The 109,350-nt window shown below is 69.3% G+C and carries 83 protein-coding genes and 1 tRNA gene; 42 read left to right on the forward strand and 42 right to left on the reverse strand.

Going from position 1 to position 109,350, the window contains the following annotated elements:
• The first annotated feature begins 193 nt into the window (after positions 1-193).
• Positions 194-1,408 carry an AI-2E family transporter gene (locus ACFOGJ_RS15480; RefSeq protein WP_379901966.1) on the forward strand — a complete coding sequence of 405 codons (1,215 nt, stop codon included), beginning with the start codon at positions 194-196 and terminating at the stop codon, positions 1,406-1,408.
• 24 nt (positions 1,409-1,432) lie between these two features.
• On the opposite strand, the gene ACFOGJ_RS15485 is transcribed toward ACFOGJ_RS15480, so the two are convergent.
• Complete coding sequence (locus tag ACFOGJ_RS15485) at positions 1,433-2,143, reverse strand: transglutaminase-like domain-containing protein (protein ID WP_379901968.1); 711 nt, start codon at positions 2,141-2,143, stop codon at positions 1,433-1,435.
• Between the two features lie 122 nt (positions 2,144-2,265).
• Here ACFOGJ_RS15485 and ACFOGJ_RS15490 point away from each other — a divergent pair, with 122 nt between their 5' ends.
• A complete protein-coding gene (locus ACFOGJ_RS15490) occupies positions 2,266-3,981 on the forward strand; it encodes an amidohydrolase (RefSeq protein ID WP_379901970.1) in 1,716 nt (571 codons plus the stop codon).
• 43 nt (positions 3,982-4,024) lie between these two features.
• On the forward strand, positions 4,025-5,200 hold the full coding sequence (pobA, locus tag ACFOGJ_RS15495; RefSeq protein ID WP_379901972.1) for a 4-hydroxybenzoate 3-monooxygenase: 1,176 nt from the start codon (positions 4,025-4,027) through the stop codon (positions 5,198-5,200).
• A gap of 191 nt (positions 5,201-5,391) precedes the next feature.
• Here pobA and ACFOGJ_RS15500 read toward each other — a convergent pair whose 3' ends face one another.
• Positions 5,392-8,649, reverse strand: a complete 3,258-nt coding sequence (locus ACFOGJ_RS15500; RefSeq protein WP_379902547.1) for an autotransporter family protein — start codon at positions 8,647-8,649, stop codon at positions 5,392-5,394.
• A 189-nt stretch (positions 8,650-8,838) separates the two neighbouring features.
• Here ACFOGJ_RS15500 and ACFOGJ_RS15505 point away from each other — a divergent pair, with 189 nt between their 5' ends.
• The gene (locus ACFOGJ_RS15505; RefSeq protein ID WP_379901974.1) at positions 8,839-9,684 is read left to right on the forward strand and encodes a MipA/OmpV family protein; all 846 of its coding nucleotides are present in this window, start codon (positions 8,839-8,841) and stop codon (positions 9,682-9,684) included.
• A 106-nt stretch (positions 9,685-9,790) separates the two neighbouring features.
• Complete coding sequence (locus ACFOGJ_RS15510; protein ID WP_379901976.1) at positions 9,791-12,190, forward strand: mechanosensitive ion channel family protein; 2,400 nt, start codon at positions 9,791-9,793, stop codon at positions 12,188-12,190.
• A gap of 18 nt (positions 12,191-12,208) precedes the next feature.
• Here the strand turns inward: ACFOGJ_RS15510 and ACFOGJ_RS15515 are convergent, their stop codons facing one another.
• The 8 genes from ACFOGJ_RS15515 to ACFOGJ_RS15550 all read right to left on the reverse strand — a co-directional run bounded on the left by ACFOGJ_RS15515 (position 12,209) and on the right by ACFOGJ_RS15550 (position 21,963).
• Positions 12,209-12,970 (reverse strand): DUF2076 domain-containing protein, encoded by a 762-nt coding sequence (locus ACFOGJ_RS15515; protein ID WP_379901978.1) that lies wholly within the window; start codon positions 12,968-12,970, stop codon positions 12,209-12,211.
• 62 nt (positions 12,971-13,032) lie between these two features.
• Complete coding sequence (locus ACFOGJ_RS15520) at positions 13,033-13,809, reverse strand: coniferyl-alcohol dehydrogenase (RefSeq protein WP_379901980.1); 777 nt, start codon at positions 13,807-13,809, stop codon at positions 13,033-13,035.
• A 39-nt stretch (positions 13,810-13,848) separates the two neighbouring features.
• Positions 13,849-14,565 (reverse strand): ABC transporter ATP-binding protein, encoded by a 717-nt coding sequence (locus tag ACFOGJ_RS15525; RefSeq protein ID WP_379901982.1) that lies wholly within the window; start codon positions 14,563-14,565, stop codon positions 13,849-13,851.
• Positions 14,562-16,301 carry a branched-chain amino acid ABC transporter ATP-binding protein/permease gene (locus ACFOGJ_RS15530; protein WP_379901984.1) on the reverse strand — a complete coding sequence of 580 codons (1,740 nt, stop codon included), beginning with the start codon at positions 16,299-16,301 and terminating at the stop codon, positions 14,562-14,564. The genes ACFOGJ_RS15525 and ACFOGJ_RS15530 overlap by 4 nt, the downstream gene beginning before the upstream one ends.
• Positions 16,302-16,307: 6 nt before the next feature.
• On the reverse strand, positions 16,308-17,264 hold the full coding sequence (locus ACFOGJ_RS15535; RefSeq protein WP_379901986.1) for a branched-chain amino acid ABC transporter permease: 957 nt from the start codon (positions 17,262-17,264) through the stop codon (positions 16,308-16,310).
• 410 nt (positions 17,265-17,674) lie between these two features.
• Positions 17,675-18,928 (reverse strand): ABC transporter substrate-binding protein, encoded by a 1,254-nt coding sequence (locus tag ACFOGJ_RS15540; protein ID WP_379901988.1) that lies wholly within the window; start codon positions 18,926-18,928, stop codon positions 17,675-17,677.
• 30 nt (positions 18,929-18,958) lie between these two features.
• Positions 18,959-20,557, reverse strand: coding sequence for a GMC family oxidoreductase (locus ACFOGJ_RS15545; RefSeq protein WP_379901990.1), 1,599 nt, complete (start codon positions 20,555-20,557; stop codon positions 18,959-18,961).
• Positions 20,557-21,963, reverse strand: coding sequence for an aldehyde dehydrogenase family protein (locus tag ACFOGJ_RS15550; protein ID WP_379901992.1), 1,407 nt, complete (start codon positions 21,961-21,963; stop codon positions 20,557-20,559). Before ACFOGJ_RS15550 ends, ACFOGJ_RS15545 begins: the two co-directional genes overlap by 1 nt.
• 142 nt (positions 21,964-22,105) lie before the next feature.
• Here ACFOGJ_RS15550 and ACFOGJ_RS15555 point away from each other — a divergent pair, with 142 nt between their 5' ends.
• Positions 22,106-23,050 (forward strand): helix-turn-helix domain-containing protein, encoded by a 945-nt coding sequence (locus ACFOGJ_RS15555; protein ID WP_379901994.1) that lies wholly within the window; start codon positions 22,106-22,108, stop codon positions 23,048-23,050.
• Between the two features lie 137 nt (positions 23,051-23,187).
• Here ACFOGJ_RS15555 and ACFOGJ_RS15560 read toward each other — a convergent pair whose 3' ends face one another.
• From ACFOGJ_RS15560 to ACFOGJ_RS15570, 3 genes are read right to left on the reverse strand one after another with little or no spacing between them, the layout of a single operon-like run.
• On the reverse strand, positions 23,188-24,162 hold the full coding sequence (locus tag ACFOGJ_RS15560) for an NADPH:quinone oxidoreductase family protein (RefSeq protein WP_379901996.1): 975 nt from the start codon (positions 24,160-24,162) through the stop codon (positions 23,188-23,190).
• Positions 24,163-24,197: 35 nt separating this feature from the next.
• Entirely contained in the window at positions 24,198-24,629 is a 432-nt protein-coding gene (locus tag ACFOGJ_RS15565; protein WP_379901998.1) for a DUF488 domain-containing protein, read from the reverse strand.
• 23 nt (positions 24,630-24,652) lie between these two features.
• Complete coding sequence (locus tag ACFOGJ_RS15570) at positions 24,653-25,339, reverse strand: DapH/DapD/GlmU-related protein (protein ID WP_379902000.1); 687 nt, start codon at positions 25,337-25,339, stop codon at positions 24,653-24,655.
• A 182-nt stretch (positions 25,340-25,521) separates the two neighbouring features.
• Here ACFOGJ_RS15570 and ACFOGJ_RS15575 point away from each other — a divergent pair, with 182 nt between their 5' ends.
• Both ACFOGJ_RS15575 and ACFOGJ_RS15580 read left to right on the forward strand, forming a co-directional pair.
• Positions 25,522-26,307 carry a response regulator gene (locus tag ACFOGJ_RS15575; protein ID WP_379902002.1) on the forward strand — a complete coding sequence of 262 codons (786 nt, stop codon included), beginning with the start codon at positions 25,522-25,524 and terminating at the stop codon, positions 26,305-26,307.
• 74 nt (positions 26,308-26,381) lie between these two features.
• A tRNA-Gly gene (locus ACFOGJ_RS15580) sits at positions 26,382-26,455 on the forward strand.
• Between the two features lie 43 nt (positions 26,456-26,498).
• Here the strand turns inward: ACFOGJ_RS15580 and ACFOGJ_RS15585 are convergent.
• Positions 26,499-27,050 (reverse strand): integrase core domain-containing protein, encoded by a 552-nt coding sequence (locus tag ACFOGJ_RS15585; RefSeq protein WP_379902004.1) that lies wholly within the window; start codon positions 27,048-27,050, stop codon positions 26,499-26,501.
• Positions 27,051-27,674: 624 nt separating this feature from the next.
• Between ACFOGJ_RS15585 and ACFOGJ_RS15590 the strand changes: the two genes are divergently transcribed.
• The 10 genes from ACFOGJ_RS15590 to ACFOGJ_RS15635 all read left to right on the forward strand — a co-directional run bounded on the left by ACFOGJ_RS15590 (position 27,675) and on the right by ACFOGJ_RS15635 (position 43,684).
• Complete coding sequence (locus tag ACFOGJ_RS15590) at positions 27,675-31,661, forward strand: NACHT domain-containing protein (protein WP_379902006.1); 3,987 nt, start codon at positions 27,675-27,677, stop codon at positions 31,659-31,661.
• A gap of 300 nt (positions 31,662-31,961) precedes the next feature.
• Complete coding sequence (locus ACFOGJ_RS15595) at positions 31,962-32,786, forward strand: IclR family transcriptional regulator (protein WP_379902008.1); 825 nt, start codon at positions 31,962-31,964, stop codon at positions 32,784-32,786.
• A 120-nt stretch (positions 32,787-32,906) separates the two neighbouring features.
• Positions 32,907-33,887: an amidohydrolase family protein gene (locus ACFOGJ_RS15600; protein ID WP_379902010.1), complete on the forward strand. Its 981-nt coding sequence runs from the start codon at positions 32,907-32,909 to the stop codon at positions 33,885-33,887.
• Positions 33,888-33,898: 11 nt separating this feature from the next.
• Positions 33,899-35,446 (forward strand): class I adenylate-forming enzyme family protein, encoded by a 1,548-nt coding sequence (locus tag ACFOGJ_RS15605; protein WP_379902012.1) that lies wholly within the window; start codon positions 33,899-33,901, stop codon positions 35,444-35,446.
• 124 nt (positions 35,447-35,570) lie between these two features.
• Positions 35,571-36,599 carry an ABC transporter substrate-binding protein gene (locus ACFOGJ_RS15610; RefSeq protein WP_379902014.1) on the forward strand — a complete coding sequence of 343 codons (1,029 nt, stop codon included), beginning with the start codon at positions 35,571-35,573 and terminating at the stop codon, positions 36,597-36,599.
• 35 nt (positions 36,600-36,634) lie between these two features.
• The gene (locus ACFOGJ_RS15615) at positions 36,635-37,438 is read left to right on the forward strand and encodes an ABC transporter ATP-binding protein (protein ID WP_379902016.1); all 804 of its coding nucleotides are present in this window, start codon (positions 36,635-36,637) and stop codon (positions 37,436-37,438) included.
• A gap of 306 nt (positions 37,439-37,744) precedes the next feature.
• The gene (locus ACFOGJ_RS15620; protein ID WP_379902018.1) at positions 37,745-38,536 is read left to right on the forward strand and encodes an ABC transporter permease; all 792 of its coding nucleotides are present in this window, start codon (positions 37,745-37,747) and stop codon (positions 38,534-38,536) included.
• Entirely contained in the window at positions 38,533-40,218 is a 1,686-nt protein-coding gene (locus tag ACFOGJ_RS15625; protein WP_379902020.1) for an alpha/beta hydrolase, read from the forward strand. The genes ACFOGJ_RS15620 and ACFOGJ_RS15625 overlap by 4 nt, the downstream gene beginning before the upstream one ends.
• A gap of 4 nt (positions 40,219-40,222) precedes the next feature.
• Entirely contained in the window at positions 40,223-41,779 is a 1,557-nt protein-coding gene (locus ACFOGJ_RS15630) for an FAD-binding oxidoreductase (protein ID WP_379902022.1), read from the forward strand.
• A 366-nt stretch (positions 41,780-42,145) separates the two neighbouring features.
• Positions 42,146-43,684 (forward strand): cryptochrome/photolyase family protein, encoded by a 1,539-nt coding sequence (locus tag ACFOGJ_RS15635; protein ID WP_379902024.1) that lies wholly within the window; start codon positions 42,146-42,148, stop codon positions 43,682-43,684.
• On the opposite strand, the gene ACFOGJ_RS15640 is transcribed toward ACFOGJ_RS15635, so the two are convergent.
• Positions 43,681-44,007 (reverse strand): hypothetical protein, encoded by a 327-nt coding sequence (locus ACFOGJ_RS15640; RefSeq protein ID WP_379902026.1) that lies wholly within the window; start codon positions 44,005-44,007, stop codon positions 43,681-43,683. The two genes, ACFOGJ_RS15635 and ACFOGJ_RS15640, sit on opposite strands and share 4 nt — an antisense overlap.
• Positions 44,008-44,457: 450 nt before the next feature.
• On the opposite strand from ACFOGJ_RS15640, the gene ACFOGJ_RS15645 reads away from it, so the two are divergent.
• The 4 genes from ACFOGJ_RS15645 to ACFOGJ_RS15660 all read left to right on the forward strand — a co-directional run bounded on the left by ACFOGJ_RS15645 (position 44,458) and on the right by ACFOGJ_RS15660 (position 50,857).
• A complete protein-coding gene (locus tag ACFOGJ_RS15645; protein ID WP_379902549.1) occupies positions 44,458-45,744 on the forward strand; it encodes an efflux RND transporter periplasmic adaptor subunit in 1,287 nt (428 codons plus the stop codon).
• Positions 45,745-45,765: 21 nt separating this feature from the next.
• Positions 45,766-48,939, forward strand: coding sequence for a multidrug efflux RND transporter permease subunit (locus ACFOGJ_RS15650; protein WP_379902028.1), 3,174 nt, complete (start codon positions 45,766-45,768; stop codon positions 48,937-48,939).
• An 89-nt stretch (positions 48,940-49,028) separates the two neighbouring features.
• Entirely contained in the window at positions 49,029-50,039 is a 1,011-nt protein-coding gene (locus ACFOGJ_RS15655; RefSeq protein WP_379902030.1) for a helix-turn-helix domain-containing protein, read from the forward strand.
• A gap of 74 nt (positions 50,040-50,113) precedes the next feature.
• Positions 50,114-50,857: an alpha/beta hydrolase gene (locus tag ACFOGJ_RS15660; protein WP_379902032.1), complete on the forward strand. Its 744-nt coding sequence runs from the start codon at positions 50,114-50,116 to the stop codon at positions 50,855-50,857.
• 6 nt (positions 50,858-50,863) lie between these two features.
• Here the strand turns inward: ACFOGJ_RS15660 and ACFOGJ_RS15665 are convergent, their stop codons facing one another.
• The 5 genes from ACFOGJ_RS15665 to ACFOGJ_RS15685 all read right to left on the reverse strand — a co-directional run bounded on the left by ACFOGJ_RS15665 (position 50,864) and on the right by ACFOGJ_RS15685 (position 56,929).
• Positions 50,864-51,199, reverse strand: coding sequence for a hypothetical protein (locus ACFOGJ_RS15665; RefSeq protein ID WP_379902034.1), 336 nt, complete (start codon positions 51,197-51,199; stop codon positions 50,864-50,866).
• 119 nt (positions 51,200-51,318) lie between these two features.
• Positions 51,319-51,744, reverse strand: a complete 426-nt coding sequence (locus ACFOGJ_RS15670) for a hypothetical protein (protein ID WP_379902036.1) — start codon at positions 51,742-51,744, stop codon at positions 51,319-51,321.
• A 115-nt stretch (positions 51,745-51,859) separates the two neighbouring features.
• Entirely contained in the window at positions 51,860-53,386 is a 1,527-nt protein-coding gene (locus ACFOGJ_RS15675) for an amidase (RefSeq protein WP_379902038.1), read from the reverse strand.
• A gap of 152 nt (positions 53,387-53,538) precedes the next feature.
• Positions 53,539-55,548 (reverse strand): TRAP transporter permease, encoded by a 2,010-nt coding sequence (locus ACFOGJ_RS15680; RefSeq protein ID WP_379902040.1) that lies wholly within the window; start codon positions 55,546-55,548, stop codon positions 53,539-53,541.
• A 226-nt stretch (positions 55,549-55,774) separates the two neighbouring features.
• Complete coding sequence (locus tag ACFOGJ_RS15685) at positions 55,775-56,929, reverse strand: TAXI family TRAP transporter solute-binding subunit (RefSeq protein ID WP_379902042.1); 1,155 nt, start codon at positions 56,927-56,929, stop codon at positions 55,775-55,777.
• 425 nt (positions 56,930-57,354) lie between these two features.
• Between ACFOGJ_RS15685 and ACFOGJ_RS15690 the strand changes: the two genes are divergently transcribed.
• Positions 57,355-58,188 (forward strand): alpha/beta fold hydrolase, encoded by an 834-nt coding sequence (locus ACFOGJ_RS15690; RefSeq protein WP_379902044.1) that lies wholly within the window; start codon positions 57,355-57,357, stop codon positions 58,186-58,188.
• Between the two features lie 11 nt (positions 58,189-58,199).
• Here the strand turns inward: ACFOGJ_RS15690 and ACFOGJ_RS15695 are convergent, their stop codons facing one another.
• A complete protein-coding gene (locus tag ACFOGJ_RS15695; RefSeq protein ID WP_379902046.1) occupies positions 58,200-58,649 on the reverse strand; it encodes a VOC family protein in 450 nt (149 codons plus the stop codon).
• Positions 58,650-58,926: 277 nt separating this feature from the next.
• On the opposite strand from ACFOGJ_RS15695, the gene ACFOGJ_RS15700 reads away from it, so the two are divergent.
• From ACFOGJ_RS15700 to ACFOGJ_RS15725, 6 genes are all read left to right on the forward strand, one after another.
• The gene (locus ACFOGJ_RS15700) at positions 58,927-59,319 is read left to right on the forward strand and encodes an SMR family transporter (RefSeq protein ID WP_379902048.1); all 393 of its coding nucleotides are present in this window, start codon (positions 58,927-58,929) and stop codon (positions 59,317-59,319) included.
• A 9-nt stretch (positions 59,320-59,328) separates the two neighbouring features.
• Positions 59,329-60,504: a DegT/DnrJ/EryC1/StrS family aminotransferase gene (locus tag ACFOGJ_RS15705; RefSeq protein WP_379902050.1), complete on the forward strand. Its 1,176-nt coding sequence runs from the start codon at positions 59,329-59,331 to the stop codon at positions 60,502-60,504.
• Between the two features lie 2 nt (positions 60,505-60,506).
• Complete coding sequence (locus ACFOGJ_RS15710) at positions 60,507-61,559, forward strand: glycosyltransferase (protein ID WP_379902052.1); 1,053 nt, start codon at positions 60,507-60,509, stop codon at positions 61,557-61,559.
• Positions 61,556-62,533, forward strand: a complete 978-nt coding sequence (locus tag ACFOGJ_RS15715) for a formyltransferase (protein ID WP_379902054.1) — start codon at positions 61,556-61,558, stop codon at positions 62,531-62,533. The genes ACFOGJ_RS15710 and ACFOGJ_RS15715 overlap by 4 nt, the downstream gene beginning before the upstream one ends.
• A gap of 62 nt (positions 62,534-62,595) precedes the next feature.
• Complete coding sequence (locus ACFOGJ_RS15720) at positions 62,596-63,660, forward strand: bifunctional UDP-4-keto-pentose/UDP-xylose synthase (RefSeq protein ID WP_379902056.1); 1,065 nt, start codon at positions 62,596-62,598, stop codon at positions 63,658-63,660.
• A gap of 190 nt (positions 63,661-63,850) precedes the next feature.
• Positions 63,851-64,765: a polysaccharide deacetylase family protein gene (locus ACFOGJ_RS15725; RefSeq protein ID WP_379902058.1), complete on the forward strand. Its 915-nt coding sequence runs from the start codon at positions 63,851-63,853 to the stop codon at positions 64,763-64,765.
• Position 64,766: 1 nt separating this feature from the next.
• Here ACFOGJ_RS15725 and ACFOGJ_RS15730 read toward each other — a convergent pair whose 3' ends face one another.
• The 4 genes from ACFOGJ_RS15730 to ACFOGJ_RS15745 form a co-directional block, all read right to left on the reverse strand.
• Positions 64,767-65,651, reverse strand: coding sequence for a M48 family metalloprotease (locus tag ACFOGJ_RS15730; RefSeq protein ID WP_379902060.1), 885 nt, complete (start codon positions 65,649-65,651; stop codon positions 64,767-64,769).
• Positions 65,652-65,747: 96 nt separating this feature from the next.
• Positions 65,748-67,541 (reverse strand): ArnT family glycosyltransferase, encoded by a 1,794-nt coding sequence (locus ACFOGJ_RS15735; protein WP_379902062.1) that lies wholly within the window; start codon positions 67,539-67,541, stop codon positions 65,748-65,750.
• Between the two features lie 93 nt (positions 67,542-67,634).
• Positions 67,635-68,018: a DUF1499 domain-containing protein gene (locus ACFOGJ_RS15740; RefSeq protein WP_379902064.1), complete on the reverse strand. Its 384-nt coding sequence runs from the start codon at positions 68,016-68,018 to the stop codon at positions 67,635-67,637.
• Between the two features lie 140 nt (positions 68,019-68,158).
• On the reverse strand, positions 68,159-69,007 hold the full coding sequence (locus tag ACFOGJ_RS15745; protein WP_379902066.1) for a polyphosphate kinase 2 family protein: 849 nt from the start codon (positions 69,005-69,007) through the stop codon (positions 68,159-68,161).
• A gap of 215 nt (positions 69,008-69,222) precedes the next feature.
• On the opposite strand from ACFOGJ_RS15745, the gene ACFOGJ_RS15750 reads away from it, so the two are divergent.
• Complete coding sequence (locus ACFOGJ_RS15750) at positions 69,223-70,983, forward strand: CYTH and CHAD domain-containing protein (RefSeq protein WP_379902068.1); 1,761 nt, start codon at positions 69,223-69,225, stop codon at positions 70,981-70,983.
• A 217-nt stretch (positions 70,984-71,200) separates the two neighbouring features.
• Here the strand turns inward: ACFOGJ_RS15750 and ACFOGJ_RS15755 are convergent, their stop codons facing one another.
• Both ACFOGJ_RS15755 and ACFOGJ_RS15760 read right to left on the reverse strand, forming a co-directional pair.
• Positions 71,201-72,208: a glycosyltransferase family 4 protein gene (locus ACFOGJ_RS15755; RefSeq protein ID WP_379902070.1), complete on the reverse strand. Its 1,008-nt coding sequence runs from the start codon at positions 72,206-72,208 to the stop codon at positions 71,201-71,203.
• 18 nt (positions 72,209-72,226) lie between these two features.
• Entirely contained in the window at positions 72,227-73,171 is a 945-nt protein-coding gene (locus tag ACFOGJ_RS15760) for a UDP-2,3-diacylglucosamine diphosphatase (protein WP_379902072.1), read from the reverse strand.
• A gap of 197 nt (positions 73,172-73,368) precedes the next feature.
• On the opposite strand from ACFOGJ_RS15760, the gene ACFOGJ_RS15765 reads away from it, so the two are divergent.
• Entirely contained in the window at positions 73,369-74,361 is a 993-nt protein-coding gene (locus tag ACFOGJ_RS15765) for a diacylglycerol/lipid kinase family protein (protein WP_379902074.1), read from the forward strand.
• 52 nt (positions 74,362-74,413) lie between these two features.
• Here the strand turns inward: ACFOGJ_RS15765 and ACFOGJ_RS15770 are convergent, their stop codons facing one another.
• The 3 genes from ACFOGJ_RS15770 to ACFOGJ_RS15780 form a co-directional block, all read right to left on the reverse strand.
• A complete protein-coding gene (locus ACFOGJ_RS15770; protein ID WP_379902076.1) occupies positions 74,414-77,176 on the reverse strand; it encodes a bifunctional diguanylate cyclase/phosphodiesterase in 2,763 nt (920 codons plus the stop codon).
• Positions 77,177-77,319: 143 nt separating this feature from the next.
• Positions 77,320-77,763, reverse strand: coding sequence for a tellurite resistance TerB family protein (locus ACFOGJ_RS15775; protein WP_379902078.1), 444 nt, complete (start codon positions 77,761-77,763; stop codon positions 77,320-77,322).
• A 109-nt stretch (positions 77,764-77,872) separates the two neighbouring features.
• Positions 77,873-80,740, reverse strand: a complete 2,868-nt coding sequence (locus ACFOGJ_RS15780) for an ATP-dependent DNA helicase (protein WP_379902080.1) — start codon at positions 80,738-80,740, stop codon at positions 77,873-77,875.
• A gap of 173 nt (positions 80,741-80,913) precedes the next feature.
• Between ACFOGJ_RS15780 and ACFOGJ_RS15785 the strand changes: the two genes are divergently transcribed.
• Complete coding sequence (locus ACFOGJ_RS15785) at positions 80,914-82,512, forward strand: lysine--tRNA ligase (RefSeq protein ID WP_379902081.1); 1,599 nt, start codon at positions 80,914-80,916, stop codon at positions 82,510-82,512.
• 208 nt (positions 82,513-82,720) lie between these two features.
• On the opposite strand, the gene ACFOGJ_RS15790 is transcribed toward ACFOGJ_RS15785, so the two are convergent.
• Positions 82,721-84,049, reverse strand: coding sequence for a PQQ-dependent sugar dehydrogenase (locus ACFOGJ_RS15790; RefSeq protein ID WP_379902083.1), 1,329 nt, complete (start codon positions 84,047-84,049; stop codon positions 82,721-82,723).
• A gap of 182 nt (positions 84,050-84,231) precedes the next feature.
• On the opposite strand from ACFOGJ_RS15790, the gene ACFOGJ_RS15795 reads away from it, so the two are divergent.
• From ACFOGJ_RS15795 to ACFOGJ_RS15805, 3 genes are read left to right on the forward strand one after another with little or no spacing between them, the layout of a single operon-like run.
• Positions 84,232-86,310 (forward strand): hydantoinase/oxoprolinase family protein, encoded by a 2,079-nt coding sequence (locus ACFOGJ_RS15795; RefSeq protein ID WP_379902085.1) that lies wholly within the window; start codon positions 84,232-84,234, stop codon positions 86,308-86,310.
• 31 nt (positions 86,311-86,341) lie between these two features.
• Positions 86,342-88,159 (forward strand): hydantoinase B/oxoprolinase family protein, encoded by a 1,818-nt coding sequence (locus tag ACFOGJ_RS15800; RefSeq protein ID WP_379902087.1) that lies wholly within the window; start codon positions 86,342-86,344, stop codon positions 88,157-88,159.
• 19 nt (positions 88,160-88,178) lie between these two features.
• Positions 88,179-89,078, forward strand: coding sequence for an HD domain-containing protein (locus ACFOGJ_RS15805; RefSeq protein WP_379902089.1), 900 nt, complete (start codon positions 88,179-88,181; stop codon positions 89,076-89,078).
• A 169-nt stretch (positions 89,079-89,247) separates the two neighbouring features.
• On the opposite strand, the gene ACFOGJ_RS15810 is transcribed toward ACFOGJ_RS15805, so the two are convergent.
• The 5 genes from ACFOGJ_RS15810 to ACFOGJ_RS15830 form a co-directional block, all read right to left on the reverse strand.
• Positions 89,248-90,549 (reverse strand): GGDEF domain-containing protein, encoded by a 1,302-nt coding sequence (locus ACFOGJ_RS15810; protein ID WP_379902090.1) that lies wholly within the window; start codon positions 90,547-90,549, stop codon positions 89,248-89,250.
• 16 nt (positions 90,550-90,565) lie between these two features.
• A complete protein-coding gene (locus ACFOGJ_RS15815) occupies positions 90,566-91,411 on the reverse strand; it encodes a branched-chain amino acid aminotransferase (protein WP_379902092.1) in 846 nt (281 codons plus the stop codon).
• 202 nt (positions 91,412-91,613) lie between these two features.
• Entirely contained in the window at positions 91,614-92,258 is a 645-nt protein-coding gene (locus tag ACFOGJ_RS15820) for a LexA family transcriptional regulator (RefSeq protein ID WP_379902094.1), read from the reverse strand.
• Positions 92,259-92,450: 192 nt separating this feature from the next.
• Positions 92,451-93,539, reverse strand: coding sequence for a quinone-dependent dihydroorotate dehydrogenase (locus tag ACFOGJ_RS15825; RefSeq protein ID WP_379902096.1), 1,089 nt, complete (start codon positions 93,537-93,539; stop codon positions 92,451-92,453).
• Positions 93,540-93,564: 25 nt separating this feature from the next.
• The gene (locus ACFOGJ_RS15830) at positions 93,565-94,416 is read right to left on the reverse strand and encodes a fumarylacetoacetate hydrolase family protein (RefSeq protein ID WP_379902098.1); all 852 of its coding nucleotides are present in this window, start codon (positions 94,414-94,416) and stop codon (positions 93,565-93,567) included.
• 166 nt (positions 94,417-94,582) lie between these two features.
• Between ACFOGJ_RS15830 and ACFOGJ_RS15835 the strand changes: the two genes are divergently transcribed.
• The 3 genes from ACFOGJ_RS15835 to ACFOGJ_RS15845 all read left to right on the forward strand — a co-directional run bounded on the left by ACFOGJ_RS15835 (position 94,583) and on the right by ACFOGJ_RS15845 (position 100,407).
• Positions 94,583-95,920: an aminotransferase class III-fold pyridoxal phosphate-dependent enzyme gene (locus tag ACFOGJ_RS15835; RefSeq protein ID WP_449288589.1), complete on the forward strand. Its 1,338-nt coding sequence runs from the start codon at positions 94,583-94,585 to the stop codon at positions 95,918-95,920.
• A gap of 93 nt (positions 95,921-96,013) precedes the next feature.
• On the forward strand, positions 96,014-97,174 hold the full coding sequence (locus ACFOGJ_RS15840; RefSeq protein WP_379902100.1) for an efflux RND transporter periplasmic adaptor subunit: 1,161 nt from the start codon (positions 96,014-96,016) through the stop codon (positions 97,172-97,174).
• 17 nt (positions 97,175-97,191) lie between these two features.
• Complete coding sequence (locus ACFOGJ_RS15845) at positions 97,192-100,407, forward strand: efflux RND transporter permease subunit (protein WP_379902102.1); 3,216 nt, start codon at positions 97,192-97,194, stop codon at positions 100,405-100,407.
• Here ACFOGJ_RS15845 and ACFOGJ_RS15850 read toward each other — a convergent pair.
• Positions 100,381-101,325, reverse strand: a complete 945-nt coding sequence (locus ACFOGJ_RS15850) for a ribose-phosphate diphosphokinase (RefSeq protein WP_379902104.1) — start codon at positions 101,323-101,325, stop codon at positions 100,381-100,383. The two genes, ACFOGJ_RS15845 and ACFOGJ_RS15850, sit on opposite strands and share 27 nt — an antisense overlap.
• 321 nt (positions 101,326-101,646) lie before the next feature.
• Between ACFOGJ_RS15850 and ACFOGJ_RS15855 the strand changes: the two genes are divergently transcribed.
• Positions 101,647-101,874 carry a hypothetical protein gene (locus tag ACFOGJ_RS15855; RefSeq protein ID WP_379902106.1) on the forward strand — a complete coding sequence of 76 codons (228 nt, stop codon included), beginning with the start codon at positions 101,647-101,649 and terminating at the stop codon, positions 101,872-101,874.
• Positions 101,871-103,034: an epoxide hydrolase family protein gene (locus ACFOGJ_RS15860; RefSeq protein WP_379902108.1), complete on the forward strand. Its 1,164-nt coding sequence runs from the start codon at positions 101,871-101,873 to the stop codon at positions 103,032-103,034. The genes ACFOGJ_RS15855 and ACFOGJ_RS15860 overlap by 4 nt, the downstream gene beginning before the upstream one ends.
• A 7-nt stretch (positions 103,035-103,041) precedes the next feature.
• Here the strand turns inward: ACFOGJ_RS15860 and ACFOGJ_RS15865 are convergent, their stop codons facing one another.
• From ACFOGJ_RS15865 to ACFOGJ_RS15885, 5 genes are all read right to left on the reverse strand, one after another.
• Positions 103,042-103,878, reverse strand: coding sequence for a class I SAM-dependent methyltransferase (locus ACFOGJ_RS15865; RefSeq protein ID WP_379902111.1), 837 nt, complete (start codon positions 103,876-103,878; stop codon positions 103,042-103,044).
• A 171-nt stretch (positions 103,879-104,049) separates the two neighbouring features.
• Complete coding sequence (locus ACFOGJ_RS15870) at positions 104,050-104,802, reverse strand: response regulator (RefSeq protein ID WP_379902113.1); 753 nt, start codon at positions 104,800-104,802, stop codon at positions 104,050-104,052.
• Between the two features lie 12 nt (positions 104,803-104,814).
• Complete coding sequence (locus ACFOGJ_RS15875; protein WP_379902115.1) at positions 104,815-105,426, reverse strand: 2-hydroxychromene-2-carboxylate isomerase; 612 nt, start codon at positions 105,424-105,426, stop codon at positions 104,815-104,817.
• Positions 105,427-105,527: 101 nt separating this feature from the next.
• A complete protein-coding gene (locus tag ACFOGJ_RS15880) occupies positions 105,528-106,883 on the reverse strand; it encodes a deoxyguanosinetriphosphate triphosphohydrolase (protein ID WP_379902117.1) in 1,356 nt (451 codons plus the stop codon).
• Between the two features lie 30 nt (positions 106,884-106,913).
• On the reverse strand, positions 106,914-107,345 hold the full coding sequence (locus ACFOGJ_RS15885; protein ID WP_379902119.1) for a gamma-glutamylcyclotransferase family protein: 432 nt from the start codon (positions 107,343-107,345) through the stop codon (positions 106,914-106,916).
• A gap of 179 nt (positions 107,346-107,524) precedes the next feature.
• Here ACFOGJ_RS15885 and ACFOGJ_RS15890 point away from each other — a divergent pair, with 179 nt between their 5' ends.
• On the forward strand, positions 107,525-108,724 hold the full coding sequence (locus ACFOGJ_RS15890; protein ID WP_379902121.1) for an acyl-CoA dehydrogenase family protein: 1,200 nt from the start codon (positions 107,525-107,527) through the stop codon (positions 108,722-108,724).
• Positions 108,708-109,350: MFS transporter (locus ACFOGJ_RS15895; RefSeq protein ID WP_379902123.1), on the forward strand; the 643-nt coding region annotated here is incomplete at its 3' end. The genes ACFOGJ_RS15890 and ACFOGJ_RS15895, both read left to right, overlap by 17 nt.

Genomic DNA, 109,350 nt, shown 5'->3' on the forward strand with positions numbered 1-109,350 from the left:
ACGCGGCCTGGGTGTCGAACATCGGCATGACCTTGTTGCCCTCCGCAGGCCCGCCCGTGACATAGGCATCCGCCAGCCTGGCGCCGGCGGCCACATAGGGGGCGACCCGCGCCTGCGAATACGCCTGCCGGGAACCTGCCCCCTGCCGCTTGCGTTAGATCTCAGGATCTGCCGCGGGGCGGGAAATTCGAACATGAGCGAGACGAGGACGGCGCTGCCGCAGGAGGGACAGACCCTGCGGGCAGCCGGAAGACGGTTCGGCCCTTCAGCGGCCGGCACAAGCGAGGAAGACGGCAATGGCGGCCGCGGCAGCGGCGAGGCCTTCTCCCGCCTGCAGGTGCGCCTGCTGACGGCGTCGGCGCTGGGAATCCTGATGCTGATGATCGCCGGCACCTTGTATTTCGGCCGCGACTTCTTCCTGCCCATCGTCATGGCGCTGCTGTTCGGGCTGGTGCTGCGGCCGATCGTGCGCTGGCTGGCGCGGCGGCATGTGCCGCCGGCGATCTCCGCCGTCGTCCTGGTGCTCTGCCTGGTGATGGGGCTTGGGGTCGGCGTCTACTACCTGTCCGGGCCGGTCGCCGAATGGATCGACAATGCACCCCGCATCGGCGCCGAGCTGAAGCTGAAGCTGGCCGAGCTGCGGGAATCCGTGGAGGCGGTGAAGCGCGCCTCCGAGGAGGTGGAGAAGGCCGCCAGCGGCACGGACGATCCCACCGTGCAGCAGGTCGTCGTCAAGGAGCCCGGCCTGCTGTCGCGGATGGCGACCGGCCTGCCCGACGTCGTCGCGGAGGCAGTGCTGTGCTTCGTGCTGCTGCTGTTCCTGCTGGCCTCGGGCGAGATGTTTCTGGAGAAGATGGTCCGGATCCTGCCCTCGATGCGGGACAAGGTGCAGATGCTGCGCATCGCCCGCGACGTGGAAAGCGAGATCTCGCACTACCTGATGACGGTCACCGCCATCAATTTCTGCCTGGGCTGCGCGATCGCGGCCGGCATGGCGGCGATCGGCATGCCCAACCCCTATCTCTGGGGACTGGGGGCGGCGATCCTCAACTTCCTGCCCTATCTGGGGTCGATCGTCGGCATCGTGATCGTTACCGCGGTGGCGATCGTCTCCTATGACAGCCTGGCCAATGCCGCACTGGCGCCGGCGATCTACCTGGCGCTGACCACCCTGGAGGGGCAGTTCATCACGCCGCTGATCCTGGGCCGTCGCCTGCGCCTGAACCCGATCGCGATCTTCGTCGCCGTCGCCTTCTGGGCCTTCCTGTGGGGCATTGCCGGCGCGTTCATCGCCGTGCCGCTGCTGATCATCGCCAAGGTCGTCTCCGACCATTCCCGCACCCTGGCGCCGCTGGCGGAATTCCTGTCCGGCCGGCAGCTGCCGACGGACGGCGACCACAGGCATTAGCGCCGGGAGCAGGCGCGAAGGGGGTCAGCCCCGACGCTCGGCCTCCGCCTCGGCGCCGAAATCGCCGGCGGCGATCTCGTCCGGCGGTGTCGTGGCCCAGCCCGGATAGGTGCGCCGGAAGGTGTCGAGGATCTCGTCCGCCGGCACGTCGGCGAACTGGCCGCGGTCCTGGACATATTCCATGTAGCGGGCGCCATCGCCGTTATAGGGCTGGAACAGCGAATCGGTGCGGCCGTCGAATTCCAGAGGCGCCACGCCGAAGCGGTCGCAGATCTCCTTGCCGAAGGCCGGCGTCGCCTTCACCCATTGTCCGTCCAGGAACAGCTGGGCATAGCCGTGCCAGACGAACATGTCGGTGCCCATCATCTCCAGCAGGCGCTTCGTCGCCAGGTGGTTGCGCACATCGGCATAGCCGACCCGCGCCGGGATGCCCTGCGACCGGGCGGCGGCCGTCATCAGCGCCGCCTTGCCGATGCAGAAGCCGCGGCCGTCGGCCAGGACGCGCCCGGCGCGGAACGCCTCCGGATGGCCGGGCAGGTGGTAGGGGTCGTAGGCGATGTCGTCCCGGATCGCCCGGTACAGGGCCAGGGCCTTCGCCGTCGGGTCCACCAGGTCGCCGGCGATGCGGGCGGCGAAGGCCGCGACCTGTGGATCGTCGCTGTCGACGAAGCGGCCCGGCGCCAGATAGCCCTCCGGCGCTTCATGCTGTGCGGCGTCGCTTGCGGCCTGGCTCATTCTGCCTACTCCCGTGCGGCTGCGGGCCGGCTGTCCGGCCCGTTCCATGCTAAGGTTCGCGCAAGGAAGGGCCCGCAGGCAAGCGGGCCGGCCGGCGACGGGCCGATCGAAGGGGGGAGAAAATGGCCGCAGGAAATGTGGTGGTGGAGAACGGCCGGGTCCGTGGCCCGGGTTCGGGGGACGGCACGGCGACCGCGCTGGCGGTGCGCGACGGCCGCATCGCCGGCATCGGCAGTGCGGAGGATATGCGCGCCCTGGCCGGCAGCGATGCCCGCCGCATCGACGCCGCCGGTGCGGTGGTGATGCCGGGCCTGATCGACGCGCATCCCCACCTGCTGCATTTCGCGGCGCGGGAATACGGCATGGTCCACCTGTTCGATGCCCGCAATCACGACGATATCGTCGCCCGGATCCGGGCGCATGCGGCGCGCACGCCGAAGGGGCAGTGGATCGTCTGCACCCCGGTGGGGGAGCCGCACTATTTCATCCGCCGGTCCTGGCGCGACCTGCCGGAACGGCGGCTGCCCGACCGGCATGTCCTGGACCGGGCCACCACCGACCATCCGGTCCATATCCAGGCCTGGGCGCCGACCACGCCGAACATCTGCGCCTTCAACTCCGCCGGCCTGGCCGCGGTCGGCCTGTCCAGCTTCATTCCCGACCGGGTCTGCGACGTCTGGATCGAGAAGGACGATGCCGGCGACATCACCGGCATCCTGCGCGGCGCGGTGAACAACTATTACTGCTTCGACCCGTTCTGGACGCAGCTGCTGCTGAAGATGCCGGGCCCGGCCAGCTGGGAACTGCATGACAGCGTCATCGCCGCGATGGCGGACTACAACCGGCAGGGCGTCACCACCGTCTACGAAGGGCACAACATGCGCGACAGCCATGTCGACGCCTATCGGCGGCTGCATGGCGAAGATGCGCTGACGGTGCGGGTGATGGCCGCGATGGAGGCAGAGAGCTATGCCTATCCGCCGGTGCGGCCGCTCAGCCTGGACGCCTTCGTGAAGGTGCTGCAGGACGGCCTGCGCCTGATGGGGCAGGACGACGAGATGCTGAAGGTCACCGGCATGAGCTTCTCGCCCGCCGCACCGATGGGGCCGGGCACGATCCGCATGCACGAACCCTATCTGGACGGCTTCGGGCGGCCGACCCGCGGGGTCACCGTGCTGACCCGGGACAAGCTGGACGCCTTCGTCGCGTTCTGCGCGGAAAACGGCCTGCGCGGCAATTTCTGCGTCGCCGGCGACCGCGACACCGACGACGTGCTGGCGGCCCTGACGGTGGCCGACGCGACCCACGGCATCAGGGGCCGGCGCTGGATGATGCAGCACTGCCTGGTGGTGACGCCGGCGCAGGTGGAGCGGATCCGCGACCTGGGCTGCGACGTCACCACCTGCCCCGGCTTCGCCTGGGGCAAGGGCGACGTCTATGCCGAACGGGCGGGCGAGATGGTGCTGCGCGACATGGTGCCGCTGAAGCGCTTCGTGAATGCCGGGGTACCGTTGGGCTGCGGCTCCGACTGGGGGCCGAAGAACGCCTGGGAGAACATCGCCCTGTCGACCACCTTCGAGTTCGCCGGCTCAGGTCGCCGCAACGATTCGCCGGACCATATTCTGACACGGGCGGAATCGCTGCATACCTGGACCGCCGGCGCGGCGGAGGTGCTGGGCTGGCCGGGTGTCGGCAGCCTGGCGCCCGGCAGCCATGCCGATCTGATCCTGGTGGACCGCGACCCGCTGGACTGCCGGACCGAGGACCTGCCCGACACGAAGGTCCATCTGACGATGCTGGGCGGCGCGATCGTCCATGACACGGGGGTCGCCGGCTGAGCGCAGGGCGCCGCCGGCTGAATGGAAGAGGGTTGGAACTGGAATGCATACACAGGTCGCCATCATCGGAGCGGGCCCCGCCGGGCTGCTCCTGTCGCAGCTGCTGGACCTGGCCGGCGTGGACTGCGTGCTGCTGGAGCGCCGCGACCGCGACTATGTCGAGGGGCGGATCCGCGCAGGCGTGCTGGAGCAGGGCACCGTCGACCTGCTGCGCGCGGCGCAGGTCGCGGACCGTCTGGAGCGCGAAGGGCTGGTGCATGACGGCATCGAGCTGGCCTTCGAAGGCCGCCGCCACCGGATCGACTTCGCCGACCTGACCCCGGGCAAGGCGGTTACCGTCTACGGCCAGACGGAGGTGACCAAGGACCTGATCAATGCCCGCATCGCGCGCGGCAACCCGCCGGTGTTCGAGGCCGAGGATGTCGAGGTGCTGGACTTCGACGGCGAAAGGCCGCGGGTGCGCTACCGCCATAATGGCGCGGCGAAGGAACTGAGCTGCGACTTCATCGCCGGCTGCGACGGCTTCCACGGCGTCTGCCGCGCCAGCGTGCCGCAGGACAGCCTGCGGATCTTCGAACGGGTCTATCCCTTCGCCTGGCTGGGCATCCTGACCCGCACGAAGCCGGTGTCCGACGAGCTGATCTATTGCCGGCACGACAATGGCTTCGCGCTGTTCAGCATGCGTTCGCCCCAGGTCAGCCGGCTCTACCTGCAGGTCCGCCCCGACGAGGATCTGAACGAATGGCCCGACGACCGGATCTGGGAGGAACTGAAGCTGCGCGTGGGCCCGGAGGCCGCCGCGGCGCTGGAGACGGGCCCTTCGTTCGAGAAGAGCGTCACGCCGATGCGCAGCTTCGTCGCCGAGCCGCTGCGCTTCGGCCGGCTGTTCCTGGCCGGCGATGCCGGCCATATCGTGCCGCCGACCGGCGCCAAGGGCCTGAACCTCGCCGCCGCCGACATCCACTACCTGTCGGAGGCGCTGGTCGCCTTCTACAAGGAGAACCGTCAGGACCTGCTGGACACTTATTCCGACAAATGCCTGCGCCGGATCTGGAAGGCCGAGCGGTTCTCCTGGTGGATGACCTCCCTGATGCACCGCTTCCCGGGCCGCAACCCGTTCGACGACCGCATCCAGCTGGCGGAGCTGATGTATGTCGCCGACAGCCGCACCGCCTCCACCGCCCTGGCGGAGAACTATGTCGGCCTGCCCTACGAATAGGGCAGCCGATCCGACCTGACGGCTGCCGCCACGATCAATCCGTTTTCCGGTGGTAGCCCGTCATTCTCGGGCTTGACCCGAGAATCCATTCCGCAGGCTGCACGGCTTCCGCAAGGCTTGCGGAATGGATCCCCGATCAAGTCGGGGATGACCGATCTCGTGGCGGAACCGCTTCGACTTACTAGGGAAACCTAGAACGCCACCCGGACGCCGGCGCTGGCGGACAGGGCGGCATTCTCCCGGTTGAAGGACATCTGCCCGTCGGTGGAGGCGAAGAGCGAGGTGCTGTTCGACAGCTGCAGCGCCACCTCCGCCCCGAGATTGACCCAGTCGCGGACAGGGTCGTCGCCGGTGGTGGTGAAGGGAATGGTGCCGCCGGACAGCTGCGAGGTCACCGTGGTCGCATCGTTGTCGAACTCGTGGCTCCAGCCCAGCCGCAGTTCCGGCAGGACCCGGCCCCAGTCCCCCGCAAAGTCGCCACGCAATCGGGCGCCCAGGCTCGACTGCAGCGAGGTCATGCTCTGGCTGCCGACGGTCAGGTTGAACGGGTTGCTGCCGGTCTCCGTATAGCCGTCGACCTCGCCGCGGGTGTATTGCAGCGACGCGGTCGGGCCCAGGGTCGTGCCCGGCGCGATGGCGAAGTCGTAGCCGCCGCCGGCATAGAGCGAATACTGGCGGCCGTCGGGGCTGGAATTCGACACCGCCGAATAGGTGCCCAGGTCCACCGTGCGGGTATTGTCGTAGCTGGACCAGGAATAGGAGGCGACGCCTTCCAGGTAGAGCGGCCCGTCGGTGAACATGGCATAGGGGCCGACGGACCAGGTCTCCGCGTCCGAGACGTCGGAACCGCCCTGGTACTTCGTGGTGGTCTGGGCGTAGGAGCCGGCCAGGCCGACCACGATCCGGTCGCTGAGCAGGTAGTCCATGCCCAGGGTCAGGCCGCCGCCGTCGAAGCGGTAGCCCTCCCGCTCCGATGTCGTGTCCTGGTAGCCGAGCAGGCCCGTGCCGTAGGCGAACATGCCGACCGGCCGGTCGCCGGTGAGCGCAGGCTGCCCGGCATCCATCACCCCGGCCGGCAGCATCCGGCCGGGATCCACCTGGTCGGGGGCATTGGCCAGCTGGAACAGGGCGCCGGCCACCGCACCGCCATTGGCAAAGGCATTGGCGAAGGGGCTGGCGAAGCCTGCCGTCGGCGCCCCCGCAGAGAGGCCGCTTGCGGCATCGCCCGCGCCGGTGGTCGCACTTGCATCGCGCAGCCCGTTCAGGCGGGTGCCGACCCGGCTGCTATGCCCCTTGGATGTGGCGATCGCCGTCTGCGCATGGGCGGTCGGGTTGTGCGGCTTCAGCTGGTGCAGGGCCTGGCCGGCCTGGCTGGAGGTGGAGATGCGGTCGATGGCGTTCAGCGCGGTGTGCGCGGCGCCGCTGCGCACGCCGCTCCGCTCGTTCAGGGCGGTGGCGACGCTGCGCAGGTCCGGGTCGTTCAGTTTGCCGTGCAGCTTGTCGTTGGCATAGTCGCGCTTTGCCGTCAGGGTGACGTCGGTCGTGCCATAGCTGACCTCGCCCGTCAGGGTCTGGGAGAAGGCCGCGTCGACGGTCGAGAACCTGCCGCTGATCGCCGATGCCTCGACGATCCTGAAGCTGGCATCGACCTCCGGCACGTAGCTGCCGACGAGTTCGGCCTTCAGGGTGCCGTCCAGGTTGGCGGTGCCGGTGGACACCAGTTTGGCATGCTGCGCGGCGCTGGCCAGTCCGATGGTCAGGGTGCCGCCGCTGGTCTGGGTATAGGCGCCGGAAGTCGTCAGGGTATTGGCGCTGCCGGGAGCCACGGTGCCGTGGTTGGTCAGATGGCCGACCCGGCCGCCGCCGGACAGGGTGCCACCGCTGTTCACCGTTGCCGAGCCGCCGAGGGTGGTGCCGCTGGAGACTGTCAGGCGCGCACCGCTGGCGATGCTGGCCGCGCCGCTATAGCCGCTGCCGTCGCCGGACAGGGTCCAGTGGCCCTTGGCGATGGTCAGCGCCCCGCTGCCACCGACGGTGCCGGCCCAGCTTGCGGTACCGGTGGAGGAGGTCGTGGTCAGCGTACCGCCGTTGGTCTTCAGGGTCAGGCTGCGGCCGGCGGCGGATGCGAAGCCGTCCGCCACCTGCAAGGTGCCGTTGTTCAGGGTCAGCCCGCTGCTTGTCGCGCCCAGATTGCCGTCCGTGTTGACGACCAGGGTGGAGGCATCGGTGACCGTGGTACCGCCGCCATAGCTGTTGCTGCCGGTCAGGTGCAGGGTACCGCCGCCGTTCAGCAGGATGCTGCCATTGCTGCCGGAGATGTCGACGGCGATCTCGCCCAGATCCTCCACCCCGCCGAAGCTGTTCAGGGTGTTCGACCATTTGGTGACCGTCAGCTGGCTGGACAGCGCGATGCTGTTGGTCAGCCGTACCGCGCCGAACACCTTCTCGTCGGTGCCCTTCGATCCGGCGGTGTTGTTGGGCAGCCACTGGTCGCTATCGGCGAAGCGGGTCTGCCGCACCCGGCCACTGGAATCGACGGCCAGCAGGATATAGCCCGACCCCAGGCCGCCCTTGCTGAGTTCCCCCTTGCCGAACTCGGTGGGATAGGCGTCCTTCACGCTCTGCGGCACGCTGGTGAAGGAGCGGCTGTCGTCGTAGTGGGTCAGGGTGCTGGAATCGACCACCTTCACCGCGAAGACCCTCAATTCGGGATCGTTCAGGAGCTTGCCGAGGGTGTCGCTGCCGGAGCGGCCATGGCTGTGGCCGGCGAAGGTCGAGGCGTAGTCGGCCTCGGTCTTGATCTCCACCGGTGCGGCGGTGACCACGAAGGTATGGCCGGTATCGCCGCTGGAAGTCGTCGGCGTGCACCAGCCGCCCTCGCAATAGGCGACCACGTCGCCGGGCTGCAGGCTGTTGTCGCCGGAGGTGGCGCCGAAATCGGTGATCTGCTGGAAGCCCTGGCTGGTATCGCTGCTGCCGGCGACCGGCATCTGGTTGAAATAATGCTGCAGGACCATCGCCCTGGCCCAGGGCTTGTTCCTCTCGCCCAGCGCCCCGAAGGGCGCCGCCTTGCGCGAATCGTTGAGCAGCGCGTGATGGACCGGGGCGACCGTGTTCAGGGTGTAGTTGACCCAGCCGGAACAGTCGGTCACCACCATCGGCGCCCGGTTGGTCGACAGGTCGACCTGCGGATGCTCGTCGATCCCGCGCTCGGCATATTCGTGGGAATAGGCGGTGGCGCCGCTGCCGCCGCTGCCATGCAGGGCAGTGTCGACGGCGTTGGCGAAATTCAGGATCTGCTGCGAATAGCTGCTGGCGGTGCCGCTCTGGGCCAGCGCCGGGGCGGCGAACGCCGCCGCGGAAACGCCTGCCAGCAGGGTGAGCCCGATCTGCCGCCGACGGCGCCGTCCAGATCCGTTGCCCGGGCTCCGTGCCAGTTCACTGTCCATCGTCACAATCCGTCTCCCACCGATACCGGAACCGATCCTGGCTGTTTCATTCTGGGCTTGTCGCGCCATTTTTCTGTGCCAGTGAACCGCAGGCCAGCAAATCCCGTACCGCAGCAGGTGGGAGCGGGCCCGGGCGAGGGCCGCATGGCGGGATCCGACATGTCGCGGGGGATGCCGGAGAGGGGAACCATGAACCGAATTTCGACGCTTCTCTGCGCCGGCCTGACGGCCTGCGCCACCGGCCTCGGCGCCGTGGATGCGACCTTTGCACAGGGCATGGGCCGGTCCGCCGGCGGGACCGGCGGCCTGGGCGATACCCTGAACCATCCGGAGGGCTGGCGCTTCAGCGTCGGGATCGGGCCGGGCATCCTGCCCACCTATGCCGGCTCGAAGGAGTACCGGTTCCTGCCCGCAATCCGCGCCACGGCGGAATATGAGGGCTATTCCGCCTCCCTGTTCGGGCTGGGCGCCCGGGCCGACCTGTTCGCGCCCGACCAGATCGAGATCGGCCCGATCCTGAACTTCCAGTTCGGTCGCGACGACAACGAGATCGCCGGCCTGCCGGGCTATGAGGATGCCTTCTATCTGGGCCTCTACGCGGCAGTGGAGTTCAAGCAGGTGGTCGGGAGCCATGACAGCCTGCGCCTGGAAGGCACTTTCGAACAGAACATCAGCGATACCGGGGACGGCTTCCGCTACGGACTTTCGGTGGGCTACGGGATGCCGCTCAGCCGGTCGCTGCTGGCCAACCTGACCCTGGGGGCGGAGTTCAACGATGCACAGCTGATGCAGCGCGAGTATGGTGTGACCGCCGCCGGGGCGGCGAGCAGCGGCCTCGCCGTGCACGATCCCGGCGACGGGATCGAGGGGGTCTATGCGACCCTCTTCACCGGCTACAGGCTGACGCCGCAATGGGGCCTGTTCGCGGTGGGCAGCGCCAAGCGCCTGGTGGGGGGCGCCGGCGACAGCCCGATCGTGAAGCAGGGCAGCGCCAATCAGTTTATCGGCGGGTTCGGGATAACCTATACCTTCTGACCGTTGCCGCTTGCCCTGTCGCGAACCGGGCGGCGACGGCGCCGCTTTGCGAGAGGGCATCGATGCGATGGGGAAGGGGATGATGTTGCGCTGGTATGGATGGGCCTTGCCGGCCTGCTTTGTCATGTTCGGCTGGCTGCTGTTCCTGGGGTCCGCGCCACCCGCGTCGGCGCAGGCCGCGGCCATGGTCAAGGAGGCGACCGCCGAATCGGGCGGCTCCGGCCAGGCATCGACCGCCGACAGCAGCGAGGCGGCATCGATCCTGGAGCAGGCGAAGGCGTCCGGCGCCACCATCATCGTCATCGAACCGGGCATGCAGCCGAAGGCCGTCGATGCCGGTCCGGACATGGCGGAGCAGATCACCGCCCTGATGAACGCGCTGCGCGCCAGCACCCTGGAGCTTGCCGCCGACGCGCCCAGTTTCCCGGAACAGTACCAGGCCGCGCTGAAGCGCTATGGCGGGCTGGAGAGCCTGGGCTATGCGCTGGTCCTGCTGTTGGCCGCCCTGGTGGTCGGGTATGGGGCGGAAGCCCTGATCGACCGCTGGGCGCGGCCGCAGATGGCCCTGCTGTTCCGCGGCACGCCGGAAAGCCGGGCGGAAAAGATCGCCTTCCTGCTGACCCGCGCGATTGTCCGCATCCTGCGGGTCCTGGTCCAGGCCGCGGTGGCCGCCGCGGTGGTGTTCGCCGTCGATCCCGACAACGAGGCGATCAAGAGCATCGCCCTCCTTGCCCTCGCGATGTTCGCGATTGCCGGCTGCGGCGAGGCGGTGTTCCGCAACATCACCGCCGCGGACGCGCCGGAACACCGGCTGCTGGCGCTGGACCAGGACCAGGCCTGGGGCCTCTACCGGGACCTGCGGAACGTACTGTTCTTCGTCCTGGTCGTGGCCTTCCTGGCCAAGAGCACGGAAATCCTGGGCATGCCGCATCTCGGCGCGCTGCTGGCGCGCTCCGTTTCCGCCCTGGTCGCCGGGATCGCCAGCATCTGGTTCACCCTGCGCCAGCGTCGCACCGTCGAGCGGATCATCCTGGGCCACCGGCCGGGCCGCGCCTCGCCGCCGCGGCGGGTGCTGGCACATCTGTGGTACGTCCCGGTGCTGCTGTACTTCCTGATCGCCTGGGCGACGACCGGGGTGGAACTGCTGCTGGGGATCGAGGCACCGCTGCAGCTGGTCGGGCTGCCGGTCGTGGTGGCGCTGGGCGCCATCGCCGCCTATGGCGTGATGCTGATGCTGGCGGACATCGTCTTCAAGCGGCGGATGCCGGCGCCGGCGGCTTCTGCCGCGGCGATGCCACCGGATGGCGGCCCCACCGAACAGGCGCCTGCCATGCCTGTGGCCGGAGAGGCAGGCGCGGAAGAACCGCTTCCCGCGGAACCGGTGCCTGCAGAAGCGGCGCCGGAGGATGCCGAGGCGGCGGCGGCGGCGCCGCCGCCGGTCGACCGCAGCTATGCCGGGCTGGCGGAACGGGCTGTCGGCTGGATCGCGGTGCTGGGCGCGGCCGCCGTCATGATGGACGTCTGGGGACTGGATTCGGCGGTGTTCGGCGGTTTCTGGGGCGCCTTCTGGGAGATCGTGCTGGTCGCCTTTGTGGCCTGGCTGGCCTATGAGGCGGTGCGCATCGCCGTCGACCGCCGGATCGCCGAGGAAGGCGTGTCGAACGGCGCTGCCGGCAGCCCGATGGACGAGGAGGGGCCGCGGCGCGGCCTGTCCCGTCTCGGCACCCTGCTGCCGATGTTCCGCACCTTCCTGCTGCTGTCGATCCTGGTCTTCGCCGGGATGATCATCCTGTCCGCCATGGGGGTCGACGTGACGCCGCTGTTCGCCGGTGCCGGCGTGATCGGCCTGGCGATCGGCTTCGGCGCCCAGACCCTGATCCGCGACATCTTCTCAGGCGCCTTCTTCCTGATCGACGACGCCTTCCGGCTGGGCGAATACGTCAATGTCGGGCCGGTGAAGGGCACGGTGGAGCGGGTGTCGATCCGGTCGATGCAGCTGCGCCACCAGCTGGGGCCGCTGCACACCATCCCGTTCGGCGAGATCACGCACCTGCAGAACTATTCCCGCGACTGGGTGATGATGAAGCTGCCGCTGCGGGTGACCTACGACACCGATGTCGAGAAGGTGCGCAAGTTGATCAAGAATCTGGGGCAGGAGCTGCAGGAGGACCCGCTGATCGGGCATCTTTTCCTGCAGCCGCTGAAGAGCCAGGGCGTCTACCAGATGGAAGATTCCGCGATGATCATCCGGGTCAAGTTCATGACCCGGCCGGGCGACCAGTTCATGGTGCGCAAGGCGGTCTATTCCCGGATCCGGGAGCTGTTCGCCGAGAACGGCATCCGCTTCGCCCATCGCGAGGTGACGGTCCGCGTGGCGGAGGGCCATGGCGACGGCGCCGAGCCGGATCCCCGCAGGGCAGGCGCGGCGGCCGGCGCGGCACTGTCCGCGATCGCAGCGTCGGAGCAGGCGGCCGGCGGGCAGCCGGCGGGCGGCGACGGGCGCTGAGACGGCGGGGCGGCCGGGTCAGAGGTCGAAGCCGCCCCCGTCGTCGAAACCCCCGCCGTCGAAGAAGCCGCCGTCGTCATAGCCGCCCTGATCGACGCCACCCGGATCATAGCCGCCGGGGTCGGTGCCGGCCTGGTCGTAGCCCGCAGGAATGCCCCCGTCCGGTGCGCCGCCGGACGGATCGGCAGCGCCCCAGGGGCCTGCCGCGCCGGCGCCCTCGTCCACGACGGTCTGGTTGACGATCTCCTCCTGCGGCATGGCCTCCGCAATGCCGCCGCCGAACATATGCTCCAGGCCGGAGAACAGCGCCATGCCGCCGGCGACGCCGAGGGCTGTGCTCATCGCCGAGCCCAGAAAGCTCTGTCCGCCGCCGAAGCCGGCGCCCCGCCGGCCGAAGCCGCTCCCGACTGCATTTCCGCCGAAGGCATTGCCGCCGCCCGCCTGCGGGGCCTGTGGTGGCAGGCTCCGCGTCTGGGCGGCACCCGACAGCGGCACCCGCGGCACCGAACCCAGGAAGCTGCCGCCGCCGGTGGTGGCGGGAACGGACGACCGCGCCTGCAGGTCGCGAACCTGCGCCTGCAGCTGGCGGATCTGCTCCTGCGCGGCGGCCAGGCCATGCTCGTAGACCAGGGCGGTCTGCGCCATGCGATAGGCCAGGTCGGGATTGCGGCCCACCGCCTCGCGAATCAGGCCGTCGGCCTCCGCATCCTTGTCGGCGGCGGGGGCCTGGCCCAGCCGGTCGAAGAAGCCGGTCAAAAGGGTGCGTTCCTCGGGGGTCATGTCCTGCCTCCTGCGGGATCGGTGCCATCCCGATATCGGGGCCGGCACCGCCATCGGCAAGGTCAGAGGCCGTGCATCCCGGTCAACAGGTGCGAGGACATGCCGCCATCGGCGGCGATATTGGCGCCGCGCAGCCAGCCGGAGCCGGTCGACAGCAGGAAGCCGACCACCGGCGCGATGTCGACCGGCCGGCCCGGCCGGTCCATCACCCGCATATCCTCCTCCGCCCGGGCGCCCAGGGTCTCGATGAAGTCGGGCAGGATCGGCGTGTCCACCGGGCCCGGGCTGATCGCGTTCATGCGGATGCCGCGCTCCCGCCAGGTCCAGCGGTTCTGCATCGTCCAGACGATCAGCGCCTCCTTCGACAGGAAGTAGGAGCGACCGCCCTCGGCGAGCCGGTTGTCGGCACAGAAGCCGGCAATGTCGCCGTCGAAGTCGAGCGCCAGCGCGCCCCGGACCTGGTCCAGCGCATCCGCCCAGCCGAAGCCGGCCAGGGAGGCCAGGTTCACGATCGAGGCACCGTCCGCCAGCTTCGGCACCAGCCGTTCGGTCAGTCGCCGCAGGCCGATCAAGTTGACCTTCAGCAGCAGGTCGGGGGCCGCGGTCGGCGGCAGGCCGGCGATATTGGCCAGCCCGTCGGCACCTTCGGGCAGGCGCGTGGCCAGGTCGTCGATCGCCGCCGGGTCGGACAGGTCGGACAGGAACAGCTCGTCGGCATTGTCCGTGTCGTGCCGGTCGACGCCGATGACCCGTGCGCCGGCCGCACGCAGCTGCCGGCAGGTCTCCGCGCCGATGCCGGAGGCGGCACCGGTAACAATGTAGGTTCGTCCGTTGTGCATGATTGGCTCCTGCTTTGCCGGGCCGCAGTCGGCCGGCTTTCAGTTCATCTGGGGGCGGGCCAGGTAGGCGGCGTCCAGCAGGTCGGGCCGCGCCTTCAGCTCCGCCGCCGTGCCGCGGAAATGCGTGCGGCCGCCGCGCAGCACCAGGGCATCATCGGCGATGCCCAGCGCCAGCTCGGTGAACTGCTCGATCAGGACGATGCCGGTGCCGCGCGCCTTCAGGTCCGCCACCACCGCCATCAGCCGCTTCACGATCAGCGGCGCCAGGCCCAGCGACATCTCGTCGATCAGGATGTATTTCGGCCGCGCCATCAGGGCATGGCCCAGCGCCACCATCTGCTGCTGCCCGCCGGACAGGGTGCCGGCCGGCTGCTGCCGGCGGGCTGCCAGTTCCGGGAACAGGTCGTAGGTATCGGCCAGCGCCTGCGCCGCCCCCCGCGGCAGCAGCGAGCCGGCCGCGCGCAGATTGTCCTCGACGCTCAGGCGGGTCAGCACCCTGTGGCCCTCCGGCACCGCGGCGACTCCGGCCTTGCGGATCGCGTCGGGCCCCAGCCCGCCGATCGCCTTGCCGTCGGCATGGATGCTGCCGCCGGCAAGCGGCAGCATGCCGGCGACCGCCAGCACCAGCTCCGACTTGCCGGCGCCGTTGGCGCCCAGGATCGCCGTCACCTGCCCCGGCGCCACCGACAGGCTGACCTCCGACACCACCCTGCGGCCGTCCTTCAGCACCGACAGGGCATCGACCTCCAGGCTCATGCCGCGCCCTCCTCAATCCCCAGATAGGCGGCGCGCACTTTCGGGTCGGCGAGCACCTCCGCCGTCGGACCGAAGGCGATCCGCTTGCCGAAGTCGAGCACCAGGGTCTCCGCGCAGATGCGCGAGATCAGGTCCACGTCATGGTCGATCACCAGGGTCATGGCGCCGGTCTCGTCGTGGATCCGCAGGATCAGGTCGCCCAGCGCGCGGGTCTCCTCCGCCGACAGGCCGCCGGCGGGTTCGTCGAACATGACGATGCGGGGGCCGCCAACCAGGCATTTGGCGATATCGACCAGCCGCCGCTGGAAGCTGTTCAGCCCCGCGGCCGGCTGCTCGGCCATCTCCTGCAGGCCGACAAAAGCCAGGGCGCGGTCCACCTCCGCCTGCTTCTGCCGCGGGGTCAGTGCCAGCCCGTCCATCTGCACCCGGACATTCTCCGCCAGCGACAGGTCGTCGGCGATCTCCTCCTTCTGGAACGACCGGCGCAGGCCCCACTGGCTGCGGCGGTGCGGCGACATCCGCATCAGGTCGGCGCCGCCGGCCAGCACCCTTCCGTCACTGGCGGTCACGAAGCCGGACAGCACGTTCATCAGGGTGGTCTTGCCGGCGCCGTTCGGGCCGATGATGCCGCTGACTGGGCGGCTGAAGGACGCCTCCACCCCGTCCAGCGCCAGCACGCCCCCGAAGCGCACCGTGACGTCGCTGATCTCCACCGGCGGCTGCAGCCCGCCCGCCGCCGGCGGCGCGGCCGCGCGGCCCGGCAGGCGACGGCGCAGATTGCCGGCAAGCTCCATCACCTGGCCGGCGATGCCGTTCGGCGCGGTGATCACCGCGTGCAGCAGGCCGGCGCCGAAGATGACGAAGGACAGGTCGGCATCCAGGCCCCAGTCGTTCAGCAGCGCCGGCAGGATGCGGAACAGGGCGGCGGCGATCACCGCGCCCAGCCAGGAGGCGGCGCCGCCGACCACCGCCAGGGCGAAGACCAGCACGCTCTCGCTGGCGCGGAAGGTGCCGCCGTCCAGCAGGCCCAGGCTGCCCGCCAGCAGGCCGCCGGCGACGCCGGCCAGCAGGCCGGACAGGGCGAAGGCCCAGGTCTTGTACAGGGTGACATTGACCCCGGCCGACATGGCGGCGGCCTCCGACCGGCGGATCATCGCCCAGGCGCGGCCAGGCGCCAGCCGCCGGTGCAGCTCGATCAGCAGGAAGCCGAGGAGGGCGACGAAGACCGTGTAGCGCAGATAGGCCTCGTCGCTCTGTGCGATGACGGGCCGCCGGAACGGCGCGCCGGAGCCGGTCTGCACCCCCCAGAACCCCTCGCCGCCATTGGGGAACTGGTAGGTGGCCAGCATGATCTCCAGCCCGCCGGCCGCCATCAGGGTGACCAGGGCCAGGTACAGCCCGCGCAGGCGCAGTGCCGGCAGGGCCAGGATCATGCCCAGCACCATGGTGACCGCGCCGGCGGCGATCAGGTTGATCTCGAACGGCAGGTCCAGGCCGTGGTTCAGGCGCAGCACCACCCAGCCGCCGATCCCCATCAGCCCGACCTGGGTCAGGCTGACCATGCCCAGCCGGGCATACATGAAGGCGACGCCGGCGATCGCCAGGGCGAAGCAGGCGGTGGAGGTGAAGATGTTCAGCCACTGGCTGCCGGCGATCGACGGCACGACCAGCAGGGCGAACAGGGCGAAGGCCAGCCCGGCGCGGCCCGACGGCGTGGTGCTGAAGAGGCTCGGCATCGCGGCTCAGTCCTTGCTGTCGAAGGTCAGCCGGGTGTGGCGCTGGTACCAGAGCAGCACCAGTGCCGCGATCACGAAGGGGGCGATGGGCCGTGCGCCCTTCAGCACCGGGGACAGGGTCAGCAGGCTCTCGATCACGCCCATCGACAGGCCGCCGACCAGGACCAGGCCCAGGCTTTCCAGCCGGCCGCAGACGGCGGCGGCGATGGCGGGGATCACCATGAAGGTGATCACCGTCGGCTCCAGCCGGATCAGGTCGCCGAACATCAGCCCGGTGAAGCCGGCGATCACGCCCGACAGGCCCCAGGCGATGGTCTCCACCTTCAGGATCGGCACGCCGATCAGGGCCGACAGGCTGCGGTCGTTGGCCAGGGAGCGCATCTGCAGCCCGGTGACCGTGCGGGTCAGGTAGAGCCAGATCCCGGCGACGATGCCGATCGAGGCCAGGACCACGATCAGCCGGGTCGCCGTCACCCGCAGGCCCAGAAGCTGGACGCCGATCTTGTCGGTGGGCAGCGACAGTTTCCGCGGATCGTCGATCCACAGGAAGCTGACGATGCCCAGGACGATCAGGGCGAAGCCCAGGGTGGCCACGGCCTTCACCACCGGTTCGCGCCAGGACAGCAGCGGCGCGATCAGCCGGCCGTAGAGCAGCAGGATGGCGGTCGCCAGCAGGATGCAGGCCGCCCACGCGAAGGGCGGCCAGACCCCCCACTGGTCCAGCTGCCAGGCGGTCATCGCGCCGGCGGCGCCGGCCGCCCCGTTGGCGAAGTTCAGCACCCCGGTGGCGCGGTACAGCACCACCATGCCGATGCCGCCCAGGGCGTAGAGCGAGCCGACCGCCAGGCCGGAGACGAAGAACAGCCCGACGATCTTGCCCGGCTTGTCCCAGCCCAGGATCGCCACGACGGCGACCATCAGGACGACGTACAGGCCCCAGTTCAGCAGCCGCGCCTGCGTCACGCGCGCCGGCTCCTGCCGGTGACGAGGCGGCAGGGGGCACCCGCCTCGTCCAGGATCGTCACTCGCGTACTTGATGCGCTAGTCCATGCTGCCGCTCTCTCAATCAATGCCTGCCCTGATTGAGCCGCGCGGTGCGATGGACCACCGGGACAAGCCCGGTGGTGACGCGTTGGGACGTGCAATGGTTTTCCTGTCCAGCTTCGGCGCCCGGTTTCGCGAACCCAGCCCCAAAGCGACGCTCCGCTATGGTCGGCCGTGCCCAACCGGAAACTGGTGCCTCCCTTGCGGTGGTCCATATCGAGGCCGGTCTCAGTAATCGCGGGATCCTCCGGAAGCCGTCAGGCCGTGACGCAATTGACCCGCCCGCGGGGCGAAGCCGGCGGGCGGGTCACTCTGCCGCTACCCTGCGCTCAGCGCAGGCCCAGCTTCTTCTCGACCTCCTTGTGGGGGTCGAAATAGCTGCTGTCGAACTCGTAGCAGTCGCGCACGACCTCGTACTCGCCGCCGACGATCCGCACCATGTAGCCGGCATGGTTCGGCATGTGGAAGTCGGTGTCGCCGACATAGTACGGCCCGCACATCAGGTCCGAGGTATAGCCCGAGATGTTCTTGATCGCCTCGGTCACCTTGGCGCGGTCATCGACATCGGCGGGGTCCATCGCCAGCAGGGTCTTCACGAAGTAGGTGGCCGACAGGTAGCCGGACTGGGCGAAGGTGTCGCGCGGATCCTCCGGCCGGGCATAGGCGTCCATCACCGCCAGCCAGTTCTTTGCGTCCTTGCCGCCCAGGTGGAAGGGCGCGAGCTCGGCGTTCACGTAGACATGGCCGTCCCAGTACTCGCCCAGTGCCGCCGGCACCGACAGGTCATAAAGCGGGGTGGGCGCGATCCACTTGTAGGAATCCCGCAGGTCCTGCTCCTCCGCCGCCTTCAGCACGGCGATCGCCAGGCCGGCGGGCAGGTTCAGCAGGATCGTGTCGGCGCCGTTCGACACCGCTTCCAGCAGCGCGGAGTTCACGTCCGGCGCGCCGGGATTGATCAGCACCATCGAGCCGTCGCCCCCGCGGGCCTTCATCAGGTCGATGGAGACCTTGCAGGACCAGGGCCCGTTATTGGGGATGTTCAGGCCGATGCAGGCGACGTTCTCCGAGCCCAGTTCCTCCTGCGCGTACTGGGTGGCACCCAGGTTCGACGGCAGCGGCCCCTGGTTGGTGGAGACGATGTTGGAGCTTTCGAAACATTCGGAGATGGCGCAGGCCGCGGCCATCGCCATGATGTTCTCGTCGGCATAGGTCTTCGCGTTCACCGCCATCTCGATGAACGAGCCGTTGCCGACCAGGGCCACGGCGTTGGCGTCCTTCACCAGCTTGGAGGCTGCCTGTGCCGCCATTTCCGGGTTCCACTGGTCGTTCTCGACCCGGTAGTCGATCGGCCGGCCATGGATGCCGCCATTGGCGTTGACGCAGTCGAAATAGGCCTTCGCCGCGTCGGTGGAGGCGGAGAAGTCGCCCGGCGGCGCATTGCCGTGGATGCCGCCGACGACGATCGGCTCGCCGGTCGCCGGCTTGCCGGTGTTCATGCCGCAATCGGGTGCGGCATAGGCCTGGCCGGCCACGAACAGGCCGGTCATGCCGGCCAGGACGGCCAGCAGCTTGTTCCGTTTCATGTCTTCCTCCCTGTCTTCGTTGACCTGAGCTTAACCGTTCAGGCTCTCCTTGCCGCGCACGAAACGCGACGCGCGCTCGGCGATCATCATCGTCGGTGCGTTGGTATTGCCGCTGATCAGGGTCGGCATGGCGGAGGCGTCGCAGACCCGCAGCCCCTTCACGCCGCGCACCCGGAGCTCGTTGTCCAGCACCGCCCTGCGGTCGCCGTCCGGCCCCATGGCGCAGGTGCCGGCGGGATGGAACACGGTCTTCGCCGTCTGCCGGACATAGCTGCGCATGCCGTCCTCGTCGTTCTCCAGCCCGGGCTCGGGCAGGTGGCGACGCTTGATCAGCTTCGCCAGCGACGGGGCCTCCAGGATCTCGATGCTCTTGCGCACGCCGCGCACCAGCAGGTCGACATCGTAGGGGTCGCGCAGCGCGCCGGCGTCGAACAGGGCCGGTTCCTTCGGGTCGGCGGCGCGCAGCTTCACCGAGCCGCGCGACCGCGGCCGCAGGAAGCAGGGGCCGATGGCGATGCCATGCGCCTCGATCGGGTCGCGGTCCAGGCCCGGCACCATGAACGGCAGGACATGGAACTGGATGTCCGGCAGGCCGGCATCCGACAGGTCGGCGAAGCCGCCGCATTCCACCACGTTGCTGGTCAAGAGCCCGGTGCGGCTCGCCATGTACTGCAGCATGTGCCGGACCGCGGCGATGCCGACATCCTGCTTGTAGATCGAGATCGGCTCGATCGTCTCGCCCTGCACCGTGCTTTCCAGATGGTCCTGGTAGTTCTCCCCCACGCCGGGCAGGTCGTGCACCACCTCGATCCCCAGGGCGGACAGTTCGGCAGCATTGCCGACGCCGGAGAGCTGCAGCAGGCGCGGCGATTCGATCGCCCCGGCACAGAGGATCACCTCCCCCATGCACTTGAAGGCGGTGCCATCCTCCATCACCACGCCGGCGGCGCGCTTGCCCTCGAAGCTGACCCGGGCCACCCGGCTTTCGGTCAGGATCCGCAGGTTGGGGTTTTTCTCCGCCTTGCGCAGGAAGGCCTGCGCCGCACTCCAGCGCCGCCCCTCCTTCGTCGTCACCTGGTAGAAGCCGACCCCTTCCTGCACCCGGCCGTTGAAGTCCGGGTTGTAGGGCAGCCCGGTCTCCTGCGCCGCGCGGATGAAGGCCCAGCTCAGCGGATGGCCGTAGCGCTTTTCCGAGACGTTCAGCTCCCCGTCGGTGCCGTGGAATTCGTCGGAATGCACCATGTTGCATTCCAGGTCGCGGAATGCCGGCAGCACGTCCTGGTAGGACCAGCCGCGCAGGCCCGACTGTGCCCAGCCGTCATAGTCCTGCGCCTGGCCGCGGACATAGAGCATGGCGTTGACTGACGAACCTCCGCCGATCACATGGCCCTGCGGCACGATCGCCGGCCGGCCGTTCAGGTCGGGGCTGGGCTCGCCGATATAGGCGATCACGTCGCGCCCGGCCTGCAGCACCTTGAAGAAGGTGGCCGGGATGTGGATCCAGCGGTTGGTGTCGCGGCGCCCGCTCTCGATCAGCAGAATGCGGGTGCCGGGATCTTCCGCCAGGCGGGCGGCCATCACGCATCCGGAGGAGCCGCCGCCGACGACGATATAGTCGTAGGCCTCCATCAGCTGAACACCACCTGGATGTCGGTATATTCCTGCAGCCCCTCCTCGCCGAACTCGACGCCGAGGCCGGAGGATTTCACGCCGCCGAACGGCGCGTTGGGCTGGATCGCGCCATGCTTGTTGATCCACAGCGAGCCGCACTGCATCCGCATGCCGAGTGCCCGCGCCTTCTCCACGTCGCGCGACCAGACCGACCCGCCCAGCCCGTTGGGGGAATCGTTGGCCGCCCGCAGCGCCGCCTCCTCGTCGCTGAAGCGGATCACCGGCAGGGCCGGGCCGAACTGCTCCTCCTGCACCAGGGGATCGTCCTCGGGCAGGTCGGCGATGATCGTCGGCGGAAAGAACAGCCCCTCGCCGGGCTCGCCGCCCAGCAGGACCGCGCCGCGGCCCTTCGCGCCGGCGACCAGGCCGGCCACCTTGTCGAACTGCATGCGGTTCTGCACCGGGCCCAGGATGCTGCCCTCGTCCATGCCGTCGCCGACCGGAATGGTGCGGGCGAAAGCCGCCAGCTCCTGGCAGACATCGTCGAACACCGCATCGTGGACATAGAGCCGCTTCATCGCGGCGCAGGTCTGGCCGTTGTTGATGAAGCCGCCCCAGAACAGCCCCTCGGCGATCGCCTTGGCGTCGACGTCGGGCAGCACGATCGCCGCGTCGTTGCCGCCCATCTCCAGGGTCAGGCGCTTCATCGTCTCCGCCGCGGACATCATCACCCGCTTGCCGGTGGCGCAGGAGCCGGTGAAGACGATCTTGCGGATGCCGGGATGGGCAGCCATCGCCGCGCCGATATTCGTCTCGCCGTCGCCGGCGGAGATGCTGTTCACCACGCCGGGCGGCAGCACCTCGTTCATCAGCTGCACCAGCCGCAGGGTCGCCAGCGGGGTGTAGGGCGAGGGCTTGATCACCACCGTATTGCCGGTGCGCAGGGCCGGCAGGATGTGCCAGACCGCGATCATCACCGGGAAGTTCCAGGGGGTGATGGAGCCGACGACACCCAGCGGCCGGCGATGCAGTTCCACCCGGCCCTCGTTACTGTCCTGCAGCACCTTCATCGGCAGCGACAGGCCGGCGGTGAAGCTGGCCCAGGCGCCGGCGCCGCCCATCTCGAAGCGCGAGCCCAGGCCGTTCAGCGGCTTGCCCTGCTCCCGGGTCACCAGCACGGCCAGCTCCTCGGCATGGGCGCCGATCTTCGCCGTCACCGCCTCGCAATAGCGGCGCAGCTCCTCGTCGGGCAGGCGCGACCAGCTCTGGAAGGCCGCATCCGCCGCGGCCACGGCCTGGTCGAGCTGGGCGGTGCTGCAGTCGGGCGCATGGCCCGCGGGCGCACCCGTCGATGGATTGAGGACCGCAAAGGTCGCAGGCGCGGCGATCGGTTCGCCGCCGATCGTCATCGTGAACTCTGTCACGGCCATTCCTCCCAGATGGCATTCATTCATTGCGACCAGTCTAGGCAGGGCGGGCGGGGCCGGGTCTTGGACCTTGGCGACAGCCGGCTTGGACTCAGGCGACATTTGCCATTGGCCGCGGATTGGCGCCATTCTGGCAGCCATGCTGAAGCACGCGGTTTCCAACAGCCTGCCGCTGGCCCGTTTCGAGGCCGACCTGCAGTCGGTCTGCGGCTCCTTCGACATCCGCCCGCACCCCGAAAAGAAGGATGCCTGGGGCGGCGTCGCCACCGGCGTCCGCGCCGGGGTGGAGATCGCGATGGTGGCGACGGACATGCAGCAGATCCTGCGCACCAGCCGCAACATCCGCGACGATCACGGCGAGAACTATTTCCTGATCCTGCAATATTCCGGCCGCGCCCTGATGGCGCAGAACGACCAGGCCTCGATGCTGCTGCCCGGCGACCTGGTGCTGATCGACAGCACCCGGCCGTCGGAATTCACCTTCTTCGGCGACCGCTGCGCGCAGGTCTCGCTGCACCTGTCGCGGACCGCGGTGCACGAGCATTTCGGCACCGCCCTGGTCGGCGGCATGTCGCTGTCAGGCAGCGACCCGACCGCCCGGGCGATCCATTCCGTCGTGCACAAGGTACTGCGCAGCGAAGGCAGCAGCGTCCAGACCGGCTTCCTGCGGGACGCGTTGTTCGGCCTGATTGGCGCTTTCGTCTTCGCCCGCGAGGAGGGCGAGATGCCGGGCCATGGCGACGGGCAGGAGGCGATGGAGCCGCTTCTGGCCCGCGCGCTGGAATGCATCGAAACGCATTTCCGCGACGGCGACTTTTCCGCCGCGCTGTTGCCGAAGATTCTCGACGTCCATCCGCGGCGGGTGCAGCGCGCCTTCGAAGCGCTGGGCACCACGCCGACCCGCTACCTGACCGCGAAGCGGCTGGAATTCGCCCGCGCCCTGCTGGTGCGTCGCAGCGCCGGCGGCGCGGCGGAGCTGATCTCCAGCATCGCCTATGGCGCAGGCTTCTCCGACCTGTCCTATTTCAATCGCCGCTTCCGTGAAGTGTTCGGCTGCGCGCCGGGGGAATATCGCGACCACTGACCGGCGGCGACGCCTCCTGCGCCCGTCATCCCGGACTTGATCCGGGATCCATTCCGCCAGCCCTGCGGCTTCTGATCCGTTTGCGGAATGGATTCTCGGGACAGGCCCGAGAATGACCGTTCTCTCTCCCGTCCGTCTCAGTCGATCTCCAGCACCGTCTTGCCCAGCGCCTTGCCGCCATGGGCATGGGCCATGGCGTCGGCGAACGCCGCCATCGGGAAGCGCCGGCCGACCACCGGCTGCAGGCGGCCGTCGGCGGTCCAGGACAGCAGGGTCTCCATCCGGGTGCGAGCCTTGTCCGGCTCCAGCAGCAGGAACTGGCGGACATCCACCCCGGTCAGCGCGGCGCCCTTCATCAGCGGCAGGTTGGCCGGCAGGGCCGGGATCTCGCCGCCGACGAAGCCGACGACCAGATGCCGGCCGCCCCAGACCAGGGAGCGGAAGGCCGGCTGGAACAGCGGGCCGCAGAGCGGGTCGAACACCACGTCCGGGCCGCGCCCGCCGCAGGCCGCGCGCAGCCGGTCGCGCCAGCCCTCGGGATCGCTGTCCAGCACACGGTCGGCGCCCCACTCGGTTGCGAAGGCACGTTTCTCCTCCGTGGACGCGACGGCGATCACCTCCGCCCCCAGCAGCTTGCCGACCTGTACCGCGGCGATACCGACCCCGCCGGCCGCCCCCAGCACCAGCAGCCGTTCGCCTGCCTGGATGCGGGCCCGGTCGCGCAGGCCGTGCAGCGCGGTCAGATAGTTGATCCGCAGGCCGGAGGCGGCGGCGAAGTCCAGCCGCTCGGGCAGGCGGAAGACGCCTTCGGCCGGCGCCACCGCATAGTCCGCGAAGCCGCCCTGGACGGCGGCCAGCACCCGGTCGCCGACCGCCAGGCCGCTGACACCTTCTCCCAGGGCGGCGACGGTGCCGGCGGCCTCCATGCCCGGGATGTGCGGCAGGGTCGGCTTCACCTGGTAGCCGCCCAGGGCGACCAGGACATCGACATAGCCGATGCCGCAGGCGGCGATCCGGACCTGCACCTCGCCGGGCCCCGGCGCCGGCGCGGCCACCTCCGTCAGGCTGTAGTCGTCGATCGAGTCCAGGGCTTCACCCAGGATGGCTTTCATGGTCGGGCTCCGGTGAGGTTCCGCAGATCCGGAACCTACAGGTCCACGACCGTGCAGCCCAGCCTCTCCCGCAGCCGTTCCGCCACGACGGCGCGGTGGCAATGGGCGGCTTCGCCCTCGTAGCAGAGCAGGGCGGCCGGCTTCGCCTGCACCACCTCCGCGGCCTGCGCCAGCTGCAGCTGCGCCTCCGGCGTGGCGAGCTGGTCCTCGAAGATCTCCCGCATCTCCGCATATCGGCCTGCCCGGGCGGCCATCCGGCCGGCCTTCGGCGTGCCCAGCGCCCGCAGGTGCAGATAGTCGATGCCGTGGGCGCGCAGGGTGTTGCCCAGCAGGGTCTTGGAAAAACCGGCGCGGCGGGAGGCGGCGACCGCGCGCACGTCGATCAGCACCTGCACGCCGGCGGCCTGCAGGCGGGCGATGACATCGTCCAGACTGGCCTTCTCGTAGCCGATGGTGGCGAGCTGCATGGCGCGTCCTTGGCCTTCGGTTCTCAGTTGCCCGGATCGTACTTCGCCGCGAAGGACGCCGCATCCAGGGCGCGGAAGTCGGGCAGGGCGGCGGCCAGCCGCTCGTGCGGCCAGTCCCACCAGGCGATGCGCAGGAAGGCGGCTTCCGCCGCTTCATCCACCCGCCGGCGGATCGCCTTCGCCGGGTTGCCGGCGACGATGGTGTAGGCGGGTACCGGCTTCGTCACGATCGCGCCGGCGCCGATCACCGCCCCGGCGCCCACGGTCACGCCGGGCAGCAGGATCGCGTTGTGGCCGATCCAGACGTCGGGGCCGATGGCGACGGGTGTCGAACGGCGCCAGGCGAAGATCTCAGGGTCGTCCGGCCCCATGTGGTGCGACCGGCTGCGATAGGTGAAGTGGTGCAGGCTGGCACGCCACATCGGGTGGTTGGTCGGGTTGATCCGCACCCCGGTGGCGATGTTGCAGAACTTGCCGATATCGGCGTTGTGGATCTGGTTGTCGCCGACCGCATAGGCATAGTCGCGGATGATGCTGTCGGCGACCAGGCAGTGCGGCCCGATCACCGTCCAGGGCCACATTTCGGTCCGCTCCACCACCGCGCTGTCATGCACCTCCGGCTCGGGGCGCATCTCGCGGCCGTCGATCCAGGGATTGTCCCAGCGCCCCTGGTTGACCATGCGGGGGCCGCCACCTGACGCTCCGCTCACCGCCGGTCCCTGCATCGCCGCATCGCCTTCGCCCTCGCTGTCGCCCCGGTTGTGACGCCCGACACAGCCGGCCGGGCCGTCCCTGTCTACACCACGCGAAACAGAAAGTGATTTCTCGCGGGAACTGTTGCATGTTGCAATCAAATGGCGTCCTTCCGGCTGCGATGCGGATGCAGGGACGCATGCCAACGAACAGGAAGGCGAAGGTCGTGACCGGGCCCGACTTCTCCCATCTGAGCTTCCTGGTGGTGGACGACCTGCCGTTCATCCGCCACCTGGTGCAGGGCATGCTGGAGCGGATGCAGGCCGCGCGCATCGTGCAGGCCGCCAGCGGCGAAGACGCGCTGGAGCGCCTGCGCGAAGGCCCGGACCCGGTGGACTGCGTGATCAGCGACTGGAGCATGGGGCCGCTCGGCGGCCTGCAGCTGCTGCAGGCGATCCGCTCCGGCGCCGCGGCGCCCACCCCACCGGCCACCCCGTTCATCATGCTAACCGGCTATGGCGACGAGCCGGTGGTGCGGGCGGCCCGGGCGCTGGACGTCAGCGGCTACCTGATCAAGCCGGTCTCCTTCGGCAAGCTGGCGAAGGCCGTCGACGCGGCCGTCACCCGCACCGTCGCGCCGAAGCCGGCGGAGAGCTATCGCGAGGTGGTGGAGATCCACGTGCCGGAGAAGGCGGCGAAGGTGCCCGCTGGCGGCCGCCGTGCCGCCGCCCTGCGGCCGGCGGAGAAGACACCGGCCAGGCCTGCCGAACCGCCTGCGCCCGCCGGCCTGGAAGTTCGCCTCAGCGACCTGGAGCAGATGGGGCCGGGCACGATGCTGGCGCAGGACGTGTACAGCGCCGACGGCATGCTGCTGCTGGCCCGCGGCCAGCTGCTGGACGCCGGCATCGTCGGCCTGCTGAAGCGAGTCGTCGACGCTGAGGGCAATAACGATGTGAAGGTGCGGGTGACCCTTGCGGGACGGTGACCTTTCGGGTTCACCTTTCCCCTTGCGAAGGCCCTGCTGGAAACGCTAGATAGTCCGCCGCTTCGGCGCCTTGAGCGGGCGTAGTTCAATGGTAGAACGCAAGCTTCCCAAGCTCGAGACGAGGGTTCGATTCCCTTCGCCCGCTCCACGCCCGACCTGTCCAGTCCGGACACATAGGTGACAGATCGTACCTAAGACATGGGTGACAATTTCGTGCCGAACGGATTGTCGATTGTCTGCAAGGTTTTCTGCTCCAGGTCGATATAACCCAGCTCGTAGTGGATGAAGCTCACGAGCCAAATGCCATCGTCCACCTCCTTGATTCCGAGTGTCTGACCGGCGAGCACGGTCGAGATGTTTATCTTCTTGCGGTGCATGCAGATGCGGCCGCAGGAGGTGACCGTGACGTCGCGATCGTGGAATGGATATTCCAGCTCTGGCAGGCCGGTATAAGGGCTTTGCGAGGCCCGGTAGAGTTCGGCCGGGCAACGCATGTCGAGGGCCTCATGGGGCCTTTCCTCGTTGAACTCTCTGACGAATGTATCGAAGCGGGCCTGCTGCTGCAGGGCATTCCGTCCTGGCGGCCGGGTGGTCTCTGTCTTCAGGGTGAGGTGCATGCGCTCATGGCGGCCGTTCTGCTGGGGTTTTCCCGGGCGGATGCGTTCGATGCCGATGCCGAGCTTGAGCCACAAGACGGAGAGCTTGGAGAGGTTGTAGAGGCCGTTCGGGCTGGCGAAGGGCAAGGCCGTTGTCGGATCGGATGGCGGCGTGCTGGCTGCGTTCGCGGAACAGGCTTGCGAGAGCCTTGATGACCGGTAGCTCCCAGCTCGATTCTAGGGCTTCGCAGAGCAGCAGGTCGCGGGAGATCTGGTAGGTGACCGTCAGCGGTAATAGTTGCCGCAGTGCGAGTTCCGACACCCCCTTACTGCAATGCGCTTGGAGAAATGGATTTCTCGCCCGTCAAGGAGTCAACCCTATGGCACCTGAAAGCGACCGTTTTCGGTGAGAAGAGGTAGAAATAAAATAGATTTTCCAAATGAAAAACGCAGTATTAGTTCTCGCAAATGGGTATCCAGAAACTTGGCGGCAATGTCTTGTCATTCAATTTTGAATAAAATATAATATAATTCAAATAATTGACCAATTGTGTACAACTAATTAGCCAAACTTTTTGCGGTGCTCCGCCACATCCAACTCACTCGGCCAATAACCGGACCTACCTGCGAAGTACGTCGCGTTCCAATGCATCTTCTGTCGTTGCCTTATTAAATTATGCCCTCATTGATCATTCGCGCGATGCAGATGTGTCTGTATCTGCCGTTCCCAGATTGAATGCGCCGGCCCATTCTGGCTAGGATCCTACCACCTTGATCACTAGCAGGCAGGCAGTGAAAGCAAAATTAAAGAACAGTGCGGGCGGTGCCGCAACGGCCGGTGGGATGAATTTTCAAGCCGCAGTAACCGCGATAGTCAATATTCACATGGCCCGTGGTCGCCCGTTAGGTTGGATACCTAACCAGCAGGATATTCCCATAGCCGTCGACGCTGAAACGGGAGGTGCGGGTGATGACATTGCCTGCACCCTCGCGAATGGGAAACGCGTTGAAGTTCAGGTAAAAAAGGGCCTCACTGCCACAAATCGGCTTTGGTCCGCCCTGCTTCAGCTTGCAAATGGCGTTTCGAAGAATGACTGCGATACGAGTGTTCTCGTCGTCTGTCCGAACAGCAGCGCATCGGTCCGCGACAACCTCGCCAGAGACATAGGTCGAATAGGCTCTGGACGCGTTGATGTTCTTTCCGATATCGGACGGAAATGGCTGCAAGAGCTGAAGCACGCAGGCCTTGACCAAGCGCAAACCTGCCAAAATCTCTTCGTTCAAACCGTTCCTGCATTGGCAAATGACCATGCCGCGGTTCAAGCCGCCAAGGCGGAACTTGGCCACATCTGTGCGGTGAGTTCACAGATAGATCAGGCTTGGCTTGCTCTGTTGAACGACGCATCGGGCCTGATCGAGCAACGAGGCCGACGCTCGCTCACCGACATTGCGGAAGTTCTGCATGCGGCGGGTATCACGGTTTCAACAAAGTTTAACACGGGACCGATTGGTCTGTTGAGCAAGCTGGCTGGGTGGAATCACGAAACTAACAGGTCATTCTCGATATTCGGCGTTAGCAAGACACTGAATGTCGATTCCGATTGGATTACACTAACGGCCCAGCCGCGGGCCGCTCAATCCATGAAGGCGCAGCAGAGCTTTGATTTGAAGTCAGCGTTAGATTCTTACCATAATTGGCAACGCACACCGTCGGATGAAGACAAGCGCGGGTCAGGCGTCAATCCTGAAACATTGGGTCGGTTCATTAGGAGGGGTATCGTTGTCGCCGGCCCTGGCATGGGGAAGACGACGCTCCTAAAGAGAATTGCGCGTCGCTACAGCGAGGATAGCATTCCCGTCTTGAAGATGCGCCTGTCGGCAGTTGCTGCCGATATGAAGAACGGTGCCTCCTTTGAAGAGGCAGTCTTCCGGCACGGATTAGACGGCAGCGGAATATCAGCAGACCTTTTCCGTTCCGCCGGATTTTCAAATTTGCTCTTGCTCGGCGACGGATTGGATGAATGCGGCGACATGCAAGAGCAGATCGCAGAGGGCATCAGCCGCTTCGCCACTGGATATCCCGAGAGCCGGGTGCTCATAACTACTCGTCCGATCGGATATTCGGTCAACAATTTTTTCGATTGGCGACACTATGACCTATTGCCCTTGGATTCCTCATATGCAGCGAGAAGCATCGCTGCATTATGGGAGGCAATTGCCGGGTCAGCTTCCGCTGATACAAACTATCGTGCGGTCTGCAACGAAGAACTAGAAAACAAGTCAGTTGCGGATGCGGTTGGTCGAACCCCTCTCATGATAGGGGTGGCCACAGCGATCTTGGCGAATGGCCAAACCTTGGGTCGAACGCGCGAGTCGCTGTTCGACCAAGTTTTTTTGTTGGTTGATAAAGCCCCTGTCCGTACAGTCCCCAAGCCTGCCAGCCAAGTGATCCTGTCGCGATTTCTCGAACTCGTCGGCTGGCTAATCACGCGCTTTCCGCTCATGTCTGAGCGGGACATGCTTGAACTTTGCGGTAGGAAGTGGGCAGAGATTTCTGGTGAGTCGCTCCTGTCATCTCTGGAGAAATCGGAACGGTATCTCTCATATTGGGAAGATGCCGGCCTTCTGGAGAAGGTTGGACATTCATCAACGCGGGTACTCTGTTTCGTTTTGAAAAGTTTTGGGGAATACCTTGCCGCACGTCACCTCACGAATCTGGCGGATAGAAGTGATCTGGATGAAATTCGTTCCGCCCTCGCAGATGCTCAGTGGGACAACGTTTTGCGATTTGCCGGCAGACTTGGCCTCGGGGAACTCGTAACGTCATTATTTTTCGAGCAGCAGGAGAGAGATAGCAAGTGGTATCTGAAGTTGCTCGACCTGGTCTACATCGCTGCCGAGGCAGAGCCTGAACTGAGTCGAGAAACGCGGGCGCGCATTTTTGAAGATGCATTTTTTGTTGTTGCTGGACGCGATCAACACGGAGCATTCGCGCTCGGGCAACCTCTGGGAGAATGTGCCAGACGCTATCCGAACGAAGTCGCACGACATGCAATTGATCTCAAAGACTCAGGGCAGTACTGGTCGCGTATAGTGGCTTGGAATTGTCTGCTGAAGTCCGGGGATTTCTATGCGATCGAGGAACTCCAATCGGTACTGCAAGACAGCGCCGAGCAAATCGGGACCGTCCTCACACCTAGCTTGGGAGGCGGCGTCCTCTTTAATCACAGCAATCGCCATGAACTGGGACAAAGTTTTGTTCTCGAAGCCTGTGTCCAGCTATTTAACCAAGCACCACGACCGGTCGCCGACGATATCATTCCCAAGATTCTAAACCATAAAGCTTTTGGGTCTGTGGCTTTCTTGCAGAAAGTCGAAAAGCTGATTTCTGCACATAAATGGCCTTATCGTATCGAGTATGATTTCGGAAAATATAGTGTTTTCGATATTCTCAAGGAGCCTCTGGAATTCTCAAGGGCACAGACAGCTGCGGACTTGTTTTTGCTTAACGCACTCGGGGCTGATGAGGTTTCAGTGGCGGTCGATGTTCGCCCAAAGTCTCTCTTGCATCTCAGTGCATTCGTTCAAGTTTCAAACTGCTGGGAAATGCCTGTTAACGACTGTTGGGCTTGGACAAGAGATTTCGATCCTGCCACCGCTCGCGAAGTTATTCGTGTGATTGTCGAGCTGGCAGGCATCGATCCTGTGGCTCTGCGGGACGACGCGATCGCTGCAAAAGGATACATTCTGGCGAGGCAGAAGGAAGGAAACGATCAGCTTTGGATCTGTAGAGTCTACAGCCTAGCCGAACATATCGACCACGAAGAGATAGATTGGTCTTTGGCCCGCGACATTGCTTTTGATGAAGATCTTGTTGAAAAGGCGCTTTACCATCCGTCGCAGTGGATGGTCTGGATGGCCAGCAATATCGTTGAAGCGCGATTTGATGGGGCACGGCTCCAGGAGTGCATCGCCCATATGTGCCAGCGCGGTTCTGGCTACACACTCTGGGCGGCCAGTTGCCTTCTCACAGAACTTCCCGAAGAGATTGCTGTTGGAATGACCATACAGCGCCTGAAACAGAAGCAGGTTAGGGGGACACAGTATCTCTATTCTGCCTTGTGCAAATTTAAAATCCAAATGTCGGTTGACCTCATGCAGGCATTGGAAAATGGTCTTACATCCAAGAATGTGAAGACTGCCGCTTCGGCGGCGGAGCTGGTTGAACATCTCGCCAGTAGGAGCTTCCCGGAATTCATGCCGCTGATCAAATCGCATCTTGAACATTGGTTTAAGAACGAAGAGCCTTATCCCACCAAGGGGGGTATTATACCGGATAGTCCGCGTGCTCGCCTAATTGGAGCATGGCTCAAGATTGAGACCCCCGATTTTGGTCAGATCCGGCATTGGCTTGGTGATGATCGCTCAGATGTACGAGATCAAGGAAGGCAAGCCTTAAAGCTATGGATTGCGCTGGATCGAGGCCATTTCGCTCACTATCTCGACAGCGTGCTGGAGGCAGAGTTGTCTCCACAAACGCTCAACTGGCTTCTCAGCGAGGGCATTGACCTTTCCGCTAACGACATCAAGCGAGTGGAAGGTTTGTTGAGCCACGATAAGAGTGCGGTTCGCTACAATGCCATGTCCATACTGGACCCTCGTTATCTGGGCTCGAGTGAGCTTAGTCTGCATTTGCGGAAGCTCGTTGATGATCCGGAGTTGCAGATTCAGGACAGGGCTCGTAGTAAGTGGAAATAGTCAATCAATTGCATATATCATTTTAAGCTGCTTGAATTAATCGGGTTTGTGAGGGATATTTTTCGCCAATGTGGCAAATGGAAGTTGTCTGTACTTCTTGTATGGCTGGAATATTTTGCTGGTCACGTCACCGGTAATCTTATGATTTCGACAGGTATCCCGTGTTGCATGGGGCTATGCTGGAGAGTATTGTGACAGTGAAGCAGGAGATGGCAAGCAAATCAATTGATTACGCCGATTTTTGGCTTCCCTTCGCCTCGTCCTCTTGTCGCATTGATCGGGTGGCCTTCTAATCCCCCGATGACCGAGAAGACAGCTTCGAAGACCGGTGGCGTCCAGGTGCTGCGCCGTGCCGTGCGCCTGCTGAAGGCATTGTCGGAGGCGCCGGCCGAGGGCGCGCGGCTGGCCGACCTGGCGGCGGCAGCGGAGCTGGACCGCGCCACCGCGCACCGGCTGCTGGCCACCCTCTGCGAGGAGGGGCTGGCGGAGCGGGAGGCCGACAACCGGCGCTATGCGATCGGGCTGGATTTCTTCGCCCTGGCGGCGGCCGCCTCCAACCGCTTCGACGTGGCGGAGGTGGCGCATGAGAGCCTGCAGCGGGCCGCCGCCGAGCTGGGCGATTCCGTCTATTTCGCGGTGCGCAGCGGCGACGATTATCTCTGCCTGGACGTGGTCACCGGCAGCTATCCGGTGCAGACCCTGCCGCTGGACATCGGCTCCCGCCGGCCGCTGGGGGCCGGCGCGATCGGCGTGGCCTTGCTGGCGCCGATGGGCGATGCCGAATGGCAGGCGGTGCTGGCACGCAACGCGGCCCGGCTGGACGCCTCCGCCGGCCAGGACCCGGACAGCCTGGCCGCCGCCATCGCCGCCGCCCGGTCGGACGGCTATGCGCAGCAGGCCGACCGTTCCCTGCCCGCGATCCGGATGGCCGCGGTGGTGCTGCTGAACCGGCGCGGGCGGCCGCTTTCCGCCATCGCCGCAGCCGGCATCGCCGACCGCTTCCCGCCCGACCGGCTGCCGGAGATCGGCGCCGTCCTGGCGCGGGAGGCGCGCCGGATCGAGGAGGCGATGTGGCGCCTGCCGGATGCCGCCCGGCACCGGGCGCGCTGGGCCACGGCGCCATAAATTCCGCATCGTGAAACATAATACCTAAGAATGTTCAGTCTGCGAAATTGAGGCTCGCCGGATCGCGATTCCGGGGGTAGGATCTTCTGCACTTGGGATCCCGACCGTGGAGCGGCGGCCATGGGCGCTATCGATATCGTCTGCAACCTGTTCACCGAACAGGAGATCCGGCTGGGCCAGACCGGTCTGGACGAGACCTTCATGGCGCAGGTCCGCATCCCGGAGCATATGCGCCGCGGCGTCTCGATCCCCGACTACATCGCGAAGATGGACCGCGCCGGCATCGACCGTTCGCTGCTGATCGCCGTGCGTGCCGGCGACCTGAACGTGAAGGGATCGTTCGAGATCCCCTATGCCCGGGTGGCGGAGGTCTGTGCCGCGCATCCGGACCGCTTCTCCGGCCTGGCCGGGGTCGACCCGACCCGCGGCATGGCGCAGCTGCGCGAGCTGGAAGTGGCGGTGAAGGAGCATGGCTTCGTCGGCGCGCATTTCTACCCGCACTGGTTCGGCCTGCCGCCGGACCATGCGAAGGTCTATCCGATCTACGCCAAATGCTGCGAGCTCGACATTCCGATCATGATGCAGGTCGGGCACAACCTGGTCTATTCGCGGGAGCGGCGCCTGCCCAGCGTCGGCCGGCCGATCTGCCTGGACCAGGTGGCGATCGACTTCCCGGAACTGAAGCTGCTCGGCATCCATATCGGCGTGCCCTGGACCGAGGAGATGATCTCCATGGCCTGGAAGCACGACAATATCTTCATCGGCGGCGACGCCTACGCGCCGAAGCACTGGCCGCAGGCGCTGGTCCACTACGCCAATACCTATGGCCGCCACAAGGTGCTGTGGGGCACCGACTGGCCGGTGATCGACCCGGAGCGGTCGGTGCAGGAGGTCGCGGCGCTGGGCCTGCGCCCGGAATCCCATGCCGCCCTGATGCGCGACAACGCGCTGCGGATCTTCAACCTGCCGGAAAGCGGCCGGACGCATGGCGCTCCTGCCGGCCCCGCGGCGCCGGACCCGGCCGGCGGCCGCAACCCGCGCAACCTGTTCGTCGACGACAGCGGCAAGGTCTACAGCCGCGGCGGCGCGGCGAACCGGTAGGGCCTGCGGTCATGGTTGCGGCGACCGACCGGCCCCCCGCCACATATCGCCCGCTGACGATCGCCAGCGGCATCATCGCCGCGGCGGAGCGCACGCCGGACAAGATCGCCCTGCAGGAGGGCGAACGCCGTCTGGCCTATCGCCAGCTGGCGGCGCGCATCCACCAGGTGGGGCAGGCGGCCATCGCCGATCCCGGGCTGCGGCCTGGCGACCGCGCCGCCCTGGTCGCCGGCAACTGCCTGGAATATGCCGAGATCGTCGCCGGCCTGTCGGCGGCCGGCATCGCGGTGGCCACCGTGAACCCACGCCAGACCGCAGCGGAGATCGCCTATATCATCGCCGATTGCGGCGCCCGGCTGGTGATCGCCGACGGCCCGCGGGCGGAGCTGCTGGCCGACCTGGACCTGCCGTCGGTGGAGAAGCGGCTGGTGATCGGGCCGGAACTGGATGCCTGGCGCGACCGCGCGGCGGCGCGCGACCCCGGCATCGACGTGCAGGAATGGGATGCCTTCGCCATCCCCTACACCTCCGGCACCACCGGCAAGCCGAAGGGGGTGGTGCTGTCGCACCGGTCGCGGGTGACGACCTTCTTCGCGATGGCGGCGGAATATGGCTGCTACGGCCCGGACGAACGCTACCTGGCGCTGGCGCCGCTGTTCCACGGCGCCGGCTTCGCCTTCGCCCATGCCGCCCTTTATTTCGGCGGCTTCTGCGAGGTGCTGCCGGCCTACGAGCCGGTACTGGTGCTGCGCCGGCTGGGGGAGAACGGCCTGGGCGGCACCTTCATGGTGCCCACCCATTTCCACGCCATGTTCGCGCTGGAGCCGAAGCTGCTGGAGCGGTATCGCGGGCTGGACCTGAAGGCGATCGTGTCCAACGCAGCCCCGCTGCCGCAGGCGACGAAGGAACGCATCGTCGACTATTTCGGCCCCGGCCTGCTGCACGAGACCTATGGCTCCACCGAGGGCGGCATCGTCACCAACCTCCGCCCCGCCGACCAGCTGCGCAAGGTGCAATGCGTCGGCCAGGCCTTCCCGATGACCCGCATCCGGCTGCTGGACGATGACGGCGCGGGGGTCGCCGACGGCGAAGTCGGCGAGCTGTTCTCCAACGGCCCGACCCTCTTCAACGGCTATTTCGGCATGCCGGAGGAAACCGAGGCGGCGTTCCGCGACGGCTGGTTCTCTGCCGGCGACATGGCGCGGATGGACGAGGAGGGCTTCTTCTACCTGGTCGACCGCAAGAAGGACATGATCATCTCCGGCGGCGTGAACATCTATCCGCGCGAGATCGAGGAGGTGCTGTTCCGCTGCCCCGGCCTGCGCGACGTGGCGGTGATCGGCCGGCCCGACGATTACTGGGGCGAAGCCGTCGCCGCGATCGTCGTCGCCGACCCCGACGCGCCGGCCGATGCGGCCGCGATCCTGGACTTCTCCGCGCAGCACCTGGCGCCGCACAAGCGGCCGAAATCCGTCGCGTTCATCGATGTCCTGCCGCGCAATGCCGCCGGCAAGGTGCTGAAGCGGGACCTGCGGGCCGCGCCGCCCGCACCCGGCTGAGGCCGGGCCGCACCGCCGGCCTGCCGGCGGAGCGCATGCGTAGCCTGCCGGAGAGCTGAGCCGGCGGGATCGAAGGCAACAGGGATTTGCGATAACCGAACCCACGCAGAGGGGAGACGAAGAGATGACGATTCCCATGTTCGGCCGCCGCGCGGCCCTCGGCCTCGGCCTCGGCCTCGGCCTGGCCGCGGCGCTCGGCCTTGGCCTCACCGCACCGGCCCAGGCGGAAGAGACGGAGATGACCTTCGTCCTGGACTGGACCCCGCACGGCATGCATGCGCCGTTCTTCCTGGCGGCGGAGAAGGGCTGGTTCAAGGAGGCGGGCCTGGACGTCACCTTCCAGGACGGCCGCGGCTCCGCCAGCACGGTGAACCTGGTCGGCGCCGGGCAGGGCGATCTGGGCCATGCCGGGCTGAACACGATGGCGATTGCCCGTACCAAGGGCCTGCCGGTGACGGCGGTCGGCTCGATCCTGCGGAAGAACGAGGTCGGCATCCTGTTCGACCGCGGCAAGGGCTACCAGAAGCCCGAGGACTTCAAGGGCAAGTCGCTGATCTTCACCGCGGGTTCCACCGAGGCGCCGTTCATCGAGAGCTTCCTGAAGGCCGGCGGCATGACCGACAGCGATGTCGAGCTGATGGCGGTCGACCCGGCGGCGAAGGTCTCCACCTATCTCAGCGGCCAGGGCGACGGGGTGATCACGCCGGTGCCGTTCATCATGGCGATCTCCGAAGGCAAGCGGAATTCCGACGGCGTGCTGTTCGCCGATTTCGGCATGCCGCTGCTGTCCTGGGGGATCATCGCCAACGACGATTACCTGGAAGAGCATCCGGAGGCGGTGAAGGCGTTCATGGCGGTGCTGGCCCGCGCCTGGGCCTATGTGCTGGAAAGCGACGCGCACCTGACCGAGGCGGTGGAGGCGATCCAGAGCCAGCGGCCGGAGGCCAAGGTGTCGATGCCGGCCGGCAAGGCGATCTTCAACGCCTATCGCCCCTACTTCTATTCGCCCTCCACGGAAGGCAAGCCGATAGGGACGATGACGGCGGCCGACTGGGACGACACCATCGCCACCATGAAGAAGCTGGGCCTGGTGCCCGAGGATGCGAAGGCGGAGGAGTTCTACAGCCTCGACTATCAGCCGCCGCAGTCGTGACGGTACGGTCCTGAAAGTGCGGGCCTGACGTCGAGATGGGTGCAGCGGAAGACCTGGCCGCGCCGACCCTGCGGCTGCGTGGGGTGGAGAAGGTCTTCGCCTCCGGCCGCGGCGATGTCCATGCCCTGCAGGGCATCGACCTGGACATCGCCCGCGGCGAATTCGTCAGCATCGTCGGCCCGTCGGGCTGCGGCAAGAGCACCCTGCTGAAATGCGTGGCGGGACTGGAAACCGTGACCGGCGGCAGCCTGACCCTGGACGGCGCGGCGATCGTCGCGCCGCCGCAGGATGTCGGGATCGTCTTCCAGCGCGACGCGCTGCTGGACTGGCGGACGGTGCTGGACAATGTCCTGCTGCCGGTCGACTTCCGCCGCCTGCGGCGGGCGGACTGGACGGCGCGGGCGCATGAGCTGCTGGCCGATTTCGACCTGGACGGCTTCGCGGACCGCTATCCCTGGGAACTGTCGGGCGGCATGCGCCAGCGGGTCGCGATCTGCCGCGGCCTGCTGCTGGACCCGCAGCTTCTGCTGATGGACGAGCCGTTCGGCGCGCTGGACGCGATCACCCGCGACGAGCTGAACATGGAGCTCGAGCGGATCTGGGAGCGCACCCACAAGACGGTGCTGTTCATCACCCACTCCATTGCGGAATCGGTCTTCCTGTCCGACCGGGTGGTGGTGATGGCGCGCGGGCCGGGCCGCATCGCGGAGGTCATCCCCGTCGACCTGCCGCGCCCGCGCACCCTGCCGTTGCGGGAGACGGCGGAATTCGGCGCCCATGTCGGCCGCATCCGCGAGATCTTCGAGGGGCTGGGCATCATGCGCCGGACCCGGGGGTGAGGGGATGAGCTTCTTCTTTCGCGGTGACGCTGCTCAAGAGCCATCGTCATCCCCGGCTCCGAAGTACCGAAGGCAGGGGTCGGGGATCGCGACGGGACAGCGACACCAGTGGTCATCCTCGCCCTTGAGGCGAGGATCCATTCCGCAAGCGGTGCGGCCCCGCGCGGCATGCGGAATGGATTCCATGGTCAAGCCATGGAATGACGGCGGCAGGGAAGCCACGCCGGTCCGAGGTGTGGGTTCGGCAGTGTCAGGCCCGAGGGCGACGGCGGCAGGGCGCCATCGCGCAACGACCGGAGGCACCCAATGACCGCGTTCTGGGCCTCCCGCCAGGGGCGCCTCCTTTCGGTGCTGATCGTCGTCATCGCCCTGCTGCTGCTGTGGGAGGGCGCGATCCACGCCTTCGACATCAAGCCCTTCCTGCTGCCTTCGCCGATCGCCGTGGTGGCGGAACTGGCGGACAGCCCGGGCTGGTATGCCGCCCATGCCGGGCAGACCCTGCTGCAGACCTTCCTGGGCTTCGCCCTGGCCGTGGCGCTGGGCATCGTGATGGCGGTCGGCATCGTCTATTCGCGCTGGATCGAGCAGAGCCTCTATACGATCCTGGTCGGCCTGAACTCGATCCCGAAGGTGGCGGTGGCGCCGCTGTTCATCGTCTGGCTGGGCACCGGGCTGGAGCCGAAGGTGGCGATCGCCTTCCTGATCGCGGTCTTCCCGATCGTCATCGACACCGTGCTGGGCCTGCGCTCGGTCGATCCCGACCTGCTGGACCTGGCGCGGTCGCTGCGCGGCAGCCGTTTCCAGGTGCTGCGCATGGTGCGCTTTCCCAACGCCCTGCCCAGCCTGTTCGCCGGCATGAAGGTGGGCATCTCCTTCGCCTTCATCGGCGCGATCGTGGGCGAGTTCGTCGCCTCCTCCTCCGGCCTGGGCTACGTGATCCTGTCCAGCCAGGCGACGTTCGACACCACCCGGATGTTCGCGGCGATCTTCCTGCTGGCGGTGATCGGCACGATCCTGTTCTACATGGTGGAACTTGCAGAGAAGGCATTCATTCCCTGGCATGTCTCCCGTCGGAAAGAGGGGCTTGTCCAGCCGTGAACAGCGATACCGGTTTGCAGCGCCATGTCGTGCACCTGGCGGACGGGCGGGCGGTGCATCTGCGCACCTCCGGCTCCGGGCCGCCGGTGCTGCTGTGCCATGAAAGTCCGCGCTCCTCGGTCGCGCTGACCCTGCTGGCCGGCTTCCTGGCGGACCGCTTCACCGTGCTGGCGATGGACACGCCGGGCTATGGCCTGTCCGACCCGCTGCCGCTCGACCGGCCGGAGATCCCGGACTATGCCGATGCCGCGATCGGCCTGCTGGACGCGCTGAACGTCGGCCGGCTGCCGGTCTACGGTACCCATACCGGTGCCAGCATCGCAGTGGAGATGGCGCGGCGGCATCCCGACCGGATCGCCGGCGCGGTGCTGGACGGCTATCCGGTCTTCACCCCGGCGGAGCGCGCCGCCTTCCTGGACAGCTACCTGCCGCCGTTCCGGCCCGATGCCCATGGCGGCCATGTCGCCTGGCTCTGGTCGCGGGTGCGCGACCAGTTCACGGTGTTTCCCTGGAACTTGTGGGGGGCGGCGGCGCGGCTGCCGCGCGACCCGCCGCCGCTGGCCCTGCACGACCAGGTCGCCGCCGACATCCTGCGCGCGGGCGACGGCTACCGCACCGGCTATGCCGCCGCCTTCCGCCATCACGGCCCCGGGCCGGTGCCGCACCTGAAGGTGCCCGTGACCTTCGCCGCCCGCACCGACGACCTGCTGTTCGACCAGCTGGCGCGCCTGCCCGACTTGCCGGAAGGCTGCACGATCCTGCCGCTGGACCCAGATCGCCCGGCCTGGGGCGCGGTCATCGCCGACACCCTGGCCGGCACCACGGGCGACGGCACCGCGCCGGACCTGGCGCCGGATCCGGCCGCCATCGTGGCCGGGCCGCTGCGCCGCCAGATGGTCCGGCCGGCGCGGCACGGTGCGGACATCATGCTGCATGCCGGCGGCCCGGCGGCGCCGGACGGCACCCTGCTGTTCCTGCACGACCTGCCGGGGGCGGGACGCGACTGGCGGCCGTTGCTGCAGCGCTGCGTCGCCCGCTACCGGGTGCTGGCGCCGGACCTGCCGGGCTGTGCCGACAGCGCAGCCGGCGCCGACAGCCTGGACGATGCGGTCGCCGCAATGCTGGCCCTGCTGGAGATGCTGCCGGCCGCGCCCCCGCTGACCATCGTCGCCCGCGGTCTGTCGGTACCGCTTGCCCTGACCCTGGCCGGTTCCCTGCCAGCGCGGCCGCGGCTGCTGCTCTGCGACCCGGCGCCGGCAACGGCGACGGAAGCGGAGCGCTACCAGGACTATCTGCCGGACCTGGCGCCGCGCTGGGACGGCGGGCATCTGTTCGCCGCCTGGACCATGCTGCGCGACGGCCTGGTCTATCGCCCCTGGCACGACCGGCGGCACCATGCCGCCCGCCATCTGGGCGACGAGATGGACCTGGCCGGCCTGCACGACCGCTTCGCCGACCTGATGCAGCAGCCGCAGGGCTGGCACGGCACCGCGATGGGCGCGATCGGCCGCCCGCTGTCCCATGCCGGTCCCAGGGACGGCGCGCAGGTCCTGCTGGGGGCCGACCTGCCGGCGGTCGTCGGGCTGCGCGAGACATTGCGGTCGGCCGGCTTCGCGGTCGACCTGGTCGACCCGCTGGCCTGGCCGGATGCCATCCTGGCCGCCGTCGCGGCGGCGCATTGAAGCGATGACGGCCAACTCCGCCGCCGAACTGTGCCGCGCCCGGCTCGGCGCGGCGCATGTCCGCGACGATCCGCAGGCCCTGGCATTCTTCGGCCATGACATCGCCGGGCCGGCGCCGCATCCGCCCGCCGCCATCGCCCGGCCGCCGGACGTCCCGTCGCTGCAGGCCTTGATGGCGGACCTGAACGCCGCCGGCGTCGCGGTGCTGCCGCGCGGCGGAGGCCTGTCCTATTCCGGTGGCTACCTGCCGCCGGCGGCCGGTTGCGTGGCCCTGGACCTCACCGCGCTGGACCGGGTGACGGAGATCGAAGCCGCCGACCGCCGGGTGACGGTGCAGGCGGGCTGCAGCTGGGGCCGGCTGCACGATGCCCTGGCGGAGGGGGGCCTGCGCACCCCCTTCTTCGGCCCGCTGTCCGGCCATGGCGCGACGATCGGCGGTGCCCTGTCGCAGCGCGCCGCCTTTTTCGGGTCCGCCGGCCATGGCCATTCCGATGCCGGCGTGCTGTCGCTGGACGTGGTGCTGGCAGATGGGCGCCTGCTGCGCACCGGCACCGCCGCGGCGGAGGGCGGCCTGCCTTTCGCGCGCGCCTTCGGGCCCGACCTGACCGGGCTGTTCCTGGGCGATTGCGGCGCCTTCGGCATCAAGACCGCGGCCACCCTGACCGCCCTGCCGGCACCGGCGGCGACCCTGTTCGCCTCCTTCGCCTTCGACAGCGGCGCCGCCCTGGCCGCGGCCCAGGCGGCCCTGGCGGGCCTGCCGGGCCTCGCCGATATCTACGGCTTCGACCCGGTCAGCCACGACAATCTGGACCGGCAGGGCTTCTCCGCGCTGGAAGGCGCCGCCCTGGTGCGGGAGGTCGGCCGCGCCGGCGGCCTGAAGGCGGCCTGGCGGATGGCGAAGGCCGGCCGTGCCTTCGTCCGAGACCTGGGCTGGTCGCTGCACCTGGTGGCGGAGGGCGAGAGCGAGGCCGCCTGCACCGCTGTGCTCGCGGAGGTCGCGCGGATCGCCGGCGAAGAAGGCGGCCGCCCGGTGCCGGACACCATTCCCCGGGTCACGCGGGCAAAGCCGTTCCGCCCGGTGAAGGCCTTTCTGGGGCCGGCGGGGGAGAACTGGCTGCCGCTGCACGGCCTGCTGCCGCCCTCCGCCCTGGCGCCGGCCCTGGCGGCGGTCACCGCGCTGCGCGACGACCGTGCGGCGGACCTGGCGGCACACGGCATCCGGATCTCGATCCTGACCGCCAGTGTGGGCACGTCGGTGCTGCTGGAGCCGCAGCTGTTCTGGCCCGACACCTTGTCGGCCTTCCACCTGGGGGCGGCGCAGCCGGACCAGCTGGAACGCTACGCCGACCGACCGGAAAACCCGGCCGCCCGGGCGGCGGCGAAAGCCCTGCGCGCGGAACTGATCGAGCTGCTGGACGGCTTCGGCGCCAGTCACCTGCAGCTGGGCCGCAGCTACCGCTACGCCGACCGCCTGGCGCCGGAGGCGCTGGCCCTGGCACGGGCGGTGAAGGCGGCGCTGGACCCGAAGGGGCTGATGAACCCCGGCGTGCTGGGCCTCTGAGGGCCAGTCGCTGTCCAGATGACGGGCCACGATCGCCTGCGTGTCGGCGCTGGAGATGACGCACCTTTCCCTGCCGCCGTCATCCTCGGCTCGGGGGCCGAGGATGACGGCAAAAAGGGAGGACCGCAGGGCTGATTTGGCTCCCTGACGAGATGTGTGAATGCCGTAGGCTCGGGGGCCGAGGGCGGTCGGAATAGGGGAGAACCGCAGGGCTGGGTCTGGTCCGCCGGCGAGGTGTGCAAATGCCGAAGGTTTGCAGACCAAGGGCCAGTCGGCTGTCGGGGCCTTTCCGCCTGCGGACTGCGGCGCATCTTGAGCCTTGGGATGCCGCCGTGCCCCGGTCCTGGCGGCGGGGAGTATGATGCAATGGCCGAACGACGTCTGGTCCTGGTGCTGGGCGACCAGCTGAGCCCGGACATCGCCGCCCTGCGGGCGGCCGATCCGGCGCGCGACCGGGTGCTGATGGCGGAGGTGGAGGACGAGGCGCGCTATGCCTGGCATCACCGCAAGAAGCTGGTCCTGGTCTTCGCCGCCATGCGCCATTTCGCGGAGCGGCTGCGCCGCGCCGGCTGGACGGTCGACTATGTGCGCCTGGACGATGCGGACAACAGCGGCAGCCTGACCGGCGAACTGGCGCGGGCGGCGGCGCATCATGCGCCGTCGGAAGTGCTGCTGACGGAACCCGGCGAATGGCGCCTGGCGACCGCGTTCGACGGGCTGCAGGGGGCGCTGGCAGTGCCGCTGCGGCGGCTGGAGGATGACCGCTTCCTCTGTGCCCGGGCCGACTTCGCCGCCTGGGCGCGCGGGCGGAAGCGGCTGCGGATGGAGGATTTCTATCGCGAGATGCGCCGCCGCACCGGCCTGCTGATGGATGGCGACGGGCCGGCGGGCGGGCGCTGGAACTTCGATGCGGAGAACCGCAAGCCGCCGAAGGCCGGGCTTTCGCCGCCCGGGCCCGCCCGCTTCGACCCGGACCCGGCGACCCGTGCCGTGATCGACATGGTGGGGGCGCGCTTCCCCGACGGCTTCGGCGATCTGGAGCCGTTCTGGTTCGCGGTCACCGCGACCCAGGCGGAGGCGGCGCTGGACCGCTTTCTGGGCGAGGCATTGCCGCGCTTCGGCGACTATCAGGACGCCATGCTGCGGGATGAGCCCTTCCTGTTCCACGCCGTGATCGCCGCCTACCTGAACATCGGCCTGCTGGACCCGATGGCGGTCTGCCGGCGGGCGGAGGCGGCGTATCGGGAAGGCCGCGCACCGCTGAACGCCGTCGAGGGCTTCGTGCGGCAGATCCTGGGCTGGCGCGAATATGTCCGCGGCATCTACTGGCTGAAGATGCCGGGCTATCGCGACCGCAACGAACTGGGCCACGACCGGCCGCTGCCCGCCTTCTACTGGAGCGGCGAGACCGAGATGGCCTGCATGGCCGCGGCGATCGGCCAGACCCGGCGGGAGGCCTATGCCCACCACATCCAGCGCCTGATGGTCACCGGCAATTTCGCCCTGCTGGCCGGAATCGCGCCGCAGGCGGTGCACGGCTGGTACCTGGCGGTCTATGCCGACGCCTTCGAATGGGTGGAACTGCCCAACACCCTGGGGATGAGCCAGTACGCCGATGGCGGCCTGCTGAGCTCCAAGCCCTATATCGCCGGCGGCAACTACATCAACCGCATGTCCGACTATTGCCGGCACTGCCGCTACGACGTGAAGGCCCGCGAAGGCGCGGATGCCTGCCCGTTCGGCGTCCTGTATTGGGACTTCCTGGCGCGGCACCGCCAGCGGCTGGACGGCAATCCCCGCCTGGCGCAGCCCTACCGGACCTGGGACCGGATGGATCCGGACCGCCGCGACGCCATCCGCGACACGGCCGCTCGTTTCCTGGCGCGCCTGGACGGGCGCGGCTAGGCGCGGCCCGCCTTCTGGTGGCTATGGCCGGCCGCCGCGACCGCATCCAGGGCGGCGCGCAGCAGGTCGCCCGACAGCTTGTCCACCACCGGCTGCGGCGCGCGGATCATCCGGGCGCGGACCGCCATCGCCATGGCGAAGGCCTGCAGCACGTCGCCGTTGCTCGTCTCCCCCACCTTCACGATGTCGCGCTCGATCGCGTCCAGCAGGGCGGAGACCATCTCGCCCACCCGGCCGGCATCCACGGTCTCGTCGTGCAGCGGGAAGTCGATGTCGTAGCTGTCGCCGCTGGCCGTCCAGGCTCGGTAGGGCAGTGTCGTCATGGTGCGTCCTTTCCGGTCTTGGCTCGTGCCGGGCGGTCCCCGACAGCCTCCCCACATGGTGGCGGGCCGGCGCCAGGGAAAGCGCAGCGGCTGTCCCGGCCTTGACCCGTGGCGGCGGGGCAACATGTAAGCCGAGGCCGGCCGGTTCCAGGTCCGGTGCAGGAAACAGGCGCAAGCCTGCCGCTGGCGTTTCTCGTCACAGCAGGCATGATGACGCTCCTACGGCCCGGCCCGCATGGCGCGATCGGCGCCGGTTCGGGAGGAAAGCGACAATGCAGCGGAGAGCGGCCGGCCGCTTTGCCGGCCGGCACGATCCGTCTGCCCCGGCTGTCTCCCGCCCCGGTCGCGTGGCCTGGCGGGGCGCCGCCGGGACCCCATTGAGTTGCGACATGCCACCCGACGGTCGGCAGGTCCGCGCCAGCGGCGTGGAGGCCCGGCTGCTTGCAGGACATGATGATGATCGTCTGTTTCCCCGCCGGCCTCCGTATCGCCGTGCTCCGTCTGATCCGCCGGCCTCGCGCCGCGCTGCCGTCATGCCTGGCGGTGCTGCTTCTGCTGCCGATTCTCGCTGCCTGCGAGGAGGGCAATGCGAACAAGCCGGAGGGCGGTGCGCCGCCGCCGACCCCGGTCAGCGTGATCGAGGTTGCGCCGGAAGCGCTGCCGATCGTCAACGAGCTGCCGGGCAGGATCGCGCCGACCCGGATCGCGGAGGTCCGGCCGCGGGTCTCCGGCATCGTGGTCGAGCGCGTGTTCCAGCAGGGCAGCTCGGTGCAGGAGGGCGACCCGCTGTACCGCATCGACCCGGAGCCGTTCCGGCTGCAGGTGCAGCGGGCCGAGGCGACCCTGCAGCGGGCCGAGGCATCGGCCCAGCAGGCCCGGCAGCAGGCCGACCGGCAGAAGGAGCTGCGCAACCGCAAGGTCGCCAGCGCGCAGCGCTACGACGACGCGATCGCGACCCTGGCGCAGGCCAATGCCGATGTGGCGCTGGCCAAGGCGAGCCTGGCGGCGGCGAAACTGGACCTGGAATATGCCGTGGTGAAGGCGCCGATTTCGGGCCGGATCGGCCGCGCCGCGGTGACGGAGGGCGCGCTGGTGGTGGCGAACGCGGTCCTGCCGCTGGCGGTGATCCGGCAGCTGGACCCGGTCTATGCCGACATCACGCAATCGGCCAACGAACTGTTGCAGCTGCGCCGCGCGGTGGAGAGCGGCGCCGTGGCCGGTGCCGCCACGCCGGAGGGGCGGGCCGACAGCATGCCGGCACAGCTGCTGTTCGACGACGGCACCCCCTATGACATCGACGGCAGGCTGCTGTTCTCGGAGGCCACGGTGGATTCCAGCACCGGGCAGATCGTCCTGCGGGGCGAGTTTCCAAACCCGAAGGGCGAGCTGCTTCCCGGCATGTATGTCCGGGTGCGGCTGGTGCAGGGTACCCAGAACAATGCTCTGGCGGTGCCGAAGCAGGCGGTGCAGCGCGACCTGGGCGGGAATGCCCAGGTCTATGTGGTGGACGGGGACGGCAAGGCGGCGGTCCGCCGGGTGACCGCGGGCCGCGTGGTCGGCGAAAGCTGGGTGATCGACGAGGGGCTGTCGGCCGGCGACCGCGTGATCGTGGAGGGCTTCCAGAAGATCCGGCCGGGCGCGCCGGTCACCCCGGAGCCGTGGAAGCCCGGTTCGGTGGGGCAGGCAGGAGCGGAAGATGCGGGCACGGCCGCCGCAGCCGGCGGCAAGGCCGGCTGACGGCGGCGCGGAGAGACAGCGATGCCTGCCTTCTTCATCGACCGGCCGATCTTCGCCTGGGTGATCGCGATCTTCATCATGCTGGCCGGCCTGATCGCGATCCCGTTCCTGCCGGTGGCGCAGTATCCCAGCGTCGCGCCGCCGCAGATCGCGATCAACACCTACTATCCCGGCGCCTCGCCGGAGGACATCTACACCGCCGTCACCCGCCCCATCGAGGAAGAGCTGAACGGCATCGAGGGGCTGATCTATTTCGAGTCCACCTCCGACACCACCGGCAGGGTGCAGATCACCGTCACCTTCACGCCGGAAACCGAGGTCTCGCAGGCCTCCGTCGACGTGCAGAGCCGCATCCGCCGGGTCGAGGCGCGGCTGCCGCAGGCAGTGCGCCAGCAGGGCATCCAGGTCGACCAGACCGGTACCGGCTGGCTGCTGGTGGTCTCGCTGATCTCCACCGACGGCTCGATGGACGCGATCGCGCTGGGCGACTATGCCAACCGCAACGTGATGGGAGAGATCCGCCGCGTGCCCGGGGTCGGCGGCGCCACCCTGTTCGGCACCATCCGCGCGATGCGGATCTGGATGGACCCGGACCGGATGCTGGGCCTCAACCTGACCTCCGGCGACGTTGTGCAGGCGATCCAGGCCCAGAATGCGCAGGTGGCCGCCGGGCGCATCGGCAGCCGGCCGGCGGAGCCGGGGCAGCAGATCGCCGCGACGGTGCTGGTGAAGGGGCAGCTGACCTCGCCGCAGGAATTCGGCGATATCGTGCTGCGCGCCAACCCGGACGGCTCCACCGTGCGGCTGCGCGACGTGGCACGTGTGGAGATGGGCGGCGAGGCCTATGCCAATTATGCCCGCCTGAACGGTCAGCCGACGGCGGCGATCGGCGTGCAGCTGGCGCCGACCGCGAACGCATTGTCGACGGCGGAAGGCATCAAGGAGCGGATGGCGGAGCTGGCGCGCTTCTTCCCCGAAGGCGTGACCTACGACATCCCCTACGACACCACGCCGTTCGTCGACGCCTCGATCGAGAAGGTGATCCACACCCTGATCGAGGCGGTGATCCTGGTCTTCCTGGTGATGCTGCTGTTCCTGCAGAGCTTCCGCTACACGATCATCCCGACGATCGTCGTGCCGGTGGCGCTGCTGGGGACCTGCAGCGTGCTGCTGGCGGCGGGCTTCTCCATCAACGTGCTGACCATGTTCGCCATGGTGCTGGCGATCGGCATCCTGGTCGATGACGCGATCGTTGTGGTGGAGAATGTGGAGCGCATCATGTCGGAGGAGGGGCTGGGCCCGCGCGAGGCCACCCTGAAGGCGATGTCGCAGATCACCGGCGCGATCGTCGGCATCACCCTGGTGCTGACTGCGGTGTTCGTGCCGATGGCCTTCTTTCCCGGCGCGGTCGGCGTGATCTATCAGCAGTTCAGCCTGACGATGGTGGTCTCGATCCTGTTCTCCGGCTTCCTGGCGCTGTCGTTGACCCCGGCACTCTGCGCCGCCTTCCTGAAGCCGCCGAAGCCCGGCCATGACCGCCACCGCGGCGCCATGGGCTGGTTCAACCGGGGCTTCGACAGGACGACCCGCGGCTATACCGGCATGGTCCACGGCGTGGTCCGTCGCTCCGGCCGCTACATGGTGATCTACCTGGCGCTGGTCGCCGGCCTGGCCTGGGCCTTCATGCAGCTGCCCTCGGCCTTCCTGCCGAACGAGGACCAGGGCTATCTGCTGGTCGACATCCAGACGCCGCCGGAATCCTCCTCCGGCCGCACCCTGGAGGTGGTGAAGCAGGTGGAGGAGATCTTCCTGGCGGAGGACATGGTGTCGCGCGTCGTCGGGGTGATGGGCTTCAGCTTCGCCGGGCGCGGCGACAATGCGGCCCTGGCCTTCGTCACCCTGCGCGACTGGTCGGAGCGGGGGGCGGAGAATTCGGCATCCGCCATTGCCGGCCGCGCGAACGGCCAGCTGTTCGGCATCAGGGATGCGCGGGTCTTCGGCCTGTCGCCGCCGCCGATCCGCGGCCTGGGCTCCTCCTCCGGCTTCGACTTCCGCCTGCAGGACCGCACCGGGCGCGGCCAGCAGGCGCTGCAGGAGGCAAGCGACCAGTTCGTCGCCGCGGCGCGGGCCAGCCCGATCCTGACCGGCGTGCGGGTGGCGGGCATGCCCGACGCGCCGCAGCTGAACCTGGTCATCGACCGGCAGAAGGCGAACGCCTTCGGCGTCACCTTCGCCGACATCAACGCCACCGTCTCCACCGGCCTGGGCTCGACCTACGTCAACGACTTCCCCAATGCCGGCCGGATGCAGCGGGTCACCGTGCAGGCGGAGGCCGGCGCCCGGATGGATCCGGAGGACCTGATGCGCCTATCGGTGCGCAACGGGCAGGGCGGCATGGTGCCACTGTCGGCCTTTGCCAGCCTGGACTGGCAGCGCGGGCCGATGCAGATCGTCGGCTATAACGGCTATCCCGCGATCCGCATCTCCGGCCAGGCGGCGCCGGGCTATTCCTCCGGCGATGCGATCGCGGAGGTGGAGCGGCTGGCGGAGGACCTGCCGCCGGGCTTCGGCTACGAATGGACCGGCCAGTCCCTGCAGGAGATCGAATCCGGCGACCAGGCGCCCTATCTGCTGGCGCTCTCGGTGATCTTCGTCTTCCTGCTGCTGGCGGCGCTGTATGAAAGCTGGTCGATCCCCTTCGCGGTGATCCTGGTGGTGCCGCTGGGGGTGATCGGCTCGGTCGCCGCGGTGACCCTGAGGGACATGCCCAACGACGTCTATTTCACCGTCGGGCTGATCGCGATCATCGGCCTGTCTGCGAAGAACGCGATCCTGATCATCGAGTTCGCGAAGGACCTGCGGGCCGAGGGCATGACCGTCTGGGCGGCGACGAAGGAGGCGGCGCGCCTGCGCTTCCGCCCCATTCTGATGACCTCTCTCGCCTTCTCCCTCGGCGTGACGCCGCTGGCGATCGCCACCGGCGCCAGCGCCGGCAGCCAGAACGCCATCGGCACCGGCGTGCTGGGCGGCATGATCTCCGCCACCATCCTGGCCCTGCTGTTCGTGCCGGCCTTCTTCGCCTTCGTGATGCGGCTGGTCGGCGGGCGCAAGGTGCGGGAGGAGGAGCGGGAGGCGGCGGACGGGCCGGCAGGCATGCCACAGGGGACGGCGCACCGGCCGGCGGAAGGCGACTGAGTCCGGCCGATTGACGGGCCTGGCCGATTGACGGACCTGGTCGGACAGACCACCCTTTGGCCCTTCGAAACGGGGCGGGGAGGGAGGTCATGACCGCAGCGGTCGCGCTGGATGCCGATGCCGTGCCGTTGGTCTCGCTGGACCGCAACGGTGCGGCCCTGCGTGCCGGCCTGTTCGCCGGGGCTGCCGAGGACGGCGACGATCCGGCGGCGGTGCAGGTGGTCTTCGACGATACGGCCGGCGCCGGCCGGGTCGAGTTCATCGAGATCGATCCGGACTTCAACCTGATGGTCAGCGACTGCTTCTGGCGCGCCGACGGCGCCATCGGCTATCGCGGCGAGGACTGGGTCCGCTTCAACTTCTGCCTCGACGCCACCGCCAGCTTCGACTTCGCCGATTACGGCCGCTACGACCTGCGCGGCCAGGAGCTGCGCATTTTCCACCAGCCGGTGGGGCTGCCCTGCCTGCACCGGATCGGTGGCGGCGCGCGCTCCGTCTGCGTCACCATGTCGGTGCGGCGGGAGGCGCTGTCCCGGCATGAGGCGCTGGCCGGCCTGCCGGGCCTTCCCGACGGCTTCTTCTTCCGCCGCATGGCGATGCCGCCGGCCGCGCTGCGGGCCGTCGGCGACCTGCTGCACATGCCTTATCGCCGCGCCCTGCGACGGGTCTATGCCGGCGCCAAGGCGCAGGAACTGCTCTGCACCGCGCTGCAGGCTCTAGCGGCGCCGCAGGACCCATCCGGCGGTATCGTGCTGCGCGACGGCGACAGGGCGCGGATCGCCCGCGCCCGCGCGATCCTGGACGACAGCTTCGCCGATCCGCCGGCGGTTGCCGATCTGGCGCGGGCCGTCGGGCTGAATCGCAACAAGCTGAGCTACGGCTTCCGCCACCTGCACGACCGCTCGATGAGCGACTACCTGGCGGAGAAGCGCCTGGATGCCGCCTGGCTGCTGCTGCAGGACGGACTGCCGGTCGGCGCGGTGGCGGAGGCGGTCGGCTACCGGCATGTGGGCAGCTTCTCCACAGCCTTCCGCCGGCGCTACGGCCTTGCCCCCAGCGCCCTGCGCCAGGCTAAATGCGGCGCACCGAAATCTTCGTGAGCCGCGCCTAAGACCGCGGCGCCGCGGCCGGCTAGGCTGCCCGGATCGACATCCGCAACGGGGAAGGTCCGAAGATGGCAGAGGCGGCAAGCGGCCTGCAATTCGTCCTGGTGCATGGCTCCTGGCATACGGGCGCCGGCTGGCGCCACGTTTCCGCGCGCCTGACGGCGGCCGGGCACAGGGTGCTGGCACCCACACTGGCCGGCCGCGGCGAGGGCGCGCGCACCGATATCGGCCTGATGGACATGGTCAACGGCCTCTGCGCCGAGGTGGAGGCGGCGGACCTGAAGGGCATCGTGCTGGTCGGCCACAGCGCCGGCGGCACGGTGGTCGCGAAGGCGGCGGAGCGCCTGGCGCCGCGGCTCGCCCGCCTGGTCTTCATCTCGCCGCTGTTGGCACCCGACGGCGGTTCGATCCTGGATGCCGTGCCGCCGGACTATGCCGGCGCCTTCCGCGCGATGGCGGAGGCCTCCGGCGACAACACGGTGTTCCCGCCCTGGCCGATCTGGCGCGACGGCTTCATCGGCGATGCCGACGAGGCGCTGGCGAAGACGGCCCATGACGAACTCTGCCCGGAACCGTTCGGCCCGGTGACGGACAAGGTCGACCTCTCCGCCTTCGCCGCGCTGGAAGTGCCGAAGAGCTACATCAATCCGATGGAGGACACGGTCTTCCCGATCGGCGAATGGGGCTTCTTCCCGCGCATGTACCAGCGCATCGCGCCCTGCCGCCTGGTGCAGCTGCATGGCAGCCACGAGGTGATGTTTTCCAACCCCGCCGCCCTGGCGGACGCGCTGGTCGCCGCCGGCAGGCCCTGAGGACGGCTATCTGAACTCGACCATGTAGCGGGCGGAGTACGGTCCGAGGTCCAGTTGCCTGATGTCCGGCCCGCTGCCGCTGTCGGCGAAGCCGGTCACCTTGGGTTCCGCGGCCGGTCCCGGCCAGGACCAGGTGATCGTCTTCACGCCGTGGAAGGTGGTGAATTCCGCGGATCCGGCGATGGCGGGATCCGCGGCGCTGCTGCTGGCGAAGGTGACTTCCACCGGCAGGTAGGGTTGCAGCGGCGCCGTCAGGATATGCGGATCGCCGCCCTGGACCGTCCCGGACTCGATCTCGGGCGACCCGACCACCTCGACGCTTCCCGCAAGCTGCGCGTTCATGAAGACCAGCCTGAGCGTGCGCTCCGCCCCCTGCGCGGCTGCGGGCGACAGCCCGGCCGAAAGAAATGCAATTCCGGTGGCGAGCAGCAGAAGCAGGGCAGGACGCGGCTGCGCATGGGTCATTTCAGGCCAATCTCATAGGTTGCCGAGTCCGTTCCGCCGTCGACCTGCTTCACTTCGGCCGTCAGGCCGTCGGGGGGCTGGACGTCGACCGTCGGGCTGTTGCCTTCCGCCCAGGTCCAGACCAGGGAAACGACCCCCCGGGCGGTGACGATCTCGGCGCTGCCGGCGATCAGGCCCGTCTGTTCGTCGCTGGCGGTCGTGGTGCGGGCGGACTGTTCGACCCGGATGGTCCGGCCGGCGGCCAGCTGGTCGTTGCCGATCCGGTGGCCGGCCTGGACATTGGCGCCGCCGCCCGTCATCGGCGCCAGGGTGAGGTTGGTGACTACGATCGTCAATGTCCGTGGCGCCGGCTGGGCGTCAGCGGCGGCCGGTCCAAACAGCAGGAGTCCTGCTACCAGACATAGGACGTGGCGACGGAACATCGGCGTCTGTCTCCTCGCGGCAGGCGGTTGGCCGGGCGGGCCCGGAGCCACCCATCGTCGCCGGAATCCCGGCTGGATCGCGGCCCTCATATGTCGCCATGCGTCCAGCCGGGCCTCAGCCCGGCAGCGGCGCCAGCCCTTCCCCCGTGCCTTCGTAGGCTGCGGCCGCCCGGTAGATGGTCGCCTCGTCGAAATGGCGGCCGACCAGCATCAGGCCGATGGGCAGGCCGTCGGACAGGCCGCAAGGCAGGCTGATCGCCGGGTGGTGGGTGACGTCGAACGGACAGGTATTGGCGAACATCTCGGTGGCCCGCCGGATCACCTCCGCCGGGCCGGCATCGGCCGGCGGCAGCGGCGTCGCCTTCATCGGCGTGGTCGGCATCGCCAGCAGGTCGCAATCCTTCAGCGCCGCATCATAGGCGGCGCGCAGGCTGCGGGCGGCATTGATCGCCTCGCCATACTTGGCGTAGCCGGCTTGGCGGATGACATGCCGGGCCAGCATCAGGAAGGTCTTCACATTGGCCGGCGCCTTGGCCATGCCGCCGCGGCGGTCGTGGTACCACTGCATCAGGTCGGTCGGATAGGCGTCCAGCCTGGAGACGCCGAAGCCGGTGCCCTCCATCAGGGTATGGGACAGGCCCTCGGTGCCGATCGGCAGCCAGATCGCGGCGCCCAGCGCATGCAGCGGCAGGGAGATCTCCGTCACCTCCGCGCCCAGGCGGGCCAGGGTGTCGAGCGCGCGGCGCACGCCGGCATCGACATCCGGCTCGGCGCCGTCGATGCCGAAGCCCTCTGTCACCACGCCGATGCGCATCCCCTTCACGCCGGCGGACAGCCCGCCCAGATAGTCGCCCTTCACCGCGCCGGCCTGGCGCGGGTCGATGCCGTCCGGCCCGGCGATCACGTCCAGCAGCAGGGCATTGTCCGCCACCGTCGCGGTCATCGGCCCGACATGGTCGAAGGTGCTCTCGATCGGTGCGCAGCCGGTATAGGGCACCAGGCCCCAGGTCGGCTTCAGCCCGACGATGCCGGAGAAGGAGGCCGGCATGCGGATCGAGCCGGCCTGGTCGGCGCCGATCGCCAGGTCGACCTCGCCCGCCGCTACCACCGCCGCGCTGCCGGAGGAGGAGCCGCCGGTGGTATGGTCGGGCTTGCGCGGATTGCCCACCGGGCCGGTCCAGCTGGTATGGCTGCCGCCGGACAGGCAGAGATATTCGCAGGTGGTCTTGCCGGCGATCTCCGCGCCCTCGTCCAGCAGGCGCCGCACGATCGTGGCATCGCTGCGCGGCACATAGCCGTCCAGGATGTTGGAGCCGTTCGCCATGGGCACGCCGGCCACCATCACGCTGTCCTTGATCGCCACCCGCCGTCCGGCGAGGCGGCCGTCCTGGCGCTCCCGGACGGCACAGCGCACCGCCCAGGCATTCAGCGGATTGTCGGTCGGCGTGGGCAGCCAGTGGCGGCGACCCGCGCCCGGATCCGGCGGGGCCTGCTCCGCAGCGAAGGCGCTCATCGCGTCATAGGCCGGCAGGACGCCGGCGATCGCTTCGCGATAGGCCTCGGCATCGCCCTCCGCGACCTCCAGGCCGAGTTCGGCGGCGAGGGAGAGGATGTCGTCCTTGGTGGGCGGGGGCAGGGACATGGGCATGGGCCTCCGGGCTGCGGCATTGTTTCCTTGCGTATGCTGGCCACTTGGCCGCATTGCCGCCTGGAAAGCAAGCCGCGCTGTCGCGTCGGTCCGGCAGGTGCCCACCAGGCGCCCTTCGCCAGGCGCCCTTTGTCAGGCGCCCGTCGTCAGGCGCCCTTGGCCACCGTCCCCCGGTTTGCGAACCAGGCCGCGCCGATGCCGCAGCCGCCGACCAGGATGCCGGCGATCGCATAATCGATGTTCGACAGGCCCAGGCCCAGCCCGCCGGGTGCCGCCAGCAGCAGCCCGCCGGCCACAAGGAGCGCCCGCGCCGGCCAGTCCAGCAGGTGGCGGCGGATCATCGAGCCGATGCCGATCATGTGGCCCTGCAGGGCGGCCGCGATCAGCAGGATGCCGAGCAGGGCGCTGGCGATCACTTCCACCACCACGGTCCAGTGGCCGACCAGGATCAGCGCCGGGTTCAGCACGAAGAAGAACGGGATGATGTAGATGATGGAGCCCAGCCGCATCGCCTCGAAGCCGGTGCGCATCGGGTCGGTGCCGGCCAGGCTGGCGGCGGCGAAGGCGCCCAGCGCCACCGGCGGGGTGATGAAGGACAGCATGCCCCAGTACATGATGAACAGGTGCACGCCCATCTGGTCCAGGCCCACCTGCACCAGGGCCGGCGCCAGCAGCACCGCCAGGAAGATGTAGCAGGCGGTCACCGTCATCCCCATGCCCAGCACGAAGCTGGTCAGCGCCCCCATCAGCAGCAGCACCAGCGGCGAATTGCCGGCCAGGTGCAGCAGCGAGTTGGCGAACGACCCGGTGACCCCGGTCATCGACATCGCGCCGACGATCATGCCGACACCGGCCAGCAGAACGCCGATCTCCACGAACAGCCGGGTCACCGCGGAGAGGAAGCGCCACAGGTCGCCCCAGTTCCAGCGGTGGTAGGGCATCACCTGGTTGATCACCAGCAGCAGGCCGGTGGCGTAGAACGGTGCCAGCGCCTCCTGCTTCAGGAAGACCAGCATCCAGATCAGCAGGATGAAGACCGCCAGGTAGTGCCAGCCCTGCCTGAAGACCTTCCGGGCGCTGGGCAGTTCGGCCCGCGGCATGCCCTTCATGCGGTTGCGCGCCGCATAGGCGTCGATCTGCATGAACAGGCCGAAATAGTACAGCACCGAGGGCACCGCGGCGGCGGCGGCGATCTCGATATAGGGGACGTTCAGGAAGGTCGCCATGACGAAGGCGGTGGCGCCCATCACCGGCGGCATCAGCACGCCGCCGGTGGAGGCGCAGGTCTCCACCCCGCCGGCGAAGGCGGGGGAGAAGCCGGTCCGTTTCATCGCCGGGATCGTCATCGAGCCGGTGGTCAGCACGTTGGTGATCACCGAGCCGCTCATCGAGCCCAGCAGGCCGGAGGCGAAGATCGCCACCTTGGCGGCGCCGCCGCGGACATGGCCGAAAAGGGCGAAGGCCATGTCGATGAAGAAGGCGCCGGCGCCGGTATGCTGCAGGGCGGCGCCGAAGATCAGGAAGCCGATCACCAGCGCGGCGAAGGCGCGCATCGGAATGCCGAACATGCTCTCGGTCGAGAGCAGGTGGTAGGCGGCGGTGTCCTGCCAGGACACCGACATGGAGAAGAACGGCCCCGGCGCGAACTCCGCGAGCAGCGGGTAGAGCGAGAAGATCGCCACGATCGCCGTGATCACCAGGCCGCCGACCCGGCGCAGCGCCTCCAGCACCAGCAGCCAGAGCGCGACGCAGATCACCAGCACCAGGGTCTCGTCCGGCGGGATCGAATATTCCCAGCCGCCGTCGACGATGTCGCGCCCGCGCCAGGACAGGTAGGCCAGCATCGCGAAGGACAGGGCCGCCAGCGCGATGTCCCAGATCGGCGGATATCTGCCCGGGCGCTTACCGGCCGGCCAGATGATGAAGGCGAAGGGCAGCAGGAAGGCCAGCAGCAGCAGCTGGTACTGGTTGTCGAGCAGGACCAGCGCGCCGCCCAGGTTGAAGTTGTGCAGCTGGTTGACCGCCAGTGCGATCACCAGGACGGCGACGATGCGGCACAGCACCGACCAGAACGGCGGCAGCTGACGCAGCCGCTCCGCCGCGACCGCCGGTTCCGCCCTGTCGCTGTCGGGGGCGGTATCGGGGGCGGAATCCAATGGAGAACCCGTGGAGGACACCGGTACGGCCTTTCCGGCGGAGCCCGCTTCCCCCGGCAGGAGACAGGCGGGGGGCAGGTCGCTAGGGGGTGCGACAGGCCGGGGCGCCCCCCGCCCCCTCGGCCTGGGCCAGATTCGGCCTGGCAGGCTGGGGGGCGCCCCGCTGTCGCTCATGTCCCGCCGCTTGCGCGGGCGGGGCCTCTCTGTTGCCGGCGTGGGCCGCCGGCTATTGCCGCCAGATCGGGTTCAGGCCCGCGGCATCCAGCCCCTCGGCCCGCATCTTCACCCAGCGCGTGGCATAGTCCTCCTCCGCCGGGTCGGTCGCCATGAACGCCTCCCAGGCCTTCTGCAGCACGTCCTGCCGGTGCACGTTCGCATCGTTGTGCTTCTGCAGGTCGTCGTTCCAGACGCCGGCCTCCTTGAAATAGTCGATGGTGGCGGAGCAGAACGGCAGCACCCAGTCCATGGTCTGCTTGTCGAGCGCCCAGCCGTCGGCACCCGGCGCGCCGTCCTTGTACTTGTCGGCCAGCTCGTACATCGACTTCACCGTGCCGTAGACCAGCTCCGGCTTCTGCGTGTCGTAGGCGATCATGATCGGATAGGGATAGCTGGCGGATTGCAGCGGATTCTCCTTGGAGATGCCGCCCGAGCCCTCGGTCGCCACATGGCGGGTGTAGTAGGGGGCCACGGCCTGCATCCGCTTCCAGCCCTCGGCATCGTCATGCGGCACCGGCGGCCAGATGATGCCGCGGGGCGAGGCCTCCAGCTCGCGGGTCACGCCGGAGATGGTGGAGGCGATGGCCGCATCGGCCTGGTTGCCGATCAGGCCTTTCCAGGAGGCGCCGTAGCCGGAGAACTCGACCTTCTCGACATCGTCCCAGGTCAGGCCGGCAAAGGCGAGGAAGGCCTCCATGTTGGTGTTCAGCGCGGCGGAGCCGACCACCCAGACGATCCGCTTGCCCTTCAGGTCGGAATAGTTCTTCACGCCGATATCGCCGGCCACGCCGACCGCGATGGCGTTTCCGGAGACCACCGAGCCCAGCATGCAGATGCGCTGCGGGCCCCAGCCCTTGGCCGCGAAGACGTCCATGCCTTCCTGCGCGAAAAACGAGCCGACGCCCATCGCGGAGAACTGCGCCCGACCGGTCTTCAGCGGGGTCATCCGGGAGATGTCGTTGGATCCCGGCAGCACGCGGATGTCGGTGCCCTGCGCCTCCTTCAGCGCCTTGCCATAGGCGACGACCTGGTTGAAGCCGCTGGAACCGGTATCGTAGGCGGTCCAGACCACCTGCGGCGGCAGCTTGGCGTCGTCCGCCCAGGCGCCGGCGGGCAGTGCCAGCATGGCCGCTGCCGCGGCGATGGTCAGAATCCGTGCCTTCATGGCATTCCTCCCTAGATTCAACGTTCATCGCAGGTCCACGCCGTGCGATGCCCAGACGCTTGCATACAGGGAGGATGTCGGTGCCACCGGGCTGCCCGTGACCGCCGACGGCATGCGGCGGCCGATTGCGGGCAGCGGATTGCAGGCGCCGATGCCTGTCGCGATCCGTCGGGGGCGACGATGCTTCCGCCGCCCTTCCGGACCAGGGGCCGTCCTCCCTGTGGATGGTTTGCTTGTCGTTCTCGGCCCCGGGCGAAGCCTATCGCATCCGCTGCCGGCTGGCGAGCGGCCCCGGCCCGAGCGGGGTGACGGCCACGGTGCTGGCCCGCGGCCATGGCCGCACTATGATGCCAGGCGGCCGGGAAGGCCGGTCCCGTGCCAAGCCACCGGGTGCCGCCGGGGAAGATCGAGATGGAGCAATCGCCATGGCCCGGGAATCGCTGTTCGTCACCGCCGCCGGCCATGAAATGCATGTCTCCGCCTGGGGGCCGGAACGCGGCGAGGCTCTGGTCATGTGGCATGGCCTGGCCCGTACCGGGCGGGATTTCGACGAACTGGCCACGGCCCTTTCGGACCGCTACCGGGTGCTCTGTCCCGACACCATCGGCCGCGGTCTCAGCCAGTGGGCGCGGGATCGCGACCGCGACTATTGCCTGCAGGTTTATGCGGAGACGGCCCTGGCCATGCTGGATGCCTTCGGCGTGGAGCAGGCGCGCTGGATCGGCACCTCGATGGGCGGTCTGATCGGCATGACCCTGGCCGGCGGCCACGCCCGCAAGCGGATCAGCCACCTGCTGCTGAACGATATCGGCCCGGAACTGCCGCAGGCCGCCGCCGAGCGCATCGTCACCTATGTCGGCAATCCGCCGATCCTCGACACGATGCGGGAGCTGGAGGACTGGCTGCGCGCCGCCTATACCCCGTTCGGCCCGAATCCGGACAGCTTCTGGCGGCGCATGGCCACCACCTCCGCCCGCCGGCTCGACGACGGCCGGGTGACCCTGCACTACGACCCGAAGATCGTGAGCCAGTTCGCCGGCGATCCGGGCGAGTTCGACAACTGGGCCGCGTTCGAGGCGATCGACTGCCCGATCCTGCTGGTGCGCGGGGCGCAGTCCGACGTGCTGCCGAAGCCGGTCGCCGACGCCATGGTGGCGCGCAATGCCGCCTGCCGGATGACGGAGCTGGACGGCTACGGCCATGTCCCGCCGCTGAACACCGACGATCAGATCGCGATGGTGCGGGAGTTCCTGGACTGAGCGGGTGACCGCTAGAAGATCGTCCCCATCGGCTTCTCATACTCGCCCAGCATGACCTGCCCGCCGGACGGGTGGGTGACGCCGGCGAAGCGGCCGATGCCCGGCACCGCTGTCTTCGGAAAGCGCAGGGTGGCGCCGGCCTGTTCGGCCGCCGCCACCGCTTCGTCCAGGTCGGCGACCGCGAAATAGGTGTTCCATTGCGGGCTCTGCGGCCCTTCCGGCGGCATCTGCAGGACCCCGCCGACCGGCTGGCCGTGGGCAAGACCCAGGCGGTAGTCCACATCGGGGATGTCCAGCCGGCGGAACGTCCAGCCCAGGGTGGCGGTCAGGAAGGTGCAGGCGGCGTCCGGATCGGCAGTCACCAGTTCCACCCAGCCGGGCGCGCCTTCCACATTGCGGATATCCCCCTCCGGGTTCTCCACGAAGCCTTCCGAGATCCGCCGGGTGAAGTCGTTCGCCATGCCATGTCCTCCCCTGCCTGGCGTAAGCCCTCGTTCATGCCTCAGCGTCGGTCCCGAAAGAGCGGATAACTGGGCCATTCCTGGGCGGGATCGTGGCCGCCGTCGCCGCGAACCGCAACGCCGCCGGCCCGGTGGCCGGTTCGGCAAGATCCCGGGCGGATTGCGTTTTCGGGCAGGGCCACTATAAGCGCGGCCATCCGGACCGATCGGTGCCGGCCGACCCGGCCGTATCGATCCGCCCGCCCGACCCGCCCGAGCCGAGAAGGTCGCCGGACCCGTGACCGCCAGCCTGCAGCCTGCCTTCTGGACCAACATCGCCCTGGTGCTGCTGGGGGTGATGCTGAATGCCGGCGGCCAGCTGGCGCTGAAGCAGGGCGCCCGCATCCTGGGTCCGATCGCCCTGGCCCCGGGGGAGATCTGGGCCGCCGGCCTGTCCGCGGCGCTGAACCCCTATATCTGGCTGGGCCTGTTCTGCTACGTGATCAGCGTCGGCGTCTGGATCGTGGCGCTGAGCCGGGTCGATGTCAGCATCGCCTATCCGATGCTCAGCATCGGCTACATCGTTGCCGCGGTGGCGGCGGCGACCTGGTTCGGCGAGGACCTGAACCCGACACGCATCGCCGGCATCGCCGTGATCATCCTTGGTGTCGTCCTGATTTCCCGCAGCTGATGGCCTGACGTGACGGAAAGCTCCGACCTGCCCTTCCTGCCCTTCTCGCGCCCCAGCCTGTCGGCGGAGGCGATCGCCGAGGTGGTCGACTGCCTCGAATCGGGCTGGATCACCACCGGGCCGCGCACCGCCCGTTTCGAGGCGGCGCTGGCCGACTATCTGGGGGCGCCGCATGTCGCCTGCCTGTCCTCGGCCACCGCCGGCCTGCACCTGGCGCTGGCGGCGCTGGACCTGCAGCCAGGCGACGAGGTGATCACCACCCCGCTGACCTTTGCCGCCTCGCTGAACACCATCGTCCATGCCGGCGGCCGGCCGGTGCTGGCGGATATCGACCCGGCGACCCTGAACATCGACCTGGACGCGGTGGAAAAGGCGGTGGGGCCGAAGACCCGGGCGATCATGCCGGTGCATTTCGCCGGCCTGCCGGTGGACCTGGACCCGCTGTACGAGATGGCGCTGTCGCGCGGCATAAGGGTGATCGAGGATGCCGCCCATGCCATCGGCGCCGGCTATCGCGGCCGCCGGATCGGCAGCTTTGGCGACAGCCAGGTCTTCTCCTTCCATCCGAACAAGAACATGACGACGGGGGAGGGCGGCGCCGTCGCCACCACCGACCAGGCGCTGGCGCAGCGGATCGCGCGGCTGCGCTTCCACGGCATCGACCGGGAGGCGTTCAATCGCTTCACCAAGGCGGGCAGCCAGGAATACGACGTCGTCGCGCCGGGCTTCAAATTCAACATGCTGGACATGCAGGCGGCGCTCGGCCTGCACCAGCTGCCGGCGCTGGATGGCTTCAACGCCCGCCGCAAGGAACTGGCGATGCGCTACCGGGCCTGCCTGGCCGGCTGGCCGCAGCTGCGCCTGCAGGCGGTGCCGGACTATCCGCACGACCATGCCTGGCATCTGTTCGTCGTCGTGCTGGAGCCGGAGCGGGCCGGCATGGACCGCGCCGCCTTCATGGCGGCGATGAAGGCGCGGAACATCGGCACCGGCCTGCACTACCAGGCGGCGCACCTGTTCGCCTATTACCGCGAGCTGCTGGGCACCGGCCCCGGATCCTTCCCGCATGCCGAGGATGCCGGCGCCAATATCGTCAGCCTGCCGCTCTTTCCGGCGATGACGGAGGCGGAGCAGGACCGGGTGGTCGAGGCGATGGACGACATTTTCGCACGCGGGGCGCAGTGAGAATGGCCGCCGTCGAAGGCCCCGACCTGCCCGGGCATCTGCCCCCGGCCCGCCTGCCGCCGGCCAGCCGCGATATCTCCGTCGTCGTGCCGGTGTTCAACGAGGAGGAAAACCTGGCGCCGCTGAAGGGCCGGCTGCTGGCGGTGATGGACGGGCTGGGCCGGTCCTATGAGGTGATCTTCACCAACGACGGCTCCGCCGATGCCTCGGCAGCGATCCTGCGCGGCTTCGTGGACGAACGCCCGGACGTGGTGAGGGTGATCGACTTCGACCGCAACTACGGCCAGCACATGGCGATCATGGCGGCCTTCGAGCATTGCCGGGGCCGCACGATCGTCACCATCGACGCCGACCTGCAGAACCCGCCGGAGGAGATCCCGAAGCTGCTGGCGCTGACCGATGCCGGACATGATGCCGTGGGCGGCTATCGCGCGCTGCGCCAGGACAGCTTCTTCCGGCGCCATGCCTCGCGCGCGATCAACCGCATCCGGGCGGTGACCACGAACATCGCCATGCGCGACCAGGGCTGCATGCTGCGCGCCTATTCGCGCTCCGTCGTCGAGCGGATCGTGGCCTCGGGCGAGACCTCGACCTTCATCCCGGCGCTGGCGCAGTATTTCGCCGCCCGGCCGGCCGAGGTGGAGGTGGCGCATGCTGCCCGCGCCGCCGGGGAATCGAAGTACAACCTGTACAAGCTGATCCGCCTGAACTTCGACCTGATGACCGGCTTCAGCCTGGTGCCGCTGCAGGTCTTCACCCTGTTCGGCATGGCGGTGTCCGGCGCCTCGCTGCTGCTGGTCGCCTACCTGGCGCTGCGGCGGATCTTCATCGGGCCGGAGGCGGAAGGCCTCTTCACCCTGTTCGGCATCCTGTTCTTCCTGGTCGGCGTGGTGATCACCGGACTCGGCATCGTCGGCGAATATGTCGGCCGCATCTATGTCGAGGTGCGCCGCCGGCCGCGCTATTCCGTCCGCGCGCTGCACGACCGCACGGAGGAGGCCGGGCACCGCTGGACCGACCCGGAGGGGGCCGGTCCGGAGGAGGCGGGACCATGACCGGCCCGCGCATCGCCGCCTTCGCCTACAGTGCGGTCGGCCATGCCTGCGTCAAGGCGCTGATCGAGGCCGGTGCCGCGCCGGCCCTGGTGGTGACCCACGAGGACGATCCGGGGGAGACCCGCTGGTTCCCCTCGGTCGCGGAGCTGGCGCGGGCGCACGGCATCGCCACCGAGACGGCGGAGATCGCCCAGGGCCGCGCGGTGGAGCAGGCGCTGCAGGCGGCGGCGCCGGACCTGGTCCTGTCCTTCTACTATCGCCGCATGATCCCGATGCGTCTGTTGCGGACGGCGCAGCTGGGTGCCTTCAACATGCACGGCTCGCTGCTGCCCAGGTATCGCGGCCGGGCGCCGGTGAACTGGGCGGTGCTGCATGGCGAGAGCCGGACCGGCGTCACCCTGCACGAGATGGTCGGCCGCGCCGATGCGGGCCGGATCGTGGATACCGAGGCGGTGCCGATCGACCCTGACGAGACCGCCTACGAGGTGATGCAGAAACTGGTGCCGGCCGCCGTGACGGTGCTGACCCGGCAGCTGCCGGCGCTGCTGGCCGGCACCCCGCCGCTGCAGGTGCAGGACGAGGCGCAGGCCACCACCTTCGGCGGCCGCGGGCCGGAGGATGGCCGCATCGACTGGCGGCAGCCGGCGACCGCGGTGCACGACCTGGTCCGCGCCGTGGCGCCGCCCTTTCCCGGCGCCTTCAGCGACGTGCCGGCTGGGGAAGGTACGGATGAGGACGGTGGCCGCCGGCTGATGATCTGGAAGAGCATCCGACCGGCGCAGCACGAACTGCTGCCGGTGGAGGGCGCGCCCGGCCTGGTGCTTTCCACCAATCCGTTCCGCGTGGTAACCGGGGGCGGCATCCTGGAGGTCGCGGACTGGAGCTGGGCCGATGACGGCGACCCGCGGCCGCCTGCCGCCGGCACCGTGCTGCCCTCCCGCCGGCCGGCTGCCGCGCCCGGCGGCGGCGGCTGAGCGACCGTCCGATCACCCGCCGCGCGACGCGGCCACCACATTCCGAAAGGGCGCCTCGCCCCATGACCCTCAAGATCCTGATTCTCGGCGTCAACGGCTTCATCGGCAGCAATCTCAGCGAACATATCCTGGCCCACCGGGACTGGGAGATCTATGGCATGGACATCCAGTCCGACAAGCTGGGCGCCTGCCTGGAGCATCCGCGCTTCCACTTCGTGGAAGGCGATATCCTGATCAACCGGGAATGGATCGAGTACCACGTGAAGAAATGCGACCTGGTGATGCCGCTGGTCGCCATCGCCACGCCGGCCACCTATGTGGAACGGCCGCTGGACGTGTTCGAACTGGATTTCGAGGCCAATCTCGACGTCATCCGCTACTGCGTGCGCTACAAGAAGCGGGTTCTGTTCCCGTCCACCTCGGAAGTCTACGGCATGAGCGATGCCGCGGAGTTCGACGAGGAGGAGACCGCCCTGGTGATGGGGCCGATCCGCATGCAGCGCTGGATCTATGCCTGCTCCAAGCAGCTGCTGGACCGGGTGATCTATGCCTATGGCCAGCGCGACGGCCTGCCCTTCACCCTGTTCCGGCCGTTCAACTGGATCGGCCCGCGCCTGGACAATATCTGGGCGCCGAAGGAGGGATCGTCGCGGGTGCTGACCCAGTTCATCGGCAATATCATCCGCCGCTCCGACATCTACCTGGTCGACGGCGGCGCGCAGCGGCGCTGCTTCCTGTTCATCGATGATGCGGTGGACGCGCTGATGCGGCTGATCGAGAACAGGGACGGCTGCGCCGACGGCCAGATCTTCAACATCGGCAGCCCGAAGAACGAGCTTTCCATCAAAGCGCTGGCAGAGGAACTGATCGACCTGATCGCCGCCTATCCGGGGTTCGAGGATGTGCGCGACACGGTGAAGCTCGTGCCCGTGGAGGCGGAGGGCTATTACGGCAAGGGCTACCAGGACATCCAGGTCCGCGTGCCGTCCATCGCCCGTATCGGCGAACGCACCGGCTGGAAGCCGTCGACCCCGATCCGCGAGGCACTGACCCGCACCCTGGACTATTACCTGCTGGACAAGCACACCGCCGCCGCCCAGGCGCTGCTGGAGCGCGGGCAGGGGTAGGGGCGATGGCCGAGCTTCCTCGCGACGGTGAAGAGCCTCTTTTCCATCCGTCATCCTCGGGCTTGACCCGAGGATCCCAACTCTGGCGCTGCGGCGGCGCCGACCAGCCGCTTCGACGCTGCGTCGCGATCCTCGGGTCAAGCCCGAGGATGACGGCTGCTTATAAGGGGCGGTCGGCGGGTCTGCGCCGATGACCCGCCTCGCCCTCAAGGTCGATGTCGATACCGAGCGCGGCACCCGTCTCGGGGTGCCGGCGCTGGCCGACCTGCTGGAGAAACGGGGCGTGCAGGCGAGCTTCCTGTTCTCCCTGGGGCCGGACAATACCGGCCGCGCGATCCGGCGGGTGTTCCGCCGCGGCTTCGCCAGCAAGGTCGCGCGCACCTCCGTCGTGCAGACCTATGGACTGCGGACCCTGATGAACGGCGTGCTGCTGCCGGGACCGCATATCGCGCGGCGCCACGGCGCGACGATGCGGCACGTGGCGGCGCAGGGGCATCCGGTGGGCGTGCATTGCTGGGACCATGTGCGCTGGCAGGACCGGCTGCACGGCATGACGGCGGACAAGGTCGTCGCCGAATGGGACAAGGCGGCGGCCGCCTTCGCCGAGGTGTTCGGCGAAGCCCCGCGCGCGGCCGGCAGCGCCGGTTGGCAGGCCAATGCCCTGTCGCTCGCCGTCTACGACAGGGCCGGCCTGGCCTATGGCAGCGACAGCCGCGGCACCGCGCCGTTCCGGCCGTCGGCCGGCGGTCAGGTGTTCCGCACCGTCCAGATCCCCACCACCCTGCCCACCCTGGACGAGCTGATCGGCCGGCCGGAATTCCCCGACAGCGAGCTGCAGGGCGCCTATCGCCGCCTGATGCGACCAGACCGGCTGAACGTCTGGACCCTGCATGCGGAGCTGGAGGGCATGCGCTGGCGGGACTGGTTCGCCGCCACGATCGACGCGCTGCTGGCCGACGGGGTCCATTTCACCACCCTGGAGGCGGAGGCGGAGAGCCTGAACGCCGACCCGGCGGCGGTGCCGGTGGCGGCGCTGGAGCAGGGCGAGGTGGAGGGCCGCTCCGGCACCCTGGCGGTACAGGGGGCGGTCGCGGCGGCCGCCTGACCTATTCCTCGCGACGCTCCGGCACCGGTTCCTGCCCGCTGGCGCGCTGTGCCTTTATCTTCGCCATCACCGCATCGACCGTGGCGATGCGCTCCGGGCTGGAGGGATGGGTCGACCAGAAGCTGGCTGTCCCCGGCGGCGGCTTTTTGCCTTCTTCCACGCCCAGGCGGGCGAAGATGCGGGAGCCGGCGTCCGGATCGTAGCCCGCGCGCTCGGCGATATAGGCGCCCAGGGTGTCGGCTTCCAGCTCATAGGTCTGGCTGTAGGCGATCGCACCGCCGGCGGCGCCGATCGCCGCCCCGCCGCCGACCAGCTGTTCCATGGTCTGGCGGTTCACCTGCCGTCCGGACGACGCGGCGGCCATCACCACAAGGGCACCCAGCAGGGCCCCGCCAACCCCGGCCAGCGCGGTCTGGGTCTTCTTCTTATCGAGATGCCCGGCGATGTGGTGTCCGGCCTCGTGGCTCAGGACGAAGGCCAGTTCGTCGGGGGACTTCACCTTGTCGAGGAAGGCCAGGGTTGTGGTCAGCCGCGGCTGTCCGCCGACATAGGACTGATGGGCATTGGCCGAGGCCTTCGGGTTGCGGTCGATCACCAGGGCGAAATCGCAGTTCGTGCCGGGATCCGTCTCTGCCCGGCAGAACGCTTCCGCGACCGGCTCCACCCGCTTCGCGACCAGGGTGTAGAGGGCGATCTTCTGATCTGCGTCCATGCTGCCGGACTGTGCGGCAAGCGCGCGTTCGGCGGCGATCTCGGCATTGGCGCGGGCGATCGCCTGCTCGTCCAACGTCTCGACCTGGTAGGTCGTGCCGCATCCGGCCAGGACCGTCGCCTGCGCCACGCACAGGATCGCCACCCATGCGGTGGCCTTTCGAGCATTGACCATGAAACGGGCACCCCCCTTCGCATGCCGGACCACCCGTAAAGCATGCGGAAAGGCAGGGAGATTGCAACCATCGGCAGTCGTGCCCGGCCCTCCGGATCAGCCTTCCGGGGGCGGCTGGTTGCTGTAGAGCAGGAAGTTGCCGCCCTCGCCCAGTTCGTAGACCGGCGCCAGGCCGGAGCGTTCCAGGTGGCTGGTATAGTCCTTGCGCAGCACCAGCAGGATGCGCTGCGGGCCGGCCCAGATCTCCTCGAACCGGGGCTGGTCGATCAGCCAGCCGGAATAGTCCTCGTTCTGCAGGAAATGCTCCAGCTCGCCGTGATAGCCGACCACGGTCAGCCGCCGGTTCAGCCAGACCGGCAGGTCCTCGAAATAATTGTGGTAGACCACGACCCGGTCGCCCGGCCGTTCCTGGGCCAGCACCAGCTCCGCCACCTGTTTCGTGGAGCGTTCGTCCACCCCGCCGGCGATGAAATTGGCGGACACCAGCAGCGGCAGCCAGGCAAGGCCGAGCGCATAGAGCGCCAGCCGGCCGGAGGACCCGCTGCCCGAGGGGTCGTTGACCGGCCGGCCGCGGCGCAGCAGGAAGACGGCCGCCGCGCCGCCGGCCAGCAGGGCGGCGGCGGCGATCCAGACGGCAAAGCCGCCCTCCGCCATCTGCCGGGCCTGCAGCCGAAGGAAATGCGGCGCCGCCCCGGCATGGCCCATCAATGCCAGCAGCGGCGCGATAAGGCCGCCGACCAGGAAGGCGATTGCCGTCACCCAGAGGCCGGGCCGGATCCAGGGTACCGTCGTGCCGGCCGCGAAACGCGCCACCGGCCGTGCCGCCAGCAGGGCGAGCGGCGGGAAGAGCGGCAGGATGTAGGGAATCAGCTTCGACGAGCTGGCGGAAAAGAACAGCAGGACCACGAGCACAGCGATGGCCAGGAACAGGGTGCCGCCACCGGCGCCGTCACGCGACACCGCCTCCCGCCGCTGCCGCCACCAGGCGCCGATGTCCCGCCAGGCCGCCGGCAGGAGCGGCGTCCAGGGCAGGGCGCCCACCGCCAGCACGGCGAGGAAGAACCAGGGTGGCTCGTAGCGGTGATGCTCCCGGGTCAGGAAGCGCTCGAAATGCTCGCGCACGAAATAGAAGTCGAAAAAGGCCGGGTGCTCGATCGTCATCGCCACATGCCAGGGCGCCGCGACCAGAAGGAAGATCACGATCCCGGCCGGCAGTTCGGCCGTGCGCAGCAGCCGCCAGCGCCCGGTCGCCGCCAGCCAGAGCAGCACGGTCAGGCCGATGAGCACGGCCGCCACCAGGCCCTTCGTCATTACCGCCAGGGCGGCGAACAGGTAGAGCGACCAGAGCACCAGCCGCCGCGGCCAGCCCGGGCGCATGTCGATGCCGGCGATGAAGGCGAGCAGGCTGGCGGCGGTGAACACGCCCAGGGTCAGGTCCAGCGACAGGAAGCGGCTGGTGACGTAGTAGAGCAGGGCCGTCCCCAGCAGGCCGGTGCCCCAGAGCGCCGTCCGCCGGTCGAAGAGCGCCCGCCCGGCGGCGTAGGTGGCGCAGAGCCCGAAGGTGGCGACCAGCAGCGGTGCCAGGCGCAGGCCGAACGGCGACAGGCCGAAGGCCCAGGCGCCGGCGGCCTCCAGCCAGTAGAACAGCGGCGGCTTGTAGAGGTACTGCACGCCGTTGACCCGCGGCGTCAGCCAGTCGCCGCTGGCCAGCATCTCCGCGGCGATGCTGGCATAGCGGCCCTCGTCCGGATTGGCGTAGGGCCGGCCGCCCAGGGCGAGCAGGAAGAAGCCGCCGCCGACCAGGGCGACGACCAGCAGGTCCAGCCAGAAGCGGTGCGGCAGCCGCCAGGGCGAAGGCGGCGCCGCGGACTGGAAATCGGTGTCAGGCAAGGAGGTTCTCGGTCTCGGTTGATGGGGCGGGCCCGGTATGCGGTCGGACGGGCCCGGGACCCGGCGGGCGCCCGAACGGTCCGGCGACCCTTGCTATGCCTGGGCCAGATTGGCGAGCCAGAGGTCGACCCGCTTCCGGTTCACCCCGAAATCCAGATGGCCATAGACCGATCTTGAGTAGATCGCCAGTGTCGACCTTGCCTCATCCACCGGGATCACCTGGACGGTCACGATATCGGGAAAGCGGAACAGGGCGGAGCGCTGCACGAACTCCATCGCCTGGCCGTCGCCGCTCTGTTCCCGCAGTTCGGTGCGGGGCTGTGCCAGCGCCATGGCGCGGAATGCCTCCGCCAGTTCGACGGCCGGCATCGGGAATTGCGGGACCGAGCGGTGCGGCCGGGCGCTGCTGAAGCCGGACGGTGCGGCCAGGAACTGGTTCGGCTTGTTCGGCTGGTCGAGGGTGGCGAGATCGAGCATGGGTCCTCCTGGTTCTGCCCGGCTGCCGGTCCCGACGGCCTGCCTGCGGCACGCCGCCCCCGGGAAACCTGCCGCCGCGGGCATGGATCTGCGGCTCTTCCTCCATCCTTGCCGGTCCGGTTGCGATGCCGGGCGGCGTTCTATTCGCTGTCGTCCGGGATGCTGTCGCCGGCGATCCCGGCGGCGGCGGCCAGCGCACGCAGCCGGTCGTCGAGCGGTGGCGGCGTCAGGTCGACATCCTTCTCCAGAGCCTCGCAGATCGCCTGCAGGCTGGCGACCCGGCCGAACCACTTGTATTCGCCGGACAGGACCAGCCAGGGCCGTTCGGGCGGGCTGCAGCGATCGAGCATCTCCTCATAGGCGTCGATATAGGCGCCGCGGTACTGCCGGGCCAGGAAATCGGCCTCCGTCAGCTTCCAGCGCTTGCGCGGTTTCGACAGCCGCTCCGCCAGGCGCTGCAGCTGCTCCTCGGCGGAGACGTGGAGAAGGATCTTCACCACCCTGACATCCTCCGCCTGCAGGGTCGCCTCGAAGGCATTGATCTCGTCATAGGCGCGCTCCCAGGCGGCCGGCGGGATCAGGCCCTCGACCCGTTCCACCAGCACCCGGCCGTACCAGGAGCGGTCGAAGATGGTCAGGGTGCCGGGGCTCGGCAGGCGCATCCAGAACCGGTGCAGGAAGGGCATCTCCTGCTCCAGGATGTTGGGCGCCCCGATCGGCCAGACCTTCAGGAAGCGCGGGTCGAGCATGCTGGTCAGCCGCCGCACCGCACCGCCCTTGCCGGCAGCGTCCCAGCCCTCGAATGCGACCACGGCCCGATAGCCGCGGACCAGATAGGCCTGCTGCACCGTCAGCAGGCGCTTCTGCAGCTCCTTGATCGCCTTCTCGTATTCCTCCGAATCGGCCATGCGGGCGGTCAGGTCCACAGCGGCCAGGCGGCCGATTCGGCACGCGGCCTTCAGGTGGTCGGCGACATCGCCATTGCTCATGCCTGCACTCCCTGCGCCGCAGCGGGACGATCCAGCCGCATGGCTGGAATCGTTGTCATGGACCTTGTCGAACAGATCGCTCGTCGCGAAATCGTTTTCATGATTGCCTGTGCAACGATGAGGGCAAAGCGCAATTCCTGCGCCCTCTTGCCGAATGTTTCGCCTAGTGACGAAACGGACTGGTGCCACTGAAATGTTGCGAATATGTTTCGGCCATGTCGACAAGCGTTGTACCGGCCGCTGCCGCCAGCCCCGCGCCACCGCCACTGCCTGAGGGGCAGGAACGGGAACTCAAGCTCGCCGTCCCACCGGCGGCGGCGGAGCATGTCCGCCGGTCGCGCCCTGTGCGGCTGCTGAAGCGGGGGCGCGCCCTGACCCGCCAGCTGCGCAGCGTCTATTTCGATACCCCAGACCTCCGCCTGCGCGACAACGGCATGTCGCTGCGGGTCCGGCATATCGGCACGCGCCGGGTGCAGACGGTGAAGTCCGCCGCGGACCACAGTCTGGGCCTGTCGGTGCGGCGGGAATGGGAATGCGATATCGATGGCGACACGCCGGACCTGGCGGCGATCGGCGATACCGACCTGCGGGATGCGCTGGAGCACCTGCTGGCCAAGCGCCAGCTGCAGCCGATGTTCGAGAGCGATATCCGGCGCACCGCCTGGCAGCTTCATCCGCCGGCCGGCGGCTGCGTGGAACTGGCGCTCGACATCGGCACCCTGACCTCGGGGGATCGCAGGGAGCCGGTCCATGAAGTGGAGCTGGAGCTGAAAGAGGGCGATATTGGCGCGATCTTCGACATCGCGACGGAACTGGCCGCCACCATTCCGTTCGCCTTCGAAAGCCGCAGCAAGGCCGATCGCGGCTTCGCCCTGGCCAGCACGGCGCCCCCGGCCTGGGTGAAGGCGAAGGCAGTCGCCCTGGCGCCGGCGATGACGGTGCAGGAGGCGTTCGTCACGGTCGCCGGCACCTGCCTGGCGCAGGCGGAGGCGAACGAGGCGGCGGCGCTGGATGGCCGCGATCCGGAAGGCGTGCACCAGCTGCGGGTCGCCTGCCGGCGCCTGCGCTCCGCCTTCTCCCTGTTCCGGCCGGTCCTGCCGCCGGACCATGTTGCCCTGGCGGCGGAGATCAAATGGTTCGCGGGCGAACTGGGCGATGCCCGCGACTGGGACGTCTTTCTGGCGGAGACCCTGGCGCCGCTGTCCGCCGCGCTGCCTGGCGAACTGGACCTGGAAGGGCTTCGTCAGGCCGGCGAGCGCCGTCGTGCCCGTGGCTATGACCGGGTGCGGGCCGCGATCGGCTCGGCGCGCTACACCAGGGCGAAGCTCGACCTGCGGCGCTGGCTGGCGGATCGCAACTGGCACCGCAACGTGGATGCGGATGCGGCGCGGCTCCTGTTCGCGCCGGTGACGGAGCTGGCAGACCATTTGCTGGAGCGTCGGGCGCGCAAGATGCACAAGCTGGGCCGGCGTCTGGAAAGCCTCGCCCTGCCCGAACTGCACGAGCTGCGCATCCGTGGCAAGAAGCTGCGCTATGCCACCGAGTTCTTCGCCAGCCTGTACGAGGACCGCCGGGCGAAGCCCTATACGGCTGCACTGGCGAAGCTGCAGGACGTGCTCGGCGTACTGAACGATTCCGTGGTCGCGCACAGCCTGGTGCAGCAGGCCGCAGCGGCGGAAGGCGCGGAGGCCGGCACCTGGCATGCCCGTGTCGACGGCATCGTCACCGGCTGGTGCGCGGCGCAGGCGCAGGCCCGCCTGTCGAAGCTGCAGAAGCAGTGGCAGGACTTCGCCATACGGAAGCGGTTCTGGCAGAAGCATCCGTCGGCGGTCTATGCCGCGGCCCTGGAGCGGCGGCGCCAGGTGCCTTTGCTCCCCGCCCCGCCGCAGTCGGTGGCGGAGGAGGGGCCGGCGATCCAGCTGCCGCCGCCTGCCGTCCGCGACAATGCAGCGGACGACGAGGCGGGCGAGGACTAGAACGGTCCCATCTTTGATAGAAACGTTGTCGTTCTCGGGCTTGACCCGAGAACCCATTCCGCATGCCGTTCAGATATCTCACGGCTGGCGGAATGGATCCCGGATCAAGTCCGGGATGACCATCGTGGTCGGGTGACCGCTTCCACCCGAGTTGGGAACGCTTTAGGACGTCAGCAGGCGCCCGCCGCATTGGCCGGCGGCATTGTCGAACCGATCCCTATCTGAAGGGGGCCAGGGCGCTGAAGAACTGGTCGGCGCTGCGCCGCCAGGAACGCTGCAGGGCGAAGGCGCGGCAGGCCTCGGCGGGGATGCCGAGCGCGGCCCGCGCCGCCGCGCCCAGGTCCCGGTCCAGGCGCCCGATCGGCGCGTCGGCGATGACGTCCAGCGGCCCGGTGACCGGGAAGGCGGCGACCGGCACGCCGCTGGCCAGGGCCTCCAGCATCACCAGGCCGAAAGTGTCGGTCAGGCTGGGAAAGACGAAGACATCGCCGGCGGCATAATGGCGGGCCAGATCCTCGCCGTATTTCGGGCCGACGAAGCAGGCATCGGGATAGTCGCGGCGCAGTTGCTCCAGCTGCGGGCCGCCGCCCACCACCAGCTTGCTGCCCTCCAGGTCGAGGTCCAGGAAGGCGCGGATGTTCTTCTCCACGGCGACCCGGCCGACATAGAGCCAGATCGGCCGCTTCAGGCCCAGGAAGTCCCGTTCGGCCTGTGGCCGCGGCCGGAACAGGTCGACATCGACGCCGCGCCCCCATTCGACCAGGTTGCCGAAGCCCCGGTCCTGCAGCTCGCTGCGCAGGGTCGGGGTCGCCACCATGGTGCGCACGGCACTGCTGTGGAAGCCGCGGACCATGCGATAGGTCGGCGCCAGGGTCAGCGGCAGCCGCGCGGCGACATATTCCGGGAAGCGGGTGTGATAGGCGGTGGTGAAGGGATAGCCCCGCCGCCGGCAGTACCGCCAGGCGGCAAAGCCGACCGGCCCCTCGGTGGCGATGTGGATGGCCTGTGGCGCCGCCTCGTCCAGCAGGCGCGACAGCCGCCGGTAGGGCAGCAGGGCGATGCGGATCTCCGGATAGGTCGGCAGGGGCACCGTCCGGAAGCCCTCATGCGAGAGGATCGTGATATCGTGCCCGTCCTGCCGCAGCAGGCCGGTGACCGTGTCCAGGGTGCGGACGACGCCGTTCACCTGGGGGTACCAGGCATCGGTCACCAGGGCGAGATGCATCGGCACTGCGCCCCGCCCTCAGAACAGGCCGAACAGCTTCGACAGGCGGCCGCCATCGGTGCCGACCGGGGCCCCGACCGGTTCCTTCTCCCGCTCGTCGCCCCCGTCGGCCGGCGCGGCCGCGCGGCCGCGTCTCGACGGCGCCCTGCTCCGCGGCTGCAGGGCGCCACTGGCGGCCAGCAGCGGCAGCGGGTTGCCGACCAGGCCGCCGCGGATCTCGGTCCAGCGCAGGATCTCCAGGCGCCCGTCGAAATGCTCCACCAGGGCGGTGCAGCTCTCCACCCAGTCGCCGTCGTTGCAGTACAGGATGCCGTCGATGTCGCGGATCTCGGCGTGGTGGATATGACCGCAGACCACCCCGTCGGCGCCGGCGCGGCGCGCTTCTTCCGACACCGCGACCTCGTAGTTCGAGATGTATTCGACCGCGTTCTTGACCTTGTGCTTCAGGTACGCCGAAAGCGACCAGTAGGGCAGGCCCAACCGGTTGCGGACATGGTTCAGCCAGGTGTTCGCCGTCAGCGCCATGTTGTAGGCGGTGTCCCCCAGGAAGGCGAGCCACTTGGCATAGCGCACGATGCCGTCGAACTGGTCGCCATGCATCACCAGCAGGCGCCGGCCGTCGGCAAGCTGGTGGATGTCGTGCGCCTTCAGGGCGACGCCGCCGAACTGCATGTCGACATAGTCGCGCAGGGCTTCGTCGTGGTTGCCGGGCACGTAGATCACCTTCGTGCCCTTGCGGGCCTTGCGCAGCAGCTTCTGGATCACATCGTTATGGTCCTGGTGCCAGTACCAGGAGCGCTTCAGCCGCCAGCCGTCGACGATATCCCCGACCAGGAACAGCGTTTCGCTTTCAGTGAACTTGAGGAATTCCAGAAGGAAATCGGCCTTGCAGCCACGGGTGCCCAGATGCACGTCCGATATCCAGATCGTGCGGTAGCGCTGCGGCCAGTGTGCGACGTTCATCGCGGGGCCCTGCCGGCAGGTAACGACATCCGAATCTCTGGATGATTTCAGTTGCGGCCGGAGTGTATGTAGTGTTCGTCAATGTTCACGTGAATCTTTTGTGAAAAGCGAAGGCAAATGTTCCTTGAACCACGGAGCTATTGTATGCGCAGTGTCATGTCGCACCGGCCAGACCGTCACGAGGGACCGCCCGGAGGATGACCGCCCGTCCCGCACCGGCAGGCCCCCGCCCCGCCGTCACCAGCCCCGCCGTCACCCGGCCGGCCCCGCCCGCTGCCGCTCCGGAAGCGCCGCTTGATGCCCGCCGCATCCTGGTGATCCACAACCCCACCGCCGGCTGGCGCCGGCCGCAGCTGCTGCGGGATCTGGTGTCCGCCTTGCGTGCGGCGGGCCGTGAGGTGGAGGTGATGCCCACCGCGCATCCCGGCCATGCGGTGGAGCTGGCATTGGCGGCAAGCGGCCAGGGATGGGATCTCGTCGTGGCCGCGGGCGGCGACGGCACCATCAACGAAGTGCTGAACGGTCTCTACGGCAGCAACCTCCCGCTGGCGCTCTGCCCCCTTGGCACGGCGAACGTTCTCGCGCATGAGATCGGCCTGCGGCCGGATGCGGACCGCCTGGCGGCCGCGATCCTGGCCGGGCGGACCGCTGCCGTGGCGGTCGGCTGGTGCAACGGACAGGGCATTGCCGACCGCGCCTTCGTGCAGATGCTGGGTGTCGGCTTCGATGCGCAGGTCGTGGCCGATGTCTCCCGCGGGCTGAAGCGGCGCCTGGGTCGCTGGGCCTATGTGCTGATGTCGCTGCGCGCGGCCCTGCGCTACCACTACCCGGAGTTCGAGGTGCGGCTGGACGGGGTGGCGCATCGCGCCTGCTCGGTGATCGTTGCGAACGGGCGCCACTATGGCGGCCCCTATGTCTCGGCCCCGGCAGCCGACCTGCGACGGCCGGAGCTGCAGGTCTGCCTGTTCCATCGCGGCGGCCCGCTGTACGTCGCGCGCTACGGGCTGGCCCTGCTGACCGGCCGGCTGTCGCGGCTGCGCGATGTCTCGATCCATGCCGCCACCGGGATCGAGATCAAGGCGCCGGCGGGAGAACCGGTCCAGGGCGATGGCGACACTTTCGGCAGCACGCCGGTCTCGGTCGGGGTGCGGGCGGGGCGCCAGCTGCTGGTGGTGCCCGAGGGCAACTGAGACAGGGACAGCTGAGACAGGGACAGCTGGTCCCGGGACGCGGTGCGGACGGCTATTGCGCGGCGAGAGACGCCGTGGTGACGGCCATTGCCTCCCGGTCTTCGGCGAAGGCCAGGGCGTCCTGCAGCGCCAGGGGACGGCAGAAATAGTAGCCCTGGGCGAACTCGCATTGCTGCTGCTGCAGGTGGCGCATCTGCGCCTCGTTCTCGACGCCTTCCGCGATCGCCTCCATCCGCAGGCTCTTTGCCATCGACAGGATGGAGCTGACAAGCTGCCGGCTCTCCTCGTTCTCCAGCATGTTGGCCACGAAGGAGCGGTCCACCTTCAGGTAGTCCACCGGGAAGTTCTGCAGGTAGACCAGCGAGGAATAGCCGGTGCCGAAATCGTCCACCGCGATCTTGGCGCCGCTGCCGCGCACCAGGTCGAACATCCGGCGGGTATTGGTATCGCCGGACATCATCAGGCTCTCGGTGATCTCGAACAGGAAGCGGTCCAGCGGCACCTCGCCCTGCGCCCGCAGACTGGCCAGCAGTTCCACCAGGCTTTCGTCCTGGAACTGGCGCACCGACAGGTTGACGGCGAGGTGCAGTTCCGGACGGGCACCCAGCAGCGGCCCGAGGTCGCGCGCCGCCTGCAGGATGGCGTCGGCGCTGATGCGGTTGATCAGGCCGGTCTCCTCCGCAACCTCCACGAAGCGGCCGGGGGCCAGCACGCCGTCGGTCGGGTGATGCCAGCGCAACAGCGCCTCGAAACCGGCCAGTTCGCCGCGCGCCAGGTCCACGATCGGCTGGTAGTGGAAGACGAACTGCCCGGTCCCCAGAGCCGCCCGCATGTCGACCTCGATGCGCTGGCGCTCCGCCGCCGCGGCATCCATCTCCGGCGTGAAGAAGCAGTACCGGTTCTTGCCGTCGGCCTTCGCCGCGTACATCGACATGTCCGCCTTCTTCAGCAGGGCGGTGACGTCGTCCCGCTCCGAGGGGAAGAGGACGATGCCGATGCTGGCCGACAGGTGGCACAGATGATGGTCCACCGAATAGGGTTCCGCGACGGCGGTCAGGATACGGCGGGCCATGTTGCGGGCGTCGATCTCGCTGCTGACACGCGGCAGCATCACCACGAATTCGTCGCCGCCCAGCCGCGCCACCCCGTCGCGGGAGCGCACGCAAGCGCTCAGCCGGTCGGACACCTGGATCAGCAGCTGGTCGCCGATCGCGTGGCCGCGCGTGTCGTTGATCCACTTGAAGCCGTCCAGGTCGATGTAGAGCAGCGCGCCGCTTTCGCCTTCCTCCCGGGCGGCAATCATCATCTCGCTCAGGCGTCGCTTGAACAGCGATCGGTTCGGCAGGTGGGTCAGCGGATCGTAGTCGCTGCGCCAGCGGATCGCTTCCTCCGCCCGCAGCTCGGCGCTGACATCCAGGAAGCTCCAGATCCGGCCGGTCACCGCGCCGCGTGCATCCACCAGGGCCTTGACCGTGCATTCCACGCGCCGGGCGTCGCGCAGGTGCAGAACCTCCCGGCGGGTGCCGGCGGTCAGCGTCTCGCATTCCTCCGCCAGCCGCCGGATCTCGCAGGGTTCCGCCAGCATCGCGGCGATCCGGTCCAGCATCGTCTCGATCCGCTGCCCGGCGGTCAGCAGTCCGTGCAGGCGCCAGACATTCTCGATCTGCCGGTTGAAGTAGCGCAGATTGCCCTCGTCATCGACGATCGCGACGCCCTGCAGGGAGCTGTCCTGCTGTGCGGCCAGCAGCATGTTCTGGAACCGCATGCGGGCCATCGCCTGTGCCCGTCGGCCGATCTGCCGTGCCGCGGCGGCGATCGCCAGCAGGGCGGTCAGCAGCACCGCCGCCGACAGCGCCAGGTAGGGCCACATCCGGCCCAGCCAGGTCGCGGTCACCCAGCCCGGCGGAGCGCCGACCAGGATCAGGGTGCGGAAGGCGGAGCTCAGATCGTAGGCCAGCGAGCCGTCCGCCGGGAGGACCGGACGGTCCGGCAGGTCGCGCCCGGCGCCGCCGCCGACCCGCCAATGGGTGTCGGCGAAGTCCCGGGCGGTCCGTCCCAGGACTTCGGCATCCGCGGGATAGGTCGCCAGGATCACGCCGTCGTCGCGCAGCATGGTGGCAGTGACGATGCGCCGCAGATCGGATTCGGCGATGGCGGAGGTCAGGGCCGGCAGCCAGATCCTGGCCTCGATGAAGCCCAGCAGGCTGCCGTCGCCGGCAAGGATGCGCCGTACCAGCGGCAGCTGCCAGCCGCCGAGCAGTGGGTCGTGGACCGGCGGCAGGAGGTCGACGCCCTGGGCAGGGGCCTCTTCCAGAAGGGCCATGCGGTCGCCGGCGTCGCGCGGTGGCATGAGCATGCCCTGCGTGCCCGCCAGCACCTCTCCCTCCGTGGTGATCACGGACAGTCCGGCAAGGCTGGGCCGTCCGGCAAGCAGTTCGGTGCTGCGTTCCCAGGCGCGGCGGACGAAGGCGGCCTCGGCCGACGGTGGCAGGCCGGTGCCCAGGATCTGCCGGGCGAGGCGCCGCTCCTGCAGGATCGGGGCGAGGCTGCCGGCCAGGCTGACGGTGAGGCCCTGGGTGGCATGCAGAATGACGTCGTTGCGGATCTGCTGGCGATGGGCAAGTTCGGCGAGGTGGCTCATCGCCTGATCCTCGTCCAGCCGGTAGCTCTGCCAGAACAGTCCGGCCAGCACCAGTGCCACAAGCAGCCAGACGCCGACGCCGAGCGCCAGGGCCCGCACGCCCGGTCTCATCAGGGCATGGTCCGTCGGCGTCGTGCTGCGCAGGTCGAGAAGCGGCGAGGCGAAGCTGCTCATGGTCGCGTTTGATCCCGGGTCCAGGGTCAGGATCCTAAGCGCCGCATCCCTTACGAGCGGTTAATACGGCCCCCTGCAACTGTCCCGCGATCCGCTTTCCAGGCCTTCGGCGCCTGCGCCTGAGCCCTGGCAGCCGGTCTGGGTCATTCGTGCGCGAAGCGGACCCGGGTGCCCCATTCGATGGCGGCAGCATGCAGGCGGCTGACGTTGAGCTTGTCCCGCAGCATCTCCAGCCAGCGCAGTTCCTCCTGGGTCGCCACCCCGTCCGCGGCAACCACGTCGCAGGCCAACGCGTAGGCGGTCTCCGTCAGCTGGCCGGGCAGGGCGTGGTCGATGATGCTGAGCACCTCGTCCAGTCCGTCCTCATTCTCCAGCAGGTCGGTGCAGGTGCTGATCGCACCGCGGGCGGTCTCGCCCGTCAGGTCCTTGAAGACCGGCAGCATGTCGACGAGGTCGGCGATCGTCTTGACCTCGTCCTCTTTCAGGTCGCCGTCGGCCACAGCCGCAACCACCATGACATAGACCATCGCCGTCTGTGCGGAGACCACGGGCTCGATGATTTCGCTCGGCGAACTCTTGGCGGACATGCGCGACCTGCTCCCGCTTGTTTGGCGTGCCGGCGGACGATAGGGGGCGGGGGCGCCGGCCGCAAGGCCGGTCACTCCTCTTTCCGGCAACGGCGCCCTTCTGCCGGCCTCAGTCGCCAGCCTGCATGCCGGCGGTGGCACCGCCGCAGAAGCCGCGCACCGCCTCCACCGCGTCGGCCAGGCCCATCCGGTCGACCGGCGCCTGCGGCGGGAACGCGTCGAGCAGGCGGCTCGGCATCATCGGGTCCAGCATCACGAACACACCCCGGTCGCCGCCGCTGCGCAGCAGGCGGCCGAACGCCTGACGCAGGCGCAGCCGGGTCAGCATGTCGTCGTACTGGCGGCCGCCGAAGCGGGCGCGGCGCGCCTTGTGCACCAGGTCGGGCCGCGGCCAGGGCACCCGGTCGAAGACGATCAGGCGCAGGGAATCGCCGGGCACGTCGACCCCGTCACGCATCGCGTCCGTGCCCAGCAGGCAGGCATTGCGCTCCGCCCGGAAGACCTCCACCAGGGTGGCATTGTCCAGCGGGTCGACATGCTGGGCATGCAGGTCCAGGCCCTCCGCGGCCAGTGCGGGCGCCAGGCCGCGATGCACCGCCCGCAGCCGCCAGATCGCGGTGAACAGGCCGAGCGCACCGCCGCCCGCCGCGGCGAACAGCGCGCGATAGGCGCCGGTCACCTGCGGGACATTGTCGCGCCGGACATCCGTCACGACCAGGATCCGGCTTCGCGCGGCATAGTCGAAGGGGGAGGGGCAGGCGAAGCGCAGCGCAGGCTGCGGCATGTGCAGGGCGCCGGTCCGCATCGCCGCGGCATGCCAGCCGGCGTCGTATTCGGGTTCGTCCTCCGTGTCGTCCTCCGTCAACGCCTCGCGGCTGCTGTCGCGCAGGCTGGCGGAGGTGATCAGTGCCCCGTGGCAGCGCTTCAGCACGGCCTCGGCAAAGGGCAGGCTGGGATCGACCCAGTGGCGGCGATAGCCGATATCCATCTCCCGCCCGCCCTCCCGGTCCAGCGCGAAGAGGTCGACATAGGGGCTGTCGCCGGCAATGCCGGATGGGTGGGCGTCGCCGGGCCGGGGGGCGGCATCGGCCTGCAGGTCCGCCAGCATGCTGCGCCAGGCCTGCACCAGGTCGGCGCGGCGCAGCAGGCCGCGGGCCGCGGCATCCATGCGGATCCGGCTGTTACTGTCCAGGTCGTCCGCCTCGTCCTCCAGCCGTTCCTCCAGCCGTTGCGCCAGGGTCTTCAGCGGTGCCAGCAGGGCCTCCACCGCGACCTCGAAGCCGCGTGCGGCCTCCGCCACCTCGGGGTCGGGCGGGCGCACCGGCGATTCCAGGCCCCAGGGGGAATCCGGATCGGCGCTGCGGGCCAGCACCTGGCGGCGCATCGCGGCGAAAAACCGCTCCGCAGGGCCCTGCGGCAGGCCTTCCGGCAGCCGCACGGTCCAGCCCGGCGCCGGCAGGCCGCCGGCAGCCTGCAGGGCGTCGCGCATCGCCGACTCGGATTCCGCATCGGCGGCCAGCAGGTCGCCGATCCGCCGCTCCAGGCCGCGGGCACGGCTGCGGCGCCCGCCCTCCGGCCCGCGCAGCCAGCGCCGCATGTCCGCCGTCTCCTGTGCCGAGAGATGCACGGTGAAGGCGCCGTCGGCGGCGTCGAAGACGTGATGGCCCTCGTCGAACACCACACGCAGCGGCCGGTCTGCCGGCTGCGTGCCATAGACCGCCTGGTGCATCACCAGGGCATGGTTGGCGATCACGAACTCCGCCTGCCGGGCATCGCGCACGACATGCTCGATGAAGCAGCGGCGATAGTGCGGACAGGCGGAATAGACGCATTCGCCGCGGCGGTCGGCGAGCTGCAGGGTGCGGGCGGTGCCGAACAGCCCGACCAGCCAGGCGGGGAAATCGCCGCCGACCATGTCGCCGTCGCGGGTCGCCTGCGCCCAGCGGGTCATCAGGCCCAGCACGACAGCATCGCCGGCCCGCGGCACGCCGCCCTGGCCCGCCTCCTGCAGGTTCAGCAGGCAGAGATAGTTCTCGCGCCCCTTGCGCACCACGGCCCGCGGCGGTGGCCGGCCCGCCGCCTCCGCGCGGCGCACCAGTTCCGATTCCACCTGGCGCTGCAGGTTCTTGGTGTAGGTCGACAGCCAGACGGTGCCCCCGTTCTTCTCTACCCAGACGGTGGCCGGGGCGACATAGCCCAGGGTCTTGCCGGTGCCGGTGCCGGCCTCCGCCAGCACCAGCTGCGGGGCGCCGGCCTCCCGTCGCGGCGCGAACGCCTGGGCGACACGCCCGGCAAAGGCGACCTGCTGCGGCCGTGCCTCCGCCGTGCCGCCCAGCAGTTCCCGCAGCCTGGCCTGCGCCTCCGCGGCGCTGACCGGTTGCGAATCCGGTGGCGGCAGGGGCGCCTGGTCGACCCATTCCGGCAGGGTTTCCCAGATGTCGAAGCCGCCGGCCGGGCCCGGTCGCGCCGGCGGCTCGCCCAGCCGGGCCAGCACCGCGGCGCCCCATGGCCAGCCGGCCCGCGCCATGGTCATCGCCAGCGCCGCCAGTCGCGGCCGGTCGGGCAGGTCGGCCAGTTCGTCCAGCAGGATGGCGGCGGCCCGCCGCAGCGCCAGCGCCGCTTCCGCCGCGCCGGCCGGTGCCTCCTGCCCCGTCACCTCCGCCATGCCCGCAGGGGTCGGGCGGCAGAAGGCGGCCGGCCGCACGAAGGCGAACAGCTCCAGCAGGTCCAGCGCCGCGAAGGGCTTGGCGTTCAGCCGTGCCGCGGTGACCGGCAGGTGGCAGAGGATCGGCGGCGTGGCGGCCGCACGCCGGGCCGCGTCGCCGGCAGACAGCAGTGCGGCATCGCCGGCACCGGGTGCCAGCCAGGCGGTGCGGTCATGGGCCGCGACCAGGACCGGCCGCGCGGCGGGATCCGCCGCCACTGCCGGGAGACTGGCCGCCGCAGTGCCGCTGCCGCTTTCAATTGATTCTTCCACCTGCGATGCCTAGTTTCCCGCACCCGGTCGCGCGTGGCACGACCTTCGGCCGTTCGGCCGTTCCGATCAACAGGCCCGTGACCGGGACGGTCGACTCTTATCCGTCGATCCCGTCCACCCGTATATGGCGGCAGGCCCAGGCAACGGCATCGCCCATCGAGAGCGACAGTGCAATGACCACCAACCCGGCAGCGACGGCAAAGGCATGGCCCTTCGAAGAGGCGCGCCGCCTGCTGAAACGGATCGACAACCGGGTGCCGGAGAAGGGCTATGTGCTGTTCGAGACCGGCTACGGCCCTTCCGGCCTGCCGCATATCGGCACCTTCGGCGAGGTCGCCCGCACCTCCATGGTGCGCCGCGCCTTCCAGGAACTGAGCGACATTCCCACCCGCCTGTTCGCCTTTTCCGACGACATGGACGGCTTGCGCAAGGTGCCCGACAACGTGCCGAACCGGGAGATGCTGGCCGAACACCTGCACAAGCCGCTGACCCGGGTGCCGGACCCGTTTGGCAAGTTCGAGAGCTTCGGGCATCACAACAACGCCATGCTGCGGCGCTTCCTGGACAGCTTCGACTTCGAGTACGAGTTCCAGTCCGCCACCGACTGGTACACGTCCGGCCGCTTCGACCAGGTGCTGCTGACGGTCCTGGCGAACTACGACCGGGTGATGGAGATCATGCTGCCCAGCCTGCGCGAGGAGCGGGCTTCCACCTACAGCCCGTTCCTGCCGGTCTGTCCGAAGACCGGCCATGTCCTGCAGGTGCCGGTGCTGGAACGCAACCCGGATGCCGGCACCATCGTCTACGAGGATGTCGACGGGTCGAAGGTCGAGACCCCGGTCACCGGGGGCGCCTGCAAGCTGCAGTGGAAGGCCGACTGGGCGGCCCGCTGGGTGGCCCTGCAGGTCGACTATGAGATGTCGGGCAAGGACCTGATCGATTCCGTGAAGCTGTCCAGCCGCATCGCCCAGGCATTGGGCGGCCGGCCGCCGGAAAGCTACACCTACGAGCTGTTCCTGGACGACCAGGGGCGCAAGATCTCGAAGTCGAAGGGCAATGGCCTGACCATCGACGAATGGCTGACCTATGCCTCGCCGGAAAGCCTGTCGCTGTTCATGTACCAGAAGCCCCGGCAGGGAAAGCGGCTCTACTTCGACGTGATCCCGAAGGCGGTCGACGACTACCTCACCTTCCTGCAGAAGTTCCCGGAGGAGGACGCGGCGGCGCAGATCGAGAACCCGGTCTGGCACATCCATGCCGGCAGCCCGCCCAGGGCCGAGGTGCCGATCAGCTTCGCGCTGCTGCTGAACCTGGCGGGCGCCTGCAATACCGACGACCCGGCCGTGCTGTGGGGCTTCATCAGCCGCTATGCCCATGGCGCCACGCCGGAGGCGCATCCCGCGTTGGACCATCTGGTGCGCTACGCCCTGGCCTATTACCGCGACTTCGTGGTGCCGACGAAGACCTACCGCGCGCCGACCGATGTCGAGCGCACGGGCATGGAGCGCCTGCGCGCCTGGCTGCACGACCATGCGGGCGAGACGGATGCGGAGACGATCCAGAACGAGGTCTATGCGATCGGCAAGGAGCTGGAGTTCGAGCCGCTGCGCGACTGGTTCAAGGCGCTGTACGAGGTGCTGTTCGGCCAGAGCGCCGGCCCGCGCATGGGCTCCTTCGTCGCCCTCTACGGCACGAAGGAGACCGCCGACATGATCGATCGTGCGCTGGAGGGGGATTTCCTGGCACCGGAGGGGGAGACGGGCGCGGCGTAGGCGGGCAGCAGCCAAGCCGGGCGGCCTCATCGCCGTCATTCCATGGCTTGACCATGGAATCCATTCCGCAGGCCTGGCGGTGTCGTAGCGCTTGCGGAATGGATCCTCGCCTCGAGGGCGAGGATGACAGGGACAGCCTGACCAGAACCTTTGTGGATCCCGCAGGGCTTGAGCCGGGAGCCGTGCCGCTGGCGAAGCGATCAGGCCTCTATTCCGCCGGCGCCACCCGCCAGATGACATTGCCGACATCGTCGGCGACCAGCAGGGCGCCGTCGGCGGCGAAGGCGGTGCCGACCGGGCGGCCCATCGCCTCGCCATCCGCGTTCAGGAAGCCGGTCAGCACGTCGACCGGCCGGCCCGCGGGGCGACCCGCCTCGAACGGCACGAAGATCACCTTGTAGCCGCTCGGCGGCTCCCGGTTCCAGGAGCCGTGCAGGCCGATCCAGGTGCCGGTGCGGAACGGGGCTGGGAAGGCCGCATCCGCCGCATAGGCCAGGCCAAGCGCGGCGGTATGCGGTCCCAGCGCATAGTCGGGCTTCACCGCCTTCGCCACCAGGTCGGGGCGCTGCGGCTCCACCCGTTCGTCGACATGGTCGCCGAAATAGCTGTAGGGCCAGCCGTAGAAGGCGCCGTCGCGCACCGAGGTCATGTAGTCGGGCACCAGGTCGCTGCCCAGCTCGTCGCGCTCGTTGACGGTGGTCCACAGGACGGGGCCGTCGGCGGGCGTGGGGATCCAGGCCAGGCCGTTCGGGTTGCGCAGCCCGCCGGCGAAGACCCGCCCATCGCCGGTGGCCCGGTGCACCTGCCAGATCGCCGCGCGGCCCTCTTCGCTCTCCATGCCGTTCTCGCCGACATTGCTGTTGGAGCCGACGGTGACGTACAGGAAGCGGCCGTCGGGCCCGGCGATCACGTTGCGGGTCCAGTGCCGGTTCGGCGCCTGGGCGGGCAGGGCCATGACGGTTTCCGGCGCCGTGTCGATGCGGGTCTCGCCGTCCCTGTAGGGCACCCGCACCAGCGCATCGGTATTGGCGATGTAGAGACTGTCCTCGACCAGGGCCATGCCGAAAGGCGAGGTCAGGCCGTCCAGCATGACCGACCGTTCGTCCGCGACGCCGTCGCCGTCGCCGTCGCGCAGCAGGGTGATGCGGTCGGCGCTGGGCACGCCGGCGCCAGCGGCGTCCATCACCATGCCCTCGATCCAGGCGATCAGCCCGCCGCCTTCGCGTGGCTGGGCGTTGCTCTCCGCTACCAGCACGTCGCCGTTGGGCAGCAGGTAGAGCCAGCGCGGATGATCGAGGCCGGCGGCGAAGGCATTGACGGCCAGGCCCTCGGCCGCCACCGGCCGCGCATCGGCGGGCCAGCCGATCGCCTCGGCGATGTTCACGGTGGGGATCAGTCCGCCGCCGGGCGGCGGCAGTTCCGGGTCCGGGCCGGTGCCGGCCGATACCGGCAGTTCCGCCTCTTCGCAGGCGGCGAGGAACGGTAGCAGCAGTGCCGCCAGGATAAGCCGGTGGCTGGGTCGCCCTTGCGGGAACATGGCGGATCTCCTGTCCGTAGAAGGCATGAAGGGGAAATGGGTGCGGCAGGCAGGACAGGCAAACCTGCCCAATTCGTTTGCATGTTTGCGTATGCAGACGATCCGCGGCACGATCTGCCCATCATCTGGGCAGACGGCGCTCCGGGCAGGGGAACGGGCGGCCCTGTCGTGACGGAGGGGGCATGAAGACTCGCATCTCGGTGGATACCGGCGGCACCTTCACCGACGTGGTGGTGTCGGACGAAGCCGGCCGGCAGTGGATCGGCAAGGCGCTGACCACGCCGGAGCGGATCTTCGACGGCATGCGGGCGGCGATCGACGTGGTGGCGGAGGATCTGGGCACCGATACCCGCAGCCTGCTGGGCACCACCGACCTGCTGATCTACGGCACCACCCGGGCGACCAACGCCGTCGTCACCGGCAACACCGCCAAGACGGCGTTCCTGACCACCCGCGGCTTCCGCGACACCCTGGTGCTGCGCGAGGGCGGCAAGTTCGACCCGCACGACTACAGCCAGGACTATCCCGACCCCTATATCCCGCGCCGCCACACCTTCGAGATCGACGAGCGGATCGGCGCGGGCGGCGAAGTGGTGACCCCGCTGTCGGAGGCGCAGGCGCGCGCGGTGCTGGAACAGGTCCGCGACCGCGGCTTCGGCGCCGTGGCGATCTGCCTGATCTGGGCGACGGTGAACCCTGCGCACGAGATCCGCCTGGCGGCGCTGGTGGAGGAGATCCTGCCCGGCATCCCCTACACCCTGTCGCACCGCCTGATCCCGATCGTGCGGGAATATCGCCGCGCCTCCGCCACCGCCATCGACGCTTCCCTGAAGCCGCTGATGCAGCGCCACCTGACGGAGATGGAGGCCGACCTGCGGGCGGCCGGCTATGCGGGGGAGGTGCTGATCAGCACCTCGATGGGCGGCTGCCAGCATGTGGCGGAGCTGGTGGAGCGGCCGATCCACACCCTGAAGTCCGGCCCGGCGATGGCGCCGGTGGCGGGCCGTGCCTACCGCATCATCGAGGGCCAGCCCGCCGACGTGATCGTCTGCGATACCGGCGGCACCACCTTCGATGTCGGCCTGGTGCGCGACGGCGAGCTGGTCCATACCCGCGACACCTGGATCGGCCGGCGCTGGATCGGCCATATGGTGGCGATGTCGACCGTCGACGTGCGCTCCATCGGCGCCGGCGGCGGCTCCATCGCCTGGATCGATGCCGGCGGGCTGCTGCGGGTCGGCCCGCAGAGTGCCGGCTCGGTGCCGGGCCCGGCCTGCTACGGCCGCGGCGGCGACCAGCCGACGGTCACCGATGCCGCGCTGGTGCTGGGCTTCGTCGACCCCGACTTCTTCAATGGCGGCCGCATGGCGCTGGACGTCGATGCCGCGCACCGGGTGATCGGCCGCCTGGCGGCGGCGCTGGGCAAGACCCCGGACGAGGCGGCGGCCGCGGTGATGACCATCGCCAACGAACTGATGATCAAGGCGATCCACGAGATCACGGTGAGCGAGGGGCTGAACCCGCGCGACAGCGTGCTGGTCGCCGGCGGCGGCGCCGCGGGCCTGAACATCGTCGCCATCGCCCGCGAACTGGGCTGCGACACGGTGATCCTGCCGAAGATGGCCAGCGCGCTCTCCGCATCCGGCATGCAGTTCTCCGACATCGTCTTCGAACAGACGCAGAGCTGTGTCACCCTGTCGGGCCGCTTCGACACCGACGGGGTCAATGCCGCGCTGGACCGGATCGGCGGCGAACTGGAGCGTTTCCGGCGGGAGCTGAAGGGCGCGCAGGGCTCCGAGAGCCGGATCGAGCTGTCGGTGGAGGCCCGCTACCAGTCCCAGGTCTGGGAGCTGTCGACCCCGCTGCCGGTGCAGCGCTTCGCCGGCCCGGAGGATGTGGAGAAGCTGGTGGAGGCGTTCCACAATGTGCATGACCGGGTCTATGCGGTCCGCGACGAGGGCAGCCAGGTGGAATGCGTGAACTGGAAGGGCCAGATCGCGATCCGCCTGGCGGAGCCGCCGCAGCCCAATGCTGCGCCGCCGGCTGCCAGGCAGGCGGTGCCCAGCGGCCACCGCGAGGTCTATTTCGCCACCACCGGCCGGGCGCCGGTGCCGATCTATCGCGGCGGCGACCTGGCACCGGGGGCGTCGGTCGCGGGGCCGGCGATCATCGAGGAGCCGACGACCACCATCGTCGTCGATCCCGGCGCCGCGGCGCGGGTCAGCGCCAGCGGCAACTACATCCTGAGCGCCGCCGGCTGAGGCGGCGCATCCGAGGCCGAGGAGAGCTTCCATGAGCGACGGTCAAGACACCGGCAGGGGCGCGGCGGAGATGGACCCGGTGCAGGTCTCCGTCATGGCCAACCGGCTGGACGGCATCGTGCGGGAAATGACCAACACCCTGCTGCGTGCCGCACGGTCGGCCGTGATCTCCTCCGCACGGGACTTCTCCTGCTGCATCGTCACCGGCGACAACCGGCTGCTCGCCTCCGCCGAGGGGCTGCCGGTGCACATCTTCGGCTGCCATGTCCAGACCGAGAACATGTGCCGCTACCATGAGGGCGACATCCGGGAGGGCGACGCCTATCTGGACAACGACCCGTATGGCGGCAACACCCACCCGGCCGACCATACCTTCATGGTGCCGGTGTTCTTCGAGGGCGAGCATCTGTTCACCACGGTGGCCAAGTGCCACATGGCCGATATCGGCAATTCGATCCCGTCCAGCTATTTCGCGCGCGCGACAGACGTCTACCACGAGGGCGCCCTGGTCTTCCCCGGGGTGCGGATCCAGCGCGACTTCCGCAACGAGGCCTCGGTGGAGCGGATGTGCCGTTCCCGCATCCGTGTGCCGGACCAGTGGTACGGCGACTATCTGGCCGGGCTGGGCTCCGCCCGCATCGCCGAACGCCGGCTGAAGGCGTTCTGCGAGAAGTATGGCGGGAAGACGGTGAAGGCCTTCATCGAGGCCTGGTTCGACTATTCGGAGCGGCGGATGGCGGATTCCATCGCCCGCCTGCCGAAGGCGAGCCTGGTGAACAGGGGCCGCTCCGACCCGCTGGAGGGGATCGTCGACGACGGCCTGGAACTGACGGTGAAGGTGGATATCGACCCGGCCGAGGGCCGCATCCATGTCGACCTGCGCGACAATCCCCCTTGCGTCGATTGCGGCCTGAACACCAGCCGCTCGGCGGCCACCAGCGCCGTGGTCGGCGCCATCTTCAACAGCCTGGACAACGATATCCCGCGCAATGCCGGGTCGTTCCGCCGGCTCGGCTTCGACTATGCCGACAATTCCGTCGTCGCGGCGCCGGTCTTCCCGCATTCCTGCTCCACCGCCACCACCAATGTGGCGGAGCGACTGGTCAACATCACCCAGTCCGCCTTCGCGCAGCTGGGCGACGGCTTCGGCCTGTCGGAGGGCGGTACCGGGCTCGGCACCGGCATGGCGGTGCTGTCCGGCCGCGACGACCGCCGCGGCAACGCGGCTTACGTCAACCGCATGATGCTCTCCACCAATGGCGGGCCGGCCAGCCCGCAGGCCGATGGCTGGGTGAACTATGCGATCCCGGTGATCGCCGGGCTGATGTACCGCGACAGCGTGGAGATCGACGAGCTGAAGCATCCCTTCCGCATCACCGAGCTGGGGCTGGTGACGGATTCCGCCGGTGCCGGCCGTCGCCGCGGCGCCCCGGCGCAGACCATCAGCTATACCCCCACCGGCAACCCGGTGACGGTGGTGATCCCCTGCGACGGGCAATACGCGCCGCCGCGCGGCGTGGTCGGCGGCCGCGACGGCACGCCGGGATCGACTCACCTGGTCAGCGCCAATGGCGAGGCGGAGAAGCTCCCGAACGTGGTGACCGTGCAGCTGCAGAAGGGCCAGACGATCCGCGGTCGCGATTCCTCCGGCGGCGGCTATGGCGACCCCCTGACCCGGGAGCCGGAGCGGGTGCTGAAGGACGTTCTGGAAGGCTGGGAGAGCCCGGAGAAGGCGCGCGACGTCTATGGCGTGGTCTTCACCGGCGCGATCGACGATGACAGCCTGGCGGTCGACCCGGCGGCGACCGAGGCCCGGCGCGCGGAACTGGCGGCGGTGGCCGCCGAATAGGCGGGCCGCGCCCTTCGCCATGGCCTTCCCGATCCCGGACCTGACCCGGGCGCTGGTCTTCGCCGCGGAGGCGCATGCCAACCAGCGCCGCAAGGGCGCCGCGCAGGAACCCTATGTCAACCACCTGCTGGAGGTGATGGACCTGGTCGCCCAGGCCACGGGCGGCGAGGATCTGGATCTTCTGCTGGCCGCCCTGCTGCACGACGTGGTGGAGGATACCTCGGTGACCGCGGGCGATCTGGCGGAGCGGTTCGGGCCGCGGGTCGCGGACATCGTGTCGGAGGCCTCCGACGACATGACCCTGCCGAAGTCGGAGCGCCGGGTGCGGCGCATCGCGGGCATGCCCCACAAGTCGCCGGAGGCGCGGATGGTGAAGATCGCCGACGCGATCTCCAACCTGCGGGCGATCGCGGAATCGCCGCCGGCCGGCTGGGGGCTGGACCGCCGCCAGGGCTATCTGGAAGGCGCCCGCGCCCTGATCGATGCCGCCCGCGGCACCAACGCCTGGCTGGAGCAGCGTTTCGACCGCACCGCAGCGGTGACCGCGGAGGCGATCGGCCTGAACGCGCCCGGCGATCCGATGGTCGAGCATCCGGCGATCCGGGAACTGCAATCCAGCATCGGCCAGCCGGTCCATATCGTCTACCTGGCCAATACCGGCGGGCGGGATTTGGGCGCGGCGGAGATGGACCGGTTCTGCGAGGCGGCGGCGGCGCAGTTTCCCTCCGTCACCGTGCAGGAGGCACAGGCGGTGTTCGAGGGGCGCCGCCGGTCGATCCTGCTGGCCCGGATCCGCTCCGATTCCACCGATGCGGTGGTGGCCTTCGCGCAGCGCCTCTGCCTGCAGTTCGACCAGGCCTTTATCGGCCTGGAGGTCGGTGGCCGGTACGTCCGGATCTACAGCGACGATACCGGGTGAGCGGGGCCGCCCGGTGCATGCACCCCAGTGACCGTCGTTCCCGGCCTTGAGCTGGGAACCCATTGCGCCGGTGTGACCGTCGCGCCATGGGCTGCCGGCCGCGCAGCCTGTCCGCGGCTTGCGGAATTGATGGCCGGCTCAAGGCCGGCCATAACGAAGCGGGTGCCTCCTACGCGCTCGCCACCCTGTTGCCGCCGGCGGCTTCCGCCTCCCGCAGGGCGGCCTCGGCGTCGGTGACGACATGGTCCAGGCCGCGGCCGTCCTTGTCCTCCGCCACGCCGACGGAGACGGTGACCTGGAAGCGGCCCTCCGGCAGCGGCACCTGGGTGGAGCCCAGGGTGCCGCGCAGCCGTTCCGCCATCAGCACCGCGCTCTGGCCGCGCTTCGGGGTCAGCCAGACGCAGAAGCGGCTGCCGCTCCAGCGGCAGGGCGGGACCTCGCCGCGCTCGGTTTCCGCGATCGCGCGGCCGATCGCCGCCAGGGTCGCGTCGCCGCCCTTGAAGCCGTAATAGCCGTTGATCTCCCGCAGCTCGTCGACGGAGATCACGGCGATTGCGCAGGGCACGGCGCCGGCCTCCAGCCGCTGGCGATAGAGCGCCCGCGCCGTCGACAGGAAATGCGCCCGTGTGGCCAGGCCCGACACGGCATCCACCGTGGTCGCGCGGATCAGCCGGTCCTCCAGCCGCCCGCGCTCGTTCACCTCCTCCGCCAGGGCCTGGGCGACCCGGCGGTCGGCCTCCTCGCCCACCTCGGCCTCCGCGCGCTCCCAGATCTGCCCCTCCAGCGCCTGTAGGTCCAGGCGGCGCAGCAGCATCAGGGCGAGCAGAAGCAGCCAGAGCGCGGCGAGCACCGCATAGGGCAGAAGGGAGCCCGCCATCGGATCGGCCGGATCGATGTCGGCGACCAGGTCGAGTTGCAGCCAGGCCAGCGCCGGCAGCGCGCCCGCCAGTCCCAGCGCCAGGGCGGGACCGGGCGCCGGACGGAGCAGTAGGGCCAGGGCCGCGATCGCCACCACCAGGCCGGCCAGCGCGGCCGCCATGGGCTGGACGTCATGGTCCAGCAAGTCGGCGAGACCGATGGCCAGGCCTGCCGCCGCCAGCAGTGCGGCGCCTGCGGCCAGCCCGACGCGCACCAGGCGTGGCGCGGCGGCCGCAAGGGCCGCCTCCAGGACCGCCAGGGCCAGCACGGCGGGGGCCAGCAGCATCGCCAGGCGGGCGAGCAGGGCGGGCAGGGTGCCGGCTGCGGCCTCGCTGGCATCCGCCATCCCCTCTGCCGGGGCAATGGCGGTCGACCATGCTGCCGGGATGCCATGCAGGGCGCCCCAGAAGCCGGCCCCCGCCACCACGCCCGCGATCAGGAGCGGCCAGCCCCGGCGGCCATGTCCCAGCACGGCGGCGAACAGCCCCGCCGCCGCCAGGCTGGCAGCGCAGCCGAGCAGAAGGGACAGGATCAGCTCTTGAGTGAGGGCCATGCGCGGATCCGGGGGCTCACATCACCGGGCAGGACTCGGAATAGGTGAAGTACATCTCCCGTGCCTTGCGGAAGACCGGGCCGGGCTGCAGCTCGCGCGCCTCGAACCGGGTTACGGGGATCACCTTGCCGTAATTGCCGGTGGTGAAGATCTCGTCGGCCGCGTTCAGGTCGTCCACGGTCACGGCGCGCTCCTCCACGGTGATCCCGGCGCTGCGCAGCAGATCGGCAACCCGCGCCCGGGTGATGCCGGCCAGGAAGGTCCCGTTGTCGGCGGGGGTCACGGCCATGCCGCCCCGGACCAGCCAGATATTGGCGGTGGCGAGTTCGGCGACATTGCCATTGGCGTCCAGCATCACGGCCGAGTCGAAGCCGCGCTCGCGCATCTCCTGCAGGGCGCGCTGGCTGTTCGGATAGAGACAGCTGGCTTTCGCATCGGTCGGCGCCATGTCGCGCGCCGGCCGCCGGAAGCGGGAGACCGCGCAGCTCAGGCCGGTCGGCTCCGGCAGCGGCGCCTCGTGCAGCATCAGGGTGAAGTCGGTGGACCCCGGTTCCGGCATCACGAAGCCGTTGCGGGCGAAGAACATCGGCCGGATATAGAGCTGCGCCGCCTTGGGGAATTTCCGGATCCCCTCGCGGCAGAGCTCGGCGATGCGGTCCGCATCGACCTCCGGATCCAGCAGCATCGAGCGGGCGGAGCGCACCACCCGCTCGCAATGCAGGTCCAGGTCCGGCGCCAGCCCGTCGAACGACCGTGCACCGTCGAACACCACGGTCGACATCCAGAAGGCATGGTCGGCCGGACCGGTCAGCTTCGGGTTCTCGTCGGTCCATTGCCCATCGTAGTAGAACAGAGCGCTCATGCCTGTTGCCCGACCTCCTGACTCGCCTGCCTGACAGCCCGTTTGCAGATCGCCCGGACCGGCCATGACCGGCCGGCCGCGACGATTCTTGTTGCAGCATACATAAAGACGCTGTCCTGCGCAGGTCGAACAGATGGTCGCAGCGGAGGCAGGAGAGCGGGAGGGTCGGGCCGGGGCGCCAGGGGAAGGTGCAGGGTCAGGGTCAGTGCCAGGACTGGACGATGCGGGCGTGCCAGGTCACCGCGTCCAGCGGCCATTCCTCCACCGGGCCGGCCAGCGAGAGCGGCATGACGGAAATCCGCCGCTCCGACATCCAGTCCAGCTGGCGGGCCACCAGCGGGCCGTCCTTGATCCGCATCAGCAGCCGGTCCCCGGACCGGATCGGCGCGCGCGGCGAGGCGAGGATCCGGTCGCCGCGACGATAGACCGGCCGGAAACGGTCGTCGAAGATCTCCAGGCAGAAGGCGTCAGGGTCGTCCAGGTCCGGGACCGGCGTCTCGTACCAGCCGGTGCCGCTGGGCCGGCCGTCGGAATCGAAGGCGAGCGCCAGCCGTCCGGGATCGGCCGCCAATGTCCGGAACCGGGGTCGGCCGGATGGTGCCGCCGGTTCTTCCCGCACCAGTTGCAGGAAATCCTCCAGCCCCAGGCCGCTGGCCCGGAGCGCCTTGCTCAGGCTCTCCGTCGAGGGCCAGCGCGGCTTGCCGTTCGGCGACACGCGCTTGCTGCGGTTGAAGGTGGTCGGGTCGAGGCCGGCGCGCCGCGCCAGGCCGGACGGCGAGCAGCCGGTCCGTTCCGCCAGCCGGTCCACGGCCAGCCAGATCGCCTCATGCGTCAGCCGGTCCTGCATCTGTCCCTGCCAGCTGGCATCCGTCCCAGCCCCGCTGTGCCGGTTCCCGGTGGGCGTCGAATGCCGCCAGGTCCGGAGATGCGATTCCGGCATCCCCCTGCCGGAATTCAGCGGTTCTTGTTTAGCGAACCGCGATGCTTCCGTCCATCGCGACACAGGCCGTGGCCGAAAATCGTGATGGAAACCGGCGGGTCACAGGGTTTCGCCGCGGGCAATCGCAGCGGCATCGCGGCCGATGGCATCGCAAATCCGGGCATGCCCGTCCGCGCGCAGCCGGGCGGCGAGGTCGAGCAGGATCGCGGGGACCAGGGCGGGGCCGCGATAGGTCAGGGCGGTATAGAGCTGCACCAGGCAGGCGCCGGCGCGGATCTTGGCATAGGCATCGGCGCCCGAGGCGACGCCGCCGCAGCCGATCAGCGGCAGGTCGGGGCCCAGCTGCAGCCTCAGCCGGGCCAGCAGGGTCGTGCTCTGGGCGAAAAGGGGCGCGCCGCTCAGCCCGCCTTCCTCCGTCGCATGCGGGCTGCGCAGCTCCGGCGGCCGGCGGCGGGTCGTATTGCCGACCACCAGTCCGTCGGGGCGGGTCGCCTGCACCGCCTCGACGATCGCTGCCTCGTCCGCCGCCGTCAGGTCGGGGGAGACTTTGACCAGGATCGGCACCCGGCGGCCCCCGAGTTCGCTTTCGGCGACTGCATTCCGCACCGCCGCCACGGCTTCTGCCACGGCGTCGGCGGACTGCATGGATTCCCGCAGCCCCGCGGTGTTGGGCGACGAGATGTTGATCACCAGGAAATCGGCATCGGCGGCAACCGCGCGGGCGCAGAGGGCATAGTCGCGGGCGGCACTCTCCGACGTCTTGTTCTTCCCCAGGTTGACGCCAAGGGGGCCGTGCCGGCCGCGCCGCGCCAGGCGCCGGGCGAAGACCTCGCGGCCGACGGAGGCGAAGCCGATGCGGTTGATCAGCGCGGCATCCGCCGCCAGCCGGAACACGCGCGGCTTCGGATTGCCGGGCTGTGGCTCCGGCGTCACGCCGCCGGCCTCGGCAAAGCCCAGGCCCAGGCCGAACACGCCGTCGCAGGCCTGGGCATGTTTGTCCAGGCCGGCCGCGGTGCCCAGCGGGTTGGCAAAGTCCAGCCCCCAGATCCGCTGCGCCAGGATCGGGTCGGCCCGCCCCGGCACCGCCCGGTGGGGCGGCAGCCGGGCGATCAGCGGCAGGGTCAGGGCATGCGCCGTTTCCGGCGGCAGGGCGGCCAGCAGCGGCCGCAGCAGCGGGAACAGGTCCATCGGAAGGATCGTCCCTGGCCGCGGCTCAGTCCTCTGCAACAACCGGGTTGCTGAGGGTGCCGATGCCGGTCACCTCGATCTCCGCGACGTCGCCCGGGCGCATCCAGACCGGCGGCTTGCGGGAGGCGCCGACGCCGCCCGGCGTGCCCGACGAGATCACGTCGCCCGGCAGCAGCTCCGCCCATTGCGAGATATAGGCGATGACCTTCGGGATCTTGTGGATCATCAGCGAGGTGTCGGCATCCTGCAGCACCTCGCCGTTCAGGCGGGTGGTCAGGTGCAGGGCATGCGGGTCCGGGATCTCGTCCGCGGTGACCATCCAGGGGCCGAAGCCGCCGGAGGCCTTGAAGTTCTTGCCCGGCGTGTACTGGGTGGTGTGCTGCTGGAAGTCGCGCACGCTGCCGTCGTTGTAGATCGAATAGCCGGCGACATGGGACAGGGCCTCGGCTTCCGCGATATGGCGGCCCGGCTTGCCGATGATCACCGCCAGCTCGCCCTCATAGTCGAACCTCTCCGACAGCTTCGGGCAGACCAGCGGGCTGCCATGGCCGACCTGCGACGAGGGCACCCGCAGGAACAGCACCGGATAGGCGTCGGCCGGGAACTTGCCCATCTCCGCCTGGTGGTCGGCATAGTTCAGGCCGACGCAGACGATCTTGTCCGGATTGCCGATGGGCGGCAGCAGGGTGACGCCGTCCAGCGGCAGCTTCGGGGCGTCGGCCGCGGCCGCGGCGACCCGGTCGAAAGCGCCGGCGGCGATCACCGCCTTCAGGTCGGGCAGCGCGGCGGCGAGCGCGGCGCCGCAATCGGCGACCTGGCCGCCGGTGACAATCCCGTAGCTCGTCCGGTCCTGGATCGCGAACGTGGCCAGCTTCATCGCCTTCCTCCCCTGCAAATGGCCCCGCAGGCAGCGATTGCCGGCCTTCGGGGGGCTCCCCTATAGTGCGCGCTTGCTTTTCGCGCCTTTGCGGGCGGGGATCAACCTCAATGCAGGCGCCGGGGGCGGAGGTCCGCCCGGTGGCGCGTCAGGACGGAGTGGCAGCATGTCGATGCCGGAGGCGGCGAACGCGAACTTCGCCAACAACCTGGAAGCCTTCTGGATGCCGTTCACCGCGAACCGGCAGTTCAAGGCCAATCCCCGCATGTTCGTGGGCGCCAAGGATATGCACTACACCACCGCGGACGGCCGCCAGATCCTGGACGGCACCGCCGGCCTCTGGTGCGTGAATGCCGGCCATGGCCGGCCCCGCATCGTGAAGGCGGTACAGGACCAGGTGGCGGAGATGGACTATGCCCCCGCCTTCCAGATGGGCCATCCGAAGGCGTTCGAGCTGGCGGCGCGCCTGTCGGCGCTGATGCCGCAGGGGCTGGACCATGTCTTCTTCACCAATTCCGGCTCCGAATCCGTCGACACCGCGCTGAAGATCGCGCTGGCCTACCAGCGGGCGATCGGCCAGGGCACCCGCACCCGCCTGATCGGGCGGGAGCGCGGCTATCACGGGGTCGGCTTCGGCGGCATCTCGGTCGGCGGCATCGTCAAGAACCGGGCCGTGTTCGGCCCGCTGCTGGCGGGCACCGACCATATCCGCCACACCCACGACCCGGCGCGCAACGCCTTTACCCGCGACGAGCCGGAGCATGGCGCGGAACTGGCCGACGACCTGGAGCGGCTGGTGGCGCTGCATGACGCCTCGACCATCGCCGCGGTGATCGTGGAGCCGGTGGCCGGCTCCACCGGCGTTCTGATCCCGCCGAAGGGCTATCTGAAGCGGCTGCGGGAGATCTGCGACCGGCACGGCATCCTGCTGATCTTTGACGAGGTGATCACCGGTTTCGGCCGTTTGGGCCGCGGCTTCGCCACCGAATATTTCGACGTGGTGCCCGACCTGATGACGACGGCGAAGGGGCTAACCAACGCCACCGTGCCGATGGGCGCCGTGATGGCCTCGAAGACCATCTACGACGCCTTCATGGACGGGCCGGAGAACATGATCGAGCTGTTCCACGGCTATACCTATTCCGGCCATCCGGTCGCCGCGGCGGCGGGCCTTGCCACCCTCGACGAGTACAAGGAGGAGGGGCTGTTCGAGCGGGCGGACGAGCTGGCGCCCTACTGGGCGGACGGCATCCACTCCCTGAAGGGCGCGCCGCATGTCATCGACCTGCGCAACCTGGGCCTGATCGGCGGCATCGAGCTGGAATCGATCCCCGGCAAGCCGACCGCGCGGGCCTTCGACGCCTTCCTGCGCTGCTATGACGCCGGCGTGCTGATCCGCACCACCGGCGACATCATCGCCCTGTCGCCGCCGCTGATCATCAGCAAGGGCCAGATCGACCAGATCATCGATACCATCGGCACGGTGCTCAAAGAGGTCGCCTGACCTCGGGCTTCGGGGCGTGACGCACCGCCTTCCGGCTTGCTTGCCGGACATATCGGTCCATATCCGCTTTCCGATATGTCCAGCAGGCTCCGCATGGCGGCCGCCGGTGCGGTTGCCCTCATCCTTGCAGCCCCGCTTCTCGCGGCGCCTGCCGTCGCGCAGGAACGCGGCCAGGAGCGCCTGGCGCCTGTCGACGTGGTCGAGGTGCGCGAGGCGCCGATCGTCCGCCCGGTCGCCCTGAGCGGCAGCCTGACGTCGCCGCGCCGGGCGGAGCTGTCGCCCGCGATCGCCGGCCTGGTGCAGGCGCTGCACGTGGAGATCGGCGACCGGGTCGCCGCCGGCGACCTGCTGCTGCAGCTGGACCGCGACCTGGAACGGCTTACCCTGGACCAGGCACAGGCCGCCGTGCGGGAGGCCGAGGCCGACCTGGCGGAAGCCAACCGCCGGCTGGAGGTCGGGCGGCGCCTGGCGGAACGGCGCAGCCTGCCGGAGAACGAGGTCGACACCCGCGCCGCCGTCGTCCGGATGGCGCGTCATCGCCTGGCCCGGCTGGAGGCGGAGGCCGCCTACGAGGCCGGCCGCCTGGACCGTCACGACCTGCGGGCGCCCTTTGCCGGCGTGATCGCCGAGCGCCACGCGGAACTCGGCGAATGGGTCGAGCCGGGCGATAGCCTGATGCACCTCGTCGCCGTCGACGGCCTGCTGATCGACGCGCCCGTGCCGCAGGACGTGATGCCGCGAATCGGCCCCGGCAGCACTGTGATGGCGCGCTTCGACGCATTGCCGGGCCGTGAAGTGCCCGCCCGGATCCGCACCCTGGTGCCGGTCAGCGATCCGCGCAGCCGCAGTGCCGTGCTGCGGGTCGTGCCCGACCTGACGCCGGACATGGGTGTGGTGCCCGGCATGTCGGCCACCCTCGACCTGCGCCCGCAGACCGGCGCAACGGGATCGGTCGTGCCGCGCGACGCCCTGCTGCGGCATCCGGACGGACGGGTCACCCTCTGGGTGGTGGAGCCGGCCGACGGAGAGAATGCTGCCACCGTCCGCGAGCAGCGGGTCCGCACCGGCCTGCAGTTCGACGGCCTGGTGGAACTGCGCGAAGGTCCGCCGCCGGGCACGCAGGTGGTCGTCCACGGCAATGAGGGTCTGCGTCCGGAGCAGCAGGTGCGGATCCGCGAGACCGGCCCGGCACCGGCCAGCGAAGCGGCGCCGGAGCCCCTGTCCGGCTCCTCCGGCCCGCCGGCCGGCGGCTGACCCGACGCGACCGACCGATGTTCGAGGCCATCGTCCGCCGCGGCACCCTGATGACGGTCGCCGTCCTGGTGGTTGCGGTCCTGGGCGCCGTCGCGGCCCTGCGCATCCCGGTGCAGATGATCCCCGACCTGGAGGTGCGCACGATCTCCGTCCTGACCTCCTGGCCGGGGGCCACGCCGCAGGACGTGGAGAAGGAGATCCTGATCGAGCAGGAGGAATATCTCCGCACCATCCCCAGCCTGCAGCGCCTGCTGGCCACCGCCTCCTCCGGCACGGCGGAGATCGAGCTGGAATTCCCCTTCGACACCGACATCACCGACAAGCTGATCGAGGTGTCGAACGCCCTGAACCAGGTGCCCTCCTATCCGGAGAATGTCGACCAGCCGCGGATCTACGCCACCTCATTTTCCGCCAATTCGTTCATGTACTACCGGGTCTCGCCGCTGGCGGGGAATCCGCGCGGGCTGGACATGAACATGATGCGCGACTTCGTGGACGACGAGGTCCGCTCCCGGATGGAGAATGTGCCCGGCGTGTCCCGGGTCGGCGTCGGCGGCGGTGCGGAGCGGCAGGTGCAGGTGCGCCTGGACCCCGACCGCCTGGCGGCCCGCAGCCTGACCGTAGCTGCGGTGCGCGACGCGCTGGCGGCCCGCAACCGCGACATCTCCGGCGGCGAACTGGAGGCGGGCAAGCGGCGCTACCTGCTGCGCACCATCGGCCGTTTCGACGACCTGGACGATTTGCGCCGGATGATCGTGGCGCAGCGCGGCGATACGGTGATCCGGCTGGAAGAGGTGGCGGAGGTTGCGCTCGGCCATTACGAGATCCGCGAGCGGAACTTCGTCGACGGGCAGCCGGTGATCAGCCTGTCGGTGCGGCGCGAGAGCGGCTCCAACGTCATCGCCATCAAGGAGGCAATGCAGGAGGCGGTCGCCCGCATCGACGCCGAGGTGCTGCGCCTGGCCGGCATGCGGATCGACCTGACCGCCGACGATGTCGTCTATGTCGAGGCGTCGGTCCGCAATGTCTGGATCAACCTGGGCATCGGCGCGGTGCTGGCGACCCTGGTGCTGTTCCTGTTCCTGCGCTCGGTGCCGGCCACCCTGGTCGGGGTGATGGGCATCCCGCTCTGCACCCTGGCGGCGTTCCTCGGGCTGCTGCTGGCGGGGCGGACGATCAACGTGATCTCGCTGGCCGGCGTCGCCTTCGCGATCGGCATGACCCTGGACAATTCGATCGTGGTGCTGGAGAGCATCACCCGCGAGCGCCAGCAGGGGCGCGACCGGCTGCGCGCCGCGGTGGCGGGGGTGGCCCGGGTCTGGCCGGCCGTCATGGCCTCCACCCTGACCACGATCCTGGTCTTCGTGCCGATCGTCTTCATCGAGGAGGAGGCCGGGCAGATCTATTCCGACATCGCCATCGCGGTCGCCGCCTCGGTCCTGGCGTCGATGCTGGTGGCGGTGGCGCTGGTGCCGACCGCGGCCGCACGGGTGGAACTGGCCCCCCGCGGCGGCGAAGACGGACTCGGCGCACGCCTCGGCCGAGCTGTGGCGCGCGGCATCGAGGCCCTGATCGCGGGGCCGGTGCGCCGGATCGCGGTGATCCTGGGCACCGCGGCGGCCAGCGCCTTCGTGATCCTGGTGCTGACCCCGCCGGCGGAATACCTGCCGGAGGGCGAGGAGCCGAAGATCTTCGCCTCGATGACGGCGCCGCCCGGCTACAACCTGGAGACCATGACCGGGATCGGCATGGCGCTGCAGGACCGCTTCCTGCCCTTCGTCGGCGGCGATCCGGCTGCCTTCGAGGCGGGCGAGACGGCGGTGCCGCCATTGGCCTATCTGAATCTCGGGATCGCCCCGCAGAGCCTGCGCGTGATCGCGGAGACGGTGGATCCCGACCAGATCGACGCGCTCGCCGATGCCCTGACCGCCTGGTACGAGAGCTGGCCCGGCATGCGCGCCTTCGCCGCCCGCGGCTCCATCATCACCAGCAATGACGGCGGCACCCGCAGCGTCAACCTGGACATCTCCGGCCCGGCCCTGGCGGAGGTCTATGCCGTCGCCGCGGCCGCCTATCGCCGGGCGGAGGAGGTGTTCGACAATCCGCGGGTGCAGGCCAATCCGCCCACTTTGTCGCTGTCGCAGCCCCTGGTGGAGGTGCGGCCGGACTGGCGGCGCGCGGCGGAGATGGGGCTGGATGCCGGCGAGATCGGCTTCCTGGCCGCCGCCCTGACCGACGGCGCCTATGCCGGTGAGTTCTTCCAGGACGACGACAAGATCGACATCTTCTTCTACAGCGGCGGCGCGCCGGGTGCGGCCCCAGCGGCGGCTGTGGCCGGCGGCGAGGGCAAGGGCATCGCGCTGGACCGGCTGGGCGACCTGCCGATCCTGACCGGCGACGGGACCACGGTGCCGCTGTCGGCACTGGCGCGGATCGTCGAGACGGTCGACACCAGCGTGATCCGGCGGCTGGACGGCAGCCGCACCGTCACCCTGAACGTGATCCCGCCGCAGGACGTGCCGCTGGAGACCGGCGTGCAGCGGGTGCGGGACGAAATCGTGGCGCATCTGCGCGAGAGCGGCCAGGTGCCCGCCGGCGTGACCATCGACATCTCCGGCGCCAGCGACCAGCTGGACGCCACAAGGGACGCGCTGTCGCAGAACTACCTGGTGGCGGTGGCGATCATCTACCTGCTGCTGGTAGCGGTCTTCACCCATTGGGGCTGGCCGCTCTTGATCATGGCGACGATCCCGCTGGGCATCGCCGGCGGCATCGTCGGGCTGGCGCTGCTCAACCTCGCCGGCGCCGCCCTGCCGGCATTCGGGCTGCAGCCGATCCACCAGCCGTTCGACATGATCACGATGCTGGGCTTCCTGATCCTGATGGGCACCGTGGTCAACAACCCGATCCTGCTGGTGCATACCGCGATGGACCGGCTGCGCGACGGCGCGGCGGATGCCCGCGCGGCGGTGCGCGAGGCGGTGGACTCGCGGCTGCGGCCGATCGCCATGTCCTCGCTGACGACGATCTGCGGCCTGGCGCCGCTGGTGCTGGTGCCCGGCGCCGGGACGGAGCTCTATCGCGGCGTGGGCGCGATCGTGATGTTCGGCATCCTGGGCGCCACCCTGGTCACCCTGACCTTCCTGCCGGCCCTGACCGTCTTCGTCCTGGGCTGGGCGGAATCGCCGCGGGCGAAGTCCCGGTCGTCAGCGGAACAGGCTGGAGATGCTTGAGCCGGTGTGGATGGCCTGGATCGCACTGGCGAACAGCTGCGAGACCGAGCAGATCTCGATCCTGTCGATATGCTTTGCCGGGGAAATCGGGATCGTGTCGGTGACGACGAGGGAGGACAGGGGCGAGGCGGCGATCCGCGCCGTGGCATCGCCGGACAGCACCGGATGCACGGCGGCGGCTTCGACGGAGACGGCGCCCCGGTCCAGCACGAACGCCGCCGCCTCGATCAGGGTGCCGCCGCTCGCGATCTCGTCGTCCACGATCAAGGCCCGCTTGCCCTTTACGTCGCCGATCAGGTGCACCGCGCGCGGCTTCTCGTCATCGCCGTCGCGGCGCTTGTCGACGATGGCGATCGGCAGGTTCAGCCGGTTGGCATAGCCGCCGATCTCCTTCGCCTCGCCGACATCCCCGGCGACCAGGACGTAGTTCTCCAGGTTCCTTGTGCCGCGCAGATGGTCGCAGAGGATCGGCGCGGCCTTCAGCTGGTCGACCGGGACCCGGAAGAAGCCCTGCACCTGCGGGGCATGCAGGTCCATCGTCAGGACACGGTCGGCGCCTGCGGTCTCCAGCAGGTCGGCCATCAGGCGGGCGGTGATCGAGATCCGCGGCTTGTCCTTCTTGTCGGACCGCGTATAGGGGAAATAGGGCAGCACCGCCGTGATCCGCCGCGCCGAGGCATGCCGGAGCGCGTCGATGGTGATCAGCAGCTCCAGGATCCCGTCGGACACCGGCGGACAGGACGGCTGGATGACGAAGACATCGGCCTCGCGGACATTCTCCATGATCTGAACCATCAGGTTCTCGTTGGAGAAGCGGGTCAGCCTGGTCTTGCAGATGGCGACGTCCAGATGAGCGCAGACCTGCGCGGCGAATGCCGGATGGGCCGAACCGCCGATAATGCGGATGGAATTGGCCATGCGCTCGTTCCTCTCCTGGCAACCGGGTCGCAGCGGAGCCGTTCGTCTGGGAGCTTTGGGGGGTGACAACTCCCGTCAATCGTGACGGCGCTTGCGTGGTGATCCGGCCGCAGCGTCGCGCTGAAGGGGGCCTGCCGCCCTGGTCAGCCAGGCATCTTCTTCGGGATCAGTAGCACGCCATCCAACCCCTCGAAATGCCGCCGGAGGCATCAGTACCGGTCGTCCCGGTCGCGATAGCCCCGCGGGTCCGCGCCGCGCGCCAGCCCCGGCAGGTCGTCGAGTTCCGGGACCGGGACCAGGAGCACGCTCCTGCCCTAGGGGATGAAGGCGAATTTCTGCCCGGCATTCCAGTCCATTGCGCTGCGGACCGATTTGGGGATCGAGATCTGGAAGCTGCTCGAGAGGGTAGCGATCTCGCTTTTCGACATGACAGGCCTCCTGTCGATCACCGGCTGGCAAAACGTTCCATCCCCGGCCGGCCTGATTGCAAACGACGCCTACGGATGCAGGATCGGCGCGACGACGACGCCGGAGGGGAGCCAGAGATGAACGACAGCGCCACGATCCGCCCGTTCCGCATCGCCGTGCCGGAGGCGGAGCTGGCCGACCTGCGCCGCCGGCTGGCCGCCACCCGCTGGCCGGAGCCGGAAACCGTCGACGACTGGAGCCAGGGCGTGCCGCTGGCCTATGCGCAGGACCTGGCCCGCTATTGGGCGGACGATTATGACTGGCCGGCCCGGGAAACGGCGCTGAACCGGTTCCCGCAATACCTGACGGAGATCGACGGCCTCGACATCCATTTCATCCACCGGCCCTCGGCCGAGCCAGGGGCGCTGCCGCTGCTGATCACCCACGGCTGGCCCGGCTCGGTCGCGGAGTTCCGGCATGTCGTCGAGCCGCTGGCCGATCCGGTCGCCCATGGCGGCCGGGCGGAGGATGCCTTCCATGTCGTCTGCCCCTCGCTGCCGGGCTACGGCTTTTCGGGCAAGCCGGCGGCTGCCGGATGGGGAGTGGAACGGATCGCCGCCGCCTGGGACACCTTGATGGCGCGGTTGGGCTATGACCGCTACGGCGCCCAGGGCGGTGACTGGGGGGCCGCCGTCACCACCGCGCTCGGCCGGCGCGGCGGCGCCTGCATCGGCATCCACACCAACATGCCGCTGGGCCGCCCGGACGAGAGGGCGAAGACGGCACCCAGCGCAGCCGATCAGGCCGCCCTCGCCGCCGCGAAGCACTATCGCGACTGGGATTCCGGCTATTCGAAGCAGCAGGCCACCCGGCCGCAGACCCTGGGCTATAGCCTGGTGGATTCTCCGGTCGGCCAGATGGCCTGGATCGTCGAGAAGCTCTGGGCCTGGACAGACTGCGCGCGCGACGGCGTCCGGCATCCGGAGAACGCACTCGACCGCGACGAGATGCTGGACAATGTGATGCTGTACTGGCTGACCCGGGCCGGCGCCTCCTCCGCCCGGCTGTACTGGGAGAGCTTCGGCGGCATGGCGGGTGACGGCCCGGTGACGGTGCCGGCCGGCATCGCCGCCTTCCCGAAGGAGATCCTCAGCCGGCCGCGCAGCTGGTGCGAAGGGCTCTACACGAACATCACCCGCTGGACGGAAATGCCGGCCGGCGGCCATTTCGCCGCCTGGGAGCAGCCGGCGGCGCTGGTCGCCGATATCCGCGCCTTCTTCGCGCCGCTCAGGCAGGGCTGACCGGTCCTCAGCCCCTCCGCGCCACCATCATCACCGGCTCGATCTGGTGGTCCTCCAGCGCGGCGAGATAGTTGGCGAACTTCTCCGCCGCATTGGCCCCGGTCAGCTGGTGCAGGCCCAGCGGCGGTGGGCCGCCGGCCGCCTGCGCCCGTGCGAAGGCGACGCGGAAGAACTCGATCGCGAAGGCGCGCAGATTGTCTTCCGCCGTCACCGACAAGCCGGCGGCGTCCAGCAGCATGCGGGTCTCCGCCGGCGTATGCAGGACGCTCGTGTCCGGCGTTTCCGCCCAGGGCACCGGATAGCGCATGCCGTCGCCCGGCCCCTTCATCACGTCGAACAGGCAGAGCGGCGCACCCGGCGCCAGGACCCGCGCCAGCTCGCCGTAGAAGGCGTCGCGGTCGGCGACGTTCATTGCGACGTGCAAGGTCACCGCGGCGTCGAAGGCGCCGTCGCGGAACGGCATCTGCGTGACGCTGCCGTGGTGGAAGTCGCAGACCGACGACAGCCCCATCCGGCCGGTCAGGGCGCGCGCCGTCTCCACATAGTCGGGGGTGAGGTCCAGCCCGGTTGCACGACAGCGATAGTGGGTGGCCAGGGTCCGGGCGGTGCCGCCGATGCCGCAGCCGGCATCCAGGACATGCATGCCGGCCGCCAGCGGCAGCATCGACAGGGCCCAGAGGGTGGTGGCCCTGCCGGCGGTGTGGAACTCGTCCACCGGCGCCAGGTCCTCTGGGGTGGGATGGTCGGGATCGGCGCCGGCGGCGCGCAGCCCGGCGAGGATCGTGTCCAGCAGGCCGGGACGGCCGTAATGGGCGGCGACCGCGCCTTCCAGATGCGTCGTCATGCAAGCCTCCGCCCCGGTGACGCGCATGGTCGCGACCGGGCTTTTCGTTGCAGTCCGTCGCAGCCATGGCCTTGGGCGGGGGTCTGATGCGCCCCTTGCGGTTTCATCTAGGGCGGGCTGCCCCCCGATGCAAACTGATGGGGCAAACCGCCGGCGCCGCGCGCCGGCAGCTCAGTAGCGCGCCATCAGCGCCTCGACCGCCGCATCGGCCAGCTCCGGCACGGTCTGCGCCAGCAGGCGGGCGCGGTCGGTATCGCCGGCGGCGCAGGCCGCCTCGATCCCTTCCAGGGCGCGGGCCAGATAGCGCGCACCGAAGGAATGGGAGGCGCTCTTCAGCGCATGCGCCTGCCGTTCCAGGGTCTGCCAGTCCTCGGCCGCCAGGGCGTCGGCGATCTTGGGGCCGCGGGTCCGTACCTCGGCGACGAAGGTGCCGACCAGGCTCGGCAGGATCTCCGGATCGGTCTGCTCGGCCAGCAGGGTCAGCGCGAAATCGTCGATCGGGTCGTCGTCGCCCGCCGCCTGCGCATTGCCGGCGCCCGGCGGATGGCGCCGCATCCAGCGCTGCACGATGGCCAGCAGGTCCTTCGGCAGGATCGGCTTGGTCAGGTAGTCGTCCATTCCGGCGGCCAGGCAGCGTTCGCGGTCCCCCGGCATGGCATGGGCGGTGACGGCGAGCACCGGGACGCCGCTGCGCGGCGGCGGCAGCCGGCGGATCTCCCGCGTCGTGTCCAGCCCGTTCAGGCCCGGCATGGAGACGTCCAGCAGCACCAGGTCGTAGTCCCGCGCGGCCATCGCCTCGACCACGGCGCGGCCGTCATCGGCCAGGTCGACGTCATAGCCTTCCCTGCGCAGCAGGGCGGCGGTGACTGTCCGGAAGGTCTCGTTGTCGTCGCCGACCAGGATGCGCGGGGGCATCGCCTGCATTGCCGCCTCCGCTCAGGCCGCGCCGCGCTGCTCGAGCGCGCGGTCCAGGAAATCGACCCGGTCCTGCCCCCAGAACAGCTCGCCGCCCAGCATGTAGGTCGGTGCACCGAAGACGCCGGCGGCGATCGCGGCCTGGGTCTCCTTCTCGTACAGGCTCTGGATCTCCGGGGTCGCGGCCTGCTCGACCAGATGGGCGCCGTCCAGGCCCAGCTCGTTGGCGCGCCCGGCCAGGGTGGAGAGGGCGGACAGGTCGCCATCCTCCAGCCAGAGCAGGGCCTGGAAGGAATGCGCCAGGTCCAGCACCTTCTCGGCATCGGCGCCGCCTTCCCGCGCCGCCAGCACGGTCCGGTTCGCCAGGGAATCGTCCACCGGGAAATGCTTTGGCTCCAGCACCAGATCCACCTCCCGGAAGGCGCGCCAGCGCCGCAGTTCGACAAGGCGGTAGGCCTGGCGCTCCGGCGCGCGCTTCGGCAGCGGCAGGCCGCCGGTGGCGGGGAAGATCGTGCCGTAGCTGACAGGGTGGCAGACGATCGCGGCGCCGTGCCGGCGGGCCGTCTCTCGCAGCGGCGCCAGCCCCAGGAAGCTCCAGGGCGATGCGCAGGTGAAGAAATAGTCGATCTGCATGGTCCCTCCGCGCCGCCGGCTGGCGGTCCCGTGATGAAAGCAGCCCCGCCGGCCGGCCGCCAGTCCGGCAAACCGCCGCAGCGACCGGCGGGTGGCTCCAGCTAGAGCCGGATCAGCCCCTTCAGCCGCCGGAAGGTCGCCAGGGCGTAGGAGTCGGTCATGCCGGAGACATAGTCGGTGACCCGCAGCAGCCCCTCGTACCGGTCGACTGCGCCCTGCGCCGCCCCGTCCGGCAGCAGGTGCATCAGCGCTTCCGAGCGCGGCGACAACCGTTCGCCGCGCTCGGTCTGTACCATTGCATCGGTGGCTGCCGCCAGCAGCGCTTCGAGGATCTCCGCGCCGCCGATCTCCACCTCGTAGCGTTCACGGGTCTGGAAGATCCGCTCGCGGGTCAGTTGTTCGATCTGCCGCAGCACCGGCGCCGACGGGGTGAGCGAGACGAGGTCGTCGCGGAACCGGCCGGCCAGGATCTCCGCCTCGTTGTCGAGGAAGACCGAGGTGGCGTCGTCGATCAACTGCCCGATCGCCTTCGCCCGCAGATAGGCGAGCCGCTGCGACGGCTCGTCGATCTCCCGGTAGCGCGGCGGGAAGCCGCCGACCAGCGGCTGCAGCAGTTCCTCCGCCGTCTCAAAGGGAATGCGGCCCAGCTTGTAGCCATCCTCCAAGTCGACGACCCGGTAGCAGATGTCGTCCGCCGCCTCCAGCAGATAGGCCAGCGGGTGCCGGCCCCAGCCGCCGCCGGGGCGCGGCGGCAGGCCGACCTCCGCCGCGACCTCGGCGAAGCTGTCGCGGTCGGCGGCGAAAAAGCCGTGCTTCTTCAGGGCGCAATCGCCCGGGTCTGCGGCATTCGCCGGTTCGAGCAGGGCGGGACGCGGATATTTCATGAATGCCGCCAGGGTGGCGCAGGTCAGGCGCAGGCCGCCGGCCCCCTTCCAGCCCTGCAGACGGGTCAGCACCCGGAAACCCTGGGCATTGCCCTCGAACGCCTCGAAGTCGCGTGCCTGTGCGGCCGGCAGGGGCGACAGAAGGTCCGCGCCGGCGCCACGGCCGAACCAGTGCTGCATCGTCGCCTCGCCGAAATGGCCGAAGGGCGGGTTGCCGATGTCATGCGCCAGGCAGGCGGCGGAGACGATATGGCCGAATTCCGCCGCCGTGACCGCATCCAGAGGGCCGCCCTGGTGGCGGATGTCGGGCTGGCGCTGCAGCACCGTCTCCCCCACCGCGGCGCCCAGGGAGCGGCCGACGGAGGAGACCTCCATCGAATGGGTCAGCCGGGTGCGGACATAGTCGGTCTCCGGCAGGGAATGGACCTGGGTCTTGTCCTGCAGCCGCCGGAAGGCGGAGGAAAAGACGACCCGGTCCCAGTCCTTCTGGAACGGGTTGCGGGCGGCGGTCACCGGCTCCGTGGCGGCGGGATGCGTGAACCGCCGGGGCGACAGCAGCTGCGCCCAGTCCATCAGCGGTCCCCCGTCCCGCACCGGCCGCGGTCAGCGCAGCGCATCGAGGGCCGCCAGATAGTCTGCCGGAAAGCCATGCGCGCCGGCGGCGGCGCGGACCGTGTCGAAATAGGGCTGCCTGGGCGGCCCGGGGCGCTGGTCGGTGGCGATGTAGACCAGGGCGCGGCGCTCCCGCTCGCCATCCGCTGCGATGGCCAGGACCGGCCGGTCGTGCTTCGCGTAGTGGCCGACGGACACCCCTTCATAGCCGTCCAGCGATGCCTCGCAGGCACGGGTCAGCGCCCAGAGCACGCCATGCACGCAGCCGGCATCGTCGGGCAGGACCGTGGAAACGCCGCGCCGGTTGATGCCGAATCGGTGCCGCGGCAGGCGGGCCAGGCCCAGGCAGCGCGCCGCCGGGCAACGCTTCGCCATCGCCGCGAAGTCCATGTTCATGCCATAGGCGAAATAGATCCGGTTCATGCCAAGCCTTGCGATCCGTGCCGTCCCTCTGCCCGCCGGATGCGGCCCCGCGCCATGCGCGCCGCACCGGGGCCGTCCGTGCTGTTGCGGCGTCCCGCTCCGGTGTTGAACATAGGCCAGAACGCCGGAGAAGGCAGTCACGGCCGTCTGCCAACATGCCGGCCTGCTGGGGGAATGTCATGAGTGCAAGCTGGCCCGACCCGGTCGCCGCTGCCGCCTTGCGGTCGGCGGATATCGCCGCCCGCGCGCCGGAGATCGAGGCCGCGCGCCGCCTGCCGGCGGATCTGGCGGCTTCCCTGTCCGCCGACGGGCTGATGCATCTGTTCCTGCCGGCGGCCTGCGGCGGGCCGGAAGTGCCGCCGGCGCACGCCCTGGCAGCGATCCGCGCCCTGGCCCAGGCGGATGGCGCCACCGGCTGGTGCGCCATGATCGCCTCGACCTCGGCACTGACGGCCGCCTATCTGCCGCCAGACGCGGCGGCGCGGATCTTCGCGCCGGCGACTGGCGGTCCGGGCGCAGGCGGGCCGCCGATCGTCGGCGGCGTCTATGCGCCGTTCGGGCGCGCCCGGCCGGACGGCGCGGCGGGCCATCGCCTCACCGGCCGCTGGCCCTGGGCCTCCGGCAGCGCCAACTGCCGCTGGCTGCTGGGCGGTGCGCTGGTGGCGCCGGACGACCGGCAGGCGCGGGATGCATCGGCCGGCAGGCGGCCGGAGATGCGGCTGTTCCTGTTTCCGGCGGACCAGGCGCGGCTGCACGACACCTGGGACGCGGCCGGGCTCTGCGGCACCGGCTCCGGCGATATCGAGGTGGCCGATATCGCGGTGCCCGCCGGCCACAGCCTCTCCCTGACCGGCGGCCGGCCGATGGTCGACACGCCGCTCTATGCCTTCCCGATCTTCGGCCTGCTGGCGCTGGGCGTGGCTTCGGTCGCGATGGGCATCGCCGCCGGTGCGCTGGCCGACCTGAAGGCGCTGGCGCAGGCGAAGCGGCCGCAGGGTTCCCGCCGCAGCCTGGCCGAACGGCCGCATGTGCAGGCGGAGGTTGCCGCCTGCGAGGCGGAATGGCAGGCGGCGCTCGCACTGATCGAGGCCGTCGTGGCGGAGGCCTGGGACACTGCCGAAACAGGCGCCGGCGAACTGACCGTCGACCATCGTGCCCGGCTGCGGCTGGCAGCGGTCCATGCCACCGGCACGGCGGAGGCGGTGACCGGGCGGATGTACCGCCTGGCTGGCGGCAATGCCGTGTTCCGCAGCCATCCGCTGCAGCGCCGCCTGCGCGACGTGAACACCGCCACCCAGCATGTCATGGTCACCCAGCCGGTTCTGGAAACCGTCGGCCGGGTGCTGCTGGGGCAGGAGGTGGATGTCGCCGAACTCTAGCCCGCCGCCTGCCGCCATGCCGCCGCTCGGCGCGCCGCGGGGCACCGCGCTGCGCCTGGGTGCCTTCTACGGCGCCATCTTCGCCTTCATCGGCGTGCAGCTTCCGTTCTGGCCGGTCTGGCTGAAGGCGCAGGGGCTGGACCCGGCCGCGCTCAGCCTGGTCCTGTCGGCCCCGGTCTGGCTGCGCCTGGCGATGCCGGCGGTGGCGCCATGGGTGGACCGCAGCGGCCTGCGGCGCCAGGCGATCGTCGCCGGCATGTGGCTGTCGGTCGCCGCCCTGGCGGCCTTCGCCCTGGTCACCGGCTTCTGGCCGCTGCTGATCGTGTCGGTCTGGCTGGGCCTGGTCTTCGGCCCGCTGGTGCCGCTGGCTGACAACCTGACCATGCTGCATGTCTATGCCTGGAACCTGGACTATGGCCGGATCCGGCTCTGGGGATCGGTGACCTTCATCCTGGCCAATCTGGGCGCCGGTGCGCTGCTGGGCGACTTCCCGGTCGACGTGATCCTGTACCTGCTGCTGGCGCTGGCGGTGATCGGCGGGCTGATCGCGCTGGCCCTGCCGGCCGCCCCGGATGCCGCCGCGCGACCGCAGGCCGCCGCTTCAGCGGCGGGGCCCGCGCCCCCCC

It is taken from the genome of Marinibaculum pumilum (assembly GCF_042646425.1).
GTDB lineage: Bacteria > Pseudomonadota > Alphaproteobacteria > Ferrovibrionales > Ferrovibrionaceae > Marinibaculum > Marinibaculum pumilum.

What these genes read in the sequence shown, in the direction of transcription:
- ACFOGJ_RS15480 (WP_379901966.1), top strand. Translation starts at nt 194, where the DNA reads ATGAGCGAGACGAGGACGGCGCTGCCGCAGGAGGGACAGACCCTGCGG.
- ACFOGJ_RS15485 (WP_379901968.1), bottom strand. Translation starts at nt 2,143, where the DNA reads ATGAGCCAGGCCGCAAGCGACGCCGCACAGCATGAAGCGCCGGAGGGC.
- ACFOGJ_RS15490 (WP_379901970.1), top strand. Translation starts at nt 2,266, where the DNA reads ATGGCCGCAGGAAATGTGGTGGTGGAGAACGGCCGGGTCCGTGGCCCG.
- pobA (WP_379901972.1), top strand. Translation starts at nt 4,025, where the DNA reads ATGCATACACAGGTCGCCATCATCGGAGCGGGCCCCGCCGGGCTGCTC.
- ACFOGJ_RS15500 (WP_379902547.1), bottom strand. Translation starts at nt 8,649, where the DNA reads ATGGACAGTGAACTGGCACGGAGCCCGGGCAACGGATCTGGACGGCGC.
- ACFOGJ_RS15505 (WP_379901974.1), top strand. Translation starts at nt 8,839, where the DNA reads ATGAACCGAATTTCGACGCTTCTCTGCGCCGGCCTGACGGCCTGCGCC.
- ACFOGJ_RS15515 (WP_379901978.1), bottom strand. Translation starts at nt 12,970, where the DNA reads ATGACCCCCGAGGAACGCACCCTTTTGACCGGCTTCTTCGACCGGCTG.
- ACFOGJ_RS15520 (WP_379901980.1), bottom strand. Translation starts at nt 13,809, where the DNA reads ATGCACAACGGACGAACCTACATTGTTACCGGTGCCGCCTCCGGCATC.
- ACFOGJ_RS15525 (WP_379901982.1), bottom strand. Translation starts at nt 14,565, where the DNA reads ATGAGCCTGGAGGTCGATGCCCTGTCGGTGCTGAAGGACGGCCGCAGG.
- ACFOGJ_RS15530 (WP_379901984.1), bottom strand. Translation starts at nt 16,301, where the DNA reads ATGCCGAGCCTCTTCAGCACCACGCCGTCGGGCCGCGCCGGGCTGGCC.
- ACFOGJ_RS15540 (WP_379901988.1), bottom strand. Translation starts at nt 18,928, where the DNA reads ATGAAACGGAACAAGCTGCTGGCCGTCCTGGCCGGCATGACCGGCCTG.
- ACFOGJ_RS15545 (WP_379901990.1), bottom strand. Translation starts at nt 20,557, where the DNA reads ATGGAGGCCTACGACTATATCGTCGTCGGCGGCGGCTCCTCCGGATGC.
- ACFOGJ_RS15555 (WP_379901994.1), top strand. Translation starts at nt 22,106, where the DNA reads ATGCTGAAGCACGCGGTTTCCAACAGCCTGCCGCTGGCCCGTTTCGAG.
- ACFOGJ_RS15560 (WP_379901996.1), bottom strand. Translation starts at nt 24,162, where the DNA reads ATGAAAGCCATCCTGGGTGAAGCCCTGGACTCGATCGACGACTACAGC.
- ACFOGJ_RS15565 (WP_379901998.1), bottom strand. Translation starts at nt 24,629, where the DNA reads ATGCAGCTCGCCACCATCGGCTACGAGAAGGCCAGTCTGGACGATGTC.
- ACFOGJ_RS15575 (WP_379902002.1), top strand. Translation starts at nt 25,522, where the DNA reads ATGCCAACGAACAGGAAGGCGAAGGTCGTGACCGGGCCCGACTTCTCC.
- ACFOGJ_RS15595 (WP_379902008.1), top strand. Translation starts at nt 31,962, where the DNA reads ATGACCGAGAAGACAGCTTCGAAGACCGGTGGCGTCCAGGTGCTGCGC.
- ACFOGJ_RS15600 (WP_379902010.1), top strand. Translation starts at nt 32,907, where the DNA reads ATGGGCGCTATCGATATCGTCTGCAACCTGTTCACCGAACAGGAGATC.
- ACFOGJ_RS15605 (WP_379902012.1), top strand. Translation starts at nt 33,899, where the DNA reads ATGGTTGCGGCGACCGACCGGCCCCCCGCCACATATCGCCCGCTGACG.
- ACFOGJ_RS15610 (WP_379902014.1), top strand. Translation starts at nt 35,571, where the DNA reads ATGACGATTCCCATGTTCGGCCGCCGCGCGGCCCTCGGCCTCGGCCTC.
- ACFOGJ_RS15615 (WP_379902016.1), top strand. Translation starts at nt 36,635, where the DNA reads ATGGGTGCAGCGGAAGACCTGGCCGCGCCGACCCTGCGGCTGCGTGGG.
- ACFOGJ_RS15620 (WP_379902018.1), top strand. Translation starts at nt 37,745, where the DNA reads ATGACCGCGTTCTGGGCCTCCCGCCAGGGGCGCCTCCTTTCGGTGCTG.
- ACFOGJ_RS15630 (WP_379902022.1), top strand. Translation starts at nt 40,223, where the DNA reads ATGACGGCCAACTCCGCCGCCGAACTGTGCCGCGCCCGGCTCGGCGCG.
- ACFOGJ_RS15635 (WP_379902024.1), top strand. Translation starts at nt 42,146, where the DNA reads ATGGCCGAACGACGTCTGGTCCTGGTGCTGGGCGACCAGCTGAGCCCG.
- ACFOGJ_RS15640 (WP_379902026.1), bottom strand. Translation starts at nt 44,007, where the DNA reads ATGACGACACTGCCCTACCGAGCCTGGACGGCCAGCGGCGACAGCTAC.
- ACFOGJ_RS15645 (WP_379902549.1), top strand. Translation starts at nt 44,458, where the DNA reads ATGATGATGATCGTCTGTTTCCCCGCCGGCCTCCGTATCGCCGTGCTC.
- ACFOGJ_RS15650 (WP_379902028.1), top strand. Translation starts at nt 45,766, where the DNA reads ATGCCTGCCTTCTTCATCGACCGGCCGATCTTCGCCTGGGTGATCGCG.
- ACFOGJ_RS15655 (WP_379902030.1), top strand. Translation starts at nt 49,029, where the DNA reads ATGACCGCAGCGGTCGCGCTGGATGCCGATGCCGTGCCGTTGGTCTCG.
- ACFOGJ_RS15660 (WP_379902032.1), top strand. Translation starts at nt 50,114, where the DNA reads ATGGCAGAGGCGGCAAGCGGCCTGCAATTCGTCCTGGTGCATGGCTCC.
- ACFOGJ_RS15665 (WP_379902034.1), bottom strand. Translation starts at nt 51,199, where the DNA reads ATGAACGCGCAGCTTGCGGGAAGCGTCGAGGTGGTCGGGTCGCCCGAG.
- ACFOGJ_RS15670 (WP_379902036.1), bottom strand. Translation starts at nt 51,744, where the DNA reads ATGTTCCGTCGCCACGTCCTATGTCTGGTAGCAGGACTCCTGCTGTTT.
- ACFOGJ_RS15675 (WP_379902038.1), bottom strand. Translation starts at nt 53,386, where the DNA reads ATGTCCCTGCCCCCGCCCACCAAGGACGACATCCTCTCCCTCGCCGCC.
- ACFOGJ_RS15685 (WP_379902042.1), bottom strand. Translation starts at nt 56,929, where the DNA reads ATGAAGGCACGGATTCTGACCATCGCCGCGGCAGCGGCCATGCTGGCA.
- ACFOGJ_RS15690 (WP_379902044.1), top strand. Translation starts at nt 57,355, where the DNA reads ATGGCCCGGGAATCGCTGTTCGTCACCGCCGCCGGCCATGAAATGCAT.
- ACFOGJ_RS15695 (WP_379902046.1), bottom strand. Translation starts at nt 58,649, where the DNA reads ATGGCGAACGACTTCACCCGGCGGATCTCGGAAGGCTTCGTGGAGAAC.
- ACFOGJ_RS15710 (WP_379902052.1), top strand. Translation starts at nt 60,507, where the DNA reads ATGGCCGCCGTCGAAGGCCCCGACCTGCCCGGGCATCTGCCCCCGGCC.
- ACFOGJ_RS15715 (WP_379902054.1), top strand. Translation starts at nt 61,556, where the DNA reads ATGACCGGCCCGCGCATCGCCGCCTTCGCCTACAGTGCGGTCGGCCAT.
- ACFOGJ_RS15720 (WP_379902056.1), top strand. Translation starts at nt 62,596, where the DNA reads ATGACCCTCAAGATCCTGATTCTCGGCGTCAACGGCTTCATCGGCAGC.
- ACFOGJ_RS15725 (WP_379902058.1), top strand. Translation starts at nt 63,851, where the DNA reads ATGACCCGCCTCGCCCTCAAGGTCGATGTCGATACCGAGCGCGGCACC.
- ACFOGJ_RS15730 (WP_379902060.1), bottom strand. Translation starts at nt 65,651, where the DNA reads ATGGTCAATGCTCGAAAGGCCACCGCATGGGTGGCGATCCTGTGCGTG.
- ACFOGJ_RS15740 (WP_379902064.1), bottom strand. Translation starts at nt 68,018, where the DNA reads ATGCTCGATCTCGCCACCCTCGACCAGCCGAACAAGCCGAACCAGTTC.
- ACFOGJ_RS15745 (WP_379902066.1), bottom strand. Translation starts at nt 69,007, where the DNA reads ATGAGCAATGGCGATGTCGCCGACCACCTGAAGGCCGCGTGCCGAATC.
- ACFOGJ_RS15750 (WP_379902068.1), top strand. Translation starts at nt 69,223, where the DNA reads ATGTCGACAAGCGTTGTACCGGCCGCTGCCGCCAGCCCCGCGCCACCG.
- ACFOGJ_RS15755 (WP_379902070.1), bottom strand. Translation starts at nt 72,208, where the DNA reads ATGCATCTCGCCCTGGTGACCGATGCCTGGTACCCCCAGGTGAACGGC.
- ACFOGJ_RS15760 (WP_379902072.1), bottom strand. Translation starts at nt 73,171, where the DNA reads ATGAACGTCGCACACTGGCCGCAGCGCTACCGCACGATCTGGATATCG.
- ACFOGJ_RS15765 (WP_379902074.1), top strand. Translation starts at nt 73,369, where the DNA reads ATGACCGCCCGTCCCGCACCGGCAGGCCCCCGCCCCGCCGTCACCAGC.
- ACFOGJ_RS15770 (WP_379902076.1), bottom strand. Translation starts at nt 77,176, where the DNA reads ATGAGCAGCTTCGCCTCGCCGCTTCTCGACCTGCGCAGCACGACGCCG.
- ACFOGJ_RS15775 (WP_379902078.1), bottom strand. Translation starts at nt 77,763, where the DNA reads ATGTCCGCCAAGAGTTCGCCGAGCGAAATCATCGAGCCCGTGGTCTCC.
- ACFOGJ_RS15785 (WP_379902081.1), top strand. Translation starts at nt 80,914, where the DNA reads ATGACCACCAACCCGGCAGCGACGGCAAAGGCATGGCCCTTCGAAGAG.
- ACFOGJ_RS15790 (WP_379902083.1), bottom strand. Translation starts at nt 84,049, where the DNA reads ATGTTCCCGCAAGGGCGACCCAGCCACCGGCTTATCCTGGCGGCACTG.
- ACFOGJ_RS15795 (WP_379902085.1), top strand. Translation starts at nt 84,232, where the DNA reads ATGAAGACTCGCATCTCGGTGGATACCGGCGGCACCTTCACCGACGTG.
- ACFOGJ_RS15800 (WP_379902087.1), top strand. Translation starts at nt 86,342, where the DNA reads ATGAGCGACGGTCAAGACACCGGCAGGGGCGCGGCGGAGATGGACCCG.
- ACFOGJ_RS15805 (WP_379902089.1), top strand. Translation starts at nt 88,179, where the DNA reads ATGGCCTTCCCGATCCCGGACCTGACCCGGGCGCTGGTCTTCGCCGCG.
- ACFOGJ_RS15810 (WP_379902090.1), bottom strand. Translation starts at nt 90,549, where the DNA reads ATGGCCCTCACTCAAGAGCTGATCCTGTCCCTTCTGCTCGGCTGCGCT.
- ACFOGJ_RS15815 (WP_379902092.1), bottom strand. Translation starts at nt 91,411, where the DNA reads ATGAGCGCTCTGTTCTACTACGATGGGCAATGGACCGACGAGAACCCG.
- ACFOGJ_RS15820 (WP_379902094.1), bottom strand. Translation starts at nt 92,258, where the DNA reads ATGCAGGACCGGCTGACGCATGAGGCGATCTGGCTGGCCGTGGACCGG.
- ACFOGJ_RS15825 (WP_379902096.1), bottom strand. Translation starts at nt 93,539, where the DNA reads ATGGACCTGTTCCCGCTGCTGCGGCCGCTGCTGGCCGCCCTGCCGCCG.
- ACFOGJ_RS15830 (WP_379902098.1), bottom strand. Translation starts at nt 94,416, where the DNA reads ATGAAGCTGGCCACGTTCGCGATCCAGGACCGGACGAGCTACGGGATT.
- ACFOGJ_RS15835 (WP_449288589.1), top strand. Translation starts at nt 94,583, where the DNA reads ATGTCGATGCCGGAGGCGGCGAACGCGAACTTCGCCAACAACCTGGAA.
- ACFOGJ_RS15840 (WP_379902100.1), top strand. Translation starts at nt 96,014, where the DNA reads ATGGCGGCCGCCGGTGCGGTTGCCCTCATCCTTGCAGCCCCGCTTCTC.
- ACFOGJ_RS15845 (WP_379902102.1), top strand. Translation starts at nt 97,192, where the DNA reads ATGTTCGAGGCCATCGTCCGCCGCGGCACCCTGATGACGGTCGCCGTC.
- ACFOGJ_RS15850 (WP_379902104.1), bottom strand. Translation starts at nt 101,325, where the DNA reads ATGGCCAATTCCATCCGCATTATCGGCGGTTCGGCCCATCCGGCATTC.
- ACFOGJ_RS15855 (WP_379902106.1), top strand. Translation starts at nt 101,647, where the DNA reads ATGAAGGCGAATTTCTGCCCGGCATTCCAGTCCATTGCGCTGCGGACC.
- ACFOGJ_RS15860 (WP_379902108.1), top strand. Translation starts at nt 101,871, where the DNA reads ATGAACGACAGCGCCACGATCCGCCCGTTCCGCATCGCCGTGCCGGAG.
- ACFOGJ_RS15865 (WP_379902111.1), bottom strand. Translation starts at nt 103,878, where the DNA reads ATGACGACGCATCTGGAAGGCGCGGTCGCCGCCCATTACGGCCGTCCC.
- ACFOGJ_RS15870 (WP_379902113.1), bottom strand. Translation starts at nt 104,802, where the DNA reads ATGCAGGCGATGCCCCCGCGCATCCTGGTCGGCGACGACAACGAGACC.
- ACFOGJ_RS15875 (WP_379902115.1), bottom strand. Translation starts at nt 105,426, where the DNA reads ATGCAGATCGACTATTTCTTCACCTGCGCATCGCCCTGGAGCTTCCTG.
- ACFOGJ_RS15880 (WP_379902117.1), bottom strand. Translation starts at nt 106,883, where the DNA reads ATGGACTGGGCGCAGCTGCTGTCGCCCCGGCGGTTCACGCATCCCGCC.
- ACFOGJ_RS15885 (WP_379902119.1), bottom strand. Translation starts at nt 107,345, where the DNA reads ATGAACCGGATCTATTTCGCCTATGGCATGAACATGGACTTCGCGGCG.
- ACFOGJ_RS15890 (WP_379902121.1), top strand. Translation starts at nt 107,525, where the DNA reads ATGAGTGCAAGCTGGCCCGACCCGGTCGCCGCTGCCGCCTTGCGGTCG.